107 protein-coding genes and 7 tRNA genes (2 of these 114 only partly in view) are annotated in these 111937 nt (G+C 72.0%); 74 read left to right on the plus strand and 40 right to left on the minus strand.

Annotated features, from left to right (window positions below; translation table 11 throughout):
* Together ACGF5O_RS25080 and ACGF5O_RS25085 are read right to left on the minus strand one after the other, a co-directional pair.
* A protein-coding gene (locus ACGF5O_RS25080) for a siderophore-interacting protein (RefSeq protein ID WP_393812109.1) crosses the window boundary here: on the minus strand, positions 1-269 show its 5' portion. 577 nt of this gene lie to the left of the window's left edge; only the first 269 of its 846 coding nucleotides appear in the window; its start codon is at positions 267-269; its stop codon lies beyond the left edge, outside the window.
* A gap of 116 nt (positions 270-385) precedes the next feature.
* Complete coding sequence (locus tag ACGF5O_RS25085; protein ID WP_393812337.1) at positions 386-1315, minus strand: 5'-3' exonuclease H3TH domain-containing protein; 930 nt, start codon at positions 1313-1315, stop codon at positions 386-388.
* Position 1316: 1 nt separating this feature from the next.
* Here ACGF5O_RS25085 and ACGF5O_RS25090 point away from each other — a divergent pair, with 1 nt between their 5' ends.
* The 3 genes from ACGF5O_RS25090 (at position 1317) to ACGF5O_RS25100 (ending at position 3511) form a co-directional block, all read left to right on the plus strand.
* A complete protein-coding gene (locus tag ACGF5O_RS25090) occupies positions 1317-1991 on the plus strand; it encodes a hypothetical protein (RefSeq protein ID WP_393812110.1) in 675 nt (224 codons plus the stop codon).
* Between the two features lie 151 nt (positions 1992-2142).
* Positions 2143-2715: a helix-turn-helix domain-containing protein gene (locus ACGF5O_RS25095; protein ID WP_393812111.1), complete on the plus strand. Its 573-nt coding sequence runs from the start codon at positions 2143-2145 to the stop codon at positions 2713-2715.
* A gap of 91 nt (positions 2716-2806) precedes the next feature.
* On the plus strand, positions 2807-3511 hold the full coding sequence (locus ACGF5O_RS25100) for a helical backbone metal receptor (RefSeq protein WP_393812112.1): 705 nt from the start codon (positions 2807-2809) through the stop codon (positions 3509-3511).
* Here ACGF5O_RS25100 and ACGF5O_RS25105 read toward each other — a convergent pair.
* The gene (locus ACGF5O_RS25105; RefSeq protein WP_393812113.1) at positions 3423-4541 is read right to left on the minus strand and encodes a TDT family transporter; all 1119 of its coding nucleotides are present in this window, start codon (positions 4539-4541) and stop codon (positions 3423-3425) included. The genes ACGF5O_RS25100 and ACGF5O_RS25105 overlap by 89 nt on opposite strands.
* Positions 4542-4611: 70 nt before the next feature.
* Between ACGF5O_RS25105 and ACGF5O_RS25110 the strand changes: the two genes are divergently transcribed.
* Positions 4612-5532: a LysR family transcriptional regulator gene (locus ACGF5O_RS25110; protein ID WP_393812114.1), complete on the plus strand. Its 921-nt coding sequence runs from the start codon at positions 4612-4614 to the stop codon at positions 5530-5532.
* Positions 5533-6229: 697 nt separating this feature from the next.
* On the opposite strand, the gene ACGF5O_RS25115 is transcribed toward ACGF5O_RS25110, so the two are convergent.
* Together ACGF5O_RS25115 and ACGF5O_RS25120 are read right to left on the minus strand one after the other, a co-directional pair.
* Entirely contained in the window at positions 6230-6925 is a 696-nt protein-coding gene (locus ACGF5O_RS25115; protein ID WP_393812115.1) for a gamma-glutamyl-gamma-aminobutyrate hydrolase family protein, read from the minus strand.
* Positions 6926-6984: 59 nt separating this feature from the next.
* Positions 6985-7719: a FadR/GntR family transcriptional regulator gene (locus ACGF5O_RS25120; protein ID WP_393812116.1), complete on the minus strand. Its 735-nt coding sequence runs from the start codon at positions 7717-7719 to the stop codon at positions 6985-6987.
* Between the two features lie 107 nt (positions 7720-7826).
* Here ACGF5O_RS25120 and ACGF5O_RS25125 point away from each other — a divergent pair, with 107 nt between their 5' ends.
* The 4 genes from ACGF5O_RS25125 to ACGF5O_RS25140 are packed head-to-tail and all read left to right on the plus strand — an operon-like array spanning position 7827 to position 12219.
* A complete protein-coding gene (locus ACGF5O_RS25125; RefSeq protein WP_393812117.1) occupies positions 7827-9191 on the plus strand; it encodes a glutamine synthetase family protein in 1365 nt (454 codons plus the stop codon).
* Positions 9192-9199: 8 nt separating this feature from the next.
* Positions 9200-10579 carry an aldehyde dehydrogenase family protein gene (locus tag ACGF5O_RS25130; RefSeq protein WP_393812118.1) on the plus strand — a complete coding sequence of 460 codons (1380 nt, stop codon included), beginning with the start codon at positions 9200-9202 and terminating at the stop codon, positions 10577-10579.
* Positions 10576-11367, plus strand: a complete 792-nt coding sequence (locus ACGF5O_RS25135; protein ID WP_393812119.1) for a 3-oxoacyl-ACP reductase — start codon at positions 10576-10578, stop codon at positions 11365-11367. The genes ACGF5O_RS25130 and ACGF5O_RS25135 overlap by 4 nt, the downstream gene beginning before the upstream one ends.
* A gap of 48 nt (positions 11368-11415) precedes the next feature.
* A complete protein-coding gene (locus tag ACGF5O_RS25140) occupies positions 11416-12219 on the plus strand; it encodes a DUF2510 domain-containing protein (protein WP_393812338.1) in 804 nt (267 codons plus the stop codon).
* Here ACGF5O_RS25140 and ACGF5O_RS25145 read toward each other — a convergent pair.
* Entirely contained in the window at positions 12216-13418 is a 1203-nt protein-coding gene (locus tag ACGF5O_RS25145; protein ID WP_393812120.1) for an amino acid deaminase/aldolase, read from the minus strand. The two genes, ACGF5O_RS25140 and ACGF5O_RS25145, sit on opposite strands and share 4 nt — an antisense overlap.
* Positions 13419-15432: 2014 nt before the next feature.
* Between ACGF5O_RS25145 and ACGF5O_RS25150 the strand changes: the two genes are divergently transcribed.
* Positions 15433-16248 carry a hypothetical protein gene (locus tag ACGF5O_RS25150; protein ID WP_393812121.1) on the plus strand — a complete coding sequence of 272 codons (816 nt, stop codon included), beginning with the start codon at positions 15433-15435 and terminating at the stop codon, positions 16246-16248.
* Positions 16245-17408 (plus strand): type VII secretion-associated serine protease mycosin, encoded by a 1164-nt coding sequence (mycP, locus tag ACGF5O_RS25155; protein WP_393812122.1) that lies wholly within the window; start codon positions 16245-16247, stop codon positions 17406-17408. Before ACGF5O_RS25150 ends, mycP begins: the two co-directional genes overlap by 4 nt.
* Positions 17409-17495: 87 nt before the next feature.
* Here the strand turns inward: mycP and ACGF5O_RS25160 are convergent, their stop codons facing one another.
* A complete protein-coding gene (locus tag ACGF5O_RS25160) occupies positions 17496-18506 on the minus strand; it encodes a serine hydrolase (protein WP_393812123.1) in 1011 nt (336 codons plus the stop codon).
* A 150-nt stretch (positions 18507-18656) separates the two neighbouring features.
* Between ACGF5O_RS25160 and ACGF5O_RS25165 the strand changes: the two genes are divergently transcribed.
* Complete coding sequence (locus ACGF5O_RS25165) at positions 18657-19391, plus strand: SseB family protein (RefSeq protein ID WP_362649084.1); 735 nt, start codon at positions 18657-18659, stop codon at positions 19389-19391.
* 7 nt (positions 19392-19398) lie between these two features.
* Here ACGF5O_RS25165 and ACGF5O_RS25170 read toward each other — a convergent pair whose 3' ends face one another.
* Positions 19399-19782: a DUF1844 domain-containing protein gene (locus tag ACGF5O_RS25170; RefSeq protein ID WP_384038360.1), complete on the minus strand. Its 384-nt coding sequence runs from the start codon at positions 19780-19782 to the stop codon at positions 19399-19401.
* A 375-nt stretch (positions 19783-20157) separates the two neighbouring features.
* Here ACGF5O_RS25170 and infC point away from each other — a divergent pair, with 375 nt between their 5' ends.
* From infC to ACGF5O_RS25220, 10 genes are all read left to right on the plus strand, one after another.
* Complete coding sequence (infC, locus tag ACGF5O_RS25175; RefSeq protein WP_393812124.1) at positions 20158-20844, plus strand: translation initiation factor IF-3; 687 nt, start codon at positions 20158-20160, stop codon at positions 20842-20844.
* A gap of 134 nt (positions 20845-20978) precedes the next feature.
* Complete coding sequence (rpmI, locus tag ACGF5O_RS25180; RefSeq protein WP_016576627.1) at positions 20979-21173, plus strand: 50S ribosomal protein L35; 195 nt, start codon at positions 20979-20981, stop codon at positions 21171-21173.
* A 101-nt stretch (positions 21174-21274) separates the two neighbouring features.
* Positions 21275-21658, plus strand: a complete 384-nt coding sequence (rplT, locus tag ACGF5O_RS25185; RefSeq protein WP_018549117.1) for a 50S ribosomal protein L20 — start codon at positions 21275-21277, stop codon at positions 21656-21658.
* 304 nt (positions 21659-21962) lie between these two features.
* Positions 21963-22817 (plus strand): TrmH family RNA methyltransferase, encoded by an 855-nt coding sequence (locus ACGF5O_RS25190; RefSeq protein ID WP_393812339.1) that lies wholly within the window; start codon positions 21963-21965, stop codon positions 22815-22817.
* A gap of 55 nt (positions 22818-22872) precedes the next feature.
* Positions 22873-24018, plus strand: a complete 1146-nt coding sequence (locus ACGF5O_RS25195; RefSeq protein WP_393812125.1) for a sensor histidine kinase — start codon at positions 22873-22875, stop codon at positions 24016-24018.
* 136 nt (positions 24019-24154) lie between these two features.
* Complete coding sequence (pheS, locus tag ACGF5O_RS25200; protein WP_393812126.1) at positions 24155-25276, plus strand: phenylalanine--tRNA ligase subunit alpha; 1122 nt, start codon at positions 24155-24157, stop codon at positions 25274-25276.
* The gene (pheT, locus tag ACGF5O_RS25205) at positions 25276-27798 is read left to right on the plus strand and encodes a phenylalanine--tRNA ligase subunit beta (RefSeq protein ID WP_393812127.1); all 2523 of its coding nucleotides are present in this window, start codon (positions 25276-25278) and stop codon (positions 27796-27798) included. The genes pheS and pheT overlap by 1 nt, the downstream gene beginning before the upstream one ends.
* A 266-nt stretch (positions 27799-28064) precedes the next feature.
* Complete coding sequence (locus tag ACGF5O_RS25210) at positions 28065-29198, plus strand: PP2C family protein-serine/threonine phosphatase (protein WP_393812128.1); 1134 nt, start codon at positions 28065-28067, stop codon at positions 29196-29198.
* A 210-nt stretch (positions 29199-29408) separates the two neighbouring features.
* Positions 29409-30749 (plus strand): transcriptional regulator, encoded by a 1341-nt coding sequence (locus ACGF5O_RS25215; protein ID WP_393812129.1) that lies wholly within the window; start codon positions 29409-29411, stop codon positions 30747-30749.
* Positions 30750-30814: 65 nt separating this feature from the next.
* A complete protein-coding gene (locus tag ACGF5O_RS25220; RefSeq protein ID WP_393812130.1) occupies positions 30815-31351 on the plus strand; it encodes an NUDIX hydrolase in 537 nt (178 codons plus the stop codon).
* On the opposite strand, the gene ACGF5O_RS25225 is transcribed toward ACGF5O_RS25220, so the two are convergent.
* On the minus strand, positions 31348-31605 hold the full coding sequence (locus ACGF5O_RS25225) for a hypothetical protein (protein WP_355710958.1): 258 nt from the start codon (positions 31603-31605) through the stop codon (positions 31348-31350). The genes ACGF5O_RS25220 and ACGF5O_RS25225 overlap by 4 nt on opposite strands.
* Before the next feature lie 246 nt (positions 31606-31851).
* Positions 31852-32712, minus strand: coding sequence for a 3-hydroxybutyryl-CoA dehydrogenase (locus ACGF5O_RS25230; RefSeq protein ID WP_393812131.1), 861 nt, complete (start codon positions 32710-32712; stop codon positions 31852-31854).
* A gap of 171 nt (positions 32713-32883) precedes the next feature.
* Here ACGF5O_RS25230 and ACGF5O_RS25235 point away from each other — a divergent pair, with 171 nt between their 5' ends.
* Complete coding sequence (locus tag ACGF5O_RS25235) at positions 32884-34116, plus strand: glycoside hydrolase family 10 protein (protein WP_393812132.1); 1233 nt, start codon at positions 32884-32886, stop codon at positions 34114-34116.
* 96 nt (positions 34117-34212) lie between these two features.
* On the opposite strand, the gene ACGF5O_RS25240 is transcribed toward ACGF5O_RS25235, so the two are convergent.
* Positions 34213-34413, minus strand: a complete 201-nt coding sequence (locus ACGF5O_RS25240; protein ID WP_362584441.1) for a DUF1918 domain-containing protein — start codon at positions 34411-34413, stop codon at positions 34213-34215.
* Positions 34414-34426: 13 nt separating this feature from the next.
* Positions 34427-35425, minus strand: a complete 999-nt coding sequence (locus ACGF5O_RS25245; protein WP_393812133.1) for a DMT family transporter — start codon at positions 35423-35425, stop codon at positions 34427-34429.
* Between ACGF5O_RS25245 and ACGF5O_RS25250 the strand changes: the two genes are divergently transcribed.
* The 3 genes from ACGF5O_RS25250 (at position 35424) to ACGF5O_RS25260 (ending at position 38075) form a co-directional block, all read left to right on the plus strand.
* The gene (locus ACGF5O_RS25250) at positions 35424-36869 is read left to right on the plus strand and encodes a PLP-dependent aminotransferase family protein (RefSeq protein WP_393812134.1); all 1446 of its coding nucleotides are present in this window, start codon (positions 35424-35426) and stop codon (positions 36867-36869) included. The genes ACGF5O_RS25245 and ACGF5O_RS25250 overlap by 2 nt on opposite strands.
* Before the next feature lie 43 nt (positions 36870-36912).
* Entirely contained in the window at positions 36913-37359 is a 447-nt protein-coding gene (locus ACGF5O_RS25255; protein WP_393812135.1) for a GNAT family N-acetyltransferase, read from the plus strand.
* Positions 37360-37475: 116 nt separating this feature from the next.
* Entirely contained in the window at positions 37476-38075 is a 600-nt protein-coding gene (locus ACGF5O_RS25260; protein ID WP_393812136.1) for a histidine phosphatase family protein, read from the plus strand.
* A 76-nt stretch (positions 38076-38151) separates the two neighbouring features.
* Here the strand turns inward: ACGF5O_RS25260 and ACGF5O_RS25265 are convergent, their stop codons facing one another.
* Positions 38152-38595, minus strand: coding sequence for a DUF6314 family protein (locus ACGF5O_RS25265; protein ID WP_393812340.1), 444 nt, complete (start codon positions 38593-38595; stop codon positions 38152-38154).
* Positions 38596-38779: 184 nt separating this feature from the next.
* Here ACGF5O_RS25265 and ACGF5O_RS25270 point away from each other — a divergent pair, with 184 nt between their 5' ends.
* The gene (locus ACGF5O_RS25270) at positions 38780-41266 is read left to right on the plus strand and encodes an alpha-L-arabinofuranosidase C-terminal domain-containing protein (RefSeq protein WP_393812137.1); all 2487 of its coding nucleotides are present in this window, start codon (positions 38780-38782) and stop codon (positions 41264-41266) included.
* Here the strand turns inward: ACGF5O_RS25270 and ACGF5O_RS25275 are convergent.
* Both ACGF5O_RS25275 and ACGF5O_RS25280 read right to left on the minus strand, forming a co-directional pair.
* On the minus strand, positions 41253-41687 hold the full coding sequence (locus ACGF5O_RS25275) for a carboxymuconolactone decarboxylase family protein (RefSeq protein WP_393812138.1): 435 nt from the start codon (positions 41685-41687) through the stop codon (positions 41253-41255). The genes ACGF5O_RS25270 and ACGF5O_RS25275 overlap by 14 nt on opposite strands.
* Positions 41688-41754: 67 nt before the next feature.
* Entirely contained in the window at positions 41755-42708 is a 954-nt protein-coding gene (locus ACGF5O_RS25280) for a LysR family transcriptional regulator (RefSeq protein WP_393812139.1), read from the minus strand.
* A gap of 81 nt (positions 42709-42789) precedes the next feature.
* Between ACGF5O_RS25280 and ACGF5O_RS25285 the strand changes: the two genes are divergently transcribed.
* From ACGF5O_RS25285 to ACGF5O_RS25335, 11 genes are all read left to right on the plus strand, one after another.
* Entirely contained in the window at positions 42790-43713 is a 924-nt protein-coding gene (locus ACGF5O_RS25285) for a DMT family transporter (RefSeq protein WP_393812140.1), read from the plus strand.
* A gap of 195 nt (positions 43714-43908) precedes the next feature.
* Entirely contained in the window at positions 43909-46533 is a 2625-nt protein-coding gene (locus ACGF5O_RS25290) for a YfhO family protein (protein ID WP_393812141.1), read from the plus strand.
* Positions 46534-46557: 24 nt separating this feature from the next.
* A complete protein-coding gene (locus ACGF5O_RS25295) occupies positions 46558-47532 on the plus strand; it encodes a glycosyltransferase family 2 protein (protein WP_393812142.1) in 975 nt (324 codons plus the stop codon).
* A complete protein-coding gene (locus ACGF5O_RS25300) occupies positions 47532-47951 on the plus strand; it encodes a GtrA family protein (protein ID WP_393812143.1) in 420 nt (139 codons plus the stop codon). Before ACGF5O_RS25295 ends, ACGF5O_RS25300 begins: the two co-directional genes overlap by 1 nt.
* A 209-nt stretch (positions 47952-48160) precedes the next feature.
* Positions 48161-49189 (plus strand): N-acetyl-gamma-glutamyl-phosphate reductase, encoded by a 1029-nt coding sequence (gene argC / locus ACGF5O_RS25305; protein ID WP_393812144.1) that lies wholly within the window; start codon positions 48161-48163, stop codon positions 49187-49189.
* On the plus strand, positions 49186-50337 hold the full coding sequence (argJ, locus tag ACGF5O_RS25310; protein ID WP_393812145.1) for a bifunctional glutamate N-acetyltransferase/amino-acid acetyltransferase ArgJ: 1152 nt from the start codon (positions 49186-49188) through the stop codon (positions 50335-50337). Before argC ends, argJ begins: the two co-directional genes overlap by 4 nt.
* A complete protein-coding gene (argB, locus tag ACGF5O_RS25315; protein ID WP_393812146.1) occupies positions 50334-51245 on the plus strand; it encodes an acetylglutamate kinase in 912 nt (303 codons plus the stop codon). The genes argJ and argB overlap by 4 nt, the downstream gene beginning before the upstream one ends.
* The gene (locus ACGF5O_RS25320) at positions 51242-52438 is read left to right on the plus strand and encodes an acetylornithine transaminase (protein ID WP_393812147.1); all 1197 of its coding nucleotides are present in this window, start codon (positions 51242-51244) and stop codon (positions 52436-52438) included. The genes argB and ACGF5O_RS25320 overlap by 4 nt, the downstream gene beginning before the upstream one ends.
* Positions 52439-52457: 19 nt before the next feature.
* Positions 52458-53003 carry an arginine repressor gene (locus tag ACGF5O_RS25325; protein ID WP_351501901.1) on the plus strand — a complete coding sequence of 182 codons (546 nt, stop codon included), beginning with the start codon at positions 52458-52460 and terminating at the stop codon, positions 53001-53003.
* Between the two features lie 189 nt (positions 53004-53192).
* Positions 53193-53780, plus strand: a complete 588-nt coding sequence (locus tag ACGF5O_RS25330) for an RNA polymerase sigma factor (RefSeq protein WP_393812148.1) — start codon at positions 53193-53195, stop codon at positions 53778-53780.
* Entirely contained in the window at positions 53770-54525 is a 756-nt protein-coding gene (locus tag ACGF5O_RS25335; RefSeq protein WP_393812149.1) for a hypothetical protein, read from the plus strand. The genes ACGF5O_RS25330 and ACGF5O_RS25335 overlap by 11 nt, the downstream gene beginning before the upstream one ends.
* Here the strand turns inward: ACGF5O_RS25335 and ACGF5O_RS25340 are convergent.
* From ACGF5O_RS25340 to ACGF5O_RS25370, 7 genes are all read right to left on the minus strand, one after another.
* The gene (locus ACGF5O_RS25340) at positions 54520-56334 is read right to left on the minus strand and encodes an ABC transporter ATP-binding protein (RefSeq protein WP_393812150.1); all 1815 of its coding nucleotides are present in this window, start codon (positions 56332-56334) and stop codon (positions 54520-54522) included. The two genes, ACGF5O_RS25335 and ACGF5O_RS25340, sit on opposite strands and share 6 nt — an antisense overlap.
* 75 nt (positions 56335-56409) lie before the next feature.
* Positions 56410-56580, minus strand: a complete 171-nt coding sequence (locus ACGF5O_RS25345; protein WP_393812151.1) for a hypothetical protein — start codon at positions 56578-56580, stop codon at positions 56410-56412.
* A gap of 220 nt (positions 56581-56800) precedes the next feature.
* A complete protein-coding gene (locus tag ACGF5O_RS25350) occupies positions 56801-57541 on the minus strand; it encodes an FAD:protein FMN transferase (RefSeq protein ID WP_393812152.1) in 741 nt (246 codons plus the stop codon).
* A 55-nt stretch (positions 57542-57596) separates the two neighbouring features.
* Positions 57597-58376 (minus strand): FMN-binding protein, encoded by a 780-nt coding sequence (locus ACGF5O_RS25355; protein ID WP_393812153.1) that lies wholly within the window; start codon positions 58374-58376, stop codon positions 57597-57599.
* 46 nt (positions 58377-58422) lie between these two features.
* On the minus strand, positions 58423-59805 hold the full coding sequence (locus tag ACGF5O_RS25360; protein WP_362584513.1) for a ferredoxin reductase family protein: 1383 nt from the start codon (positions 59803-59805) through the stop codon (positions 58423-58425).
* Positions 59806-59864: 59 nt separating this feature from the next.
* Positions 59865-60368: an FMN-binding protein gene (locus ACGF5O_RS25365; protein WP_393812154.1), complete on the minus strand. Its 504-nt coding sequence runs from the start codon at positions 60366-60368 to the stop codon at positions 59865-59867.
* 10 nt (positions 60369-60378) lie between these two features.
* Positions 60379-61737 carry a ferric reductase-like transmembrane domain-containing protein gene (locus ACGF5O_RS25370; RefSeq protein WP_393812155.1) on the minus strand — a complete coding sequence of 453 codons (1359 nt, stop codon included), beginning with the start codon at positions 61735-61737 and terminating at the stop codon, positions 60379-60381.
* 150 nt (positions 61738-61887) lie between these two features.
* Between ACGF5O_RS25370 and ACGF5O_RS25375 the strand changes: the two genes are divergently transcribed.
* Positions 61888-62628 carry a response regulator transcription factor gene (locus tag ACGF5O_RS25375; RefSeq protein WP_393812156.1) on the plus strand — a complete coding sequence of 247 codons (741 nt, stop codon included), beginning with the start codon at positions 61888-61890 and terminating at the stop codon, positions 62626-62628.
* Positions 62625-64115 (plus strand): sensor histidine kinase, encoded by a 1491-nt coding sequence (locus ACGF5O_RS25380; RefSeq protein WP_393812157.1) that lies wholly within the window; start codon positions 62625-62627, stop codon positions 64113-64115. Before ACGF5O_RS25375 ends, ACGF5O_RS25380 begins: the two co-directional genes overlap by 4 nt.
* 75 nt (positions 64116-64190) lie before the next feature.
* On the opposite strand, the gene ACGF5O_RS25385 is transcribed toward ACGF5O_RS25380, so the two are convergent.
* The 3 genes from ACGF5O_RS25385 to ACGF5O_RS25395 form a co-directional block, all read right to left on the minus strand.
* Positions 64191-64895, minus strand: a complete 705-nt coding sequence (locus ACGF5O_RS25385) for a L,D-transpeptidase (protein ID WP_393812158.1) — start codon at positions 64893-64895, stop codon at positions 64191-64193.
* A gap of 3 nt (positions 64896-64898) precedes the next feature.
* On the minus strand, positions 64899-65486 hold the full coding sequence (locus tag ACGF5O_RS25390; RefSeq protein ID WP_393812159.1) for a pyridoxamine 5'-phosphate oxidase family protein: 588 nt from the start codon (positions 65484-65486) through the stop codon (positions 64899-64901).
* A 63-nt stretch (positions 65487-65549) separates the two neighbouring features.
* Positions 65550-66413, minus strand: coding sequence for a hypothetical protein (locus tag ACGF5O_RS25395; protein ID WP_393812160.1), 864 nt, complete (start codon positions 66411-66413; stop codon positions 65550-65552).
* Between the two features lie 189 nt (positions 66414-66602).
* On the opposite strand from ACGF5O_RS25395, the gene ACGF5O_RS25400 reads away from it, so the two are divergent.
* The 5 genes from ACGF5O_RS25400 (at position 66603) to ACGF5O_RS25420 (ending at position 72623) form a co-directional block, all read left to right on the plus strand.
* A complete protein-coding gene (locus ACGF5O_RS25400; RefSeq protein WP_393812161.1) occupies positions 66603-67799 on the plus strand; it encodes an argininosuccinate synthase in 1197 nt (398 codons plus the stop codon).
* Between the two features lie 99 nt (positions 67800-67898).
* A complete protein-coding gene (argH, locus tag ACGF5O_RS25405; protein WP_393812162.1) occupies positions 67899-69332 on the plus strand; it encodes an argininosuccinate lyase in 1434 nt (477 codons plus the stop codon).
* Positions 69333-69491: 159 nt separating this feature from the next.
* Positions 69492-70463: an aldo/keto reductase gene (locus tag ACGF5O_RS25410; protein WP_393812163.1), complete on the plus strand. Its 972-nt coding sequence runs from the start codon at positions 69492-69494 to the stop codon at positions 70461-70463.
* An 85-nt stretch (positions 70464-70548) separates the two neighbouring features.
* A complete protein-coding gene (locus tag ACGF5O_RS25415) occupies positions 70549-71100 on the plus strand; it encodes a TetR/AcrR family transcriptional regulator (RefSeq protein WP_393812164.1) in 552 nt (183 codons plus the stop codon).
* Positions 71097-72623: an MFS transporter gene (locus ACGF5O_RS25420; protein ID WP_393812165.1), complete on the plus strand. Its 1527-nt coding sequence runs from the start codon at positions 71097-71099 to the stop codon at positions 72621-72623. The genes ACGF5O_RS25415 and ACGF5O_RS25420 overlap by 4 nt, the downstream gene beginning before the upstream one ends.
* Before the next feature lie 82 nt (positions 72624-72705).
* Here ACGF5O_RS25420 and ACGF5O_RS25425 read toward each other — a convergent pair whose 3' ends face one another.
* Positions 72706-74370 carry a multicopper oxidase family protein gene (locus tag ACGF5O_RS25425; RefSeq protein ID WP_393812166.1) on the minus strand — a complete coding sequence of 555 codons (1665 nt, stop codon included), beginning with the start codon at positions 74368-74370 and terminating at the stop codon, positions 72706-72708.
* Positions 74371-74574: 204 nt separating this feature from the next.
* Positions 74575-75246, minus strand: a complete 672-nt coding sequence (locus ACGF5O_RS25430) for a lysophospholipid acyltransferase family protein (RefSeq protein ID WP_351700587.1) — start codon at positions 75244-75246, stop codon at positions 74575-74577.
* Between the two features lie 320 nt (positions 75247-75566).
* Here ACGF5O_RS25430 and ACGF5O_RS25435 point away from each other — a divergent pair, with 320 nt between their 5' ends.
* The 3 genes from ACGF5O_RS25435 to ACGF5O_RS25445 all read left to right on the plus strand — a co-directional run bounded on the left by ACGF5O_RS25435 (position 75567) and on the right by ACGF5O_RS25445 (position 77874).
* The gene (locus ACGF5O_RS25435) at positions 75567-76751 is read left to right on the plus strand and encodes a glycerophosphodiester phosphodiesterase (protein ID WP_393812167.1); all 1185 of its coding nucleotides are present in this window, start codon (positions 75567-75569) and stop codon (positions 76749-76751) included.
* Positions 76752-76825: 74 nt separating this feature from the next.
* On the plus strand, positions 76826-77332 hold the full coding sequence (locus tag ACGF5O_RS25440) for a sigma-70 family RNA polymerase sigma factor (RefSeq protein WP_393812168.1): 507 nt from the start codon (positions 76826-76828) through the stop codon (positions 77330-77332).
* 44 nt (positions 77333-77376) lie between these two features.
* Positions 77377-77874 carry a GNAT family N-acetyltransferase gene (locus ACGF5O_RS25445; RefSeq protein ID WP_351498915.1) on the plus strand — a complete coding sequence of 166 codons (498 nt, stop codon included), beginning with the start codon at positions 77377-77379 and terminating at the stop codon, positions 77872-77874.
* Positions 77875-77962: 88 nt separating this feature from the next.
* On the opposite strand, the gene ACGF5O_RS25450 is transcribed toward ACGF5O_RS25445, so the two are convergent.
* Entirely contained in the window at positions 77963-78382 is a 420-nt protein-coding gene (locus ACGF5O_RS25450) for a hypothetical protein (protein WP_393812169.1), read from the minus strand.
* Position 78383: 1 nt separating this feature from the next.
* Entirely contained in the window at positions 78384-78743 is a 360-nt protein-coding gene (locus ACGF5O_RS25455; protein WP_393812170.1) for a hypothetical protein, read from the minus strand.
* 69 nt (positions 78744-78812) lie between these two features.
* Between ACGF5O_RS25455 and ACGF5O_RS25460 the strand changes: the two genes are divergently transcribed.
* The 9 genes from ACGF5O_RS25460 (at position 78813) to ACGF5O_RS25500 (ending at position 91526) form a co-directional block, all read left to right on the plus strand.
* Positions 78813-79460, plus strand: coding sequence for an HAD family hydrolase (locus ACGF5O_RS25460; RefSeq protein ID WP_393812171.1), 648 nt, complete (start codon positions 78813-78815; stop codon positions 79458-79460).
* A 377-nt stretch (positions 79461-79837) separates the two neighbouring features.
* Positions 79838-80872: a methionine ABC transporter ATP-binding protein gene (locus tag ACGF5O_RS25465; protein ID WP_393812172.1), complete on the plus strand. Its 1035-nt coding sequence runs from the start codon at positions 79838-79840 to the stop codon at positions 80870-80872.
* A gap of 20 nt (positions 80873-80892) precedes the next feature.
* Entirely contained in the window at positions 80893-81603 is a 711-nt protein-coding gene (locus ACGF5O_RS25470; RefSeq protein WP_393812341.1) for a methionine ABC transporter permease, read from the plus strand.
* Between the two features lie 67 nt (positions 81604-81670).
* Positions 81671-82507: a MetQ/NlpA family ABC transporter substrate-binding protein gene (locus ACGF5O_RS25475; protein WP_393812173.1), complete on the plus strand. Its 837-nt coding sequence runs from the start codon at positions 81671-81673 to the stop codon at positions 82505-82507.
* 184 nt (positions 82508-82691) lie between these two features.
* Positions 82692-83330 (plus strand): GNAT family N-acetyltransferase, encoded by a 639-nt coding sequence (locus ACGF5O_RS25480; protein ID WP_393812174.1) that lies wholly within the window; start codon positions 82692-82694, stop codon positions 83328-83330.
* Positions 83331-83436: 106 nt separating this feature from the next.
* Entirely contained in the window at positions 83437-84663 is a 1227-nt protein-coding gene (gene cbiE / locus ACGF5O_RS25485; protein ID WP_393812175.1) for a precorrin-6y C5,15-methyltransferase (decarboxylating) subunit CbiE, read from the plus strand.
* A gap of 344 nt (positions 84664-85007) precedes the next feature.
* Positions 85008-88742: a nicotinate-nucleotide--dimethylbenzimidazole phosphoribosyltransferase gene (gene cobT, locus ACGF5O_RS25490; protein ID WP_393812176.1), complete on the plus strand. Its 3735-nt coding sequence runs from the start codon at positions 85008-85010 to the stop codon at positions 88740-88742.
* Positions 88743-89395: 653 nt separating this feature from the next.
* Positions 89396-90628, plus strand: coding sequence for a uroporphyrinogen-III C-methyltransferase (gene cobA / locus ACGF5O_RS25495; RefSeq protein WP_393812177.1), 1233 nt, complete (start codon positions 89396-89398; stop codon positions 90626-90628).
* Positions 90629-90707: 79 nt separating this feature from the next.
* Entirely contained in the window at positions 90708-91526 is an 819-nt protein-coding gene (locus tag ACGF5O_RS25500; protein ID WP_393812178.1) for a TrmH family RNA methyltransferase, read from the plus strand.
* Positions 91527-91556: 30 nt separating this feature from the next.
* Here ACGF5O_RS25500 and ACGF5O_RS25505 read toward each other — a convergent pair whose 3' ends face one another.
* Entirely contained in the window at positions 91557-92903 is a 1347-nt protein-coding gene (locus ACGF5O_RS25505; protein ID WP_393812342.1) for a protein kinase, read from the minus strand.
* Between the two features lie 196 nt (positions 92904-93099).
* Here ACGF5O_RS25505 and ACGF5O_RS25510 point away from each other — a divergent pair, with 196 nt between their 5' ends.
* The 3 genes from ACGF5O_RS25510 (at position 93100) to ACGF5O_RS25520 (ending at position 95497) form a co-directional block, all read left to right on the plus strand.
* Positions 93100-93375, plus strand: coding sequence for a hypothetical protein (locus ACGF5O_RS25510; RefSeq protein ID WP_294001445.1), 276 nt, complete (start codon positions 93100-93102; stop codon positions 93373-93375).
* A gap of 771 nt (positions 93376-94146) precedes the next feature.
* Positions 94147-95070 carry a phosphotransferase family protein gene (locus ACGF5O_RS25515; protein ID WP_393812179.1) on the plus strand — a complete coding sequence of 308 codons (924 nt, stop codon included), beginning with the start codon at positions 94147-94149 and terminating at the stop codon, positions 95068-95070.
* Between the two features lie 121 nt (positions 95071-95191).
* The gene (locus ACGF5O_RS25520; protein WP_366353165.1) at positions 95192-95497 is read left to right on the plus strand and encodes a zf-TFIIB domain-containing protein; all 306 of its coding nucleotides are present in this window, start codon (positions 95192-95194) and stop codon (positions 95495-95497) included.
* 49 nt (positions 95498-95546) lie between these two features.
* Here ACGF5O_RS25520 and ACGF5O_RS25525 read toward each other — a convergent pair.
* The 5 genes from ACGF5O_RS25525 to ACGF5O_RS25545 all read right to left on the minus strand — a co-directional run bounded on the left by ACGF5O_RS25525 (position 95547) and on the right by ACGF5O_RS25545 (position 96016).
* Positions 95547-95618, minus strand: a tRNA-Val gene (locus ACGF5O_RS25525).
* Between the two features lie 34 nt (positions 95619-95652).
* Positions 95653-95724, minus strand: a tRNA-Val gene (locus tag ACGF5O_RS25530).
* A 34-nt stretch (positions 95725-95758) separates the two neighbouring features.
* Positions 95759-95830, minus strand: a tRNA-Val gene (locus ACGF5O_RS25535).
* A gap of 1 nt (position 95831) precedes the next feature.
* Positions 95832-95905, minus strand: a tRNA-Cys gene (locus ACGF5O_RS25540).
* A 38-nt stretch (positions 95906-95943) separates the two neighbouring features.
* Positions 95944-96016, minus strand: a tRNA-Gly gene (locus ACGF5O_RS25545).
* Positions 96017-96194: 178 nt separating this feature from the next.
* On the opposite strand from ACGF5O_RS25545, the gene ACGF5O_RS25550 reads away from it, so the two are divergent.
* The 3 genes from ACGF5O_RS25550 to ACGF5O_RS25560 all read left to right on the plus strand — a co-directional run bounded on the left by ACGF5O_RS25550 (position 96195) and on the right by ACGF5O_RS25560 (position 99065).
* The gene (locus tag ACGF5O_RS25550) at positions 96195-97259 is read left to right on the plus strand and encodes a chorismate-binding protein (protein WP_393812180.1); all 1065 of its coding nucleotides are present in this window, start codon (positions 96195-96197) and stop codon (positions 97257-97259) included.
* A gap of 82 nt (positions 97260-97341) precedes the next feature.
* The gene (locus ACGF5O_RS25555; RefSeq protein ID WP_393812181.1) at positions 97342-98163 is read left to right on the plus strand and encodes an aminotransferase class IV; all 822 of its coding nucleotides are present in this window, start codon (positions 97342-97344) and stop codon (positions 98161-98163) included.
* 77 nt (positions 98164-98240) lie between these two features.
* Positions 98241-99065, plus strand: coding sequence for a GNAT family N-acetyltransferase (locus ACGF5O_RS25560; RefSeq protein ID WP_393812182.1), 825 nt, complete (start codon positions 98241-98243; stop codon positions 99063-99065).
* A gap of 55 nt (positions 99066-99120) precedes the next feature.
* Here the strand turns inward: ACGF5O_RS25560 and ACGF5O_RS25565 are convergent, their stop codons facing one another.
* On the minus strand, positions 99121-99639 hold the full coding sequence (locus ACGF5O_RS25565) for a DsbA family protein (RefSeq protein ID WP_393812183.1): 519 nt from the start codon (positions 99637-99639) through the stop codon (positions 99121-99123).
* A gap of 298 nt (positions 99640-99937) precedes the next feature.
* Here ACGF5O_RS25565 and ACGF5O_RS25570 point away from each other — a divergent pair, with 298 nt between their 5' ends.
* On the plus strand, positions 99938-100393 hold the full coding sequence (locus tag ACGF5O_RS25570) for a hypothetical protein (RefSeq protein WP_393812184.1): 456 nt from the start codon (positions 99938-99940) through the stop codon (positions 100391-100393).
* A 222-nt stretch (positions 100394-100615) separates the two neighbouring features.
* On the plus strand, positions 100616-100768 hold the full coding sequence (locus ACGF5O_RS25575) for a hypothetical protein (protein WP_167450005.1): 153 nt from the start codon (positions 100616-100618) through the stop codon (positions 100766-100768).
* Between the two features lie 96 nt (positions 100769-100864).
* On the opposite strand, the gene ACGF5O_RS25580 is transcribed toward ACGF5O_RS25575, so the two are convergent.
* Both ACGF5O_RS25580 and ACGF5O_RS25585 read right to left on the minus strand, forming a co-directional pair.
* Positions 100865-101425 (minus strand): CGNR zinc finger domain-containing protein, encoded by a 561-nt coding sequence (locus ACGF5O_RS25580; protein ID WP_393812185.1) that lies wholly within the window; start codon positions 101423-101425, stop codon positions 100865-100867.
* 270 nt (positions 101426-101695) lie between these two features.
* Positions 101696-102109, minus strand: coding sequence for an SsgA family sporulation/cell division regulator (locus tag ACGF5O_RS25585; RefSeq protein WP_004002642.1), 414 nt, complete (start codon positions 102107-102109; stop codon positions 101696-101698).
* A gap of 191 nt (positions 102110-102300) precedes the next feature.
* Here ACGF5O_RS25585 and ACGF5O_RS25590 point away from each other — a divergent pair, with 191 nt between their 5' ends.
* Positions 102301-102765 carry a TIGR02611 family protein gene (locus ACGF5O_RS25590; protein ID WP_393812186.1) on the plus strand — a complete coding sequence of 155 codons (465 nt, stop codon included), beginning with the start codon at positions 102301-102303 and terminating at the stop codon, positions 102763-102765.
* A gap of 76 nt (positions 102766-102841) precedes the next feature.
* A tRNA-Val gene (locus ACGF5O_RS25595) sits at positions 102842-102913 on the plus strand.
* Here ACGF5O_RS25595 and ACGF5O_RS25600 read toward each other — a convergent pair.
* Positions 102887-103234 (minus strand): hypothetical protein, encoded by a 348-nt coding sequence (locus tag ACGF5O_RS25600; RefSeq protein WP_393812187.1) that lies wholly within the window; start codon positions 103232-103234, stop codon positions 102887-102889. The two genes, ACGF5O_RS25595 and ACGF5O_RS25600, sit on opposite strands and share 27 nt — an antisense overlap.
* A gap of 460 nt (positions 103235-103694) precedes the next feature.
* On the opposite strand from ACGF5O_RS25600, the gene ACGF5O_RS25605 reads away from it, so the two are divergent.
* From ACGF5O_RS25605 to ACGF5O_RS25640, 8 genes are all read left to right on the plus strand, one after another.
* Positions 103695-104981, plus strand: coding sequence for an ABC transporter substrate-binding protein (locus tag ACGF5O_RS25605; RefSeq protein WP_393812188.1), 1287 nt, complete (start codon positions 103695-103697; stop codon positions 104979-104981).
* 11 nt (positions 104982-104992) lie between these two features.
* On the plus strand, positions 104993-105955 hold the full coding sequence (locus ACGF5O_RS25610) for a carbohydrate ABC transporter permease (RefSeq protein ID WP_393812189.1): 963 nt from the start codon (positions 104993-104995) through the stop codon (positions 105953-105955).
* Positions 105952-106809: a carbohydrate ABC transporter permease gene (locus tag ACGF5O_RS25615; protein WP_393812190.1), complete on the plus strand. Its 858-nt coding sequence runs from the start codon at positions 105952-105954 to the stop codon at positions 106807-106809. The genes ACGF5O_RS25610 and ACGF5O_RS25615 overlap by 4 nt, the downstream gene beginning before the upstream one ends.
* Positions 106810-106825: 16 nt before the next feature.
* Positions 106826-107398: a hypothetical protein gene (locus ACGF5O_RS25620; RefSeq protein WP_393812343.1), complete on the plus strand. Its 573-nt coding sequence runs from the start codon at positions 106826-106828 to the stop codon at positions 107396-107398.
* Between the two features lie 95 nt (positions 107399-107493).
* Complete coding sequence (locus ACGF5O_RS25625) at positions 107494-110232, plus strand: Tat pathway signal sequence domain protein (RefSeq protein ID WP_393812191.1); 2739 nt, start codon at positions 107494-107496, stop codon at positions 110230-110232.
* A 121-nt stretch (positions 110233-110353) separates the two neighbouring features.
* Complete coding sequence (locus ACGF5O_RS25630; RefSeq protein ID WP_393812192.1) at positions 110354-110800, plus strand: SRPBCC family protein; 447 nt, start codon at positions 110354-110356, stop codon at positions 110798-110800.
* Positions 110801-110839: 39 nt separating this feature from the next.
* Positions 110840-110914: transfer RNA gene (locus tag ACGF5O_RS25635), tRNA-Val, on the plus strand.
* Positions 110915-111061: 147 nt separating this feature from the next.
* Positions 111062-111466 (plus strand): nuclear transport factor 2 family protein, encoded by a 405-nt coding sequence (locus tag ACGF5O_RS25640; RefSeq protein ID WP_393812193.1) that lies wholly within the window; start codon positions 111062-111064, stop codon positions 111464-111466.
* A 3-nt stretch (positions 111467-111469) separates the two neighbouring features.
* Here ACGF5O_RS25640 and ACGF5O_RS25645 read toward each other — a convergent pair whose 3' ends face one another.
* A protein-coding gene (locus ACGF5O_RS25645; protein ID WP_393812194.1) for a GlxA family transcriptional regulator crosses the window boundary here: on the minus strand, positions 111470-111937 show its 3' portion. The gene runs 537 nt beyond the window's last position; 468 of the gene's 1005 nt are visible here — the last part of the coding sequence; the start codon falls outside the window, past its right edge; it ends in the stop codon at positions 111470-111472.

The raw sequence follows: 111937 nt of genomic DNA on the forward strand, positions 1-111937 counted from the left end.
CACGAGCGCACGGTGTAGGTCCGGGTCACCGGCCAGTGCTCGCGGGGGAACTCGGCCCGGATCCGCTCCAGGTCGAAAGGCTCCGGATAGGTGACGCCCGCCGGTCCGAAGAGGAGTTTCACGTAATGATCGGTGCAGGTGTCCGCGGCGAAACCGGCCAGCTCGTCCCCGCCGAGCACCACGCGCTGCATGTGCGGGCTCAGCCGTTCGGTGCGCACCACCTGAGCGGAATGGGGCTTACGCGGCTTACGTCCCGGGCGCTCTGGCATGACCGGCCTCCCTGCTCAAATGGTTAGGTTTACCTAAGTTAGCACCTCCTTCCGGGCTGACGCCTCTTCCATGAACACTTGCCGAGCGGGTTTTGCCGGAAGAATTCCTTCGGGTGTCAGGCTTCCAGCGTCGCCAGCAGGCGGTTCAGCGAACCGCCCAGGCCCCAGCGGGCGGCCAGGGTGTTCAACTGCGCCGGGTCGCGGGGGGCCTTCGGCAGTGCCGTGCCGACGTCCGGCAGCGGGACGTCACCGGCGACCCGGACCACCTTCGGCGCCACCGCGACATACGGCCGGGCCTCGTCCAGCCGCTTGCGCTGCGACGGCGTGAGCTTCGCCTTCGGGTCGTCGACCGCGGTCATGATCCCGGCCAGGTCGCCGAACTCGGCGAGGAGCTTCGCGGCCGTCTTCTCGCCGATGCCAGGCACCCCCGGCAGCCCGTCGCTCGGGTCCCCGCGCAGCAGCGCCAGATCCGCGTACCCGCCTCCGTCCACGCCGTACTTCTCGCGCAGCCACGCCTCGTCCGTCATCTGGAGCGTGCCGACGCCCTTGAGCGGGTACAGCACCCGCACCCCGCGCGCGTCGTCCACCAGCTGGTACAGGTCGCGGTCGCCGGTGACGATGTCCACCGGGCCCGCGGCGCGCGCGGTGAAGGTGCCGATCACGTCGTCGGCCTCGTACCCGGCGACGCCGACCCGGGCGATGCCGAGCGCGTCCAGCACCTCCTCGATGACCGGCACCTGCGGGGACAGGGTGTCCGGCACCTCCTCCTGGTCCGGTCCCGTCGCGCGCTCCTCGGCCACCCGGTGCGCCTTGTAGGAGGGGATGAGGTCGACCCGCCACTGCGGCCGCCAGTCGGCGTCCATGCAGGCCACCAGCAGGTCCGGGCGGTGGTCCTTGACCAGCCGGTCGATGAAGTCCAGCAGTCCGCGCACGGCGTTCACGGGCGTGCCGTCCGGTGCCTTCACGGAGTCCGGGACGCCGAAGTAGGCGCGGAAGTACAGCGAGGCGGTGTCGAGAAGCATCAGTCGTGCGGTCACGCCAGGCATCATGCCGTACGGCACCGACAGCGACCGGTTCCCGGCGCCGGCCGGTCCTCCCCGCGGCCCGCGGCAGCGGTGGACGGGTCTCCGCCTACGAAAAGGATCCGGCCAACCACATAGCGCTACGGCCCTGCCCAAGCCTTTCGTCCTGCCGCCCGAGACGGCCGACCGTGCGTTCGACGCGCCCCGCGCCCAGTCCCGCTGGGCCGAGGGCACCGCCGACGGCACCGCGGTCCACGGCGACACCGTGGAACTGACCGGCCGCCACCGCACCGACCGCGCCGTCGACCGCCAACTCCCCTCCACCCTGCGGGACTTCACCGTCCGGCGGGTCCGCCCGGACCACCGCCTCGACCAGGCACTCGGCGCCCGGGACACCGTCGGGAACATCGGCGACCGTTCGCGCGTCGAACTCCTGGGGTGCCCCCTCGTCCTGATCGAGGGCCCGCGCCTGCGGAACCACTTTCGGGGCTGGTCCGTTCATGCCTACGACGACGCCTCCGGCCGGGCCGGCCGGCTGGGCCCGCGCGCCCCCGGCGGCAGCCGCGCCTACGCCGGTCCGCAGACCGCACGGCTGACCGACCCCGACGGCCGCGCGGCCCTCCTGGGCAGCGTGTTCATCCCCAAGGAGGAGTGCGTGCCCGGCGAGTCCGGCGGGCTCGTGTACTGGCGCGAACTGTGAGGGTCGCGCTCACCGGACGTGACAGGGATGTGACGGCCGCCTGAAACGGTTTGCCGAACATGCGTAGGGTGCAGAGAACCCATCAGGAGGGGCCTGGCCGGAGCCGGGCGCCCGAAGGACGGAACGACGAGCGAAGGAGGGAGCCGGAGCGATGGGCGACCACAAAGACCAGCAGCCCGTGCGGGTGGGCGCGGCAGTCCGGCGGCGCCGCCGTGCGCTGGAACTCACCCTCGCCGTCGTGGCCGAGCGCAGCGGCCTGTCGGTGCCCTTCCTGAGCCAGGTCGAGAACGACAGGGCCCGCCCCAGCCGCACCTCCCTGGAGAAGCTCGCCGACGCGCTGCGCACCACGGCCGTCGAACTCCTCGCCGCCGCCGACCCGGCGTGCAGCGTCGACGTCGTACGGGCCGACGACACCAACGAGCCGGACTTCGCGCCCCGGGTGCGTTCCCTGGTCCGCGGTCACCACCAGCTGCACGCCTCGGAGTTCACCGGCGACCACGAAGCCGGCCGCGAATTCCAGCACCGCAACGACGAGTTGATGTACGTCGCCGACGGCGCCGTGGAGGTCGAGGCCGAGGGCCGCGCCTACCGCCTCGGCCGCGGCGACACCCTCTACCTCACCGGTGGAGTCCGCCACCGCTGGCGCGCGACGGTCCCCGACACCCGGGTCGTCGTGGTCGCGGTGGCGGAACACATCGAGGCGGTCCAGGATCGCCAGCGCTGAAGCGCCCCGCGCTGCGCCCCGTACGGGGCGCGGGGAACTGCGCGCGCAACCACAACGGACCGGCAGAGCACCACGGCGCGTCGTCTCCTTGGTGCCCTCCCTCACCGAGGCAATCGCGGAGACGCTGCCCGAGGTCCTCGTCGGCGCCACCGACTGGTGCACCCACCCGGCCGACCTCGACCTCACCCGCATCGGCGGCACCAAGAACCCCGCCCTCGACCGCATCCTCGCCCTCGCGCCCGACCTGGTGATCGCCAACGAGGAGGAGAACCGCGCCCCCGACCTGGACGCCCTGCGCACCGCCGGCGTGCCGGTCCTGGTCACCGAGGTGCGCGGCGTGCCGCAGGCGTTCCGTGAACTGGAGCGGGTCCTGACCGCGTGCGGGGCGAGCGGCCGCCCCCGCTGGCTGGACGAGGCGGAGCGGGCGTGGTCGGCACCGACGCCCGCCGGCCCCGGCGGCACGACCGCTGTCGTACCGATCTGGCGGCGGCCGTGGATGGTCCTGGGCAGGGCCACGTTCGCGGGGGACGTGCTGGCCCGGCTGGGGGTCCGCAACCTCTTCGAGGACCACCCCGGGCGTTACCCCCGGATCCCGCTGGACGAACTGCTCGACGCGGCCCCCGACCTGGTCGTCCTCCCGGACGAGCCCTACCGCTTCACCGCCGTCGACGGCCCGGAGGCGTTCCCCGGCCTGCCGTGCGCCCTGCTCAGCGGACGGCACCTGACGTGGTATGGACCGTCACTGGCCGAGGCGCCGCGGGTGCTGGGCGAGGCGCTGCGAGCAGCTCACCGCTGAGCAGCCCGCGTACGGTGCCGGAGGCCGCCGCGAGCCAGCCGGCGACGAGCAGGCCGTACAGACCCACCGCCAGCCAGTCGTACGCCGCGAGCCCGGTGTGCCGGCCGAGCGCGGCGGCGCCCGTGACGCACGTGCCCACGGGGAAGGTGAAGGCCCACCACGTCATCGCGAACCGCATGCCGTGCCGCCGGGCCCGCACCACGTGCGCGGTCGCCAGCGCCAGCCACAGCAGGGCGAACCCCATGACCGGAACGCCGTACAGCACGGCGAGAAGGCCGAAACCGGCCGCGTACGGTGCCGGTACGACCCCGGGAGCGAGGTCGGCGAAGGCGCCCGTGGCCGTCGTCGACTGCCCGAGCGGGCCCAGCACCAGGAAGATCGTCGGCGTCAGCGCGAGCGGCAGCGGACCGCGGGTGACCAGCCGGGCGAAGACGAGCGTCAGCATCAGCAGCGTGGTCAGCAGGCTCAGCCCGAAGAGCGCGAAGCAGCCGTAGAGCAGCGCCTCGCGGGGCTGCCCGGGCGGCAGGTGCGGGACCAGCTGGGGACCCACCGCGGCCGACACCATGGGCGCGACCAGGGGCAGCAGCCAGGCCGGAGCGGCCTGCCCGGGCTCGACCCGGTGCCGTACGGCCAGCAGGTACGGCACGGCGACGGCGGCCGCGAGCCCCACGGCGGTACCGGCGACGAACAGCACGGAGTCGAGCGCGACGGCGGCCGGTTCGCCGATCCAGTCCCGTCCGAGGGCGAGGGCACCGGCGCCGACGGCGAGCAGGGCCATGGCGAGGCAGCCGTAGAAGGGGGCGACCGCGGGGTCGCGGAGGTGGGCGAGGGCCTGGTCGCGGTGGCAGGCCCAGTGCAGGGCGCGGGCGGCCAGCAGGACCAGGAGTTGCAGCAGGGACAGTGCCCAGATGCCGACGAAGAGCTCGCGCGGGCCGTCGGCGCCGAGTGCGGCGCCGCCGAGGGCGAGGGCCGCGGTGCCCATGACGGACGCGTACCAGTTGGGGCCGAGATGCCGGACTGCGGTGACCATGGGTCCACCGTCCCGCCGCTCCCCGCCCGCAACCAGGGAGTCCGTCTCTATGGGGGCATAAGCTGGTCTTATGAGCGAGACGGAGGAACGGGCGGGCGGCGGCACGCTGGCACACCGGGTACCGGATCTCGGGGCGCTGGAACTGCTGCTGGCGGTGGCCCGGCTCGGCAGTCTCGGGGCGGCGGCCCGGGAGGTCGGCATCACCCAGCCCGCGGCCAGCAGCCGGATCCGCTCGATGGAACGGCAGCTGGGCGTGGCCCTCGTCGACCGCTCACCGCGCGGCTCCCGGCTCACCGACGCGGGAGCGCTGGTGACGGACTGGGCGCGGCGGGTGGTGGAGGCGGCGGAGGCCTTCGACGCGGGGACCCAGGCGCTCCGGGACCGGCGCGACTCGCGGCTGCGGGTCGCGGCGAGCATGACGATCGCCGAGTACCTGCTTCCCGGCTGGCTGCTCGCGCTGCGCGCGCAGCGACCCGACACGGCGGTGTCCCTGCTGGCCGGCAACTCGGCGGCGGTCGCGGAACGGCTGCTCGCGGACGAGGCGGACCTGGGGTTCGTGGAGGGCCTTTCGGTCCCGCACGGCCTGGACTCGGCGGTGATAGCCCACGACCGCCTGATCGTCGTGGTCGCCCCCGCCCACCCCTGGGCCCGCCGCCGGCGTCCGCTCGCGGCGGAAGAACTGGCGGCCACCCCCCTCATCCTCCGCGAACGCGGCTCCGGCACCCGCCAGGTCCTCGACGCGGCGCTGGGCGGCCTGGCCCGCCCCCTGATCGAACTCTCCTCGACCACGGCCGTGAAGGCGTCGGCCGTCAGCGGCGCAGGCCCGGCGGTCCTCAGCGAACTGGCGGTGGGGGAGGAGCTGTCGACGCGACGCCTGGTCGGCATCCCCCTGGAGGGCATCGCCCTACGCCGCGACCTACGAGCCGTCTGGCCCACAGGCCACCGCCCCACGGGCCCGGCCCGCGACCTGCTCTCCCTCACCCGCACCTGACCCCTCCAGGGACCCCTGCACCCCCAAAACCCTCCGCCCACCCACCCCCGACTCGGTCACTCGAAGAGGAACGGCCGAAAGACAGCCCGTCCGGCTTCGCCATGTCCGGGCGCCCGAGGGCAAAGGCCGTCCGTACCCCCTCCAGCCCGCCCGGGCGTCTGAGGCCGAAGGCTGATCGGTACGCCCTCCAGCCCGTCCGGGCGCCTGCGGGTGAAGGCCGGCCGGCGCCCCCTCCTGCCCGTGCGGGAGTCTGCGGACGGAGGCCGTCCGGTGCCCCTCCTGCCCGTCCGGGCGTCTGAGGCCGAAGGTTGGTCGGTAGGCCCTCCTGCCCATGCGGGTGTCTGCGGACGGAGGTTGGTCGGTACGCCCTCCTGCCCGTCCGGGCGCCCGCGGGTGAAGGCCGGCCGGCGCCCCCTCTTGCCCGTGCGGGAGTCTGCGGACGGAGGCCGTCCGGTGCCCCTCCTGCCCGTCCGGGCGTCTGAGGCCGGAGGTTGGTCGGTAGGCCCTCCTGCCCGTCCGGGTGGCTGAGGTCGGAGGGCGGTCGGGTACCTCCCCTCCAGCCCGTCCGGCGTTTGAGGACGAGGCCGGAGGCCGAAGCGGGGGGCCGGGGGCGGCAGCACCCGAAGTGGGCGGTCGAAGGGGGGCACCCCCCCCTGGAGGATGGGACGGGTAGGGGCGGCGGGGGCGGAAAGCTGGTTCAGGACTCCGACGCGGCGTTGACCAGTGCGCGCATCACCCGCAGGTCATCGCCCATCTCGGGATGCCACTGGACCCCGAGAACCCAGCCGCGCTCGGCGGGCAGTTCGACCGCCTCGATCGTGCCGTCGGCCGCGTGGGCCGACGGCAGCAGGCCTGTTCCGAGGCGGTCCACCGCCTGGTGGTGGAAGGTGGGCACGGAGGTCTCCTCCGGGACCGTCTCCGCGTACCGCGTGCCGGGGACCGGCTTGACCGGGTGGCGGCCGAAGACACCCGGCACCTCCGCGTGGCCGTCGATGTGCTGGACGAGGGTGCCGCCGAGCGCGACGTTCAGGAGCTGCATGCCGCGGCAGATGCCGAGCAGCGGTACACCCGCGGCCAGCGCCGCGTCGATGAGGGCGAGTTCCCAGGCGTCCCGGGCGCGCGCGGGACGCCCGGTGCGGGGGTCGGGTTCGGCCCCGTAACGGACCGGCTCCACGTCCGGGCCGCCCGCGATCACCAGGCCGTCCAGGCGGGCCACCGCCGCCGCCGCATGCTCCGGCGCGTCCGGCGGTAGCATCGCCGCCAGCCCCCCGGCCCGCTGGACCAGCCGCGGGTAGCCGGCCGGCAGCAGGGCCGCCTCCAGCTCCCAGACGCCCCAGCGCGCCCCGGCCTCCAGGTATGTGCTCACGCCGATCAGCGGCCGTCCTCGGGTCATGGTCCCCTCCCGTGTCACAAAGGTGCGCGTGCCTACCTTTATGACATGCGCACGGGCCACTACGCCAGAAAGCCCCGCAGCAGCGCCGCCGTCCCCGCGCAGTGCTCCCGCATCATCTCCCGCGCGCCGTCCGCGTCCCCGTCCAGCACCGCCTCCACCAGCGCGATGTGCTGGCGCTGCGAGTGCTCCAGGTTGCGCACCAGGAGCGGGATGCAGTCCAGGAGGTCGTTGACCGTGGCCCGTACGGCCGCGTACTGGGCGGTGAGGGAGGGCGAGCCGCACAGTTCGGCGATGGTGAGATGGAGCAGGGTGTCGAGGCGGCGGTAGTCCGCCAGTGGCGCCTCGTGGGTGCGGGCCAGCGCCTCGCGGAGGCGGAGCGCCTGCTCGCCGGAGAGGCCGTGCGCCGCGCACAGGCCCGCCGCGCCCACCTCCAAAACCTCCCGGAAGCGCAGCACGTCCTCGATGTCGACCTCGGTGATCCGGCGCCGCAGCTCGTCCTCGCCGCCCGCGTCCGCGCGCGGCAGCACGAACGTCCCGCCGTACCGGCCGCGCCGGGACTCCACCAGTCCCTGGTCCTGGAGCACCTTCAGGACCTCGCGCAGCGTCACCCGGCTGATCCCGAGCCGCTCCGCCAGCACCCGCTCGGCGGGCAGCCGTTCACCGCCCGGGACCAGCCCCAGCCGGACCACCTGGAGGATCTGCTCCAGCGCCTCCTCGAAGCCGTTGCCCGCCCGCACCGGTCGCAGCACCGGAGTCAACGGATCGTCGAGGGCGCCGTCCGCGTCCAGCGACATATGGCCGTACCCCCTTCCCAAGCAATGGTTCTCACCAATACCTTAGAGCTCCCGCCCCGGCCACAGAAGCACAGCACCATCGTGAAAGAAGCCGAAGGAGCTCCCCCGTGGCAGACCGCACACCCCCGCTGAGCGTCGAGGAACTGCACACCCTCGTCGCGAGCGGTGAGATCGACACTGTCGTCCTCGCCTTCCCCGACATGCAAGGGCGGCTGCAGGGCAAGCGGTTCGCCGCCCGCTTCTTCCTCGACGAGGTCCTGCGCCACGGCACCGAGGGCTGCAACTACCTCCTCGCCGTCGACACCGAGATGAACACCGTCGACGGCTACGCCATGTCCTCCTGGGACCGCGGCTACGGCGACTTCGCCATGCACCCCGACCTCGCCACCCTCCGCCGCGTGCCCTGGAACGCGGGCACGGCGATGCTCATCGCCGACCTCGCCTGGAACGACGGCTCCCCGGTCGTCGCCGCGCCCCGCCAGATCCTCCGCCGCCAGCTGGAGCGCCTCGCCGAACTCGGCTACACCGCACAGGTCGGTACGGAGCTGGAGTTCATCGTGTTCAAGGACACCTACGAGGCGGCCTGGGACGCGAACTACCGGGGGCTGACCCCGGTCAACCAGTACAACATCGACTATTCGGTGCTGGGGACCGGCCGGATCGAGCCCCTGCTGCGCCGGATCCGCAACGAGATGGCGGGCGCCGGGCTGACCGTCGAGTCCGCCAAGGGCGAGTGCAACCCCGGGCAGCACGAGATCGCCTTCCGCTACGACGAGGCCCTGACCACCTGCGACCAGCACGCGATCTACAAGACCGGCGCCAAGGAGATCGCCGCCCAGGAGGGCGTCTCCCTCACCTTCATGGCCAAGTACAACGAGCGGGAGGGCAACTCCTGCCACATCCACCTCTCGCTGACGGACGCGGACGGCCGCAACGTCTTCGCCGACCCCGACGGGCCCGGCATGTCCGACGTGATGCGGCACTTCCTCGCCGGACAGCTCGCCGCCCTCCGCGACTTCTCGCTGCTCTACGCCCCCAACATCAACAGCTACAAGCGGTTCCAGCCGGGCTCCTTCGCCCCCACCGCCGTCGCCTGGGGCCCGGACAACCGCACCTGTGCGCTGCGCGTCGTCGGCCACGGCCGCTCCCTGCGCTTCGAGAACCGGCTGCCCGGCGGCGACGTCAACCCGCACCTCGCCGTCGCCGGCCTGGTCGCCGCCGGGCTCTACGGCATCGAGCAGAAGCTGGAACTCCCCGAGGCCTGCCCCGGCAACGCCTACACCGCCGACTTCGCACACGTCCCGACCACCCTCCGCGAGGCCGCCGAGCTCTGGGAGAACAGCCCCGTCGCCAAGGCCGCCTTCGGCGACGAGGTCGTCGCGCACTACCGCAACATGGCCCGCGTCGAACTGGAGGCCTTCGACGCCGCGGTGACCGACTGGGAGCTGCGCCGCTCCTTCGAACGCATGTGAGGCACCCCTTGTCGCAACAGTACGAACTCGACGTCCTCGACCCGGCCACGGAGGAGGTGATCGCAACCGTCCCGGGGGCCCTGGAGGCGGACGTCGACACCGCCGTACGCCGGGCCGCGCGCGCCCAGGAGCGGTGGGCCGCCCTCGCGCCCGGCGAACGGGCCCGGCTGCTGCGCCGGTTCGCCGTCGCCGTCGACGAACACCGCGAGGAACTCGCCCAGCTGGAGGTCCGGGAGGCCGGGCACACCGTCGGCAACGCCCGCTGGGAGGCCGGCAACGTCCGCGACCTGCTCGACTACGCCGCCGGGGGAGTGGAACGGCTCACCGGCCGGCAGATCCCGGTCCCCGGCGGCCTCGACGTCACCCTCCTCGAACCCCTCGGGGTGGTCGGCGTCATCGCCCCCTGGAACTTCCCCATGCCCATCGCGGCCTGGGGCACCGCCCCCGCCCTCGCCGCCGGCAACGCGGTGATCCTCAAGCCCGCCGAGACGACCCCGCTCACCGCCCTCCGCCTCGCCGAACTCGCCCTGGCGGCAGGCCTCCCCGAGCACCTCTTCCAGGTGCTCCCCGGCCGCGGCGACATCGCGGGCGAGGCGCTGGTCCGCCACCCCGGCGTCGCCAAGATCGTGTTCACCGGTTCCACCCGCGTCGGCAAGCGCATCATGGCGCTCTGTGCCGACCAGGTGAAGCGCGTGACCCTCGAACTCGGCGGCAAGAGCCCCAACCTCGTCTTCGCCGACGCCGACCTCGAGGCCGCCGCGGCCGTCGCCCCCATGTCCTTCCTGGACAACTCCGGCCAGGACTGCTGCGCCCGCACCCGCATCCTCGTCCAACGGTCGGTCCACGACCGCTTCCTGGAACTCCTCGCCCCCGCCATCGAGTCCGTCACCGTCGGCGACCCGGCCGACGAGCGGACGGACATGGGCCCGCTGATCTCCAAGGCCCAGCTGGAACGCGTCCGTTCGTACGTCGACGCCGACGCGCCCGGCATCCGCGGCAAGGCCCCCGAAGGCCCCGGCTTCTGGTTCCCGCCGACCGTCCTCACCGGCGTCGACCCACGCGCGCGCGTGGCCGCCGAGGAGGTCTTCGGACCCGTCGCCGTGGTCCTCCCCTTCGAGGACGAGGCCGACGCCGTCCGCCTCGCGAACGACACCGAGTACGGCCTCTCCGGCTCGATCTGGACCCGGGACGTCGGCCGCGCCCTGCGCGTCTCCCAGGCCGTCAAGGCCGGCAACCTGTCCGTCAACTCCCACTCCAGCGTCCGCTACTGGACCCCCTTCGGCGGCTTCAAGCAGTCGGGGATCGGCCGCGAACTCGGTCCGGACGCGCTCACCGCCTTCACCGAAACCAAGAACGTCTTCATCAGCACGGAGGGCCCCGCACAGTGACCGCTGAGACCCCTGAGATCGTCTGCCGCCGCCTCGTCGGCCGTACCGCCGTCATCACCGGAGCCGGCAGCGGCATCGGCCTCGCCACCGCCAGGCGGCTCGCCTCCGAGGGCGCCCACGTCGTCTGCGGCGACGTCGACGAGGCCCGCGGCAAGGCCGCCGCCGAGGAGGTGGGCGGCGTCTTCGTGAAGGTCGACGTCACCGACGCCGAACAGGTCGAGGCGCTCTTCAAGACGGCCTTCGACACCTACGGCAGCGTCGACATCGCCTTCAACAACGCCGGCATCTCACCGCCCGACGACGACTCCATCCTGGAGACCGGCCTGGAGGCCTGGAAGCGCGTCCAGGAGGTCAACCTCACCTCCGTCTACCTGTGCTGCAAGGCCGCCATCCCCTACATGCGGCGGCAGGGCAGGGGCTCCATCATCAACACCGCGTCCTTCGTGGCGAGGATGGGCGCGGCGACCAGCCAGATCTCCTACACCGCCTCCAAGGGCGGCGTCCTCGCCATGTCCCGTGAACTGGGCGTGCAGTTCGCCCGGGAGGGCATCCGCGTCAACGCGCTCTGCCCCGGACCGGTCAACACCCCGCTCCTCCAGGAGCTGTTCGCCAAGGACCCCGAGCGCGCCGCCCGCCGCCTCGTGCACATCCCGCTCGGCCGGTTCGCCGAGGCCGAGGAGATCGCCGCCGCCGTCGCCTTCCTGGCCAGCGACGACTCCTCCTTCGTCAACGCCAGCGACTTCCTGGTGGACGGCGGGATCTCTGGGGCGTACGTCACGCCCCTCTAGGACTCCGTGTACGGACCCCCGCCCCCGCCCTACAGTGCGGGAGTGAGCATGACGCCGCCGCCCGGCTGGTACGCCGACCCCGAGGCCCCGCACCTGGAGTGCTGGTGGGACGGACGGGCCTGGACCGAGCACCGGCGCACCCCGACCGGCCTCCCCGCGCCGCCGAACCCGGCGGCGCGGGCGCCCGGGCGGGCCAAGGCGGTCGCGCTGACGTCCGCCGCCGCCGTGCTGGCGACGGCGATAGTCACCGGCGCGACCGTGCTCCGCACCGACGAGGCGGGCGGCCGGGCCGACACCGCGGTCGGTGCCGCCCCCAGCGCGGCGGCACCCCGGTCCCTCGTCGTCGACCAGCTCAACGGCATCACCCTGCCGGTGCCGGCCGGCTGGACCGGCTCCTCCTACCTCGCCCAGGACGACGTCGTGATGACCACCGACGGCACCTACGCCTGCCCGGCCGACACCGGCCGGTGCCGCCACGGCCAGGTCATCAGCCGGACGGCGGGCAGCGCCGACGGTGCCTCCCCGCGCACCGTCGCCGAACGGGACGTACCCGACGCGGCCGAGGCGGCCTACGGCCGGGACCCCGGCGGCCGGCGGCCGTACGGCGGCATCCGGTCCCACCGGGTCGTCAAGGCCGGACAGGTAGCCGTGGCGGGCCGCGACGGCTACCTGGTGCGCTGGAGGGTGCGGACCGCCGACGGACCGGGCGGCTACGTCCAGTCCCTGGCCTTCCCGTCCGACACCGGCGTACCGGCCCCCGTCGTCGTCCGGTTCGTCTTCGACGCGGGCCCGGACGGACCGCCGCTGTCCGACATGGACAAGATCACCGGCGGCATCCGCCCAGTGGGTTAGAGGAAGGTGTGCCCTTCACCCCGGTACGTCGGTACGGTCGCCGTCACCCGGTCGCCCTCGACCAGCCGCAGCTCGGCGAACCGCTCGCACAGCTCGCCCGCCTTGGCGTGCCGGAACCACACCTTGTCGCCGATCAGCAGGTCGTCCGCCGCCGAGCCGAGCAGCGGGGTCTGCACCTCGCCGGGGCCCTCCTGAGGGTCGTACGACAGCCCCTCCGGGAGGTACGGCACCGGGAGCCGGTCGGGTCCCGGGGCACCCGAGGCCGGGTAGCCGCCGCCGAGGACGGTCACGACCCCGACACCGGGCCGCCGGACCACCGGCATGGCGAACAGGGCGGCCGGACGGCCGGTGAACGACGTGTAGTTGTCGAAGAGACGCGGCACGTACAGACCCGACCCGGCCGCTATCTCGGTGACCGCGTCCTCCGCCGCCGTGGTCTGCACGCTGCCCGTGCCGCCGCCGTTGACGAACTCCAGGTCCGGCGCCACCGCCCGGACCGCCCGCACCACCGCGGCCCGCCGCTCGGCCAGCTCACGGCGGGCGGTGGCCTGCATCAGCCGCACCGCGCGGGAGCGCAGCGGCCGGCCGGCGACGTCGTCCCCGACCCCGGCGATGTGCCCCTCGTACCCCATGATCCCGACCAGCTTGAAGCCCGGGCGCCGGGCCACGGTCCGGGCGAGGTCGGCGAGCTGGGCGGGGGAGTACAGCGGCGAACGCCGGGCCCCGACCCGCACCCGGCCCCCGAACAGCTTCAGCGAGGTGTCCAACTCCAGGCAGACCCGGACCACTTCGCTCCCGCCGTCCCGGGCGACGTCGATCAGGTCGAGGTGCGCCGGGTCGTCGATCATCACGGTCACGGCGGCGGCCAGCTTCGGATCGGCGGCCAGCTCGGCGAACGCGTTCCGGTCGGCGGACGGATACGCCAGCAGGATGTCGTCGAACCCCGACCGCGCGAGCCACAGCGACTCCGCGAGTGTGAACGACATGATCCCCGCGAAGCCCTCCTTGGCGAGCACCCGTTCCAGCAGGTGGCGGCAGCGCACGGACTTGCTCGCGACCCGGATCGGCTTGCCGCCGGCCCGCCGCACGAGATCGTCCGCGTTGGCGTCGAAGGCCTCCAGATCCACGATCGCGAGGGGAGCCTCTAGATGGGCGGTGGCCCGGTCGTAACGGGCCCGGTCGGCGGCGCGCGCAGTCATGAAGGAAGCCTGCCAGACAGGATTACCGCAGGGTAGGGGGACGATCCGGGCAGATGCCGCGGGCCCGTGGACTGGTTGCCGTTCGCGCTCGCACAACCCGTAGAGTGACGCGCACGTACGGCGGAACGACCGGGCGCCTGACCCGCGCCGGGATGCGGGTCCGCGCGTGCGGGTATGCGTGCCCGGGGGCGGACGCCTTCGCACCGGGGAGCACGACGGCCCGTACGAGGAGTTGGCCCGGGCACGAGGAAACGGGGGGCGCATGAGCGGCGAAGCGCGGCACGCCCCGATCCCACGACGCCCCTCGTCCGACCACGCCCCTGCGGACCCCACCGGGGAGCCTGCGCCACCGGCCGACGGGACCCGGCCGGGCGGCGGCGGGATCGGCCGGGGCGATGCCCCGGGTACGGCCGACGCGCCCCGCCGGGCGGACCGGCCCGGGTTCTTCGACCGGCCGGCCCGGATGAACCGGTCGCAGCGACCGGACGTATCCACTGGTGGGGCCGGGACCACCGGGCAGGACCAGCTGCCTGGACGGCCCGGTGGGCAGCAGAGTCGTGATGACCGGACGAGTCGGGGCGGTGCGGTGGGGCAGGTCGAACAGGGTACGGGGGACCGGACTGTCGGCCGCTCGACGTCCGCCGAACACATCGTTCGGCCCCGCCGGCCCAGCCTCCGGTCCCCGCAGGACCAGCCGCCCCGGGACACCTCCACCACACCCCTGCCGCCACCACCGGCCTCGGCCCGCTTCCCGGACAGACCCCCGGCGCCTTCCGCCCGGGAGCCCGGTCGGGCGGTGCCGTCGACACCGGCGGCGTTCTTCGGTGGGGAATTCGGCAGGGAGACCGGTGGGGAGACCGGCCGACGGGGACCGTCGACGCCCCCGGACCGGGAGCCCGGCTGCGCCGTACCGCCCGCGTCCCCCGCGCGGGAGCCCGGACGGACCCCGCCGTTCCGGCTGTCGTACGGTCCGGGCCCGTCGCCGCGGCGCGCGGATTCCGGGTCGCAACCCCCCGTCCCGCCGCGCCCCTTCCGCGCGGCGGCGGAACCGGAGCCGTCGTCGGAGCCGGACGAGCGGCGTGGTGCCGCAGGGCCGTCGGCCGCGCGCCCGGGCACGCCGTCCGATGACCGGACCGGCGGCCCGTCCGGCGCGGCCGGGCCCGGACGGCTCGAACCGCAGCGCGGCGACTACCCGACCAGCTCCATCGGCACGCAGGGCTCGGGCAGCGCGTGGAGCCCGCACATGCGGACGTTCCCCGTCCCGACCGCCCCGCCACGCCCCACGTCACCCCCGAAGGCCACCCCACCGCCACCCCGGCCGGCCCAGCCGCCGTCCGCCGACACCCCACCGCGCCCGACAGCCGCCCCGACGGCCGGCACCCCACCGCGCCCGGCCGGCCCTCCCTCGCGTCCCGCGGACCCTCCGGCGGCGGGCGCCACACCGCCCGCGGCAGGGCGCGCGTCGACCGGCGTTCCCCCGCGTCCCGCGGGGTCTGCCGGGCCCGACGGTTCCTCGCGTCCGGTGCGTGGTCCGGGGGCCGGTGCGCCCCCGCGTCCGGCCGGGCCCGCGTCGGCCGGCGTGCCCGCGCGCCCGACGGGCCTCCCGGCGTCCGGTGCCCCGCCGCGCCCGACGGTGCCTCCGGCAGCCGGGGCCCCGGCAGGCGAGGCGCTGGCTCGGCCGGGTGGCCCGGCGGCCTCCGCTCCGCCGCGTCCGGCGGGGCTCCCGGACAGCGGTGCCCAGCCGCGTCCCGCCGCTTCGTCGTCGACCGGTACGGCGTTCCCGGCCGTCGACGGCACCGCACGCCCGGCGGCCGGGGCGCCGCCACGGTCCTCGGCCGCTCCGGCCCCGGCCCGCCCGGACTCCGCCACCGTGCCGCCTCCCGCGCCCGCTGCCACCCCCGTTCCGCCTTCCTACCGCGACGCCGCTCCTCCGATACACCCCTTCGGCCCCGCCCCGGACCCGTCGATGTCCTGGAACGCCTCCGCGGGAACTCCCGGCCGGGAGCGGCCCGTTGTGACCTTCGGTGAGCCCGAGGGGTACGACGAGCGAGGGCGGGGGCTGTCGTTGGCCGGTCGCGTGGCGCCTCGTACGGTCGCTGCCGCCGCCTGCATGGTCCTCGGCCTCGGCCTCATCGGCGGCGCGGTGACCGGCGGCTGGATCGTCGACGACGGCGGTGACGCGACCGCGGCGACCAGCTTCACCTCCGCCGCCGGCCTCTGGCACAACGTGCCCGTCGACGAGCTGTTCCCGCGCACCGTGCAGGGCACCGGCGCCGGCCCCGGCGGAGCCGACCGCACCTGGACCCGGATCGCCGTCGCCCCCGCCACCGGCTGCACCGGCGCCTTCGACCCGCTGCTGCGCAAGGCCCTCGCGCCCGTCGGCTGCCAGCGCCTGATCCGCGCCACCTACACCGACGCCACCCAGAGCTACGTGACGACCGTCGGCCTGCTCTTCACCAAGGCCGACGCGGCCGGCATGACCGCCCTCGCCAAGCGGTTCACGGACGAGCGCCTGGACCGCCGTACCGACCTGCTGCCCCTCCCGTACGCCGCGAAGGACACCGCCGCCGAGCGGTTCGGCCCGCACCAGCGCGCCTCGTGGACGATCTCCGTCCTCGCCGACGCCCCGGTCGTCGCCTACGCCGTCTCCGGCTGGGCCGACGGCCGTACCGTCGACACCCCGCAGCCCGCCGCCGACGCCGAGGCGTCCGGCGCCACCACGGCCGCGGCCCAGGCGGGCCTCGGCAACGAGGCGGAGGGCCTGGCCGACCGCGTCGAACGGCGGCTGCGCCAGAACATCGTCGGTCAGGCAACGGAGAAGCCCTCATGAAGCGCCGCGCCACCGGGGCCGCGGTGAGCCTGCTGCTGGCCGGCTCGCTCGCCCTGCTGCCGTCCACCACCGCGTACGCGGACAGCATCCGCGCCCAGCAGTGGGGCCTGTCCGCCCTCCACCTGGACGAGGCCTGGCAGACCACCAAGGGCAGGGGCATCACCGTCGCCGTGCTGGACACCGGCGTCGAGGCCGACCACCCGGACCTCGCGGGCAACGTCCTGGCCGCCAAGGACATGATCGGTTTCGGCGCCGGTCCCGGCGACCGCGACTGGGCCCGGCACGGCACCGCCATGGCCGGCATCATCGCTGGTCACGGCCACGGGGTCGGCAACGGCGACGGCGTGATGGGGGTCGCCCCCGAGGCCAGGATCCTGCCCGTCCGGGTCATCCTCGAAGACGGCGACAGCGCCCGCGCCAAGGCCCGCTCCACCCGGGGCAACGCCCTCGCCGAGGGCATCCGCTGGGCCGCCGACCACGGCGCCGACGTCATCAACCTCTCCCTCGGCGACGACTCCGACTCGGCGCACCCCGAGCCCAGCGAGGACGAGGCCATCCAGTACGCCCTGAAGAAGGACGTCGTGGTCGTCGCCTCGGCCGGCAACGGCGGCGACAAGGGCGACCACATCTCCTACCCGGCGGCCTACCCGGGCGTCATCGCCGCCACCGCGGTGGACAAGTTCGGCACCCGCGCCGGCTTCTCCACCCGCCGCTGGTACGCCACGGTCAGCGCGCCCGGCGTCGACATCGTCATCGCCGACCCGGACCACAAGTACTACGAGGGCTGGGGGACGAGCGCCGCCTCCGCCTTCGTCTCCGGTGCCGTGGCCCTGATCAAGGCCGCCCACCCCGGGCTCACCCCGGCCCAGGTCAAGAAACTCCTGGAGGACACCGCCCGCGACGCCCCGGCCGGCGGCCGCGACGACTCCCGCGGCTTCGGCATGATCGACCCGGCCGCCGCCATCAAGTCCGCGGCCAGGCTCAAGACGCAGGACCTGACGTCCGCGTCGTACAGCAAGAAGTACTTCGGCTCGGGCCCGGACCCGGAGGAGAAGTCGTCGAGCGCGACCGACTGGGCAGCCCCACTGGCCGCCGGCTCGGGCGGCCTGCTGCTGGTGGCGGCAGTGGCCCTGTGGCGGAGCCGCAGAAGAACTCCCTGAGGGCAACGCGGCCCCAAAGGGGCGCGGGGAACTGCGCGGCCAGCCCCCACCGGCCCGCACCCGCCCGCAGACCGACGTCGCCACCCCCTACTGCGAAGCCGAAGTCGAAGTCGAAGCCGACGCAGACGCCGAGTCAGAAGACTCCGCGAAGGACCCCACCGCCGCCTTCGCGGCCGCCTCCACCAGGGAAATCCCCTTGGCCTGGCTCACGGTCCCCTTCGACAGCACGGCCACCAGATAGTCCGTCCCGCCCACCGTCACCCGCCCGATGCTGTTCACGTCCCACAACCCGGTCGTGCTCCGCGCCAGCCACCCGTTCTTCAGCGCGAACTCCGCACCGTCGGCCGCGGCCGAGACCCCCCACCGCTGGTCCGACTCGACCGTCTTCATCAGCCCCTGGAGATACGCCCGCGAGGCCTCGCTCAGCTTCGAGTCGTCGCCGAACACCTGCTGGAGCAGCGTGAGCTGGTCGGCGGCCGTGGTCTGCGTCAGCCCCCACAGCGCCCCGTCGCCGCCCTCGGTCGACGTCAGCCCGAACCGCTTGTTCGCCGCGTCGAGCCCCGCCGCCTTGCCGATGGCGTCCCACAGCTGGGACGCCGACGTGTTGTCGCTGTTCTCGATCATCTTCGTGGCGTACGCCTTCTCCGTCGCCGTCAGGTGCCGGCCGGCATCCTGCGCCTGGAGCAGCAGCGTCGCCAGGATGTCCACCTTGACGATGCTCGCGGTGTCGAAGGCCGAGTGGCCGTAGGCCGCGCTGTCGCCGGAGTCCAGGTCGAGGACGGCGGCCGAGACCTTCGCCCCGGACGGCACGGTGACCTCGGCCAGCGCCGACCCCAGCAGCGCGTCCCGGTCCACGGCCGGTTCCGTCACGGGTTCCACCGATGCCTCCCCACTCGCCGAAGCCGAGGAGGACGGCGCCGGCGACGCCGCCGAGGATACGGCGTTGTCGCGGGCGTGCGCCTTCACGTACACCGTCCCCGCCGCGGTGACCCCGACGACGGCGACCGTGGCGAGCGAGACGTAGAGAAGGGCCCGGCGCCGGGGCCGGGCGCGGCGGCGGGCCCGGCGGGATCCTGAGGTGGCTCTGGGGGACTCCATGCCCGCGATGCTCGGGGCGGCGACTGTGCGAGCCGTTTGTTGGAAGTTAGAAGTAGGTCAGGGAAATCTGAGATTCCCGTGAAAGCCGTGTCGAACCGGTTTCGGGGGCCGCACAACCGCAGCAGCATCCCACCGATAGGGTCGGGGACCGTGGCGAACAAGAACATTCCCGACTCCGGCTTCTCCGACGACGACGGCTCCGCCGACCCCCGGCTGGCCGCCGCGCTGGCCGCCTGGGCCGCGGACCGAGGCGCCGTCGCGCCGGTCCTGGAGGCGCTGAAGGGCGCCCGGCTCCTGGTCCCGGTGGTCGCCGTGCTCGGCGAGGTCGAGGAGGACGAGAACGGGCTGCGCCGCGAGAAGACCAGCGACATGGCCGTCCCCACCCTGAAGGCGGGCGGCCGGACCGCCCTGCCGGCCTTCACCTCCACCGAGTCGCTGGCCCGCTGGGACCCGGCTGCCCGGCCCGTCGCCGTACCCCTGCACCAGGCGCTGCAGGCCGCCGCGCACGAGAAGGCCGACACGGTGGTGCTCGACCTGTCGGGGCCGGTGCCGTTCGAGCTGACCGGTGCCGCGCTGCTCGCCCTCGCCGAGGGGCGTACGACCGCCGACCCGCTCGCCGACCCGGCCGTGGTCGGGGCCGTCCGGGCCGCGGTGGCCGCCGAGCCGGCCGTGCTCCGCGCCCACCTCGGGCCCGGGGCCGCCGACGGGACGCTGGCGCTGGTCCTGGACCCGGCCGCCGCACCGCCCGCCGAGGCCGCCCGGGCCGTCGCCGAGCGGCTGGCCGCGGACGAGACACTGCGGGCCCGCCTGGTGCGCGGCCTCGACCTGGCACTGCTGCCGGCCGGGACCACGCCTCCGGGCGAGCCCTTGTACGTGCGGGACTGAGCGGCGGCTAACCGTAGACCGGGCCGGTGTACTTCTCGCCGGGGCCCTGGCCGGGCTCGTCGGGGACGATCGAGGCCTCGCGGAAGGCCAGCTGGAGCGACTTCAGGCCGTCCCGCAGCGGGGCCGCGTGGAAGGAGCTGATCTCGGTCGCGGACGCGTCGAGCAGCCCGGCGAGGGCGGTGACCAGCTTGCGGGCCTCGTCCAGGTCCTTGTACTTGTCGCCCTCCCCTTCTTGTGGGGCCAGACCGAGCTTCACGGCCGCGGCGCTCATCAGGTTGACGGCGACCGTCACGATCACCTCGACCGCGGGGACCTCGGCGATGTCGCGGGTCATCTCGTCGAAGTCGGGCTGCTCGGCGTCGCCGGGGCCGGGAAGGGGCGTCTCACTCATGCCCCACACGATAGGCGCAGGGGCGCGGAGGCTCTTACTTGCCCCAGGTCGTCTCAATTAGCCCTGCCCCGGCTTTGCTGCTAGCCTGATGTGACGACCGGCCGGACAGGTATGCCTCACAGCTAGCTGAACCGGCCCACAAGTGGAGGCTTCGAACTCCCACCCGACTGCCCTACGGGCGGCGGGTCACCGGTCAGACGGTCGCTTCGCCGTTCACGGCGACGGCGTTCCGTCCGATTCTGCGCCCCGCGATCCTCGCGGCGGTGTTCCGGTAGTTCGAGGAGCCCCGCCTGTGATCGTCCGGGGCATTTTTTCTGCTTCGGTGCGGTTAGGTCTTACGGAAACAGACGTGACGCGACTGCCCGCCAGGCTGCCGTGTGGTGCTACCGAGGAGGATCCATCAGCACCGAGCCCCGCATCAACGACCGGATTCGCGTTCCCGAGGTGCGACTTGTCGGTCCCAGCGGCGAGCAGGTCGGGATTGTCCCGCTTGCCAAGGCGCTGGAGCTTGCGCAGGAGTACGACCTGGACCTGGTCGAGGTCGCGGCGAACGCCCGTCCGCCCGTGTGCAAGCTCATGGACTACGGGAAGTTCAAGTACGAGTCGGCCATGAAGGCCCGTGAGGCGCGCAAGAACCAGGCGCACACGGTCATCAAGGAAATGAAGCTCCGGCCGAAGATCGACCCGCACGACTATGACACCAAGAAGGGTCACGTCGTCCGGTTCCTCAAGCAGGGCGACAAGGTCAAGATCACGATCATGTTCCGTGGGCGCGAGCAGTCCCGGCCCGAGCTGGGCTACCGACTGCTGCAGCGGCTCGCGGAGGACGTCCAGGACCTCGGTTTCGTCGAGTCGAACCCGAAGCAGGACGGCCGGAACATGATCATGGTTCTCGGTCCGCACAAGAAGAAGACCGAGGCGATGGCCGAGGCCCGTCAGGCGCAGGAGGCCCGCAAGGCGGATGCGAAGGCCAACCCCGGCCGTTCGCAGAACGCCGCCGAGATCGAGGCCGATTCCGAGGCCGAGGTCGAGGCGCCCGCCGAGGAGCATGCCGAGGCGTGATCCCGGGGTCAACGCCCCAGGTCAGCACCAGGGGCGCGAGTCCCAGGATGTAACCGATACAAGAGCGACGTTCCACCGTGCCCGGTTTTCGCGACCGGGCACCGGAGCGCCACCGACGAGGAGATAACGGCGCTATGCCGAAGAACAAGACGCACAGCGGTGCCAGCAAGCGCTTCAAGGTCACCGGTTCCGGCAAGGTCCTGCGTGAGCGCGCCGGCAAGCGCCACCTGCTCGAGCACAAGTCGTCCCGCGTGACGCGCCGCCTGACCGGCAACGCCGAGATGGCCCCGGGTGACGCCGCGAAGATCAAGAAGCTTCTCGGCAAGTGACACGAGGGCGCCTCGCCGCGCCCTGAGTCAGCTCAACCGGGACCCAGTCGTTTCCGGGCCGCGTGAGTCCAACCGCGGCCCCGCTACAAGGAGTTAAACAAGTGGCACGCGTCAAGCGGGCAGTCAACGCCCACAAGAAGCGCCGGGCGATCCTCGAGGCGGCCTCCGGCTACCGCGGTCAGCGTTCGCGCCTGTACCGCAAGGCCAAGGAGCAGGTCACCCACTCGCTGGTCTACAACTACAACGACCGCAAGAAGCGCAAGGGCGACTTCCGTCAGCTGTGGATCCAGCGCATCAACGCCGCTGCCCGCGCCAACGGCATCACCTACAACCGCTTCATCCAGGGTCTGAAGGCCGCGAACGTCGAGGTCGACCGCAAGATCCTGGCCGAGCTGGCCGTCAACGACGCCGGCGCGTTCGCCGCGCTCGTCGAGGTGGCGCAGAAGGCGCTGCCGGCGGACGTCAACGCCCCCAAGGCGGCGTGACGCTGCGCTGGCTTCGGCCGACGTGACTCGAGGACCCGCAGGCTCCAGGGCTTGCGGGTCCTGCTGTTGCCGCCGCGGTCTGCCGTCTCTCGGCCGCGGGCCGGTGGGAGCGGGCCGCGCAGTTCCCCGCGCCCCTTCAGGGCGCTCCTCAGCCGCCGGCGGTCGCGTCGGCTTCCCAGCCGCGGGCAGTCGTGCCGCCGGGGGCGGCACGGGTGGGCGCGGCGGCACCCCGCCGGCGCGGGCAAGTGAAACTGCCGGCCCGGCGGTAAGAAAGCTCCCGATGTCTCCGAAGGTGAACGACAACATGCCCACCCCCGAGCTGATCTCCCCCCGTTCCGCCCGTGTGGCCGCCGCTCGGCGGCTGGAGCGGCGGAACTTCCGGGGGAAGGAGCGGCTGTTTCTTGCCGAGGGGCCGCAGGCCGTGCGGGAGGCGGCCGGGCATCGGGCCGGTGACGCGGCGACGCTCGTCGAGCTGTTCGCCACCGTCGAGGCCGCCGAGCGGTACGCCGACATCATCGGAGCGGCCGGGGCGGCCGGCGCCCGGATCCACCTCGCCTCCGAGGACGTCATCGCCGACATCTCCACCACCGTCACCCCCCAGGGGCTCGTCGGGGTGTGCCGGTTCCTGGACACGCCGTTCGAGGAGATCCTCGCCGCCCGGCCCAGGCTCGTCGCCGTGCTCGCCAACGTCCGCGACCCCGGCAACGCCGGCACCGTGCTGCGGTGCGCCGACGCGGCCGGCGCCGAGGCCGTCGTACTCACCGACGCCTCCGTGGACCTGTACAACCCGAAGGCGGTCCGGGCCTCCGTCGGCTCGCACTTCCACCTGCCCGTCGCCGTCGGCGTCCCCGTCGAGCAGGCCGTGGCCGGGCTGAAGGGCGTCGGTGTGCGGATCCTCGCCGCCGACGGGGCCGGGACCGACGACCTCGACGACGAGCTGGACAAGGGGACCATGGGCGGGCCCACGGCCTGGGTGTTCGGGAACGAGGCCTGGGGGCTCCCGGAGGAGACCCGCGCGCTGGCGGACGCTGTCGTGCGCGTCCCGATCCACGGGAAGGCTGAGAGCCTGAACCTCGCCACCGCCGCCGCCGTATGTCTCTATGCATCGGCCCGTGCACAGCGCGCCTCTGGAGGGTGCCGTTCCGTCACGCAGAGCTAGTAGGGTGACCAGCTCGGGGGCCTGCTGCGCCGTCTGAGAGGTGGAGTACGGGGTTATGAGTGTCGGCACCAGCAACGCGCCGGGCGGCCGCGGCACCGGCCGCGTACCCGCACCCCGGCACGGCGACCTCACCGGGCTCGGCATCGATCCCGACGAGCTGCCTGACGGCCTGGTGGTCGCCGACGAACACGGTCTCGTCGTCTGCTTCAACGCCGCCGCCGCCCGCATCACCGCCACCGCCCCCGCCGACGCCCTCGGGCAGCGCCTGGAGAAGGCCCTGCCCTTAGAGGACCTGGAGGGGCGCCGCTGGTGGCAGCTCACCGATCCGTACGGCGGTCTCGCCATCCGGGTCGGCCAGCCGGAGCGCAACCTGCTGCTGCCCGGCGGCCGGGAGGTACTGGTGTCCGCCCGGTACGTGCGGGCCGAGCCCACCGGGCCCGTGCGCCGGGTCGTCGTGTCGCTGCGGGACACCGAAGCCCGGCGCCGTACCGAACGCAGTCACGCCGAGCTGATCGCCACCGTCGCGCACGAGCTGCGCTCGCCGCTGACCTCCGTCAAGGGGTTCACGGCCACCCTGCTCGCCAAGTGGGAACGGTTCACCGACGACCAGAAACGGCTGATGCTGGAGACGGTCGACGCGGACGCCGACCGGGTCACCCGGCTCATCGCCGAGCTGCTGGACATCTCGCGGATCGACAGCGGACGCCTTGAGGTGCGCCGGCAGCCCGTGGACATAGGCGCGGCCGTCGGACGGCACATCCAGGCGTACGTCGCCGCCGGGCAGCCCGCCGACCGCTTCCTGCTCCGTATCGAGCAGCCGCTGCCCGCGCTCTGGGCCGACCCCGACAAGGTCGACCAGGTCCTCAGCAACCTCATCGAAAATGCCGTGCGGCACGGCGAGGGAACCGTCACCATCGACATCACGGCCACGGCGTCCCCGCGCGAAGGGGAAGGCCCGGAGAACGCAGCCACGTCGGTCACGGTGAGCGACGAAGGGCCCGGCATCCCGGAGGAATCCATGAACCGCGTCTTCACCCGCTTCTGGCGGGGCAGCAAGCGCGGCGGCACCGGCCTCGGGCTGTACATCGTCAAGGGCATCGTCGAGGCCCACGGCGGCACCATCACCGTCGGACGCGCCCCCGGCGGTGGCGCCGAGTTCCGATTTACGTTGCCCGTGAGCACGCCGGCCTATCTCGCCTGAGATCCGCCGAGCGGCCCGCGGGCGCATTCATATACCTCCACCCCGTTAGACTCGGCCTTTGGCACCTTTGTGTCCTTCACACGGCCGACCAGCGGTCACGGGGACCTTCAGCCAGCCAACGGAAGCACGGGAAGAGATGTCGGCACCGAATAAGTCGTACGACCCAGTCGAGGTCGAGGCCTTGAAACCGGAAGAGATCGAGCGCATGCGGGACGAGGCGCTCGCCGCCTTCGCCGCCGCGGACTCCCTCGACGCGCTCCAGGAGGCCAAGGTCGCCCACACCGGCGGCACCTCCCCGCTGTCGCTCGCCAACCGCGAGATCGGCGCCCTGCCCCCGCACGCCAAGGCGGCCGCCGGCAAGCTGGTCGGCCAGGCCCGCGGCGCCGTGAACAAGGCGCTCGCCGGCCGCCAGGAGGAGCTGGAGGCCGAGCGCGACGCCCGGGTGCTGGTCGAGGAGGCGGTGGACGTCACACTGCCGTACGACCGCGTCCCGGCCGGCGCCCGCCACCCGCTGACCACCCTGTCCGACCGCATCGAGGACATCTTCGTGGCCATGGGCTACGAGGTCGCCGAGGGCCCGCAGGTCGAGGCCGAGTGGTTCAACTTCGACGCCCTCAACATCGGCCCGGACCACCCGGCCCGCGGCGAGGCCGACACCTTCTTCGTGCAGGGCCCCGAGGGCGGCACCGAATCCGGCGTCGTGCTGCGCACGCACACCTCCCCGGTCCAGATCCGCTCCCTGCTCGACCGCGAGCTGCCGGTGTACGTGATCTGCCCCGGCCGGGTGTACCGCACCGACGAGCTGGACGCCACGCACACCCCGGTCTTCCACCAGGTCGAGCTGCTCGCCGTGGACGAGGGCCTGACCATGTCGGACCTCAAGGGCACCCTGGACCACATGGTCCAGTCGCTGTTCGGCGAGGGCATGAAGACCCGGCTGCGGCCCAACTTCTTCCCGTTCACCGAGCCGTCCGCCGAGATGGACATGCTCTGCTACGTCTGCAAGGGCGAGTCCGTCGGCAACCCCGACCGCCCCTGCCGTACCTGCTCCTCCGAGGGCTGGATCGAGCTGGGCGGCTGCGGCATGGTCAACCCGCGGGTGCTCACCGCCTGCGGCGTCGACCCGGAGAAGTACAGCGGCTTCGCCTTCGGGTTCGGCATCGAGCGGATGCTGATGTTCCGCCACAACGTCGAGGACATGCGAGACATGGTCGAGGGTGACGTCCGGTTCACCCGGCCGTTCGGGATGGAGATCTGATGCGGGTCCCGCTTTCCTGGCTGCGGGAGTACGTCGACCTGCCGGCCACCGAGACCGGCCGCGACGTGCAGGCCAAGCTGATTTCGGCCGGTCTGGAGGTCGAGACCGTCGAGCAGCTCGGCGACGGCCTCAAGGGCCCCCTGGTCGTCGGCCAGGTCCTCACCATCGAGGAGCTGGAGGGCTTCAAGAAGCCGATCCGCTTCTGCACGGTCGACGTCGGCACCGCCAACGGGACCGGTGAGCCCCAGGAGATCGTCTGCGGCGCCCGCAACTTCGCCGTCGGCGACAAGGTCGTGGTCGTGCTGCCGGGCGCGGTGCTCCCCGGCGACTTCGCCATCGCCGCGCGCAAGACGTACGGCAGGACCTCGCACGGCATGATCTGCTCCAGCGGCGAGCTGGGCATGGGCGACGACGGCACCCACGGCATCATCGTGCTGCCGCCGGAGACCGAGGTCGGCAAGGACGCCATCGAGCTCCTGGAGCTGGTCGACGAGGTCCTGGACATCGCCGTCACCGCCAACCGCGGCGACTGCCTGTCCATCCGCGGCGTGGCCCGCGAGGCCGCCATCGCCTACGGGCTGCCGCTGCGCGACCCGGCGCTGATCGACGTGCCGGGCCCGAACGCCTTCGGCTACCCGGTCCAGGTCTCCGACCCGCTCGGCTGCGACCGCTTCACCGCGCGCACCGTCACCGGTCTGAGCCCCGAGGCCCGCTCCCCGATCTGGCTCCAGCGCCGCCTGCAGAAGGTCGGCATGCGCCCGATCTCCCTCGCGGTCGACGTCACCAACTACGTGATGATGGAGCTCGGCCAGCCGCTGCACGCCTACGACCGCAACCTGGTCCAGGGCACCATCGGCGTCCGCCGCGCGGCCGAGGGCGAGAAGATCGTCACCCTCGACGGCACCGAGCGGAAGCTGCACGCCGAGGACCTGGTCATCACCGACGACCGCGGCCCGATCGGCCTCGCGGGCGTCATGGGCGGCGCCAACACCGAGATCGCGGATCACGATGCCGCCGAGAACGGGGAGAACGCCACGACCGACGTCGTGATCGAGGCGGCCCACTTCGACGCCGTCGCCATCGCGCGCACCGCCCGCCGGCACAAGCTGTCCTCCGAGGCCTCCCGCCGCTTCGAGCGCGGCGTCGACCCGCAGGCCGCGGCCGCCGCCGCGCAGCGCACCGTCGACCTGCTGGTGCTGCTCGCCGGCGGCACCGCCGAGGCCGGCGTCACCGAGGCCATCGCGCCGTCCGCGCCGCACACCATCACGGTCGCGGCGAACCACCCCGACCGGGTCGCGGGCGTGGAGTACGGCCGGGAGATCGTCGTCCGCCGCCTCCAGGAGGTCGGCTGCGACGTCTACGGGCAGGACGAACTGCTCGTCACCGTCCCGTCCTGGCGGCCCGACCTGCTCGAACAGAACGACCTGGCCGAAGAGGTCATCCGCCTGGAGGGCTACGAGAACCTGCCCTCCACGCTGCCCAAGCCGCCGGCCGGCCGTGGCCTGACCCACCGGCAGCGCCTGCACCGCCGGGTGGGCCGCGTGCTCGCCGGGGCCGGTTACGTCGAGGCGCCGAACTACCCGTTCGTCAGCGAGCAGGTCTTCGACCAGCTGGGCCTGGCCGCCGACGACCCGGCCCGCCGCGTCGTCCGGCTGACCAACCCGCTCAACGACGAGGAGCCCGCGCTCCGCACCTCGCTGCTCCCGGGCCTGCTCGGCGCGCTCCGGCGCAACGACGGACGCGGCGCGCACGACCTGGCCCTGTTCGAGACGGGCCTGGTCTTCCTGCCGCGCGCGGAGCAGGGCATCGCCGGTCACCTGCCGGTCGACCGCCGTCCGACCGACGCGGAACTCGCCGCGCTCGACGCCGTGCTGCCCGAGCAGCCGCGCCACGTCGCCGTCGTCCTCACGGGCGCCCGCGAGCAGGCCGGCTGGTGGGGCAAGGGCCGTCCGGCCGACTGGGCCGACGCGGTCGAGGCGGGGCGCGCGGTCGCGCGTGAGGCCGGGGCCGAGCTGATCGTGCGGTCCGGGCAGTACGGGCCGTGGCACCCCGGCCGGTGCGCCGAGCTGGTCGTCGTCGCCGACGGCGCGGAGCGGGTCGTGGGCCACGCCGGCGAGCTGCACCCGCGTGTGGTCAAGGCCCTCGGCCTGCCGGCCCGCACCTGCGCGATGGAGCTGGACCTGGACGCGCTGGAGCAGGTCGGCGACGGCACTCCGCAGGCGCCCGGCATCTCCACGTTCCCGGTGGCCACGCAGGATGTCGCCCTCGTGGTGGACAAGCCGGTACCGGCCGCCGATGTCGAGGCCGCGCTGCGCGAGGGGGCGGGCGAACTCCTGGAGGCGATCCGGCTGTTCGACGTGTACGAGAACGCCGCGCAGCTCGGCGAGGAGAAGAAGTCGCTGGCGTACGCGTTGCGGTTCCGGGCGAGTGACCGGACGCTGACCGTCGAAGAGGCGTCGGCTGCGCGTGACGCTGCGGTCGCCCTTGCCGGGGAGCGTACGGGAGCGGTGCTGCGCGGCTAGGCGCCGTGGGGGCTGCGCGACTCGGTCGGGTGCGGGTTTCGTCCTGGCTGGTCGCGCAGTTCCCCGCGCCCCTGGCGGGGCGCTTCCGCGAGGGCGCTCACCAGTGCTGCTACCTGCATAAATGCGGGTGTCTTGTTGGTGGTCACTCATTTGGGTGAGATCCATCCGGGACATGGCCCTTTCGGGGCATCCCGTCGACAGAATCGGACCGGCCTCTCGGGGTCGGTCCGTCTGTATCTGTCAGGGCCTACTTGGGGGCCATCGGCATGATCCGCATCAAGGCTGGGGTTCCCCGCAGCAGGCGGCCCCGGACGTACTCACGGCCCAGGCGCCGTGCCCTCGCACTGGGACTGCCCACACTGTGGGGCGCCGTCGCGGTCGGCTACAGGTTCGGCTGCCCGCTGGCCGAGCAGACCGGGCTCGGCGCACGGATCGTCACCAGCGCCGTGTTCTTCGCGGTCGGCACCGGTCTCATACTCCATGTCCGCCGGGCCCTGCTCAGGGAGTTGCGGCAGGCCCGGATGGTCGCCGGCGCCGCGCAGAGCGTGCTGCTGAGGCCGCTGCCGCCCCGGCTCGCCGGGCTCAACGTCGCCGCCGCCCAGCTCTCCGCCGACCGGGGCGCGAGCATCGGCGGCGACCTCTACGAGGCCGTCGCCACCGAACACGGCGTACGGGTCGTCATGGGCGACGTACGCGGGCACGGACTGTCGGCGATCGGTACGGTCGCCGCCGTCCTCGGCAGCTTCCGCGAGGCCGCCCACGACGAACCCGAACTGGGCCGCGTCCTCGGCCGCCTGGACCGCGCCCTCGCCAGACACCTACGAGAACAAGCCAGGGCGGAACACCCGGCCGGCGGCGCCCCGGACCCGGACAGCCCGGTGGCCGAGGAGTTCGTGACCGTACTGCTGCTGGAGATCGCGGGAGACGGCGAGCTTCGGGTGATCAACTGCGGACATCCCTGGCCGTACGTGCTCAGCGGTGCGCGGGTCGAGCCCCTGTCGGTGGCCGATCCACTACCGCCCCTCGGGCCTTTCCCGCTGCCGACGGACCTGACCGCAACCGACTGCGGCCAGTTGCTCGACGGCGAGTCGCTCGTCCTCTTCACGGACGGTGCGGAGGACGCGAGAAGCCCGAGGGGCCACTTCTTCTCCCTCCCGGAAGCGCTCGCAGAAGCGGTCCGAGACCGCCCGGTCTCCCCTCAGGCCATCCTCCGAGCGGTCTTCACCGCCCTGCTCCACCACACCAACGGCCGTCCGACCGACGACATCGCCCTCCTGGTACTCCACAACGAACGCGCCCATCAACGCGCCCCGTTGGGGGCGCGGGGCGCTGACATCAGCGGCTCCGCCGCGGGGGCGCGAGCAACCCCCACGCACCCGCAGCCGACAACACACGGCTAGCCCCCGATGTCGGCCGAGCCAACGGCCAGGCCACCGCACTGTACGAGGGGGAGCCGGCGGCCCGGCCGGCCTCTTGCGAGGCAGTTCAGTCAACCGGCCGGACACACTCCGCGACAGTGCGCGCACGCTACGGATTCGCGCACTTCGTTCACACCCCGTGTGAACGCACCCGCACTACGCTGACGGCACCAGGCCACTCGGGGGGCATCCATGCAGCCCAACTCTCTGCTCGACGCGATCCTGGACGAGGCGGGGATCTCGCACGCCGGGCTCGCCGCCCACGTCAACCAGGCGGGCCGGGCCCGCGGGCTCACGCTCCGCTACGAACACACCGCCGTCGCCCGGTGGTTGAAGGGCCAGCGGCCACGCGGCCAGGTGCCCGACCTGATCTGCGAGGTGCTCGCGGCCCGGCTGCACCGGCCGGTCACCCTGGACGACATCGGCCTCGGCGTACCCGGCGAGCCCAGCGTCCCGCACGCCACCTCGCTCTCCGGCTTCGTCGAGCGGGCCACCGCCCTGTGGCGCTCCGACGAACAGCAGCGCCCGCACATACTCGGCGCCCCCGCCGTCACCGGCACGCCCGCCGTGATGCCGGTGTGGGAGTGGGAGAACCCCCCGGAGGACGTCGACGTCTCGCGGGGCGGGCGGCACCGGGTCACCGCGGCCGACCTGGAGATGCTGCGCGCCGCCCGGGCGCACTACGAGCAGATGTACCGCAAGGCCGGCGGCATGGCCACCCGCACCCGGATCGTCGGCTTCCTCAACGCCGAGGCGGCGCCCCTCCTGCGCGGCAGCTACGCGGACGCGACGGGCCGTCAACTGCACCGCGCCACCGGGGGACTGGTGGCGATCGCCGGGATCTGCGCCTACGACTCCGACGCCCACGGCCTCGCCCAGCGCTACTTCCACCAGGCGCTGCGCCTGTCGAAGGCCAGCGGCGACCGGGGACTCGGCGCGTACGTCATCGCGCTCCTCGTCAACCAGGCGCTGTTCATGCGGGAGTTCCGGCAGGCCGTCGCCTTCGCGGAGGCCGCGCTGCGCGCCGCGGGCAAGCACATCACCCCCGCCCTCGCCTCCGACCTCTACGCGATGCAGGCGAAGGCGTACGCCCACCTCGGCGACGGCACGAGCGCGCTGTCCTGCATCCGGCGGGCCGAGTCGGCCGCCGAACGCATCCGGCGGGGCCACGAGCCCGACGAGACCGGCTATGTCCAGCCCGGTCTGGTCAACGTACAGGTGGCCGAGGCGCTGCTCAGCCTCGGTGAACTCGCCGCCGCCCGGGAGCATGCCGCCGCTGCCGTCGACAACCCCGCCCACGACCGGGGGCGGGTGCACCGGCTGGCCATGCTGAGCACCATCGAACTGCGCCAGGGGAACGCCGAGAACGCGGTGGCCACGGCCGTGCAGATGGCCGAACAGGCCCGCGGAATGGAGTCGCAGCGCCTGCGCGACAGACTCCGCGCGGTACGCGAGCACCTGGTGCGCAGCGGCGGCGTGGGAACCGCCGAGGCCGCCGAGCTGATCGACGGCGCACTGCGCGTACCGCTCTAGGCGCGGTAGGCCTACGAAGCCGCTGCTGCGATATTGCCACTTACTCGGCGGAAGGTGGCAGAACCGTGCAGTGGACGAAACAGAACGAACAAACTGTGTATGAAAACCGCTGGTTCAGCGTGAATCTCGCTGATGTCGAGCTGCCGGACGGCCGGCACCTCGACCACTTCCTGATACGGCTGCGGCCCGTGGCCGTGGCGACGGTGGTCAACGAGGCGGGCGAGGTCCTCCTCCTGTGGCGCCACCGTTTCATCACCGACAGCTGGGGCTGGGAACTCGCGGCGGGAGTCGTCGAGGACGGCGAGGACATCGCCGTCGCGGCCGCCAGGGAACTGGAGGAGGAGACCGGCTGGCGGCCGGGAACCCTGCACCATCTGATGACCGTGGAGCCGTCCAACGGCCTCACCGACGCCCGGCACCACATCTACTGGTCCGACGAGGGCGAGTACCTCGGACACCCCGTGGACGACTTCGAGTCGGACCGCCGGGAGTGGGTCCCGCTCAAGCTCGTCCCGGACATGATCGCCCGTGGGGAGGTCCCGGCCGCCAACATGGCGGCCGCGTTACTCCTGCTGCACCACATGAGGCTCAGCGAAGACTAGTGGGCCAGCGTCTGCCAGACGGTGACGACGAGGGCGCCCAGTGCGGTGAGCGCTGCGATCGAGGGCAGGGGCCAGCGGGCGTGTTCCAGCGAGGCGAGGCGGGTGTTGAGGTCGTCCAGTTCCTTGGCCGTCTCCTTGGTGCGGTGGCTCAGGAGGTTCAGCCCTCCCTCGACCTGTGCGTAGGCCACATCGAGGCGACGACGTAACTCTGCGAGTTCTCCTTGGACCACGGGATGCTCTGGTTCGGTGGCCACGGGTCCGCTCCTTTGCGTAGTCGAATGGGTCGTTCCGCATCCCTTGCATGCGCATGAAGAGTGAACTCGCCTGGTGAGCGCGTGGGGAGAGTGTGCGACGGGCATATGCGAGCCCGGTGCGCACACGGTGTGTGAAACACACGGGCCCGGCACCGAAGTCGGTGCCGGGCCCGTGGAACATCGCTCCCTGTAGTCGGGAGGGTGTGACAGCAGAGTGTGGCAGCAGAGTGTGGCAGCCTGGTGTGCTCAGCCGTACGTGTAGAAGCCCGAGCCGGTCTTCCGGCCCAGCCGGCCGGCCTCGACCATGCGCTGGAGCAGCGGGGGAGCGGCGTACAGCGGCTCCTTGTACTCGGCGTACATGCTGTTCGCGATGGAGACGATGGTGTCCAGGCCGATCAGGTCGGACAGCTTCAGGGGGCCCATCGGGTGGGCGCAGCCCATCTCCATGCCGTTGTCGATGTCCTCGCGGCTCGCGATGCCGGACTCGAACATCCGGATGGACGAGAGCAGGTACGGCACCAGCAGCGCGTTGACCACGAAGCCGGAGCGGTCCTGGGCGCGGATCGCGTGCTTGCCGAGCACCTTCTCGGCGAACATCTGGGCGCGGCTGATGGTGCCCTCGGACGTGGTGAGTGCCGGGATCAGCTCGATCAGCTTCTGCACCGGGGCCGGGTTGAAGAAGTGGATGCCGACGACGTGGTCGGGCCGCGAGGTGGCGACCGCCAGCTTCACCAGCGGGATCGAGGAGGTGTTGGATGCCAGGATCGCGTCCGGGCGGGTCACCACCTGGTCGAGCACCTGGAAGATCTCCGTCTTCACCTGCTCGTTCTCGACGACGGCCTCGATCACCAGGTCGCGGTCGGCGAACTCGCCGAGGTCCGTGGTGAAGCTCAGCCGGGCGAGCGTGGCGTCCCGCTCCTCCTCGCTGATCTTGCCGCGCTCGGCGGCCTTGGCCAGGGAGTTGTGCAGCCGGGTGCGGCCGATCTCCAGGGCCTCGCCGGTGGTCTCGGCGACCCGCACGTCCAGACCGGAGCGGGCGGCGACCTCGGCGATGCCCGCTCCCATCTGGCCGCAGCCCACGACTCCGACCTTCTCGATGTCGGTCACATCGTCCCCTTCGCTGATCTACGAGCGGCCGGCAGGACCTCCGGATCCGGCGCCTGCTCCGTTCGAGCACGTTACCCGTAAGTATCGATGATCGATCGTCCGGGTGCGGGCATCCTGTGCCGCGGAGGCGATCCGTGACCGGACGGATCCGGAGAGTGAGAGGGTCTTACGATGGCACGAGTGTCTCGCAGGGCGTTCGCGTTGGCGGCCCTGTCCGTGCTGGCGTCGGCGGCACCCGGCACGGCTGCCCCGTCGGCGCGGCCACCCCGCCGGGCGGTCACCGAGATGCGCGGCATGTGGCTGGCGACCGTCTCCAACCGTGACTGGCCCTCCCGCACCGGACTGTCGGCGTCCGCCCAGTACAAGGAGCTGACCGCCCTTCTCGACAAGGCGGTCGACCACCGGCTCAACGCCGTGATGTTCCAGGTACGGCCCACCGCCGACGCCTTCTGGCCCTCGCCGTACGAGCCGTGGTCGCAGTACCTCACCGGCACCCAGGGCAAGGACCCCGGCTGGGACCCGCTGGGCACCGCCGTCAAGGAGGCCCACGCCCGGGGCCTGCAACTGCACGCCTGGTTCAACCCGTACCGGATCGCCAACCACACCGACCCGGGCAAGCTGGTCGCCTCGCACCCGGCCCGCAAACACCCGGACTGGGTGGTGCGGTACGGCGGCAGGCTCTACTACAACCCGGGCATCCCGGCCGTCCGCGCCTTCGTGGAGCAGGCCATCCTCGACGCGGTCGCCAAGTACCCGGTGGACGCGGTCCACTTCGACGACTACTTCTACCCGTACCCGGTGGCCGGCCAGATCTTCGACGACGACGACGCGTACGACACCCACGGCGGTGACTTCTCCTCCCGGGCCGCCTGGCGGCGGGACAACATCGACAAGCTGGTCACCGAGACCGCCGCCGGGGTGAAGAAGCTGAGGCCCGGCACCCGGTTCGGCATCAGCCCGTTCGCGGTGTGGCGCAACGCCGCCACCGACTCCCGGGGTTCGGACACCAAGGCGGGTGTCGAGACGTACGACGACCTGTACGCGGACACCCGGAAATGGGTGCAGAAGAACTGGATCGACTACATCGTCCCGCAGGTGTACTGGCAGATCGGCAACTCCGCCGCCGACTACGCCAAGGTGGTCGACTGGTGGGCGGGCGTGGCCAAGGGATCCGGGACCCGGCTCTACATCGGCGAGGCGCTCTACCAGGCGGGGGCCGCCGGCGCGGCCTCGGCCTGGCAGGACCCGGCCGAACTCTCCCGGCACCTCACCCTGGCCGCCCGGTACGCGCAGGTCGGCGGCCACGTCTACTTCGCCGCGAAGGACGTCTCCGCCGACCGCATCGGAGCCCTCGCCCGCGTGGTCGCCGACCACTACAAGCAGCCGGCGACCCCACCGCGCTGACTCGCGGCTGAGCAGCGCGCCCCAAAGGGGCGCGGGGAACTGCGCGACCAGCCCCCACCTGCGCGCGCCGGACGAACGGCCCGACCGGCGGAGCGCCTAGCGCTGTTCGTGGACCTCCCGGTGCCTGACCTGGCAGTCCGGACCGGGGGACATGATGGCCTCGTGCCCGTCCTCGAACCGGACCCGGTAGGGCGGGTTGCCCTCGGGACCGAGTACCTGGACGATTTCCGAGACCTGGTCGTGCTGTCCGACCACCCTGCCGTGCTGGACAAGCTGGTCGCCCTTGGAAGCACGCATCTCCAGGGCCTCCTCACGATCGCGATCGTTGGGTGACGGCGATGCACACGAGCACCGCTGCGGCCGTGAGTGGAGCGGCCGCGGTGAGGTGCTCGCCCAGCAGCAGCACCGACCACACCAGTGTGAGCAGGGGCTGCGCCAACTGCAACTGGCTGGCCTTCGGAATGCCGACGGCCGCCATCCCCCGGTACCAGACCACCAGGCCGAGGAACTGCGAGCCCGCCGCCACCCACAGCACACCGGCCACCCCGTGCGCGTTCCAGACGACCGGCTCGTACGACAGCGCGATCACCGCGGCCGGCACGGTCAGCGGCAGGCAGCCCACCAGCGCCCAGCCGATGACCTGCCAGCCCGGCATGATCCGGGCCAGCCGGCCGCCCTCGGTGTAGCCGGCCGCGCACACCACGAGGGCCGCGAACAGGTACCCGTCGGCGGCGGTGAACGCCCCGCCGCTCTGGGCGACCGTGAACGCCAGCACGGCCACCGCGCCCGCCAGGGCCGCCGCCCAGAAGGTGCGGGACGGGCGGATGCCCATGCGCAGGGCCGAGAACGCGGCGGTGGTCAGCGGGAGCAGGCCCACCACGACGGCCGCGTGCGCGGTGGTGGAGGTCTCCAGGGCGAGCGTGGTCAGCAGCGGGAAGCCGACCACGACCCCGGCCGCGACGACCGCCAGCCCCGCCCAGTGCCGGCGCTCGGGCAGCCGTACCCGCAGGAACAGCAGGCAGCCGCCCGCCATGGCCGCTGCGAGCACGCTCCGCACCGCCACCAGCGCCCACGGCCCGAAGCCCTCCAGGCCCCAGGCCGTGGCCGGGAAGGTGAGGGAGAAGGCGACGACACCGAGCGCGGCCTGCAAAGTGCCGAGCCGCTGGGAGGAGCGGGCGGTCGGACGGGTGCCCGGCGCAGTGGCCGGGGCGCGGGTCGGGGCGTGGCTCGGGGTGTCAGCCGTGCCGTCGGCCGGGGGAGTGCCGACCGCTATCGAAGTCGGGCTGATAGCGCTACTCTTTGCTCTCATGCAAGAGCGTAGCAGCGTGGCAGAACTGGCGGAACGCCTGCGACGGGACCTCGACCGCTACTCATCTGGTGGAAAGCTCCCGTCGAGCCGGGCCCTCGTCGAACGGTTCCGGGTGAGCCCGGTGACCGTCTCCCGGGCGCTGGCCCAGCTGGTCGCGGAGGGCCTGGTCGTCACCCGGCCCGGTGCCGGCGCCTTCAAGGCCCCGCCGCGCACCGCGCCCGAGCCGGCCGGGGACACCTCCTGGCAGGAGGTGGCGCTCAGCGCCGACGGCGCACTCGACGTGGTCCCGCGCACCGTCGACGCCTCCGGGGTCACCGTGTGCCTGGCCGCCCCGCCGCCCGGCGTGCTGGAACTCAGCGGCGGCTACCTGCACGCCTCCCTGGAACCCGAGCGCGCGATGGCGGCGGCGCTGGCGCGGGCCGGCCGCCGCCCCGGCGCCTGGGGCCGGCCGCCGCTCGAAGGCCTTCCCGAACTGCGCGAGTGGTTCGCCCGGGACATCGGCGGCGCGGTCACCGCCGCCGAGGTGCTGATCGCGTCCGGCGGCCAGTCCGCCCTGGCCACCGCCCTGCGCGCACTCGCCCCGCCCGGCGCCCCGGTCCTGGTCGAGTCGCCCACCTACCCCGGCATGCTCGCCATCGCCCGCGCCGCCGGCCTCCGTCCGGTCCCGGTCCCGGTCGACCCCGACGGCGTGAAGCCCGCCCTCCTCGCCGACGCCTTCCGGGCCACCGGCGCCCGGGTCTTCGTCTGCCAGCCCCTCTTCCAGAACCCGACCGGCGCCGTCCTCGCCCCCGACCGCCGCGCCGAGGTGCTGCGCATCGCCCGCGCGGCCGGCGCGTTCGTGATCGAGGACGACTACGTACGACGGCTGGTGCACGCCGACGCGGGCCCGCTGCCCCGCCCGCTCGCCGCCGACGACCCCGACGGCGTCGTCGTCCACGTCGGCTCGCTCACCAAGGCCACCTCGCCGAGCTTCCGGGTGGCCGCCCTCGCCGCCCGCGGCCCGGTCCTGGAACGGCTGCGCGCCATCCAGATCGTCGACACCTTCTTCGTCCCCCGCCCGCTCCAGGAGGCCGCCCTCGAACTCGTCGGCTCCCCGGCCTGGCCCCGCCACCTGCGCAACCTCGCCGCCGAGCTGAAGTCCCGCCGCGACGCCCTCACGGGTGCCCTCGCCCACCACATCCCCGAACTCGCCCTCCCGCACATCCCCTCCGGCGGCTACCACCTCTGGCCGCGCCTGCCCGACGGCACCGACGACACCACCCTCACCGCCGCCGCCCTCCGCGCCGGCGTCGCCATCACCCCCGGCCGCCCGTACTTCAGCGCCGAGGCCCCGGCCGCCCACGTCCGCCTGAGCTTCGCCGCGGTCGCGGGGACGGGGGAGATCCTGGAGGGGGTACGACGGCTGCGGGCCGCCTGCGACGAGGTGCTGCGTCCCGGACCCTGAAATCCGATCGACGCCGGCCCGCCCGTCCGGCGAGGATCCCCGCATGAGCGACACATCCGGCCTCCCCGAGGGCTACGAGTTCTCCGCCGACACCGACCGCGTGGACGTCGAGCGCGTCCACCACTGGCTGTCGACCGACGCCTACTGGGCGACCGGCCGCCCGCGGGAGCAGCACGAGCGCGCGATGGCGGGCTCGCTCAACTTCGGGGTCTACGACACCGTCACCGGGGAGCAGGTGGCGTACGCGCGCGTGGTGACCGACCAGGCGCTGTTCGCCTGGCTCTGCGACGTCTACGTCGACCCGTCGGTGCGCGGCAAGGGCGTCGGCACGGCGATGGTCGGCGCGGTCCGCGAGCACCTGCGGCCGTCCGGCGTGCGGCGCGTGCTGCTGGCCACCCACGACGCCCACGGGGTCTACGAGAAGCTCGGATTCGCCCCGCTCGAACACCCTGACCAGTGGATGGCGCTCTACTACCCGGTGCCCGAGTGACATTCCGGCTGACTTGTCGGACTCCTCCTGACCTTTGAGTAACATTTCCTCCACGTCCGACAACTCGCAGCCCAATCGCCCTTGACCTGCGCACATGCGCGTCACACCATCGCCGCATGCCACTTCGGGTCACGTTCGTCGCGGCCGCGCGCAGCTCACCGCTGCTCGCGGAGCGCTTCCAGGACGACCGCCCGCTGGACCAGGCGGGCTGGAACGAGGTGCAGCGCGTCGCCGGTGAGCTACTGCCGCTCGCGGCGGCCGAGCTGCGCTACTGCTCGCCGACTCCGCGCAGCCGCGCGACCGGCGACGCCCTGGGCTATGCCCCGCTGGTCCAGCTCGCGCTGCGCGACTGCGACATGGGCCGCTGGCGCGGGCTGACGCTGGGGGAGGCGATGGCCAGGGAGCCGGACCAGGTGGACGCCTGGCTCTCCGACCCGCTCGGCACGGCGCACGGCGGCGAGTCGCTGATGGCGTTCATCACCCGGGTCGGCGGCTGGCTCGACACCCGACCCGTGAACGACGGCGACCGTATCGTCGCCGTCGCCGAGCCCTCGGTGATCCGGGCCGCCCTCGTCTACGCGCTCAAGGCTCCGCCGGCGACGTACTGGAACATCGACGTCCGCCCGCTGTCCACCACCACGGTGACGGGACGCGGCGGCCGGTGGAACCTCCGGTTCGACCCGGCTTCGGCGCCGGTGCCGCCGGGAGGACCGTGACGTCGTCGGCCGCGACGCCGCCGTGGCTGGTCGCGCAGTTCCCCGTGTCCCTTCGGGGGCGCCCCGGAAGGGGCGATCAGTGCTCGCGGGCGTAGTCGGTTGTCAGCAGCAGGTCCTTTGCCGGGCCGCGCACTCGCCACGTCGTGTGCCAGTGGTCGGTGTCCTGGACGGTGAACTCGCCGCGGTAGAGGTCGGCCGAGCAGGGGTGGTCGGCGACGTGGTGGCCTGATGTCAGGTCCAGGTCGTGGAAGGGGCGCCCGTCGGAGAAGCGCACGTCGGCGGTGCCCGGCCGGGGGCCCGGCAGGAAGCGCAGGGTGCGTTCGGCGGGGCGGGGCACGCCCTGCCAGGTGAACGTCCCCGACTCCTCGTGCAGCAGGCCGCCGCCGTCCAGGGGCCGGAACAGCGTCGCCCCCTCGAAGCGGCCCTCGGCTCCGCTCGTCAGGTCCCGCACGGTCCGGTCCACCCGCCACCGCCCGGCCAGATGGGCCAGCACGTCCGCCACCGGCCAGAACTCGCCCACGGTCATCCCTTCGTCGGCCCACAACCCTACGCCGCCCGGGCCCGTGGCCGAGGGCGCGGGCAACCCCCGCCCCATTGACGCGCTCATGACCCTCTCCCTATCTTGCCGTTCGAAGTGCTGATCGTTGTCCGATATTTCGAATGACGTGAATGACGTAATCCTCCTCACGAGCCGCGGAGAATCCATGTCACGCACCATGCGCACCCGGCTGAGACTCGGCCTCGGAGCAAGCGCTTTCCTGCTCGCTGCCGGTCTGCTCCCGTCCCCCGCCCACGCCGAGGACACCACCGACTACGCCATCACCGTCGACCCGGCCGCCCGGGGCGCCGGGATCGACAAGACGATGTACGGCGTCTTCTTCGAGGACATCAACCGCGCCGCCGACGGCGGGCTGTACGCGGAGCTGGTCCAGAACCGGTCCTTCGAGTACACGGCCGACGACAACAAGTCGTACACCCCGCTCACCGCGTGGACGGTCACCGGCACCGCCCAGGTCGTGGACGACGACGGCCGGCTGAACGACCGCAACCGCAACTACCTTTCCCTGTCCGCCGGTTCGGCCGTGACCAACTCCGGCTACAACTCCGGCATCCGCGTCGAGGACGGCAAGAGGTACGACTTCTCGGTCTGGGCCCGCGCCGACAGCGGCACGACCCTCACCGTCGGCCTGTCGGACTCCGGCGGCACCCTCGCCGCCGCCCGGCAGGTGACCGTGGGGAAGCACGGCTGGGCCAAGTACAAGGCGGCCTTCACCGCCACCCGCACCAGCTCCACCGGGCGTCTCACCGTGGCCGGTTCGGACGCCGCCGCCCTCGACATGGTCTCCCTCTTCCCGCGCGACACCTACAAGCACGAGCCCAACGGCCTGCGCAAGGACCTCGCCGAGAAGATCTCCGCCCTGCACCCGGGCTTCGTCCGCTTCCCCGGCGGCTGCCTGGTCAACACCGGCTCGATGCAGGACTACAGCGCGGACTCCGGCTACCAGCGCAAGCGGTCGTACCAGTGGAAGGACACCGTCGGCCCGGTCGAGGCCCGCGCCGCCAACGCCAACTTCTGGGGCTACAACCAGAGTTATGGGCTCGGCTACTACGAGTACTTCCGCTTCGCCGAGGACGTCGGCGCCATGCCGCTGCCCGTCGTCCCGGCGCTCGTCACCGGCTGCGGGCAGAACAAGGCCGTCGACGACGACGCGCTGCTCAAGCGGCACATCCAGGACACCCTCGACCTCGTCGAGTTCGCCAACGGCCCGGTGACCTCGAAGTGGGGCGGGCTGCGCGCGCGGATGGGCCACCCCAAGCCCTTCCACCTCACCCACATCGAGGTCGGCAACGAGGAGAACCTGCCCACCGAGTTCTTCGCCCGCTTCACGCAGTTCCGGGCCGCGATCCAGGCGGAGTACCCGTACATGCAGGTGATCTCCAACTCGGGCCCGGACGACTCCGGCACGACCTTCGACACGGCCTGGCAGCTCAACAAGGACGCCAAGGTCGACATGGTCGACGAGCACTACTACAACAGCCCGCAGTGGTTCCTCCAGAACAACGACCGCTACGACAGCTATGACAGGAGCGGGCCCAAGGTCTTCGTCGGCGAGTACGCCTCCGGCGGCAACACCTTCAAGAACGGCCTCGCCGAGGCGGCCTACATGACCGGCCTCGAACGCAACGCGGACGTCGTCAAACTCGCCTCCTACGCACCGCTGTTCGCCAACGAGGACTACGTCCAGTGGCGCCCGGACCTGGTGTGGTTCAACAACCACGCCTCCTGGGACTCGGCCAACTACGAGGTCCAGAAGCTGTTCATGAACAACGTCGGCGACCGGGTGGTGCCCTCCACGGCCACCGGCACCCCGTCCCTGCTCGCCCCGATCTCCGGCGCCGTCGGCCTGTCCACCTGGAACACCAGCGCCGCCTACGACGACGTCAAGGTGACCGACGCCGACGGGAACACCCTGCTCAGCGACGACTTCTCCGGTGACGCCGCGCAGTGGACGCACACCGGCGGCGGCAGCTGGGAGATCCAGGACGGGCAGTACGTCGAGACCTCCGACACCGCCGAGAACACCATGGTCCAGGCCGGTGACACGAACTGGCACGACTACGACCTGCATGTGAAGGCCACCAAGAAGTCCGGCAAGGAGGGCTTCCTCGTCGCCTTCGGCGTCAAGGGCACCGGCGACTACTACTGGTGGAACATCGGCGGCTGGAACAACACCCAGACCGCGGTCGAGCAGGCCGTGGGCGGCGGCAAGTCCACGCTGATCGCCAAGGCCGGGTCGGTGGAGACCGGCCGCGCCTACGACGTCGACATCAGGGTGCGGGGGCGGCAGGTCACCCTCTACCTCGACGGACAGGAGTGGGGCAGCTTCACCGACGACAAGCCCGCCGAGCCGTTCCGGCAGGTCGTCACCGAGGACAGGAAGACCGGCGACCTGATCGTCAAGGTCGTCAACGCCCAGTCCTCGGCGGCCCGCACGGCCATCGACCTCGGCGGCGCGAAGGTGGCCGGGAAGGCCCGGGTGACCACGCTCGCGGCGGCGCCCGACGCGGTGAACACGGAGACGTCCACCGCGGTCGCCCCCGTCACGTCCACCTTCACCGGGGTCGCGGACACGTTCACCTACACCTTCCCGGCGAACTCGGTCACCTTCCTGCGGATCAGGCAGAAGTAGCGTCCGGCGCGGGCTGCTGTCCGACCGGCAGCAGCCCACGCTCGGCGAACACCTTCTTCGCGACGAAGGTGGCGTTGAGGGCCTTCGGGAAACCGCAGTACCCGGCGGAGTGCAGCAGGGCCTCGACGATCTCCTCGGGGGACAGGCCCACATTCAGGGCCGCGTTGACGTGCACCTCCAGCTGGGGCTCGCAGCCGCCCAGCGCGGTGAGCATGCCCAGCGTCACCAACTGCCGGTCCCGGGGCGCGAGTCCGGGGCGGGCGTAGATCTCGCCGAAGCCCCAGGCGACGATCTGGTGGCCCATCTCGGGACTGACGTCGGTCAGCGAGTCGATGACCCGCTGCCCGGCCTCGCCGTCGACCTTCCGCAGGACCTCCAGTCCGTGGGCGAAACGCTCTTCGCGCGTGCTGCTCTCGCTCATGTCGCTCCTCAGGTTCTCCTCGGAAACGGGTACGGCGAGAACGCTAGGAGTTGGAGCACGCTCCAGGTCAAGCCGGTTCCGTCGTCGAACCGGACCCGGCAGGCGGATCCGCGCGGCCGGCGCCCTGGCTCCGGATGGTCCGCGCCGCCTCGACGAGTTCGCCGAGAACGGTCCGTACCGCCCTGCGGGCCGTGCGCTCGGGGCGGTGGAGCACGTCGATGTGGCGGTGGGACTCGATGCCGTCGAGGGGTCTGAGGACGACGCCCGGGTGCGGGCGGGACGTCCAGCGGGGCATCAGGGCGACGCCGCCGCCCGCGGCGACCACCTCGGCGACCACGGCGATCTCGTTGACACGGTGCACGATGTCGACCCGGCGGCCGGCCGCCGCCGCGACGGCCTCGACCGTGGCCAGCAGCGGGAAGCCGTCGTGCACGGTGATCCAGGGCCGGCCGGCGACGTCGTGCGCGGTCAGTGCGGGCCGCGCGGCCAGCGGGTCGCCGACGGGCAGGGCGATGTCGAGCGGTTCGCGCAGCAGCGGGGTGGCCGTGGCGGTCCGGGGCCAGGGCGGGGCGTGGTCCAGGCGGTGGGCGATCACCAGGTCGTAGCCGCGGGTCAGCGGCGGGAAGTCGGCCTGCGCCACGTCCTCGTCGTGGAGGGTGAGCCGGGGGGAACCCGGCCCGCCCAGCCGTCGCAGCAGCAGGGGGAAGAACGCGGCGGCCCCGCTGTGGAAGGCCGCGAGCGACACCGTGCCGTCGGGTTCGTCGACGTACGCGTCGATGGTGTGGCGGGCTCTGGCCAGCGCGGTCTCCACACCGATCGCCGCGTCGGCCAGGGCCTGCCCGGCCGGTGTGAGGACCAGCCGGCGGCCGGCCCGCTCGGTGAGCGGGACCGGGATCGAGCGCTGGAGCAGCCGCAGTTGCTGCGAGATGGCCGAGGGCGTCACCCGCAGCGCTTCGGCGACCGCCGTGACGCTGCCCAGTTCGCCCAGTTCCCGCAGGACCCGCAGCTGCCGTTCGTCCACGCCGTGAGTGTAGCTCTGCTAAAGGATTGGTTGAGAAGGTCGTCGTTTACTTCAACATGCAGGTCGTGGATCGTGAACGGCATGCCGACCACCCGCCGTATCGATGTAGTGCTCCTGGCCGTCGCCGTCGTCTGGGGCTCCAGCTACCTGACGGCGAAGTCCGCCACGGACGCGCTGCCCGTACCTACCGTCCTCTTCGTGCGCTACGCCGTCGCCGCGCTCGCGTGCGCGGTCGTCCTGCCCCGGTTCGGCGGCCTCACCCGGGACGAGAGGATCTACGGCGGCCTGCTCGGCCTCACCCAGGCCGCCGTCCTCGTCCTGGAGACGTACGGAGTCGCCCGCACCAGCGCCGGGAACGCGGGCCTGATCATCAGCCTCACCCTCGTCCTCACCCCGGTCCTGGACCGGGTCGGGCTGCCGGGCAGGTTCTTCCTCGCCGCCGGGGTGTGCCTGGCGGGTGTCGGGCTGCTCGTCTCCGGTCACGGGATGCGTGCCCCCGGAGCCGGTGACCTGCTGATGCTCGCGGCGGCCGTGGTCCGCGCGGGGCATGTGGTGCTGGTCGGCCGGGTGACCGCGGGCCGGGCCCTGCGCCCGCTGCAGCTGACCGCCGTGCAGTGCGCCGTCGGCGCCGCCCTGTTCCTGCCGTTCGCGGCCCCCGGGCTGCCCGCGACGGCCCGGACCGGCGCCGTCACCTGGGCGCAGCTCCTCTATCTGGCCCTCTTCTGCGGCCTGTTCGCCTTCCTCGCCCAGACCTGGGCGGTCCAGCGCACCTCCGCGACCCGGGCCGGGCTGCTGCTGGGCACCGAACCGGTGTGGGCCCTGCTGGTCGGCACCGCCCTCGGCGGTGAGCGGCTCACCGGGCTCTCCGTCCTCGGAGCCGTACTCGTCGTCTCGGGGACGTACTGGGGCCAAGCCGTCGAACGCACACATCGCGGGCTCCCGGCCGCGGCGGCTCGCGACGCGGTCCCGCACAGTGCCGGTACAGGCGCCACACAGGCGAGTTAACCTGCGAAACACTTTCAGGAAAGCTGCTGTTTCCTTTGAGGTCGTGAATTCTTTCCATGTCGTACGCGGATTCGGAATTCGACCTATTACTTCACAGGCGTGGCACAACCATCAGGAACATCTACCCGTCTAAGTCGGCGAAACACCGACCTGCGGGGAGCGACGACCCCGTTTTTTATCTGGGGGCCGCACACAATGAATCGCACCGTCCTGGCCGGGCGTGAACAGGGGGCGAAACCGGCGAGGGAACGAGCGGAACGGGAAACCGGCACCGCGAAATGGCGGCGCGCCGATCCGAGAGCAACCGCCGCGCTGCTCGCGGCACTTCTCACCACCGTGGCGTTCTGTGCCGCCGACGTGATCGCCCGCAGCTACCCGTTCGGGCCCCGCACCCGCAGCGTCAACGACCTCGGCAACCAGTACGTGCCCTTCCACGCCCACCTCTGGGACCTGCTGCACGGCAGGGCCGACGGCGGCCTCCTCGTCAACTGGCAGTCCGGCTACGGCTCCAGCTTCCTGCCGGACCTCGGCACCTATGTGAGCAGTCCGTTCGCGCTCCTCGTCGCCCTCTTCCCGCGCGACGAGATCGACCTCGCGGTGTACGCGGTCACCGTGCTGAAGACCGCGGTCGCCGGAGCCGCGATGGCCTGGCTGCTGATGAGCCTGCGCCGGGGCCGCTGGTGGGCGGCCGGCCTCCTGGGCGCCTCCTACGCCCTGTGCGGCTGGAGCATCGCCCTCGCCTCGTACAACCCGATGTGGCTCGACGGCCTGATCGCGCTGCCGCTGTTCTGCCTGGTCGGCGAGTGGGCCATGGCCGGCCGCCGCCCGCTGCCCGGGGTGCTGATCGTGGCGCTCGCCTGGATCGCCAACTTCTACACCGCCTACATGGCCACCCTCGGCGCCGCCCTGGTGCTGCTGCTCCGGCTGGTGCTCGCCGAACTGCCGTGGCGGCGCGCCCTCGCGGTGGTGGGCCGGGCGGGGGCGACCGTCGGGCTGGGCATCGGCCTGGCCGCGCCGCTGGTGATCGTCGTGTACTCCGGTACCAAGCACGCCTACCCCGGCCGCGAAGGCCACTTCGCCCCGGTCGGCACCGAGGACCTGCTCGCCCGGCTGCTGCCGACGACCTACAGCTACAGCTCCCCGGCCCTCTACGTCGGCATCACCGCGCTGGTCCTGGCCCTCGCCCTGCCCTTCCACCGGAAGGTCCCGGTCCGGGTGCGGGCCGGCTGGACGGTCCTGGTGCTCGTGGTCGCCCTCTCCCTCCAGTGGGCGCCGACCAGCCTGGCCTGGCACGCCTTCGCCGCCCCGAACGGCAGCTCCTACCGGCAGGCCTTCGTGCTCTGCGCCCTGCTGGTCATCGCGGCTTGGCATGCCCTTGCCTACGGGATGCCGGACCTGCGGGCGCTGGGCGCCGCCGCCGCGCTCCTGGTCCTGGTCGCCGCCGTCGCGAGCCGCAGCACCCTGACCCAGCAGCACCACCACCACACCTGGCCGGTGGTCCTGCTCGCCGCCGCGGGCGCCCTCGGCGGTCTCGCCCTGCTCGGCCTGAGGAACGGCAGGCCCGTACTGGTCGGCCTGGCCGCGCTGCTGCTGATCGGGGCCCAGTTCGGCGAGGCCGCCGCCACCTCGGCCGTCGCCACCCGGATGCGGCTCGGCCAGATGGACGACTACACGCCCTGGGGCGACCGCCAGCAGCAGGAGGCGGACGCGGTCGCGAGCGCCGCCGCCTGGCCCGCGTACCGCACCGAACCCGGCCGCGACCAGACCGTCGCCAACGACCCCATGATGGTCGGCGGCCAGGGCTCCCAGTACTACAGCAGCCTCACCGCCGACGTCCTCAGCCGTACCCTCACCGCGCTCGGCGACGGCTGGACCTCGCGCGGCCGCAGCCTGCAGAGCCTCGACAACCCCGTCACCGACGCGGTCTTCTCGGTGGGCGCCCGGGTGCACAACCCGCCGGACCCGCACCAGAAGTGGCTGCCCCAGGGCGGCGGCCCGTCCACCGTCACCCGCGAGGAGGTCCCGCCGCTGGTGACGGTACGGCCCACCGCCGCGCTCTCCACCCCGGCCTCCTTCGGCCCCTCCCCGTACCGCAACCAGGAACTCCTGCTCGGCGCCCGCGTCTACACCCTGCCCCGCACCACCCTCAGCGGTGCGGGCAAGGGCGACGCGGCACGGGGCCTGCTGGTCGACGGGGCACAGACCATCACCGCGCGGTGCCGGCCCGGGAGTTCGGTCTTCCTGTGGGCACCGCACTACTCCGGCACCGCCCAACTCGCCGGCGGCGAGCGGAAGCTGTTCCGGTCCGACGCCGAGAACACCAAGATCGCCGCGATGCAGCCGCTCGGCACCGTGCGTGCCGCGGGGCGGATCCGGATCGACCTCGAACCCAACCGGCTCAGCCGGGTCCCGGCACAGGGCTCGGTCGGCTGCCTCGACACCGCGCGGCTGCGCACCGCCGTACAGCACCTGAAGTCCACCGGCGCGACGAAGGTGACGGTCTCCGACGGCACCCTGCACGCCCGACTGCCCGCCGGAAGCACGGGAACCGCCGTGGTGGCCGCCCCGCGGATCGCCGGCTGGCGCTGCTCCGCGGGGGGTGGCGACGAGGTCCCGGCGAGCGAGTTCCACGGCCTGATCGCCGTCCCGCTCGGCGCCTCCGCCACCAGCCTGACCTGCACCTTCCATCCGCCCGGCCTGCGCCTGGGCACCGCCGTCGGCGGCGCCTCGCTGCTGACCCTGATCCTCATCGGCACCGTCTCGGCCGTACGCCGCAGAACCGCCACCCGCTCCGGCGAGCGCACGACCACCGCTCACTGACCCGTCCCCAGGGGGAAGAAACCCATGCTGATATCGATCGTGGCGCCCTGTTACAACGAGGAAGACGTCATAGAGCGCTTCCACGAGCAGGTCCAGAAGATCGCCAACGAACTCCTGCCGCTCGGCCACGACATGGAGTTCGTGTACGTCGACGACGGCAGCCGTGACCGCACCCTGCCCCTCCTCAGCAAGATCGCCGACGGTGACTCGCGCGTCCGGTACGTCTCCTTCAGCCGCAACTTCGGCAAGGAGTCGGCCCTGCTGGCCGGCCTGAAGCACGCGACCGGCGACGCCGTGATCGTGATGGACGCCGACCTCCAGCACCCGCCGGAGCTCATCAAGCGCATGGTCGAACTGCGCGGCGAGGGCTACGACCAGGTCATCGCCAAGCGCACCCGGCAGGGCGACCGCGTCACCCGCACCCTCACCGCCCGCCTCTACTACCGGCTCATCAACCGGATGGTCGACGTCGAACTCGTCGACGGCGTAGGCGACTTCAGGCTGATGTCGCGCCGGGTGGTGGACGCGGTCGTGAGCCTCACCGAGTACAACCGGTTCTCCAAGGGCCTGTTCGCCTGGGTCGGCTTCCCCAGTACCACCTTCGAGTACGAGAACGCGGTGCGCGAACACGGCTCCAGCTCCTGGTCGTTCCGCAGCCTGCTCAACTACGGTCTCGACGGGCTGCTCTCCTTCAACAACCGCCCGCTGCGCGCCGCCCTCTACCTCGGCATGACCCTGCTGGCCCTGGCCGGCGTGTACACCGCGTGGATCGTGGGCGGCGCGATGATCAACGGCGTCCAGACGCCCGGCTATGTCACCATCATCACAGCCGTCACCGCCCTGGCCGGCGTACAGATGATCATGCTCGGGGTCATCGGCGAGTACACCGGCCGGATCTACTACGAGGTCAAGGGGCGCCCGCACTTCCTGGTGAAGGCGACGAACGTGGACCGAACGGAAGACCGCAGCCGCGGCACGACGAAGGACCTCATCCCCTGATGCCGAACGCCACCCTGTCGACCGCCACCGGACCCACCCGCCCGATATCCGGGCAGATCATCACCTTCGCGGTGGTGGGCGTCATCAACACCGCGACGTACTACGGCCTTTACCTGCTTTTTCTCAGGTATTTGCCATACCTGGCCGCGCATATTCTCGCGTTTTTCCTGAGCATGATCGGCTCGTTTTTTCTCAATGCGAGGTTCACTTACCGGACGCGTCCCACCTGGCGGAAATTTCTGCTGTTCCCGCTGACCAACGCCACGAATTTCGTGATCACCACGGTGGGCGTGTACGTGATCGTCGACGTGCTCCATGCGGGAAGCAAGTTCGCTCCGCTGATGGCGTCGGCGGCGGCGATTCCGGTGACCTTCGTGGTGTCGCGGTGGGTCATGATGCCGAAGGTGGAGGCGGCGTAGGCGCGCCGCCCTCTTCCGCCGACCGCAGGGCGACCGCCGCCGCGGCGAGCCGGCTCCCCGCCGGACATCCTGTCGCCGAGGACGTTCTCCGTTGTCGCCTCGTGGGCACGATCAGGATGCCGTCGGCTGCGTTCGTGTACGCGGGGACGGCATGCATTGCATAAAAGTGCAAGGAACCGTATAGTCATGCCATCTGGAGGAGGATGGACATGGCGGTACGTGCGGCGGTGGCCGGAGCGAGCGGGTACGCGGGCGGAGAGGTCCTGCGGCTGCTCCTCGCGCACCCCGAGGTCGAGATCGGCACCCTGACCGGCAACTCCAACGCGGGCCGGCGCCTCGGCGCGCTCCAGCCGCACCTGCTGCCGCTGGCCGACCGCGTGCTGGCCGAGACGACCCCCGAGGCGCTCGCCGGGCACGACGTCGTCTTCCTCGCGCTCCCGCACGGGCAGTCCGCCGCCGTCGCCGAGCAGCTCGGCCCGGATGTCCTCGTCGTCGACATGGGCGCCGACTTCCGCCTTGCGGACCCGGCCGACTGGGAGCGTTTCTACGGCTCCCCGCACGCCGGTACCTGGCCCTACGGCCTCCCCGAACTTCCGGGTGCCCGCGCCGCGCTGGAGGGGTCCAAGCGCATCGCGGTACCCGGTTGCTACCCCACCGCCGTCTCCCTCGCCCTGTACCCGGCCTACGCCGCCCGGATCGCCGGGCCCGAGGCGCTGATCGTCGCCGCCTCCGGCACCTCCGGCGCGGGCAAGGCGGCCAAGCCGCACCTGCTCGGCAGCGAGGTCATGGGCTCCATGACCCCGTACGGTGTGGGCGGCGGCCACCGGCACACCCCCGAGATGATCCAGAACCTCAGCGCGGTGGCGGGGGAGCGGGTCGCCGTCTCCTTCACGCCGACGCTCGCGCCGATGCCCCGGGGCATCCTCGCCACCTGCAGCGCCAAAGCCCTGCCCGGCGTGACGGCCGACTCCGTGCGCGCCGCCTACGAGAAGGCCTACGCCGACGAGCCCTTCGTCCACCTGCTCCCCGAGGGCCGGTGGCCCGCCACGGCGTCCGTCTACGGTTCCAACGCCGTTCAGGTGCAGGTCGCGTACGACGAGGCCGTCGGCCGCATCATCGCGATCAGCGCCATCGACAACCTGACCAAGGGCACCGCCGGCGGTGCCGTCCAGAGCATGAACCTCGCCCTGGGTCTCGCCGAGACCACCGGGCTGACCACGATCGGAGTTGCGCCGTGAGCGTGACGGCAGCGAAGGGATTCACGGCGGCGGGCATCGCCGCCGGGATCAAGGAGAGCGGCAACCCGGACCTGGCCCTCGTGGTCAACACCGGGCCCCGCCGCGCCGCCGCGGGCGTCTTCACCTCCAACCGCGTGAAGGCCGCGCCGGTGCTCTGGTCCGAGCAGGTCCTCAGGAGCGGCCAGGTCTCGGCCGTCGTCCTCAACTCCGGCGGTGCCAACGCCTGTACCGGCCCCAAGGGCTTCCAGGACACCCACGCGACCGCCGAGAAGGTGGCCGAGGTGCTGGGGCGGGGCGCGATCGAGGTGGCCGTCTGCTCGACCGGCCTGATCGGCGTCCTGCTGCCCATGGACAAGCTGCTGCCGGGTGTGGAGTCCGCTGCCGCGCAGCTCTCCGAGCACGGCGGCGAGAAGGCCGCCATCGCCATCAAGACCACCGACACCGTGCACAAGACGTCGGTCGTGACGAAGGACGGCTGGACCGTCGGCGGCATGGCCAAGGGCGCGGGCATGCTCGCCCCCGGCCTCGCCACCATGCTGGTCGTCCTCACCACGGACGCGGTCGTCGACGGCGAGGACCTGGACAAGGCGCTGCGCGCCGCGACCCGGACCACCTTCGACCGCGTCGACTCCGACGGCTGCATGTCCACCAACGACACCGTGCTGCTGCTCGCCTCCGGCGCCTCCGAGGCGGCCCCGGAGTACGCGGAGTTCGCCGAGGCCGTCCGCGCCGTCTGCGACGACCTCGGGCAGCAGCTGATCCGGGACGCCGAGGGTGCCAGCAAGGACATCAAGGTCGAGGTGGTCAACGCCGCCTCCGAGGACGACGCCGTCGAGGTGGGCCGCTCCATCGCCCGCAACAACCTCCTCAAGTGCGCCATCCACGGCGAGGACCCCAACTGGGGCCGCGTCCTCTCCGCGATCGGCACCACGAAGGCCGCCTTCGAGCCGGACCGGCTCAACGTCGCCATCAACGGCGTCTGGGTCTGTAAGAACGGCGGCGTCGGCGAGGACCGCGAGAAGGTCGACATGCGCTACCGCGAGGTGCACATCGTCGCCGACCTGGCCGCGGGCGCCGAGACCGCCACCATCTGGACCAACGACCTGACCGCCGACTACGTCCACGAGAACAGCGCCTACTCGTCATGAGCACCACGCGTAAGCACACCGCGCTGCCCAAGGCGCAGATCCTCATCGAGGCCCTGCCCTGGCTGGTCCGTCACAACGGCAGGACCGTCGTGATCAAGTTCGGCGGCAACGCCATGATCGACGAGGACCTGAAGGCGGCCTTCGCCCAGGACGTCGTCTTCCTGCACCACGCCGGCCTCAGGCCGGTCGTCGTGCACGGCGGCGGCCCGCAGATCAGCGCCGCCCTCGACAAGCACGGCATCGTCAGCGAGTTCAAGGCCGGCCTCCGGGTCACCACCGAGGACGCCATGGACGTCGTACGGATGGTGCTCGCCGGGCAGGTCCAGCGCGAGCTGGTCAACCTGCTCAACCAGCACGGCCCGCTCGCCGTCGGACTGACCGGCGAGGACGCCCACACCATCACCGCCACCAAGCACACGCCCGAGATCGACGGCGAACTCGTCGACATCGGGCGGGTCGGCGAGATCACCGCGATCGACACGGGCGCGATCGAGGCCCTGCTCGCCGACGGCCGGATCCCGGTCGTCTCCTCGATCGCCCGCTCCCAGGACGACTGTGATTCGGGGCATGTCTACAACGTCAATGCTGATACGGCGGCTGCGGCACTCGCTGCTGCTCTGGGCGCCGAAACCCTCATGGTCCTCACCGACGTGGAGGGCCTCTACGAGGACTGGCCGAACTCCGACGAGGTGATCAGCCGCCTCACCGCTTCCCAACTGGAGAAGCTGCTGCCGGAACTCAGCTCCGGCATGGTGCCGAAGATGGAGGGCTGCCTGCACGCCGTACGCAACGGCGTCACCACCGCCCGCGTCATCGACGGCCGGGTCCAGCACTCGATCCTGCTGGAGATCTTCACGGACGAAGGCATCGGCACGATGGTCGTGCCGGACCAGGAGGGGGAGTCATGAGCAACCAGGAACTGACCGCGCGGTGGCAGGGCGCGCTCATGAACAACTACGGCACCCCGCGACTGCCCCTCGTCCGCGGCGAGGGCGCCAGGGTCTGGGACACCGAGGGGCACGAGTACCTCGACTTCGTCGGCGGCATCGCCACCAACGCGCTCGGCCACGCCCACCCCGCGATCGTCGAGGCCGTCAGCAAGCAGATCGCGTCCCTCGGCCACATCTCCAACCTCTTCATGGCCGAGCCCACCGTCGCCCTCGCCGAACGCCTGATCCAGCTCTTCGGCCGGGAGGGCCGGGTCTTCTTCTGCAACTCCGGCGCCGAGGCCAACGAAGCCGCCTTCAAGATCGGCCGGCTGACCGGGCGGACCCACATGGTCGCCACCGACGGCGGTTTCCACGGCCGCACGATGGGCGCCCTCGCGCTCACCGGACAGCCCGCCAAGCAGGACCCGTTCCGCCCGCTGCCCGCCGACGTCACCCACGTCCCCTACGGCGACGCGCAGGCCCTGGCCGCCGCGGTCACCGAGGACACCGCCCTGGTGATCATTGAGCCCGTCCAGGGCGAGAACGGCGTCGTCGTACCCCCGCCCGGCTACCTCAAGGCGGCCCGCGCGATCACCGCGGCCACCGGCGCCCTGCTCGTCCTCGACGAGGTGCAGACCGGCACCGGCCGCACCGGCACCTGGTTCGCCTACCAGGCCCACGAGGGCGTGCTGCCCGACGTCGTGACGCTCGCCAAGCAGCTCGGCGGCGGGCTGCCGCTCGGCGCGACCGTGGCCTTCGGCCGCGCCGCCGAACTGCTCCAGCCCGGCCACCACGGCACCACCTTCGGCGGCAACCCGGTCGCCTGCGCCGCCGGCCTCGCCGTCCTCGACACCATCGAGAACGAGGGGTTGCTGGAGAACGCCAAGCGGCAGAGCGAGAGGTTGCGGGACGGAATCGAGGGTCTCGGCCACCGGTTGATCGATTATGTCCGGGGCGCGGGCCTCCTCCTGGGTATCGTGCTCACCGAGCCGCTGGCAGCGCAGGTGCAGCAGGCGGCTCAGGAGGCCGGGTTCCTGGTGAACGCGCCCGCTCCCGACGTCGTACGGCTGATGCCGCCGCTGAACCTCCGCGACGACGAGGCGGACGCGTTGCTGCGCGCCCTGCCCGGCATCCTCGACGCAGCGAGCGGGGACGGACGATCCGGAGCATGATCCGGAGAATGAGACGACGATGAGCCAGGCGCAGGAGTTCGACCAGTCCGGCGGGACGGGGGCTGCGGTGCCGCAGACCCGGACCGCCCGGCACCGCCGGATCGTGGACATCCTCAACCGGCAGCCGGTGCGCTCGCAGAGCCAGCTCGCCAAGCTGCTCGCCGACGACGGCCTCACGGTCACCCAGGCGACGCTCTCCCGGGACCTCGACGAGCTGAACGCGGTGAAGATCCGCAACACCGACGGCGAGCTGATCTACGCGGTCCCCAGCGAGGGCGGCTTCCGCACCCCCCGCGCCCCGCTGGGGGAGTCGGCGAAGGAGGAGCGGATGCGCCGTCTCTCCCAGGAGCTCCTGATCTCGGCCGAGGCCTCGGCGAACCTGGTCGTCCTGCGCACGCCGCCCGGCGCGGCCCAGTTCCTCGCCTCCTCGATCGACCAGGCCGAGCTGCACGACATCCTCGGGACGATCGCGGGCGACGACACCGTGCTGCTGATCAGCAGGGAGCCGACCGGCGGGCAGGCCCTCGCGGACCACCTGCTGCGGCTGGCCCAGAACGGCCACTGACGGAGCCCCGTAAGGGGCGCGGGGAACTGCGCGACCAGCCCCCACCGGGCCCGCAGCCGACGACCAGGCCGTGGCCGCCGACCGCGTGCGGGGCCCGGCCGGCCGACGGACAATGGCCGTGTGATCTTCCGCGGCGAGCGGTCAGGCGGGCGGGCAATCCCCTGGCGGCCGTCGAACGTACACAGGGGTGTGTCGGGATTCAGGTCCCCCGTCGGCCGCCTCCCGGACGAGATCCTGCTGTCCGGGCTCGCCACCGGAGACCCGGAGCTCGCCGAGATCTTCGTACGGAGATTCCAGCACCGGGTCTTCGGGGTCGCGATGGCCGTCACCCGGGACCAGCAGCTCGCCGAGGACGTCGCCCAGCAGACGTTCGAGCGCGCGTGGCGGCATGCCCAGATCTACGACTCGCGCCGCGGCTCGGTCGGGACCTGGCTCACCACCATCGCCCACAACCTCGCCGTCGACGCCGTCCGGGCCCGGCGGACGGAACCGATGGCACCCGAGGACCTCGACCCCCTCCTCGACGCCGTCACCGAGACCCCCGAGCGGTGGGCCCTGGCCGACGAGGCCTCCACCCAGCTGCGGGCCGCGCTGGCCCGGCTGCCGCGGGAACAGGCCCGGGCCCTGATGATGGCCGGCATCTACGGCATGACGGCCCAGCAGATCGCCGACGCGGAACGGATCCCGCTGGGCACGGCCAAGACGCGGATCAGAGCGGCGATGGCGAAACTGCGTACCGCGCTCGCGGCCCCGAAGGGAGGCGACCATGTCCGGTGACGCGCACTGCGAGAAGCTGCGCGAGCTCGGCGCCGAACTGGCGCTGGGCGTCCTGCCCGGCCGCGAGCGGGCCGAGGCGGTCGCCCATCTGGACGGGTGCGCGGCCTGCCGGGAGTACGTACGCCAACTCACCGGGATCGGCGACCGGTTGATCGGCCTGCTGCCCGAAAGCGAACCGCCGCCCGGCTTCGAGACCAGGGTGGCGCGCAGCCTCGCCGAGCAGGCGACGGGGGTGGAGGGGGCCCGGCCCGCCCGCGCCGCCCAGGGCCGCCGCGGCCGGGTCCGGCGCCTGCGGCTGCGGCTCGCCGCGGCCGCCGCCACCGCCGCGGTCGCGATCGGCTTCGCCGGCTGGGCGATCGGCAGCGCCGTCGAGGGAGCCGTCACCGCCTCGGCACCCGCGGCCGAGGCCGAGCCCATGCTGGTCGGGGACATGATCCCGACCGGCGGCGGACAGTCCGTCGGCGAGATCTACGCCCACCCCGGCAGCCCCGCCTGGATGTTCGTCTCCGTCGCCCTCCCCGGCACCCCCTACGACGGCAGGGTCACCTGCCTGCTCGCGCGCGCCGACGGTACGACCACGCGGGTGGGCGACTTCCCCCTGCGCGGCGGACGCGGCAACTGGGGCGCGGCGGTCTCCGTGGACCTCACCAAGTACTCCGCGGCCCGCCTGGCCGCCGCCGACGGCTCCGTCCTCGCCACCGCACGGTTCCAGCAGGGCAAGGTGGTGACCCCCGAGGGGTCATGAGAGCACCGCACCCTCGCCGAGCCGGTGCAGCAGGGCGTACGGCCCCTGCCGACCGAGGAGATCCGCGTGCGCGCCGTCCTCGACGACCCGGCCGTGGTCGAGGACCACGATCCGGGTGGCGTCGCGGACGGTCAGCAGCTGGTGCGAGATCACCACGGTGGTCCGCCCGGCCATGAGCCGGCGCAGCGGCTCCATGATCCGCCGCGCCGAGCGGACGTCCAGCCCGGCGGTCGGCTCGTCCAGCAGGAGCACCGGCGCGTCCCGGATCATCGCCCGGGCGATCGCCAGCCGCCGGCACTGTCCGCCGGAGAGCGTCCGGCCGCGCTGCCCGACGAGGGTGTCGTAGCCGTCCGGGAGCCGCGCGACGAACTCGTGCGCGTCCGCGGCCCGCGCCGCCGCGACGATCTCCGCGTCCGTGGCCGACGGCCGGCCGTAGGCGATGTTCTCCCGCACGGTGCCGTGGAAGACGAGGGTCTCCTGCAACACCACCGCGATGCTCTCCCGGACGTCGGTCAGGGCGAGTTCGCGCAGATCGGTGCCGTCCAGGCGGACCGCGCCCCGGTCGGGGTCGTAGAACCGCAACTGCAGCTTCGCGAGCGTGGACTTGCCCGACCCGCTCGCCCCGACCAGCGCCAGCGTCTCCCCGGGAGCCGCCCGGAACGACACGTCGGACAGCGCCCAGGCCGCCGTACCCGGATAGCGGAACCACACCCCGTCGAACTCCACCGCGCCCCGGGCCCGGCGCAGCCGGCGCGCCCCGGCCGCCTCGGTCACCTGGGGCCGCTCGTCGAGCAGTTCGATGATGCGTTCCGCGGCGGCGGAGGCCGTGTAGAAGGTGGTGCCGAGCCCGGACAGCCCGTGGACCGGGCCGTACAGCCTGCCGATCAGCGCGAGGAAGACCAGCAGCCCGCCGAGCGTGAGCTGGCCCTGGGCCAGCTTCCAGGTGCCGAGAGCCAGCACCGCGAGGCCGCCGGTCATCTCCACGAGCTCGACGGCGGGTGCGTACACGGCACGGATCCGCGCCGAGGCCATCGCCGCCCGGAACCGGCCGGCGTTCTCCCGCTCGAACCGGCGTGCCTCCCACGCCTGCCGGTTGTACGCCTGCACGAGGACGACATTGCCCAGCGACTCCTCGGCGATCGCGCCGAGCGCCCCGCCGCGCCGCCTGCGCTCCCGCGAGGCATCCCTGACCAGCCGTGAGAAGTACCGGGCCGCGCCCCAGAACAGCGGGACGACGACGAGGGCGAGCAGGGTCAGGTCCCAGCGCAGGTAGCACAGCATGCCGAGGTAGAAGCACAGGCTGATCACGTAGTACAGGGCGTCCGCGACACCCGAGAGCAGGAACGTCTCCACCGCGTCGACGTCGCCCGTGACCCTGGACAGCACGTCCCCGAGCCGCCGGCGCTCGAAGAAGCCGAGCGACAGCCCCTGGACATGCCGGAAGACGTCGGCGCGCAGGGCGAGCAGGAAGCGTTCGCCGACCCAGGTGGAGGTCACGTCGTCGGCGAAGCCGAGCACGCCGGAGCAGAGGACGAGGCCCAGGTAGGCGGGCGCGATCCACAGGAAGGGCCGCAACTCCCGGCCGACGAGCACGTCGTCGACCACGTACTTGAAGAGCCAGAGCTCCGCGGCGTCGACGGCCGGGACGGTCAGGCTCAGCAGGACGAGCGGCACGAGCCAGCGCCGGCCGCCTCGGGTGTACGGCCAGAACCGCCGGAAGACCTCGCGCGGGGAGACCCGGGGGGCGGCCGCGACCACGGTGTCCGAGGGATCGCCGGCCGACAGCAGACGCCGCAGCACTTGCGCCATGAGAGGGGTTCCTGGAAAACACCGGCGAGGCGGACCGGCTGACCCGTGGCCGGTCCGCGCCGCCTTCAGGTGTGGTCAGTAGCGGTTGCCGTGGTCGTGCCGGTCGCCGTGGTCGTGACCGTGCCGGTCGCCGTGGTCACGGTTGTGGTCGTGGTCGTGCCCGTGACGGTCGTCGTGGTTGTGGTTGTGGTCGTGGCCGTGGTCGTGCCGGTTCTTGAACGGCATGAGGTTGCTGAAGACAGCCATGGTGTTCCTCCTGAAACTTGCGTCACAGGGGGTACGGCCGAGAGGGGATTCGGGATGGCGTTCTGCGGGATAAATCAGAAAAATGCCGCGTCACTGTGCGAATGTCCTTCGGTCGCGGGCGCGCCCCTGAAGACATAGCTGCGGGCAGTCGTGCCGCTGGGGCGGCACGGGTGGGCGCGGCGGCACCCGGCAAGCGCCGGTGAGCGTCCCTTCCCCCACGTCAGCCCAGCCTCGCGGCCAACCCCCCGGTGCACCGCACTTCATCCCCCGCCGTGATCAACAGCCCCTCCACGTCCGGCAGCGACTCCAGCCAGGCCAACCCGGCCCGCGACCCCATCGCGAACGCCGCCGTCGCCCAGCAGTCCACCCACGTCAGCCCCGGCCCCACCACCGTCACCGCCACCAGGTCCGTCACCGCTGACTTCCCGGTCCGCGGATCGACGATATGGGCGCCCCGCTCCGCGGTACCGGACGTGGCCACCGCCAGTTCGTCGACCCCGGCCGCCGAGATGACCGCCGCCAGCCCGCCCGGCCGCAACGGATCGGCGATCCCCACCCGCCACGCCCGCGTGGGCTCGGGCGCCCCGAACATCTGGACGTCACCGCCGCCGTTGACGCTCACGCCGCTCACCCCGGCCACCCGCGCCAGCGTCCGCGCCGCCCGCTCGGCGGACCAGCCCTTCACGATCCCGGTGGGATCGAGCCGCCCCCGGTAGCGGGTGCTGAACCAGCCGTCGCTCACCCGCTCCGCCTCGGCCGCCAGTTCCAGCACCTCGGCGACCTCGGGATCGCAGTCGGCGACGCCGATCTCCTGCCGCGCCAGCCGGGACACCTGGCTGTCCTCGCGGTACGTGCTGAACACCTCGTCGACCCGGTGCAGCCCGGCGACCGCCTCTTCGAGGGCCGCCCGTACGGCGTCCGGATCCCCGCCGCGGACGTCGAAGGAGAAGACGGTCCCCATGACCTCCTCCGCGTGACGCACCGCGGCGGGAGCTTCCGCGGACTCGGCCACCGCCTCAGCCACCGGCCTGGTCCAGCGCCGACTGCAGCGACTGCTTGTAGCCGGTACTGGTGTAGGTGGCCCCGGAGACGGAGTCGATGTTCGCGCTCTGCGCCGCCACCGCCTCCTTGTTGAGCTGCGGCACGGAGAGCGCGGTCTTCTGGTCGCTGGTGCCGCCCTTGGGCGCCTGCACCGCCTCCGCCTGCGTGATCTTCCCGCCGGAGACGGTGATCCGGACCTGGACCGGCCCGTACTGGGTCTGCGCGACCTGCCCGGTCACCGTCTTGGCCTGCGCCTGCGCGGACCCGGAGGAGGACGAGGACGAGCCGGACGACGCGCTCGCTTCCTTCATCTTGTCCAGCGCCGACTGCAGCGACTGCTTGTAGCCGGTGCTCGTGTACGTCGCCCCGGAGACGGAGTCGATGTTCGCGCTCTGCGCCGCCACCGCCTCCTTGTTGAGCTGCGGTACCGACAGCGCGGTCTTCTGGTCGCTGGTGCCGCCCTTGGGCGCCTGGATCGCCTGGGCCTGGGTGATCTTGCCGTTGGCGACGGTCAGCCGGACCTGGACGACCCCGTACTGGGTCTGGGTCGCGTCCCCGTCCACCGTCGTGGTGCCGGCGGCTCCGGTGCCGCCCTGCGGCGACTCCTGCCCGGCCGCCGCGGCCGACGGGGCCGCGCCCGCCGCCGACGCGGACGTCGGGTCCGACGACGGCTTCAGCGACAGCAGCAGCACGACACCGGACACGGTCGCCGCGGTGGCCAGCACCACACGCCTGATGGGGTGACTCTTCCTCATCGTTCCCGAACTCCCGATTCCCTGGATTCCCGTGTGGTCCCGTCGCTCACATCTCGAACGACTCGTGATGGATGCGGCGGGCGGGAACCCCCGCGCCGCGCAGTGCTTCGTACACGCCCTGCGCGAACCCGGGCGGGCCGCACATGAAGACGTCGTGGTCGACGATGTCCGGGATCTTCCGCTGGAGGTTCTCCGCGGAGATGTCCGGACGCTCGCCGTCCGGGCTGTTGACCGCGTACATCAGCCTGGCCCCGCGCTCGTTGGCGATCTTCGCGAGCTCGTCCCAGAGCGCCAGGTCCTGGGTGGTGTTGGCCCGGTAGAGCAGGGTCAGGTCGCCCGCGGCGCCGGGCAGCGTCTCGAACAGCGCCCGCATGGGCGTGATCCCGACGCCGCCCGCCACCAGCAGGACCTTGCCGCGGCTGCGCCGGGACGCGGTCATCGCCCCGTACGGCCCTTCGGCCCACACCTTGGTTCCGGGCCGTAGTTCGCGCAGCCGCGCGCTGTGGTCGCCGATCGCCTTGACGGTGATCCGCAACATGTCGGGGCGGGGGGCCGCCGACAGCGAGTACGGGTGCGAGCTGAACCGCATCCCGGGGGCCATGAACCGCCAGCGGAAGAACTGGCCGGCCTCCGCGCCCATCCGGTGCAGCTTGCGCCCGCCGATCAGCACCGACACGATGCCCGGCGTCTCCTCGATGACCGCCTCGACCCGCATCCGGTGCCGCAGGTTGAGCCGGATCGGGGTGAGGATCCGGTACCAGACCACCAGCGCGGTCACCGCGCCGTACAGCCCGTACCAGAAGGTCTTGGCGATCGGGGTCAGGGCGAAGTCGTTGCCGGTGGTGATCTGGTGCCAGAACGTCAGGAACACCGCCGCGTACGTCAGCAGGTGCACGTGGTACCAGGTGTCGTACGGCATCCGGCGCCGCACCGGGCCGATCGAGGTCAGGCCGATGACGACGAACAGGCCGGTGCCGATGGCCGCCTTGCCCATGTCGGGCAGCTGGTTCACGGAGTCGATGGTCTGCTGGACGATGTCGTTCAGCGTCTTGCCGGCCTGCAGCGCGTAGCCCCACATGATGAGGAAGACGTGCGCGAAGACCAGGCAGAGCGTGTACCGGCCGCTCATCGCGTGCCAGCGGGCGACGCGGTCGGAGCCGACCCGCCGCTCCAGCGCCGGCACCCGGGCCATCTGGAGCACCACGAGCGCCATCAGGTACCCGGCCAGCAGACCGGTGATCCGGCCCGCGTTGAGGATCTTGCCGTTCTGGTCGGCGATGGACGGGGTGTTGTGCCACCACAGCCACAGCACGGCCGCCGCGCCCGCCCATACGGCGAGCAGCAGCGGAACTGCCGGGGAGCGGCGCGGGCGGATGCGGCGCATCGTCTGTCGGCGGGCGGCACGTCCGCCTGCGAGCGTGGTGGTCACGGTTCCTCCGTAGGGAATTGACCCTTGGCCCACAGATACGTGCCGTACTGCCCGAGTGTTCAGAGACCCGCGGAGTCCAGCGCCGACTGGAGTGACTGCTGGTAACCCTGGCTGGTGTAGGTGGCACCGGAAACGGTGTCGATGCTCGCGCTCTGTGCCGCCAGCGCCTCGCTGCGCAGCTGCGGGAGGGCGTACTGGTTGATCTCCTGGTCCCTGGGGTTGTCCGACGGGTACTGCACCGCCGTGACGTCGGTGATCTTGCCGCTCCTGATCGTCACCTTCACCTGGACCGGGCCCCAGCGGGTCTGCACCGTGTCCCCGGTGACGGTCCTGGTGCCGCTGCTGCTCCCGGACTTGCCGGAGCCACCGGAGCCGCTGCTCGCGCCCGGCGAGGCGCTCGCCCCTGCCGACGGCGCGGCCGACGGCGCGGTGGCGGCCGAGCCGGTGATCACGGTCGGGGCGGTGTGCGGCTTCAGCGCCAGCAGCATCACCATCCCGGAGACGGTCGCGGCGCTCGCCAGTATCACGCGGCGCAGGGGACGGTTCTTGTTCAGCGGGTGCACGGCAGGGGCCTCACAGCTCGAACGACTCGTGGTGGATGCGGCGGTCCGGCACCCCGGCGGCGCGCAGCGCCCCGTAGAGCTCCTGGGCGAAGCCGTGCGGACCGCAGATGTAGACGTCGTAGCCGGCGAGGCCGGGGAAGGTCGCCCGCAGCGACTCCGCCGTCAGGGCGGGGCGCTCGCCCCGCGGGCCGTTGAGGGCGTAGAGCACCTGCGCGCCGCGCCAGCGGGCTATCGCCTCCAGCTCGCCGCCCAGGGCCAGATCCTCGGCCGTACGCGCGCGGTAGAGCAGGGTGACGTCGCCGGGCAGGGTCTCGAAGAGCGCCCGCAGCGGGGTGACGCCGACGCCGGCCGCGATCAGCAGGGTCCGGTGACTGGTGCTCCGGTCCGCGGTGAGGGCGCCGTACGGGCCCTCCGCCCACACCCGGGTACCGGGGCGCAGCAGCGGCACGGCCGCACTGTGGTCGCCTAGCGCCTTGACCGTGATCCGCAGCAGGTCGCCGCGCGGCGGCGCCGAGAGCGAGTACGGGGTCGACGTCCGGCCCATGCCGTCGCCGCCGAAGAACCGCCAGCGGAAGAACTGCCCGGCCCGCGCGCCCAGCTCCCCGATCCGCCGGCCCCGGACGACGACCGAGTACACGCCCGGCGCCTCCTGCTGCACGGAGTGCACCCGCAGCCGGTGCCGGAGGTTCAGCCGCACCGGCGCCAGGATCCGGAACCACACCACCAGGGCCGCGACCCCCAGGTACAGCGCGTACCAGAAGGCGGTGGCGACCGGCTTGCCGTCGAGGTCGTTGCCCAGCGTCAGCTGGTGGAAGAAGGCGAGGAAGACGGCCGCGTAGGTGAGCAGGTGGACGTAGTACCAGAACTCGTAGCTGGTCCGGCGGCGCGCCGCCCGCATCGAGGTGATGCCGACGGCGAAGAGGATGACCGTGCCGGCGGTCGCCTTGAGCATGTCGGGGTAGTCGAGGACGACGTTCAGCGTCTCGTGGACGAGGGAGGCGTGGTCCTGGGCCGCGTACCCGGTGAGGATCAGCACGACGTGCGCGACCAGCAGACAGACCGTGTACCGGCCCGCCATCGCGTGCCAGCGGGCGACCCGGTCGGAGCCGACCCGCACCTCCAGCAGCGGCACCCGGGCCATCAGGCCGACGAGCACCGCGCAGGAGTACCCGCACAGCAGCCCGGCGATCCGCCCGGCCCCGGTCAGCCAGCCCGCCGCGCCCACGACGGAGCCGGTGTCCGACCACCACAACAGGAGCACGGCCGCCGCTCCGGCCCACACCACGGCGAGCACGGCACCCGCGGGGGAGCGGCGCGTGGGCACGGCGGGCACGGCGGGTGCCGTGCGCCGTTCGTCCACGGTCGTCATGAGTCGGGTCCTTTCTCCGGTCAGGACGCCACTGTGCAGCCCGAACCTCTGAGCACCTTCTGAACCGGCACCGGCAGAGTCGGCTCAGAGGAAACTCAGAGCACCCGGGGCCGCGCCTCGCTCCCGGGAGGGGGGATGCTGGGAGACGCGATGAACACGACCCGCTCCGGCCGCCCCGCCCTCACCAGACCCGACGGCACCCAGCTCCGCGTCCTCGTCGTCGACGACGACCCCGACCTCGCGGAGGTCCTCACCGGTGCCCTGCGCTACGAGGGCTGGGAGGTCCGCGCGGCCGGCGACGGCGCGAGCGCGCTGGCCGTGGCCCGTGAGCTGCTGCCGGACGCGGTGGTCCTGGACGTGATGCTTCCCGACACGGACGGCTTCTCCGTCCTCCGCTCGCTCCACCAGGTCAAGCCGGACGTCTGTGTGCTCTTCCTCACCGCCCGGGACGCCGTGGAGGACCGGATCGCCGGCATCACCGCGGGCGGCGACGACTACGTCACCAAGCCCTTCAGCCTGGAGGAGGTGGTCGCCCGGCTGCGCGGCCTGCTGCGCCGCGCCGGCATGGCCCGCCAGCAGGAGGACGGCCCGCGCCTCGTCGTCGGCGACCTCACCATGGACGAGGAGGCCCGCGAGGTCACCCGGGCCGGCGAGCTGATCGAGCTCTCCCCGACCGAGTTCGAACTCCTCCGCTTCCTGATGCGCAACCCGCGCCGCGTCCTCAGCAAGGCACAGATCCTCGACCGCGTCTGGTCCTACGACTTCGGCGGCCGGGCCCACGTCGTCGAGCTGTACATCTCCTACCTGCGCAAGAAGGTGGACGCGGGCCGCGAGCCCATGATCCACACCGTCCGCGGCGCCGGGTACGTCCTCAAGCCGGTGACCAGATGAAGCCCCTACGGCGACTACGGCGGCTACGGCACCTGCCCCGCCCCCGCACCCTCCGCGCCCGCCTCACCGCGGGCCTGGTCGTGCTGCTCGCGGTGAGCTGCGCGGCCGTCGGCGTCGCGGCCGTGGTCGAACTGGACGGCTTCCTCACCGGCCGCCTCGACCAGCAGCTCCAGCAGACCGGCCCGAGCTTCCCGCAGTCCCTCGAACACGGGAAGTACAAGCCAAGCGACCGGGACGGCGACGAACACGGCGACACCCGCCGCCAGGCCGCCGGTACCTTCGGCGCCCGCCTGCTGCGGGGCAAGGTCACCAACGCGGCCCTGATCCCCTCCGGAGCCGATCCGGACCTGACCGTCGCCCTCACGGCCCGCGACCGCAAGGCCCTCGCCGCCCTGCCGGTGGACGGCCGCGGCCACACGGTCCACCTCGCCTCGATCGGCGACTACCGGCTGCTGGCCTGGCCGGGCCGCGACCGCGACGTCCTGGTCACCGGCCTGCCCCTGGAACCGGTACGGGCCACCGTGCACCGCCTGGAACTGGTCGCCGCCGCCGTCTTCGCCCTCGCCCTCGCCGCCGCCGGGGTGGCCGGCGCCCTCTGGGTCCGCTGGTCCCTGCTCCCCCTGAGCAGGGTCGCCGCGACCGCCGCCCGGGTCAGCGAACTCCCGCTCGCCAGCGGCGAGGTGGCCCTGCCGCCCCGCGCCCCCGAGTCCGACCCCCGCGGCGAGGTCGGCCGGATGGCCGCCGCCTTCAACCGCATGCTGGGCCACGTCGAGGACGCGCTCACCAAACGCCACGCCAGCGAGGAACGCCTGCGCACCTTCGCGGCCGACGCCAGCCACGAGCTGCGCACCCCGGTCGCCTCGGTCCGCGGCCACGCGGAACTGGCCCTGCTCCACCCCGGCCCGGTACCCCCGGAGATCACCCGGGCCCTGCAACGCATCGCCGCCGAGTCCTCCCGCATGGGCGAGATGGTCGACGACCTCCTCCTCCTGGCCCGCCTGGACGCGGGCCGCCCTCTGGAGAGCCACCCGGTCGACCTCACCCACCTGGTCCTGGACGCCGTCACGGACGCCCGCGCCGCCGGCCCGGACCACCGCTGGACCCTCGACCTCCCCGAGGATCCGGTGACGGTGACCGGCGACACCCACCGCCTCCAGCAGGTCCTGGCCAACCTGCTGGCCAACGCCCGCCTGCACACCCCGGCCGGCACGAAGGTGACGGTGCTGCTGGAGGAGGAGGACGGTTCGGCGGCCCTGCGGGTCCACGACGACGGCCCCGGCATCCCTCCCGACATCCAGCCCGGCGTCTTCGAACGCTTCACCCGAGCCGAACACCGCCGCCGCGCCGACGCCTCCGGCGGGGGAGCGGGCCTGGGCCTGTCGATCGTGGCGGCGGTGATCGAGGCACACGGGGGAACGGTGACCGTGGAGAGCCGCCCAGGCACAACGACGTTCACGGTGAAACTGGCGGCAACCGCAACCCCCTAGGGGCGCGGGGAACTGCGCGACCAGCCCAGGACGGCCCGCACGTGCCACCACACCGCACCCCGTACGGCGTACATCTCAGTACCGGGTAAGAGCGGTATCCCCGCTCACCGTCCCCATGGCAATGTGCGGCCCCTTCTTCGGATCCGCCCACTGCAGAATCCGCCGCATCGCATCCTCCGGCACCGACACACACCCGGCCGTCGCCCCGGCCCCGTTGACATGCAGAAAGATCCCGGCCCCCCGCCCCCGCACCGGCTGGGCATAGTTGAACCCGATCACCAGCGCGTACCTGTACTGCGTCGTGTACGACGCCAGCTTCTCCGACTCCGTGGCACGGCAGTCGGACGGCAGCGGCTCCACCCAACGGTTGTACGAGGTGGAGTCGTTGTCCTGGCACCACCACGAATTCGCCGTCACCGGCCGGTACTCGACGGCGGTCCCGGCCGGCGCCGCCTGGAGGCCGAACCCGAACGGAAGGTCGTACAACCCCGTAGGGGTCGTGTTCGTACCCTGCTGCCGCTTCGCTCCCTCGACCAGCCCCTTCGCGCCGAAGCGGGCCTCGGCCGACCCGACCTGCACCCAGGCCCCGTCCCGGCGTTCCCACCAGGTGAGCGTCCCCGACGTCGAGCTCAGCGTGGACGCCTCCGCGGTGATCAGCTGGCTGCCGCCGCCGGTGTCGGCCATGGCGGCGGGCAGCGGCTGCGGATCCCCGCCCCCCGGTGCCGCACCGAGCAGCAGCAGGGACGCGGACAAGAAGGCGACGACGACGCGTGGACGCATGGCTCAGACGCTAGACGGAGGCAGCGGCAACGGCAGCCCGGGTAGGCCGTCCAGGCTCACCGCGATGTGCTGCTTCTTCTCGAAGTACTCGCTCAGCGAGGCGTCGTCCTCGCGCGCGAACCGCTTTCCGTGCAGCTCACGGTCGGCCTCGTAGGCCATGTAGGGGACCGCGTAACCGCAGCTGTCGCGAATGAGTTCGGCGTGGACGACGATGACCGCGCGCAGGCCGTGCAGCGACGGGTCGATGTCCGGGAAACGGGTGAGCAGGCCGGCGAAGCGCGGGTCGTCACGGAAGACCGCCTCGCCGCGGCCGTGCACCCGCACGATGTTCGGCGGGCCCTGGAAGGCGCACCACATCAGGGTGATACGGCCGTTCTCCCGCAGATGGGCGATGGTCTCGGCGTTGGAGCCGGCGAAGTCCAGGTAGGCGAGGGTGAGTTCGTCGAGTACGGCGAAGGAGCCCGTCAGGCCCTTGGGGGAGAGGTTGACCGTGCCGTCGCCCGCGAGCGGGGCGGTGGCGGTGAAGAACAGGGGCTGCTCCTCGATGAACGTACGGAGCCTGCCGTCGATGCGCTCGTAGGTCTTTCCCATGAGACTCCACTGTGGCCGCCCCGGCCGGCGCTGTACACGGGGCGGCCACAGCTGCCTGTCACGTCACTTGGTGAGCGTGCAGGCGGCCAGGGAGTCGAGGCCGGTCGGCTTGGTCGACGTCCGGCCGATCGCGATGGCGATGCGGTCGATGGTCGACTTCCGCTTGTCCGCCAGCGGGCCGAGGATCGCGTTCTGGACGAAGTTCGGACCGCCCTGGCCGACCGTGCTCTGGAGCCGGTTGTTGGCCTCGGTGATCTGGGTCTGGAGCAGGGTGAGGTTGCGGTCGACCTCGGCCTGCGCGGTCGCGGGGATCGCCGGCAGCTGGGAGGCGACGTCCGGGCAGGTGATCGTGCCCACCGCGCTGCTGCCCGCGGTGCCGGTGCTGCCCGTCGACTGCTGCTGGGTGGCCGCCGTGCTCGGCGTGGCGGAGGCGGCGCCGGTCGCCGTACCGCTGCCCGTGTTCGTGCTCGTCCCGCCGGCGTTCAGGGCGCACGGAGCCAGCGAGTCCAGGCCCGTCGGCTTGGCGGCCGTCCGGCCGATCGCGGTGGCGATCCGGTTGATGGTCGCCACACGCTTGTCCTTGAGGGGACCGAGGATCGCGTTGTTCACGAAGTTCGGCCCACCCTGGCCCACGGTGTCGACCAGCCGCTTGTTGGCCTCCTGGATCTGCGTCTGGAGGAGCGTGAGGTTTCTGTCGACCTCGGCCTTCGCGGTAGCGGGGATCGCCGGCAGCTGGGAGGCCACGTCCGGGCAGGTGATCGTGCCGGGCGAGGCGGCGAGGGTGCGGGCATTGCTGGTGTCGCTGCTCTTGTCCGGCGTCCCGGCGAGGGCCGAACCGGCGATGACCGCACCGGACAGCGCCACGGCGGCGGCGCCGCCGATGAACGCGACACGACGCTTGTTGTACTTCGGAAGAGCCCTGGACATGCGGATGCCTCACTTGGGTCAGAGGTGGGTTTACAAACGCGGCGCCGGCGTTCAGGCATGGGTACGGGTAAGCGGTTTCGTTTGTTCAAACCTTTTTCACATCGGTCCGCCGAACCCGGCCGGATTGACGAATCATGCAGAGCTCTGCATACTCATGCATAGCAAGCGGATGTACGGGAGGAGGGACCCATGACCGAGCGCGTCGTTCTCGCCTACTCGGGCGGGCTGGACACCTCCGTCGCCATCGGCTGGATCGCCGAGGAGACGGACGCCGAGGTCATCGCCGTCGCGGTGGACGTCGGCCAGGGCGGCGAGGACCTGGACGTCATCCGCAAGCGGGCCCTGGCCTGCGGCGCGGTGGAGGCGGAGGTCGCCGACGCCAGGGACGAGTTCGCCGACGAGTACTGCCTCCCGGCGATCAGGGCCAACGCCCTCTACATGGACCGCTACCCGCTGGTCTCCGCCCTGTCCCGGCCGGCCATCGTCAAGCACCTGGTCGCCGCCGCCCGCAAGCACGGCGCCTCCACGGTCGCCCACGGCTGCACCGGCAAGGGCAACGACCAGGTCCGCTTCGAGGCCGGCATCGTCGCCCTCGCCCCCGACCTGACCTGCATCGCCCCGGTCCGCGACTACGCGATGACCCGCGACAGGGCCATCGCCTTCTGCGAGGCGAAGAACCTCCCGATCGCGACCACCAAGAAGTCCCCGTACTCCATCGACCAGAACGTCTTCGGCCGCGCCGTCGAGACCGGCTTCCTGGAAGACATCTGGAACGGCCCGATCGAGGACATCTACGAGTACACCCGGAACCCGGCCACCCCGCGCGAGCCCGACGAGGTGGTCATCACCTTCGAGGCGGGCGCCCCGGTCGCCATCGACGGCAAGCCGGTCACCGTGCTCCAGGCGATCCAGGAGCTGAACGAGCGCGCGGGCGCCCAGGGCGTCGGCCGCATCGACATGGTCGAGGACCGCCTCGTCGGCATCAAGTCCCGCGAGGTGTACGAGGCCCCGGGCGCGATCACGCTCATCACGGCCCACCAGGAGCTGGAGAACGTCACCGTCGAGCGCGAACTCGCCCGCTACAAGCGGCAGGTGGAGCAGCGCTGGGGCGAACTCGTCTACGACGGGCAGTGGTTCTCCCCGCTCAAGCGGGCCCTGGACGGCTTCGTCAACGAGGCGAACCAGCACGTCACCGGAGACATCCGCATGACGCTCCACGGCGGCCGGGCGGTCGTCACCGGCCGCCGTTCCGACGCCTCCCTCTACGACTTCAACCTCGCCACCTACGACACCGGCGACACCTTCGACCAGGCCGCGGCCAAGGGCTTCATCGACATCTACAGCCTGTCGTCGAAGATCGCGGCACAGCGTCAACTGCGGGCGTAGCCCGACGCGACCTCGCGTAAGCAGTAGCGTGACGACCGCCTCCCCGTTCATGGCCGGGGAGGCGGTGCCACATCCGGATCTCTTCTAGGAGCAACGCAAGTGAGCAGCAACAGCGGTGACGTACGGCTCTGGGGCGGCCGTTTCGCCGACGGTCCCGCCGAGGCCCTGGCGAAGCTGTCCGCGTCCGTCCACTTCGACTGGCGGCTCGCGCCCTACGACATCGCCGGTTCGCGTGCCCACGCGCGCGTGCTGCACAAGGCCGGGCTGCTCACCGAGGACGAACTGACCCGCATGATCGCCGGCCTCGACCGGCTCGAAGCCGACGTCGCCGACGGCTCCTTCGTCGGCACGATCGCCGACGAGGACGTCCACACCGCCCTGGAGCGCGGTCTCCTCGAACGCCTCGGCCCCGACCTCGGCGGCAAGCTGCGCGCCGGCCGCTCCCGCAACGACCAGGTCGCCACCCTCTTCCGGATGTACCTCCGGGACCACGCCCGCGTGATCGGCGGCCTGATCGCCGACCTCCAGGACGCCCTGGTCGGCCTCGCGGAGGCCCACCCGGACGTGGCGATGCCCGGCCGCACCCACCTGCAGCACGCCCAGCCGGTCCTCTTCGCCCACCACGTCCTGGCCCACGTCCAGTCGCTGACCCGGGACGCCGAGCGGCTGCGCCAGTGGGACGAGCGCACGGCCGTCTCCCCCTACGGCTCCGGCGCCCTCGCCGGCTCCTCCCTCGGCCTGGACCCGGAGGCGGTGGCGAAGGACCTCGGCTTCGAGCACGGCAGCTCCGCGAACTCCATCGACGGCACGGCCTCCCGTGACTTCGTGGCCGAGTTCGCCTTCATCACCGCGATGATCGGCGTGAACCTCTCCCGGATCGCGGAGGAGGTCATCATCTGGAACACGAAGGAGTTCTCCTTCGTGACCCTGCACGACGCGTTCTCCACGGGTTCGTCGATCATGCCCCAGAAGAAGAACCCCGACATCGCGGAGCTGGCCCGCGGCAAGTCCGGCCGCCTGATCGGCAACCTGACCGGTCTCATGGCCACCCTCAAGGCCCTCCCGCTCGCCTACAACCGCGACCTCCAGGAGGACAAGGAGCCGGTCTTCGACTCCTGCGACCAGCTGGAGGTCCTGCTCCCCGCCTTCACCGGCATGATGGCGACCCTCACCGTCCACCGCGAGCGCATGGAGGAACTGGCCCCGGCCGGCTTCTCCCTCGCCACCGACATCGCCGAGTGGCTGGTCAAGCAGGGCGTACCGTTCCGCGTCGCGCACGAGGTGGCCGGCGAGTGCGTCAAGGCCGCGGAGGCCGAGGGCAAGGAACTCGACGAGCTGACCGACGACCAGTTCGCCAAGATCTCCGCCCACCTGACCCCCGACGTCCGCTCCGTCCTCAACGTCCCGGGCGCCCTCGCCTCCCGCAACGGCCGCGGCGGCACGGCCCCCGGTGCGGTCGCCGTCCAACTGGCGGAGATCAAGGCGAACCTGGCAGCCCAGCACCAGTGGGCAGAAGCGAAGAAGCAGGCGTGAGTGGAGCGCCCCTTTAGGGGCGCGGGGAACTGCGCGACCAGCCCCCACCCACCCTCACTCGCAAACGCACCGCTCCCCCCGAGCTGAACGGCGACCCAAAGGTCATCGCGGGTTACGTTGGTCAGTAGACCGACGCAGCCGACCGAAACGGAACCCGCGATGCCCTTCGCCCGACTGGCAACAGCAACAACCCCCACCTGCCACATCGGCCTCGGCCTCGCCGCAGTCGGCCGCCCCGGCTACATCAACCTCGACCGCGACGAGGACCTCGGCGAGAACCGCACCGTAGAAGCCCTCCGCACCCGCACCCACGAACTCCTCGACGCCGCCTACGCCCAGGGCGTCCGCTACTTCGACGTGGCCCGCTCCTACGGCCGCTCCGAGGAGTTCCTCGCCGACTGGCTGACCGCCCACCCCGACCTCACCGACGTGGTCGTCGGCAGTAAATGGGGCTACACCTACACCGCCGGCTGGTCCGCGGACGCGGAGACCCACGAGGTCAAGGACCACACCCTCGCGACCTACGACCGCCAGCGCGCCGAGTCCGACGCGCTCCTCGGCGACCGGCTCGACCTCTACCAGATCCACTCGGTGACCCCGGACAGCCCCGCCCTCACCGACAAGGAACTCCACGCCCGCCTCGCCGAAGCGGCGGCCACCGGCCTCACCGTCGGCTTCTCCACCAGCGGCCCCGCCCAGGCCGACGCGATCCGTGCCGCCCTCGCCGTGACGGTCGACGGCGAGCCCCTCTTCCGTACCGTCCAGTCGACGTACAACGCCCTGGAGACCTCGGCGGGTCCGGCCCTCGCGGAGGCCCACGACGCCGGACTCACGGTGATCGTGAAGGAGGGCATGGCCAACGGCCGGCTGGCCGCCCCGCACGCCCCCGACGCCCTGCGGACCGTGGCCGAGGAGACCGGCCTGGGCTGCGACGCCGTCGCCCTCGCGGTCGTACTCCGGCAACCCTGGTCCGGGGTCGTGCTCTCCGGCGCGGCCACCGTCGCCCAGCTCGCCTCCAACCTGCACGCGGCCGTGGCCGACCTCGACGCGGACCAGCTGGCCCGCCTCGCCACCCTGGCCGAGGACCCGCGCGCCTACTGGGAGCACCGCGGCAGCCTGCCCTGGCACTGATCCGAAACCGGACCTGATCTCCCTCTTCTGAATCACGCATGCCCACTGTGAGACATAGATGTCTCACGTGGGTTACTCTTGTCTCATGGCCCTCGACCGCGACCACGTCCTGCGCAGCGCAGCCACCCTGCTGACCCGGAAATCCACCGCGACCATGGACGAGGTCGCCAAGGCCGCCGGGATCAGCCGGGCCACCCTGCACCGGCACTTCGCCGGGCGCGACGCGCTCGTCCGCGCCCTGGAGGCGCTCGGCATCGCGGAGTGCGACGCGGCCCTGGACGCGGCCCGCCTGGACGAGGGCCCGGCGGCCGACGCCGTGCACCGCCTCGTCCGCGAGATCGAACCGGCCGCCGGTCTGCTCGCCTTCCTCTACACCGAGAACCAGCTGTTCGAGGGCGAGGGCCAGAACCGGGGCTGGGCGCGGATCGACGCACGCATCGCGGCCCTCTTCCGACGCGGCCAGCAGAGCGGCGAGTTCCGCATCGATCTGACGCCCGCCTGGCTCACCGAGGCGCTGTACGGCCTGCTGGCCTCCGCCGCCTGGGCGGTCTCCGAAGGCCGCGTCGCCCCCAAGGACTTCACCCACATGATCGTCGAGCTGTTGCTCGGCGGCGCACGACGAAGAGAGGAATCATGACCAGCACCCTGCAGCCGGCGCGCGTGGCGGAGGCGGAGGGGAAGCGGCCGGGCCGCTGGCTCGCGCTCTCCGCACTCGTGCTCGCCGTGCTGCTGGTGGCCGTCGACGCGACCGTCCTCGGCCTGGCGACCCCCTACATCAGCGAAGACCTCAACCCCTCCGGCACCCAGCTGCTGTGGATCGGCGACGTCTACTCGTTCGTCATCGCCGGTCTGCTGGTATCGATGGGCAGCCTCGGCGACCGCATCGGCCGCAAGCGGATCCTGCTCGTCGGCGCGACGGCGTTCGGCGCGATATCCGTCCTGAACGCGTACGCGACGACCCCCGGCCTGCTGATCGCGGCCCGCGCCCTGCTGGGCGTCGCCGGCGCGACCCTGATGCCGGCCACCCTCGCCCTGATCCGCAACCTCTTCCACGATCCGCGCGAGCGCAGCCTCGCCGTCGGCATCTGGGGTGCGGCGGCCTCGGCCGGCACGGCCGTCGGCCCGATCGTGGGCGGCTTCCTGCTCGAACACTTCTGGTGGGGCTCGGTCTTCCTGATCAACCTGCCGGTGATGGTGGTCCTGGTCCTCGTCGGCCTCAGGACGCTCCCGGAGTCCCGCAACCCCGACCCCGGCCCCTGGGACCTGATCAGCGTCGTCCTCTCGCTGGTCGGCATGATCGCCGTCGTGTACGCGGTGAAGGAGGCCGCGACCCACGGCCTCACCGGCGTGACCGCCGCCACCGCGCTCCTCGGTGCCGCGGCCCTCTACGGCTTCGTCCACCGTCAGCTCACCATGCCCAAGCCCCTGCTGGACATGCGGCTGTTCCGCAACCGCGGCTTCAGCGGCGCGGTCCTGGCCGACCTGCTGACCGTGCTCGGCATGTCCGGCCTGGTGTTCTTCCTCTCCCAGTACCTGCAACTGGTCCAGGGCAGGCAGCCGTTCGAGGCGGGTCTGGCCGAACTCCCCGCCGCCGTGGGCGCGGTGGCGGCGGGCCTGGTGGCAGGCCGGGCGGCCCGCCGCTACTCGGTCCGGGCGGTGGTCGCCGGCGGCCTGGCGGCCGTCGGCGTGGCCCTCGCGGCGCTGACCACCCTCTCCCAGTCCACCGGCTACCCGATCCTCGGCGCCGCGCTCCTGGTGGTCGGCGTCGGCGCGGGCTTCTCCTTCACGGTCACGGCCGACGTCATCCTCTCCAGCGTCCCCAAGGAGCAGGCCGGTGCCGCCTCGGCGGTCTCCGAGACGGCGTACGAGCTGGGCGCGGCGCTCGGCATCGCCCTGCTCGGCTCGATCGTGATGGGCGTCTACCGTGACTTCGCGGCCCCGCCGGGCACCCCGGCCGCCGCCCGTGAGTCCCTGGGCGCGGCACTTGAGGCGTCGAAGACCATGCCCGCACCCACGGCGACCGACATGCTGACAGCGGCCCGCGACTCCTTCACCCACGGCCTCCACCTCGCCTCGGGCGCAGGCGCCGCGGTCCTCCTGACAACAGCGCTGGCGGCCTGGTTCCTGCTCAGGAACCAGAAACTGGAAAGCGCCGCGTAGGCACAACTCCCAGGGGCGCGGGGAACTGCGCGATCAACCACGACGCGCCCGCGCCCGAAGAACCACAGAACCCTTCAGGAAATCACTTCTTGTAACCGAGCACCGTCATCATCCCGCTCTCCGAGTGGTACTGGTTGTGACAGTGCAGCATCCACAACCCGGGGTTGTCGGCATCGAAGTCCAGCACCAGCTTGCGATGCGGCAGCACGATCGTCGTGTCCTTGCGCGCCCCGGCCGAACTGATCCCGGTGACCGAGAACGTGTGCCCGTGCAGATGCATCGGGTGCCACATGTCGGTCGCGTTGACGAGTGTCAGCCGCACCCGCTCACCGGCCCGCACCGCATGCCGCTGCCGCACGTCGTACTGCGTGTGGTCGAACCCCCAGTCGTACCTCTGCATCGTGCCCGTGATCCTGATGAGCAGGTCGCGGTCGGGGACCCGGTCGTCCATGGCGACGGACTCGGCCGGCAGCAGACGGCGCGCCGGCACGATCTCGCGGTCGAGCTCGGCCGGGCGGACATCCGGCGAGGGAAGGTTTCTCCCCTTGTCGGTGCGGAGGACCGCGAGCGCCTTGCCCTTCTTGCCCTCGGCGAGTGCGACGAGCGGGAAGACGCCGTCCTTGGCGGTGACGAGGACGTCGTACCGCTCGGCCATGCCGATGAGCAGCGCGTCGGTCCTCTTGTGCTGCACGGGGTAGCCGTCGGTGTGGGTGACGGTCATCTCGTGGCCGCCGAGCGCGACCCGGAAGGCCGTCTCGGAGCCCGCGTTGATGATGCGGATCCGGACCCGGTCGCCGGGGCGGCAGCGGAAGACCGAGGGATCGGTGCGCAGCCGCCCGTTGGCCAGGTAGTGCGGGTAGGCGACGTTGCCGCCCTCGCCGTGCAGCAGCTGGCTGTGGGAGTTGCGCAGGACCCGGTCGGGGCCCGTCGGCTTCTTCGGCCCGGTCTTGGACTTGGGACTGGACATCGGCCTGGACGGCGACGCGGAGGCGTGCGCCGACCCGTGCGGGCTCGGGCTGTCGTGACCGGGGCCCATGCCCATCCCCATGTTCATCGCCATGGCCCCGCCCGGCTTGAGCTGGTCGAGCACCTGCTCGGGGTTGGAGCCGTCGATGTCGTCGACCCAGTCGTCCAGGACGACGACCCATTCCTGGTCGTAGGCGAGCGGCTCCTTCGGGTCGTCGACGATGAACGGCGCGTAGAGGGCCCGGTCCGGCTGCATGCCGACGTGCGAGTGGAGCAGGTACGTGCCCGGGTGGGCGGCGACGAAGCGGTAGATGAAGTCCGTGCCCGGCTGGATGGCCTGCTGGGTCAGGTCCGGAACGCCGTCCATGTCGCAGCGCAGGCGCACCCCGTGGGCGTGCAGCGTGGTCTTCTCGGCCAGTTGGTTGGAGAGGGTCAGGCTGAGGACGTCACCGGCGGTGACGCGCACCAGCGGTCCCGGGACCGACTCGTTGTACGCCCAGCTGTGGACCGTCCGCCCGCCCAGGTCCAGCATGCTCCTGGCAGCCGTGAACTTGATCATGCGGACGGGGCCGGAACCGCGTTTCCGCTCGGCCGCGAGCACCTCGGGGCCCGACGGGTTGACGTACCCCTTGGGTCCCTGCGGGACGAACGCCGTGGTGCCGGCCGTGTGTTGCGGGCCGGAACTGGGTTCGGAGCCCGAGTCGGTACATGCCGCGAGGAGTCCCGCGCCGGCGGCAGCGAACGGAGCACGGAGCAGGGTACGCCGAGAAGGTTTCTGCATGTCTGAATAAGACATGCTGTGTGCTCATATGGCCGGTAAATGCTGATGAATGAACGAAGTGTCGGGCCAGATTCCACCGGCAGGCGGACGCCGGACGGGTGTCAGGCAGATGGCAGACAGACGGCAGACGGATGGCAGACGAAAGGGCACAGACCACCGGTCCGTGCCCTTGCGCCGAAAGAGTGCGGCCTGTCCTCGCCGCCGTCAGGCGGCCTTCGCCTTCGTGGCGTACATGTCCACGTACTCCTGCCCGGACAGCCGCATCACCTCGGCCATCACCGAGTCGGTCACGGCCCGCAGCACGTAGCGGTCCCGGTCCATCCCCTCGTACCGGGAGAACTCCATGGCCTCGCCGAACCGGACGGTGACCTTGCCCGGCCGCGGGATGCCCGCGCCGCCCGGCTGCAGCTTGTCCGTGCCGATCATCGCGAAGGGGACCACCGGCGCGCCGGTCATCAGCGTCAGCCGCGCGATGCCGGTACGGCCCCGGTAGAGACGGCCGTCGGGGGAGCGGGTGCCCTCCGGGTAGATCCCGAAGATCCGGCCCTCGTCCAGGACCCGCTTGCCGGTCATCAGCGCGGCGACACCGCCGCTCGCGCCGTCCCGGTCCACCGGGATCATGCCGACGCCGGTGAAGAACCAGGCCATCAGCCGGCCCTTGAACCCCTTCCCGGTGACGTACTCGTCCTTCCCGATGAAGAACACCTGCCGCTTGCTCACCAGCGGCAGGATCATCGAGTCGATGAAGGTGAGGTGGTTGCCGGCGAGGATGACAGGACCGTCCCCCGGGATGCGCTCGACGCCCTCGACCTGGGGGCGGAACATCAGGCGCATGATCGGTCCGAGCACTGCCTTGATGAGCGCGAAGCGGGACAACGGGTCCTCCGATGTCGAGAGGCGGTATGAGTCTGTGCAGGTGAGGACATTACTCGCGGCTCCGTGGGAAGCGCACATCGGGTACGGCCGGTTCACCGAGGTCTTACGTAGTGTTGACGCTGGTTTACCTGCGGTGACGTCCGGGAGTCAGGTCGTAACAAGCCCGCGACGGTGTGACGGATGTCGCCGACGGGCCGTCATGACTCGCCGTCCATCAGCCATACGGCGTCACCCGACCGTTGGGTCGGCGGTCTCCCTTCGGTCACGTCCGCAGCCCTACCATCAGCCGGCATCAGAGGGCGAAGGTCAGGAGGGCGCTCATGAACACGCATGACGCGAACGAGCGGACGCAGTTGAACGGTACGACCGGACGGCGGGCGCTGCTCGGCGCCGCGGTGCTCGGCGCGGGCGGCGCGGTGCTCGGACTGCCCGGTGCGGCCAGAGCGGCCGAGGCGAAGCAGGCCGGTCACGGCGGCGCCGGCCTGAAGAGCCTGCCGAAGCCGACGATCATCGGTCACCGGGGCTCCAGCGGCTACCGTCCCGAGCACACCTTCGGCTCCTACAACCTCGCCCTCGACCTCGGCGCCGACGTCGTCGAGGCCGGCGACCTCGTCCCCACCAAGGACGGTCACCTGGTCTGCCGTCACGAGCCGGAGATCGGCGGCACCACGGACGTCGCCGACCACAAGGAGTTCGCCGACCGCAAGACCACCAAGACCCTGGACGGCGTCCCCACCACCGGCTGGTTCACCGAGGACTTCACGCTCGCCGAGCTGAAGACGCTGCGCGCGATCGAGCGCATCCCGGCCAACCGCCCGCACAACATGCTCTACAACGGCCGCTGGGAGATCCCCACCTTCGAGGAAGTCCTCAAGTGGCAGGACGAGCAGACCCGCAAGCGCGGCAAGCAGGTCTGGATCTACCCGGAGGCCAAGCACCCCACCTACTTCCGCAGGCTCGGCCTCGGCGTCGAGGAGCGGATCGCCAAGCTGCTGCGCAAGCACGGCAAGGACCAGCGGAACTCGCCGGTCATCGTCCAGTCCTTCGAGCCGACCAGCATCCAGCGCCTCAACAAGCTGATCGACAACCCGCTGGTCGTGCTGCTCTCCGCCGCGAGCACGCAGCCCTACGACTTCGTCGCGACGGGTGACCCGCGCACGGTCGCCGACCTGATCACGCCGAAGGGCCTGCGGGAGATCGCCGGTTACGCGCAGGGCATCGGTCCGACCCTCGACCTGATCATCCCGAAGGACGCCAACGGCGACTTCACCACGCCGAGCACGCTGGTCGCGGACGCGCACAAGGTGGGCCTGATCCTGCACCCCTACACCATGCGCAACGAGAACCCGTTCCTGCCGCCGGCCTACCGCAAGGGCACCGCCGCGGACGCGTACGGAAACGTCTTCCCGGTCTTCCAGAAGTACTTCGAGACCGGCATCGACGGTGTCTTCACCGACAACGCCGACACCGCGCTGCTGGCCCGCGCCGACTTCGTCAACGGCTGAGCCCGCGCACCCCGTTCGGGGTGTCTACCGGCCGCCCCGGCAACCCGCGCCGGGGCGGCCGCGTCGTTCCGCACATGACGCACGACCTGGTCACCGCGCTGCGCCCGCTGCTTGCCGCCGAGGCCTCGGCCGAGGCACATGCCTCCGGGGCCGACCCCCGCGACCTTGAGCAGACCGTCTGGCTCCGCCTCCTCGAACGCCTGGAGACCCACGGACCGCCCCGGGCCCCCGAGGACTGGCTGCGCCGTGCGGTGCGCGCCGAGTCCCGCCGCACCCGGCGCCTCGCCCGCCGGGAACGCCCCTACGTCACCGACCCCGCCGACCCCGCCACCCCCACCCCCGAACAACGCGTCCTCACCACCGCCCGCCACCACGCCCTGCGCGAGGCGGTGTCCCGTCTCCCCGGCCGCTGCCCCCGTCTCCTCCAGGCACTGCTCTCCCCGAAGGACCTGACATACCGGGAAATCGCGGGGGAGTTGGGTATCTCACAGGGCAGTCTCGGCCCGGAACGTTCCAGATGTCTGGGTTGTCTGCGTCGATTGTTGACGCCGGAGGTTGCGCGCCGCGAAGCGCGGGGATAGGAGTGGGAACGACAGGCGATCAGGTGAGCGGGAGGCGTGCGCACATGGGCATGAGCGTGACCATCTCGGTGGCGACCGAGCAGGATGCAGAGCAGATCTTCAGGCTCCAGTACCTGTGCTTCCAGAGTGAGGCGGCGTTGTACGGCAACTACCGCATCGACCCGCTCGTCCAGAGCCTCGACTCGGTCCGCCAGGAACTCGCCACCGACTGCGTCTTCGTCGCCCGCCTCGGCGAGGAGGTCGTCGGCTCGGTCCGCGGCTCGGTCACCGAGGACGGCGCCGCCGCCATCGGCAAGCTCTGCGTCCACCCCCGCCTCCAGGGCCACGGCATCGGCGCCCGCCTGCTCCGCGCGGCCGAGGAGGCCCTCGCCGAACAGCGCGGCGCCAAGCGCTTCCGCCTCTTCACCGGCCACCGCAGCGAGGGCAACCTCCGCCTCTACCGCCGGGTCGGCTACGAAACGGTAGGCACCTCGAAGGGCGCAGACGGCGTCCCCATGATCGTCCTGGAAAAGCCGGCCAGCACGTACGCAACGACGGCCTAGCTTTCCAACGCCCCATGCTGAAGCGCCCCGAAAGGGGCGCGGGGAACTGCGCGACAAGCCACATCGGACCCGCAGTCGCGCACAAGCCTCAGGCCTCCGCCCCCTTGGCGCCCTTCCGCAACCAGTACAACGCGGAAACCGGCAACAGCACCGGAATGAACACGTACCCCATCCCGTAGTCCGACCACACGGTCGCGTCCGGGAACGCAGAACCGTCGACGACGGTCCACGTACCCACGATCAACACCCCCGCAAGCTCGGCGGCGCAGCACACCTGCGCCACCCTGCGGGCCGTCTCGCCGCCCCGCACCAGCGTGTACGTGATGAACGCGTACACCACCCCCGCAACCGCCGACAGCGAGTACGCGAGCGGCGCCCGGTCGAACTCGGTCGCGATCTGGTACGCGGAACGCGACACCGCCCCGACGACCATCACCCCGTAGAACCACACCAGCAGCGTCCCCGGCCCACTGGTCAGCCGCTTCGGCCTCTCGTCCACGGCCGTCATCTCACCCTCCCCAGATGTCATAGAGCCGCACCTCCAGCACGGCCAGCACCACACCGCCCGCGGCGACCGTCACGGAACCCCACCGCGTCCGCTCGGCGAGCGACATGAACCCCGCGGCCGGGACGCACGCGAACGCGCCCAGCAGATAGGCGACGAAGATCGTCGTCCCCTGGTCCGGCTTCTCGCCCCGCGCCAGCAGCACGATCCCGGCCACCAGCTGGATCAACGCCAGCACCGACACCACGGCCATCCCGATGAAGTGCCAGTCCTTCGTCGGCTGGTCCCGGTACGCCGCCCAGCCGCACCACGCGGCGAGCAGCAGCGCGGCGACTCCGGTCACCGTCAGCAGGGCATTGAGCATGCGGTGACCTTATTACGGCGGAAACGGCCCGATGCCGTCGCCCCTGCCCTACACCGTAGGGTCGAGACCATGACGATCCACGCACAAGCCCTCCTGTTCGACAACGACGGCACCCTGGTCTCCTCGCTCGCATCGGTCGACCGCTGCTGGGCCCGCTGGGCGGCGGAGTACGACGTCACCGAGGAGTTCGCCCGAGTCGAACTGCACGGACGGCCCGCCGCGGACATCGTCGCCGACCTGCTCCCGGCGGACCTCGTGGCGGAGGCCGTCGCCCGGGTCGAGCAGCTGGAGGTGGAGGACGTCCCCAACGACGGCGTCCGCCTGCTCCCCGGTACCGCCGCGTTCCTCGACTCCCTGCCCGCCGACCGCTGGGCCGTGGTCACCTCGGCCACCCGCCGGCTGGCCGAGGCGCGCCTGGAGGCGGTCGGGATCCGGCCGAAGACGCTGGTCTGCGCCGACGACATCACCCGCGGCAAGCCGGACCCCGAGCCCTACCTCCTCGCCGCCCGCCAGCTGGGCGTCGACCCGGCGCACTGCGTGGTCTTCGAGGACGCCCCCGCCGGACTCCAGGCGGGCCGCGCGGCCGGTATGACCACCGTGGCATTGGCCACAACCCACCAGGCGCACGAGCTGGCCGCGGACCTCGTGGTGAAGGACCTCTCGGCCTTGTCCGCGCTGGTCACCGACCGCGGCGTCGAGATATCGACCCGCGGCTGAGCGGCGTCCGCCGCTGTCCACCATGCGGACAGCGGCGGCCTGTCAGGACCGTAGGTCTGGTTTACTGATCGCATGACCACGACGAGCGACCGCACCCCTGCGACCGAGGCGACCATGACGCCCGGTGCTCGTTGTATGTGTCGAATGTGCGCCTTCTAGAGGGCCCCCGCACCACCCCCGAGCTCGCGCCCCGAAGCGAGACAGGTGGCATGTCCGTACGACGCGACGACGCGCGTATGTGACGCAAGCCGCCCCCCCCGCGCACATGTTCTCCCCGGTTCAGCGCCTCTGCGAGAACCGTGCCGCGTCCCTGAACGAACGCACCCGTGCGCCCGGGCACACCCACGCCCGCGCACTCGACAGTGACGGAAACCCACGTGATCACCACCACGGGCCTCACCAAGGTCTACCGCTCGCGCGGCCGAGAGGTCACCGCCCTCGACGGCGTCGACCTGCACGTCCGCGAAGGCGAGGTGTACGGCGTCATCGGCCAGTCCGGCGCCGGCAAGTCCTCGCTCATCCGCTGCGTCAACCTCCTTGAGCGTCCCACCACCGGCACCGTGACGGTCGACGGACGGGACCTCACCGCCCTCGCCGGACGCGGTCCGCGGGCCGGCCGGGAGCTGCGGCAGGCGCGCAGCCGGATCGGCATGGTCTTCCAGCACTTCAACCTGCTGTCCACCCGGACCGTCCAGGACAACGTCGAGCTGCCGCTGGAAATCCTCGGAAAGTCGGGGAAGGAACGTTCCCGCAAGGCGCTCGAACTGCTCGACCTCGTCGGGCTCGCCGACAAGGCGAAGGCCTACCCGGCCCAGCTCTCCGGCGGTCAGAAGCAGCGCGTCGGCATCGCCCGCGCCCTGGCCGGCGACCCCAGGGTGCTGCTCTCCGACGAGGCGACCAGCGCCCTGGACCCGGAGACCACCCGCTCCATCCTCCAGCTGCTGCGCGACCTGAACCGGCAGCTGGGCCTGACCGTCCTGCTCATCACGCACGAGATGGACGTCGTGAAGACGATCTGCGACTCGGCCGCGCTGATGGAGAAGGGCCGCATCGTCGAGCAGGGCACCGTCAGCGAACTGCTCGCGACCCCGGGCTCCGAACTGGCCGCCGCGCTCTTCCCGGTCGGCGGCGAGGCCTCCGGCGAGGACCGCACCGTCCTCGACGTCACCTTCCACGGCGAGGCCGCCACCCAGCCGGTCATCTCCCAGCTCTCCCGCACCTACAACATCGACATATCGATCCTCGGCGCCGCCATCGACACCGTCGGCGGCCTCCAGATCGGCCGCATGCGCATCGAACTGCCCGGCCGCTACGAGGACAACGTGGTGCCCATCGGCTTCCTGCGCGAGCAGGGTCTCCAGATCGACGTACTGGGCCGGGAGGCCCTGCTGGTGAAGGACGGTGCCCAGTGACCTGGACTGACTGGTCTGCGATGCAGCCGCTGCTGTCCCAGGCGTGTTGGGACACCCTCTACATGGTCGGCTGGTCCACGCTGATCGCCGTCGTCGGCGGCCTCCCGCTCGGCGTCCTGCTCGTCCTCACCGACCGCGGCGGCCTGCTCCAGAACGTGGTGACCAACAAGGTCATCGGGCAGATCGTGAACGTCGCCCGCTCGATGCCGTTCATCATCCTGATGGTCGCGCTGATGAACTTCACCCGCTGGATCACCGGGACGACCATCGGCCGTGAGGCCGCCATCGTGCCGCTCGCCATCGGCGCCATCCCCTTCTTCGCCCGCCTGGTCGAGACGGCTGTCCGCGAAGTGGACGGCGGGCTGGTCGAGGCCGTCCAGTCGATGGGCGGCAACACCTGGACCGTCGTACGCAAGGTCCTCGTACCCGAGTCGCTGCCCTCGCTCATCTCCTCCACCACGACCACGATCGTCGCGCTCATCGGCTACTCCGCGATGGCCGGCACGGTCGGCGCCGGCGGCCTCGGCGACATCGCCATCCGCTACGGCTACCAGCGGTTCGAGACCGAGCTGATGTGGATCACGGTCGCCATCCTCGCCGTCGTCATCTCGGTCATCCAGTTCGCCGGCGACTACGCGGCCCGCTCCCTGCACCGCCGCGGCGGCCGGTCCGGCCCCGTGCCGAAGCTGCGGCTGCTGAAGGCCGCCACGGCCACGGGCAAGACCGGCTGAGCCCACCCCCGATCTCCCCGCACCACCCTTCGCGGGGTCGCTCCACCCTTAAGGAAAGGCACTTTTCGTGCGTAACACCGCAAAGCTCACCGCCGCCGTCCTCGCCGCTGGAGCCCTCACCGTCGGGCTCACCGCCTGCGGTTCGGACAAGGACTCCGCCTCCGGCTCCGCCGACTACAGCGGCCCGCTGGTCGTCGCGGCGAGCCCGACCCCGCACGCCGAGATCCTCGACTACATCAAGGACAACCTGGCGAAGAAGGCCGGACTCGACCTGGAGGTGAAGGAGTTCACCGACTACATCACGCCGAACACGGCGACCGAGGACGGCTCGGTGGACGCCAACTACTTCCAGAACCAGCCGTACCTCGACGACTTCAACAAGAAGCGCGGCACCCACATCGTGCCCGTCGTCACGGTGCACCTGGAGCCGCTCGGCCTCTACTCCCACAAGGTGAAGAGCACCGACGCGCTGAAGAGCGGTGCGACGGTCGCCGTCCCCAACGACGCCGTGAACGAGGCGCGTGCCCTCAAGCTGCTCGCCGCCAACGGCCTCATCACCCTCAAGGACGGCGTCGGCAGCGAGGCGACCCCGCAGGACATCGCCAAGAACCCCAAGAACCTCCAGTTCAAGGAGGTCGAGGCGGCCCAGACCGCGCGCTCCCTCGACGACGTCGACGCCGCGGTGATCAACGGCAACTACGCCATCTCGGCCGGCATCAAGCCCGCCAAGGACGCCCTCGTCCTGGAGTCCGCGAAGAACAGCCCGTACGGCAACTTCCTCGCGGTGAAGAAGGGCAACGAGAAGGACCCGCGGGTCAAGAAGCTCGCCGAGCTGCTCACCTCGCCCGAGGTGAAGAAGTTCATCGAGGACAAGTACCAGGGCTCGGTCATCCCGTCCTTCTGAGACCTCCTGCCGGAGCCCCGCACGTCCAAAGCGAACGTATCGCCACGCACGGGGTCCATTCCCTCACAGGGGGTGGACCCCGTCGTGCGGTTCAGTGGTTTCATGCTGCATGCTGGGCAGTTCGCAGGCCCTGACGGTCTGACGGGTTGGCCCTGAAGGATTTCCGATGGTTACGGAGCGGCGCATGACTAGCACCTTCCCCAACATCTCCATCAGCACGGAGCGGTTGGTGCTGCGGCCCCTCGACGAGGACGACGTGCCCGCGCTGACCGAGATGATGAACGACGAGCAGGTCGGGGCCTGGACGTCCGTACCGCAGCCGTACACCGAGAAGGACGCCCGCGTCTGGATCACCGAGATCGCCCCCGCCGAGCGCGCCGAGGGCCGGGGCATCGTCCTCGCCGTCACCGAGTTCCTCACCCAGCGTCTCGTCGGCATGGTGCACCTGCGGAACACGGACTGGCGTGTTCGCGCCAGCGAGATCGCGTACGTCGTCGCCCCCTGGGCCCGCGGCGAGGGCTACGCGACCGAGGCGGCCCTCGCCACCGCCCAGTGGCTGTTCCACGACCAGAAGTTCGAGCGGATGGAACTGCGCACCGCCGCCGACAACACCGCCTCCCAGCAGGTGGCCCAGAAGATCGGCTGTATCAGCGAGGGCGTGCTCCGCAACGCCTGGATAGCCCGCACCCGGGCGGAGAACGGCGAGTGGACCGACGTGCGCACCGACGTCATCGTCTGGAGCCTGCTGCCGGAGGATCTCGCCGGGGTCAGCGAACAACTGGCCGACACCGGTGGTTTCACGTCCTTCAACGACTGGAACTGACATCAGGGGGCCCGCCGGGGGAACGACCGCCGTCACGACGCCGGAACCTTTCACCAGGTACCCTCACGGAGCCCGACCTGCGTAAACACCCTGGAGACCGACGACTATGGCCGACCGCGTCACGGTGATCGGCTGGGACGGTTCGCCGCTGACCGCCGCGGCACGCTCCGCCCTGGGCGCCGCCACCCTGGTGGCCGGCGCCGCCCACCACCTGGAACTGCCCGAGGTGCCGCCGCGAGCAGAACGCATCCGCCTCGGCAGCGTCGCCCTCGCCGCCCGCCGCATCACCGGCCACCGCGGCACCGCCGTGGTGCTCGCCGACGGCGACCCCGGCTTCTTCGGCGTCGTACGGACCCTGCGCGCACCCGAGTTCGGCCTGGAGGTCGAGGTCGTCCCCGCCGTCTCCTCGGTGGCCGCCGCCTTCGCCCGCGCCGGCATGCCCTGGGACGACGCACAGGTGGTGGTCGCACACCGGCGCACCCTGCGACGCGCGGTGAATGTGTGCCGCGCCCACACCAAGGTCGCCGTCCTCACCTCACCCGGCGCCGGCCCCGCCGAACTCGGCCTCCTCATGGAGGGCGTCCACCGCACCTTCGTCATCTGCGAGGAACTCGGCACCGATCGCGAGCAGGTCCACGTCGTCACCTCCGACAAGGCCGCCGACCACGCCTGGCGCGACCCCAACGTCGTCATCGTCATCGGCGGCACGACCGGACCGGTGACGGCACCCGAGGGCGGCGGCTGGATCGCCGGCCGTGATCCGGCCACCGGCCCGCGCGGCTGGGTGCGGCCCGACGCCGAGTACGGCGACGGCGCCCCGCTCGGCGAAGGGGAGACGGATCTGCTGCGGGCCGCCCAACTCGCCCGCCTCGGGCCCCGGGTCGGCGACCTCGTCTGGGACATCGGCTGCGGCAGCGGCGCGTTCGCCACCGAGGCCGCGCGCGCCGGAGCCGCCGTCATCGCCGTCGACCGGGACCTCGCGGCCTGCGTGCGCAGCGAGGCGGCGGCCCGGAAGTTCGGCGTCCAGCTCCAGATCGTGCACGGCGGTGCCCCGCACGTGCTGGAGAACCTGCCCGAGCCCGACGTCGTCCGGGTCGGCGGCGGGGGAGCGGCCGTGGTCTCCGCGGTCGCCGACCGCCGTCCGCAGCGCATCGTCGCGCACGCCGCCACCCGGGACGCGGCCGAACTCATCGGCCGCGACCTGACCGAGCACGGATACGACGTCGAATGCGCCCTGCTGCAGTCCGTCGAACTCGACACCAGGGCCTGGACGGAGACCGAGCGGAACGTCGCGTTCCTGCTCAGCGGTGTTCTCCCCGAGCGCGCCCCGTGATCCTGTTGTCATACTGCGCGCGGTAGGCTGGCCGATCGCTGCACCGCACCGGTGGCCCGGAAATTCGTTCGCCAATGTCCGGAAAACGCGCCCCTTTTGGGGTGGGTGTGGTACGGCAGAACCGGGGACGCGCAACGTGGCGCAGTCCACAGCGGGCTGTCGCGGATCACGCTGTCGCGACGGTCGAACGGCCGGGACAATGCCACTGAATGGCTTTGTCGCCTTTTCTGGCGGGTCGTTCGTGCCGCTGGGCACGCACGCTCGTTCTTCACTGCGGGGCGGTCGGTGCGCCGCCCCGGGCGAGCTGGTCGTAGAAGGCACTAACCGATGGGCGAGGGGTACGCATGACGGACACCGGCCAGGTCCCGGGCGAGGGACTGCCGGAGAGCGCAGGCATGGTGGAACAGCCGGGCGTTCCCGCGCACGGCGCGTACACCTACCTCTCCGAGTCGCCTGCCGAGGACGAAGAGGACCTGCTGCTCCCGGGTGCCCAGGGCGCCTGGGGCAACGAAGTGCCGCCGCCGGCCCCGGAACCGGTCGTCGAGACCGTCCACGAGCCCGGCCCGCACGAGACGGACGGCCGGGACAGCGGCTCGGTCGACCTCACGTCCGTCCGGCTGCCCAACTCGGTACCGGCGTCGCCGATCCTCTCCGTGCCGCACGACCCGGCCGCCGCACCGGCGCCGCGCCGCCCGCTGCACCTCGGCCCGCCGATCCCCGACGCCTCCACCAGCCCGGTCCGCTCCCTCGCCGACCGCGGCCCGGCCGGCGTGCCGGTACGGCAGCCGGGCGTTCCGGCGGCCGGTCCCGAGTACCTCGACGTCCAGCCGCCGCACGAGGCGGTACCGCAGTCCGCCGCGCCCTGGGGCGCCCCGCAGGCGGTACCGCAGGCAGTCGCGCAGGCCGCTCCGGTGCCCCGGGTGGCCGCACAGGCCACGGCTGCCGAAACGGTTGCTCCGGCTCCCGTCGTCCCGGCCGCCCCCGCTGTTCCGGAGCCCGAGCCGCAGCCCGCGGTCGCCCACGAGCCCGGTACCCCCGACCCGGCCGGCGCCGCCCAGGCGGCCGTCGCCCGGCTCGCCACGGCGGCCGTGGCCACGGGCACCGCGGTCGAGCAGCAGGCACCCGCGGCCGGCGTCGGCGTGCTCGGCGTGCAGCACGAGAACGCGTACGGTCCGCAGGGCGCGGCCCAGCCGGTCGGCGGCGGGGTTCCGGGGCCGGCGGCCGAGCCGATGGTGCCCCTGGCCGTTCCGGCGCCGGGCGTCGCTCGGACGACGCAGGCTCCGCACTTCCCGGACGCTCCCGGGAACACCGGGGTTCCGCAGGCTCCGCAGGGTCCGGACGCGGTGCCGGCACAGATGGTCCCGACGGGCGTGCCGGGTCCGGAGGCCACGCAGGCGCCCGGCGCCGACGTGACCGCGGGTGACGGCAACCCGCCGGTCCCGGAGGAGCCCGGCCACCCGCCCGTGGAGCCGGAAACGGTCGCCGAGGCCGTGGTGACCGCGCCGGAGCAGCAGCCCGTGGCGCCGGCCGGAGCCGAGCAGGGCACGGACCCCGTGGTGCCCGGGCCGGGCCCGGCGCCGGAAGCCGTCGCCGCCGTACCGGACGCGGTCGTAGCGCACCAGGTCGTAGCGCACGCCGTCGTACCGGATGCCGTCCTGACAGACGCCGTCGCACCGCACGTCGTGGCGCCGGAAGTCGTCGCGCCCGAATCCGTCCCGGCTGCGGAAGCCGCCGTGGCCGAGCCCGGCCGGGCGGTGCCCGCCGTGCCGCCCGCGCCGGTGCAGCCCGCCGAGGACGCAGCCGAGGAATCCGCCCCGGCAGCCCCCGGGCCCGTCGTCGCCGAGGTCCCCCAGCCGGCGGAGCCGCTCACGCCGGCCGTGCCGGAGGCCGGGCAGGTCATCCCGCCCGCCGCGGCCGACGTACCCGCGGCAGCCGCCGTACCGCAGCCGGCCGAGACCCCCGAGTCGCACCCCGCCGAGCCCGCCCGGCCGGTCGGCGTCCCCCTCGCCGGCCCGCAGACCCAGAGCCCGGTGCCCGCCCCCGGGGCGACCCCGGCGGAACCGGCCCCGGACCACCCCCTCGGTGAGTTCGTCGCCGTCGACGGCCAGGTGCCGACCACCCCGCACCTCGCCCCCACCCCGCCCCACCCGCTGGTCCTGCCCGCCCAGGACCAGGGCGGCGAGCCGCTGCCCGAGCAGGCCGCGACGGTCCCCGCGCCCCGGGAGGCCGAGCCCGCTCCGCTGCCGGAGCACCCCGACGTCGTACAGCAAGCGGAGGACCTGGACACCAGGGCCGCCGACCAGGAAGAGAGCACGGCCCCCGTGGCAGAAGCACGTCAGTCCACCGGCCCGGCCGCACCCGCCTACGACGACGCCGAGCGCGAGGCCGTCCTCAAGGTCATGCGCGAACGCCGTGACATCCGCAACGGCTTCCGCAGCGACCCCATCCCGCACGAGGTGCTGCTGCGCGTCCTGGAGGCCGCCCACACCGCGCCCTCCGTCGGCCACTCCCAGCCCTGGGACTTCGTCGTCATCCGCTCGGCCGACACGCGCCGTTCGATGCACGAACTGGCCATGCGCCAGCGTGACGCCTACGCCAAGTCGCTTCCCAAGGGCCGCGCGAAGCAGTTCAAGGAACTGAAGATCGAGGCCATCCTCGACACCCCGGTGAACATCGTGGTCACCGCCGACCCGACCCGCGGTGGCCGGCACACCCTCGGCCGGCACACCCAGCCGCAGATGGCGCCCTACTCCGCCGCCCTCGCCGTCGAGAACCTCTGGCTCGCCGCCCGCGCCGAGGGCCTCGGCGTCGGCTGGGTCAGCTTCTTCGACGAGCGCGAGATGGTCCGCGCGCTGGGGCTGCCCGAGCACCTCGAAGTCATCGCCTACCTGTGCGTCGGCTACGTCGACGAGTTCCCGGACGAGCCCGAGCTGATGCAGGCCGGCTGGTCCAAGCGCCGCCCGCTGTCCTGGGTCGTCCACGAGGAGACGTACGGCCGCCGCGCACTGCCCGGCGAGGACCCGCACGACCTGCTCGCCGAGACCGTCGCCAGCGTCCGCCCGCTGGACGCCAAGGCGCTCGGCGAGGCCTGGGAACGGCAGAAGCGGATGACCAAGCCGGCCGGCGCGCTCGGCATGCTGGAGATCATCTCCGCCCAGCTGTCCGGCCTGTCCCGGCAGTGCCCGCCGCCGATCCCGGAGCCCGCGGCCGTCGCGATCTTCGCCGGCGACCACGGAGTGCACGCCCAGGGCGTCACCCCCTGGCCCCAGGAGGTCACCGCCCAGATGGTGGCCAACTTCCTCGGCGGGGGAGCGGTCTGCAACGCGTTCGCGAGCCAGGTGGGCGCCGAGGTCTGCGTGGTCGACGTCGGCGTCGCGGCCGAACTGCCCGCCACGCCGGGCCTGCTGCCCCGCAAGGTCCGCGCGGGCACCTCCGACATGACCACCGGCCCCGCGATGACCCGCGAGGAGGCCAAGCAGGCCATCGAGGTGGGCATCGAGACCGCCCGCGACCTGGTGGCCGCCGGCAACAAGGCACTCCTCACCGGTGAGATGGGCATCGCGAACACGACCGCGTCCGCGGCCCTGATCTCCGTCTTCACGGGCGCCGACCCCGGCGAGGTCACCGGCCGCGGCACCGGCATCAACGACGAGACCCTCGCCCGCAAGACCGAGGTGGTCCGCCGCGCCCTGGAGCTCCACCAGCCGGACCCGGCCGACCCGATCGGCGTCCTGGCCGCGATCGGCGGCTTCGAACACGCGGCGATGGTGGGCCTGTTGCTGGGCGGCGCGTCCCTGCGTACGCCGGTGATCCTCGACGGCGTCAGCGCCGGCGCCGCCGCCCTGGTGGCCCGGGCCATCGCCCCCGAGGTCCTGGCCGCCTGCATCGCCGGCCACCGCAGCGCGGAACCCGGCCACGTGGCAGCCCTGAACAAGCTGGGCCTGCGCCCCCTGGTCGACCTCGACCTCCGCCTGGGCGAGGGCACGGGCGCCCTGCTCGCTCTTCCCCTGGTCCAGAGCACGGCGAGGGCCATGCACGAGGTGGCGACGTTCGACTCGGCCGGCGTCACGGAGAAGTAGGGACGAGCGCCCTGGCATCGGCGGCGCCCCGCTTGCCGCCGATCCTCGGCCGCCTGCCGCCTGCCGCCTGCCGCCTGCCGCCTGCCGCCTGCCGCCTGCCGCCTGCCGCCTGCCGCCTGCCGCCGGTCATCGGTCGCGAGTCGCTGGCGGTTGGTGGTCGGTCATCGGCCGCGAGTTGCCGGTGGTCGGTGGTCGGTCACCGGCCGCGAGTTGCCGGTGGTCGGTGGTCGGTCACCGGCCGTGGGGCGACGGTGCTCGCTCGTCCGCCGTAGGCCTACGGCGGCTGGAGGTCGAACTCGGCCGCCGGTTGCCGAGAGGCGACTCCGCCGGTTTCCTCTGGCTGGGGGCTGGGGGCTGGGGGCTGGGGGCTGGGGGCTGGGGGCTGGGGGCTGGGGGCTGGGGCCTGGGGGCTACTGGCCCTGGGCCGCTGGGCCGCCGGGCCGCCGGGCGGGACGGCAGTGCCGGGCTCCTGTCGGCCGACCCGTGGTTGTGGGCAGGCGTTCCGCAGGGCGGAACGGGTGGGCACAACCGCCCACAGCCCTGCACCCGGCCCCGCAGCCCAGCCACCGGACACCCGAGCCGCCCACAACCACCCGCCCAGTAAAATCTGCACGTCAGGGCTACCGCCGCCGCCGACAGAGGAGCCGCACCTCATGGCCGAACACCCCGCCTACCCCGTAGGCCTCCGCCTCGCCGGCCGCCGCGTGGTCGTCCTCGGCGGCGGCCAGGTCGCCCAGCGCCGCCTCCCCGCCCTCATCGCGGCCGGCGCCGACATCACCCTCGTCTCCCCGGAAGCCACCCCCTCCGTCGAGGCGATGGCCGACGCCGGCGAGCTCACCTGGACCAGGCGCCCCTACCAGGACGGCGACCTCGGCGAAGCCTGGTACGCCCTGATCGCCACCAGCGACCCCGCCGCCAACACCGCCGCCTCCGCCGAGGCCGAGCGCCACCGCGTCTGGTGCGTGCGCTCCGACGACGCCGACCAGGCCACCGCCTGGACCCCGGCCACCGGCCACAGCGAGGGCGTCACGGTCGCCGTCCTCACCACGGACGCCCGTGGCCGCGACCCCCGCCACACCGCCGCCATCAGGGACGCCGTCGTCGAGGGCCTGCGCGACGGCACCCTCGTCGCCCCCCACCACCGCACCCGCACCCCCGGCGTCGCCCTGGTCGGCGGCGGCCCCGGCGACCCCGACCTGATCACGGTCCGCGGCCGTCGCCTGCTCGCCGCCGCCGACGTCGTCATCGCCGACCGCCTCGGCCCCCGCGACCTGCTCGCCGAACTCCCGCCGCACGTCGAGGTGATCGACGCGGCGAAGATCCCGTACGGCCGCTACATGGCCCAGGAGGCCATCAACAACGCCCTGATCGAGCACGCCAAGCAGGGCAAGTCGGTCGTACGGCTGAAGGGCGGCGACCCCTACGTCTTCGGCCGGGGCATGGAGGAGGTCCAGGCGCTCGCCGGGGCCGGGATCCCCTGCACGGTCGTCCCCGGCATCTCCAGCTCGATCTCCGTACCGTCCGCCGCGGGCATCCCGGTCACCCACCGGGGCGTCGCACACGAGTTCACGGTGGTCAGCGGCCACGTCGCCCCGGACGACGAGCGCTCGCTGGCCGACTGGCCGTCCCTCGCGAAGCTGACCGGGACCCTCGTCGTCCTCATGGGCGTCGACAAGATCGGGAAGATCGCGGAGACCCTGGTGGCGCACGGCAAGTCCCCGCAGACCCCGGTGGCCCTGGTCCAGGAAGGCACGACGGCCGCTCAACGCCGGGTCGACGCGACCCTCGCCACGGTCGCCGAGGTCGTCGTCACGGAGGAAGTGAAACCCCCGGCGGTCATCGTGATCGGCGAGGTCGTGAACGTCGGCCCGCGGACGGCGCCCTGAACGGGACCGGCGTAACCCCGGGTAACACAACCCGCCCCAGACCATTGGCACCCCACCCAGGACAAGGCAGTATCACCCTGTGGCCGATCTCATCACCGTTGAGGATCCCGACGACCCGCGCCTCCGCGACTACACGGGCCTGACCGACGTCGAGTTGCGCCGCAAGCGCGAACCGGCCGAGGGTCTGTTCATCGCCGAGGGCGAGAAAGTCATCCGCAGGGCGAAGGACGCGGGCTACGAGATGCGTTCCATGCTGCTGTCCGCCAAGTGGGTCGACGTCATGCGCGATGTCATAGACGAACTACCGGCCCCCGTCTACGCGGTCAGCCCGGAGCTCGCCGAGAAGGTCACCGGGTACCACGTGCACCGCGGCGCCCTCGCCTCCATGCAGCGCAAACCGCTGCCGACGGCGACCGAACTGCTGCGCACCACCCGCCGGGTCGTCGTCATGGAGTCGGTCAACGACCACACCAACATCGGCGCGATCTTCCGCTCGGCGGCGGCCCTCGGCATGGACGCGGTCCTGCTGTCGCCCGACTGCGCGGACCCGCTCTACCGGCGCAGCGTCAAGGTCTCCATGGGCGCGGTCTTCTCCGTGCCGTACGCCCGTCTCGACAGCTGGCCCAAGGGGCTGGACTCGGTCCGCGAGGCCGGCTTCACGCTGCTCGCCCTCACCCCGGACGAGAAGGCCCGCAGCCTGGACGAGGCGGCCCCGCACCGGATGGACAGGGTCGCCCTGATGCTGGGCGCGGAGGGCGACGGCCTCTCCACGCAGGCGCTGGTCGCCGCCGACGAATGGGTGCGCATCCCGATGTCCCACGGCGTCGACTCCCTCAACGTGGGCGCGGCGGCCGCGGTCGCCTTCTACGCGGTGACCACCGGCCGCCCCGAGGCGTAGGACCGCTGCCCCGCCACTTCCCGGGGGCCGCTACTCCCTGAGGGACACGGCCTTCGGGGAGGTGCCCCCGCCACCCGGGACACCCATCCCGTGCGCGGGCCCGGAGCAGCCCTGGGCCAGCGCGATCCCCAGCGCCACCAGCAGGGTCACCACGACGAACACGAACAGCCGCTGGCGCAGCAGCCGGGGATTGGCCGGCCGCCGTCCGGTGCCGGTGGGACGCGGCGCCGGGCGCCCGTTGCCACCGCGCGAGGCGGGCCGGTTCCCGGTCCCGGTCCCGTTCCCGGGCCGGGTGCCGTTGCCGCGCGGGGCGGGCGTGGGGCGGGCGCCGTTCGGCCGGGACGGCACCCCGCCGGCCGGCCGCGCGCCGCTGCCGCCGCGCGAGGGAGCGTTGCCCCGCACCGGCGCGCCGGACGAGCCCGACGAGGACTGCGGCCGGCGCTGGGTGCGCTGCGGATCCGGGTAGGTCGAGTAGGTGTCGGTGAGTCGTCCGGTGGGCCGGTCCGCCTCCGCGGCACGCGGCGTGGGCGGCCGTACGTCGGCCAGCCCCTGCGCCTCGCGCGCGGCGATCTCCTTCAGCCGCAGCGACAGCTGCAGCGTGCTCGGCCGCTCCTCCGGGTCCTTCGCCAGACAGGCCCGCACCAGCGGGGCCAGCGCGTCCGGCACCCCGTGCAGCGCCGGCTCCTCGTGGACCACGCGGTAGAGCATCACCTCGGAACTGCCGTGCCCGAAGGGCGAGTCACCGGTCGAGGCGTAGGCGAGGGTCGCGCCGAGCGAGAAGACGTCGGTGGCCGGGGTGACGGCCGCCCCGCGCACCTGCTCGGGCGCGAGGAACCCGGGGGAGCCCACCGCCGTGCCGACGTGGGTGAGGGTGGAGGCCCCGGTGGCCCAGGCGATACCGAAGTCGATGATCCGCGGCCCCTTCGGGGACAGCAGGATGTTCGACGGCTTGAGATCCCGGTGCACGACCCCGGCCTCGTGCACGGCGACCAGGCCCTCGGAGAGCGCCGCGCCGACCGCCGCCGCGTCCGCCGCGCCCAGCGGGCCGTCGTCGGCGACCTTGTCGTGCAGCGAGGGACCGGGCACGTACTGGGTGGCGAACCAGGGCCGCTCGGCCTCCAGGTCGGCCGCGACCAGCCGCGCGGTGCAGCCGCCCCTGATCCGCCGGGCCGCGGAGACCTCGCGGGCGAAGCGGGACCGGAACTCCTGGTCCTCCGCCAGATCGGGCCGGATCACCTTCAGCGCGACCCGCTGCCCCTTCTTGTCGGAGCCGAGGTAGACCACGCCCATCCCGCCGGCGCCGAGCCTTCTGTGAAGCCTGAACGAGCCGACGACGCGCGGGTCCTCGCGCCTCAGGCGCATCATCGCCATGTTCATCCCCGCTGCCCGGTCCGTCTGACGTGGCACAGCTTACGTTTACCGGGCCGCCCGTGCGCAGAGGCCGCGCCCTCTCGGCCGGATGGATTGTCAGTGCCGGGTGGGAGACTTGAGGAGTGGTCAGGAAGGCACCGTTATCGGCGCCTTTGAGTACCCGTCTGCTCCAACAAGCCGTCACAGAAGGGGGATTGATGCTGTGAAGGGTGACCGCGTGGAGATAGTCGTGGACGCCGGCGACACCACCCGCACCTACGAGGTGGTGGCGAGCAGGGCGGGCCGCCGGGTGGAGACGGCGGTACGGCGAGGGGTGGTGGAAGTGAGCGAAGTCACGCGGAACGGCGCCGTCGTCCGGACCGCCCGCTTCATGGCGACCAGGGTCCTGGCCCTCGTGGAGCAGCCGGTGCCCCGGGAGGACAGCTCGGAAAAACCGGGAAGGACCGGGCACCCCCTCCGGGAAGACCCCGAGGGGTAGGACGAGACGCAGGACCCGTCTCCACCCAGGGGAGTAGACCGCAGGTCACGGCTCATCCTCTCGGAGGCCCGCGATTCGGTACGAGGGCATGACGTCCGCGAGGCGGCCCGCGCCTAGATTTGAGGTCAAGCGGCGGGTGCAGCACTCGTCCCCCGAGGTCAGACACCCGCCGCTGCCAACGACAACTGAACGGTCAGGAGAGGGACCATGGCTCTTACGGCACAGCGGACACACACCACCCGCCCTCGCCGACAGGGCCGCCGTCACCCACTGGTGGCGACGCTGATGGCCCTTCCCCTGGCGGTCCTGCTCCTCGTCGTCTTCGACGGCTGGGAGACAGTGGCCACACAGGCGTCGTCCGTGGGAGTGATGCTGGGGCGCTGAGCGGCGACCCCAGGCCCGGAAGAGCGGTCCGGGCGGGGACATCCACCCATGAAACCCCGTGGGGACGGGGGTGCGGCGGACGGCAAAATGCCGGCGCAGCTGGGGAGCTGCGCCGGCATTGCTTTTTCTGCGGGCCGGTGCGTACGTCGTCGGGTGCGGGCCGGTGGGGGCTTGTCGCGCAGTTCCCCGCGCCCCTGAAAACGTAACTGCGGGCAGGCGTGCCTCCCCCAGTGCCTTAAGGGCCTGGGAGGTGCCCCCAGGGCGGCACGGGTGGGCGCGGCGGCACCCCGCAAGCGCGGGCGAGCGACACCCACCCCCACCTCAGCCCCCACCCCGGCCCACCGCACCCACGTACCCTCACCGCAGCCGCATCTCCCGGGGGACCCCATGACCGCAGACGTACTGCCCCAGCTGACCGCCCAGGTCAGAGCCGCCGCCCACCCCGACGCGGCCCCCTGCCCCCGCACCTGCGGCACCGCCACCCTCGCCCACCGCCCCGACACCACGGTCCTCCGCCATGCGGAAACCGTCGCGAAGGCCCACGCCCCCGCGACCGACCCCACCGCCCTCACCCGCCGCCTGGCCACCGCCGCCGCCCTCCCCGACGTGTTCCTCCCGCCCCTCGCCCCGGCGCCGGCCGCCTTCGTCGACGACCGCCCCGTCACCCTCTGGCCGTACGGCGCCCCCGTGGACCCCGACGCTCCGGAGGCCGCCCCCTGGGAAGCCGCCGCCACCCTCCTCGCCCTGCTGCACCGCACCCCGCCCACCCCCGCCGCACCGCCGATGCGCGGCCCCGTCAAGGCGGCCCACGCGATGGCCCGGCTCAGGGAGGCGCTAGCAGGCGCGGGCGCCCACCCCGCCGCCCCGCCCCTCCTGCGCGCCTGGTCCGCGCTGCCGCCCTGGGCCCGCGCCGAGGCCCCGATGCCCGGCCCCCGCACCCTCTGCCACGGCGACCTGCACCTCGGCCAGCTGGTCCGGCACCCGGCGCCGGACGGCCCGTGGCGGCTCATCGACGTGGACGATCTCGGCGTCGGCGTCCCCGCCTGGGACCTCGCCCGCCCCGCCTCCTGGTACGCCTGCGGTCTCCTCCCGCCCGACGAGTGGACCCGTTTCCTCACCGCGTACCGCGCGGCCGGCGGTCCTGCCGTACCGGAGGACGGCGACCCCTGGCCCGCGCTGGACGTCCCGGCCCGCGCCCTCACCGTCCAGACCGGCGCGCGCTACCTCGCGAAGGCGATCGCGGCGGAGCGCCCCTTGGACGAGGTGGAGCAGGCCCTGATCGACGCTTGCGCCCGAATGGCACCGGAATGACCTTTCGTCCGGCCGGGTTGGCGCACGATTTCCCGAAGTAGGCTGCAACCGGCCAGGGTCGGACGGAGTCTGTCCTGGAAGAACGTGAAGCAGTTTTTACCGGCGAGGAGTTGAGCCGAGCATGCAGTGTCCGAAGTGTCATGCGCCGATGCACACCTACAACCGCAACGGCGTCCAGATCGAGCAGTGCAGCGGCTGCCGGGGCATCTTCCTCGACTACGGCGAGCTGGAGGCGCTGACCCAGCTGGAGGCGCAGTGGTCCAAGCCCATGCCGCCGCCGGCTCCGCAGGCGTACCCGGCCCCGCCCGCGCCGGCCTGGGGCGCCCCGCACGGCGGTGGCCACCACGGCGGCGGTCACGGCGGTCACTACGGCGGCCATGGTCACCACGGCAACAAGAGCTGGGCGCACATGCTGTTCTCCAGCTGAGCGCACGAAGAAGCCCCGGCCGTCGAGACGGCCGGGGCTCTTTGCTGTGTGGACGATACTGGGATTGAACCAGTGACCTCTTCCGTGTCAGGGAAGCGCTCTCCCGCTGAGCTAATCGTCCTCGGGGTCGTGATCCGAAGATCACGAGCACTGCGTGCGCGATACTGGGATTGAACCAGTGACCTCTTCCGTGTCAGGGAAGCGCTCTCCCGCTGAGCTAATCGCGCGGGACAGATCCACGGCCTTCCGGCCAAGATCCAGTGGACGATACTGGGATTGAACCAGTGACCTCTTCCGTGTCAGGGAAGCGCTCTCCCGCTGAGCTAATCGTCCTTGGAGGTGGAGACGGGATTTGAACCCGTGTAGACGGCTTTGCAGGCCGTTGCCTCGCCTCTCGGCCACTCCACCAGGAGTGTAGGGGATCGGGAAGACCCCTGGTTCCTTCGAGCGGACGACGAGGCTCGAACTCGCGACCTCAACCTTGGCAAGGTTGCGCTCTACCAACTGAGCTACGTCCGCCTGTCGTTTCGGTCCGCTCTCGCGTCCCGGCGACGTGTTGAACTCTAGCGGATTCCCCGGCCAGCACAAAAACGCGTTTGCGCAGCGTGCTGCGCCGGTCCCGGCCGATGACGTGGTCAGGGCCCCCTTGGCGACATGCCCGGGCCACCCCGAGGACACTCGCCATAGACTCGACGACGTGCTCCATCGCGCTCCCCACCACCCTCCTCTCGCCCGGTTCGGCGACCGCGTCGCCACCGGCCTCCTCGACGTGACCAGCGATCCCGCGGCCCTCGACTCCTCCGGTTTCTGGGCCGTCTGCGCGGATTTCGAGGGCCGGCTGACCTGCGCCCGGTTCGGCCGGGTACGGGAGGAGCCGGTGCCCGCGCCGGTGCCGGGACGGTGGCGGGGCCCGGCGGCCGGTGACTGGACGTCGTCCCTCGACCGCACCGCGTACACGGCGGCGGTACGGCGGATCCGTGCGCACATCGCGGCCGGCGAGGTCTACCAGGCCAACCTCTGCCGGGTGCTGTCCGCGCCGGCCGGCCCGGACGCCGACGTGGACGACCTGACCGCGCTGCTGGCCCGCGGCAACCCGGCACCGTATGCCGGAACGATTCGCCTCCCGGCGCACGGCGTGGAGATAGCCACCGCCTCGCCCGAGCTGTTCCTGCGCCGGACGGGGCGGACCGTCGAGAGCGGGCCCATCAAGGGGACCGGCCGCACCGAGGCGGACCTGCTGGAGAAGGACTACGCCGAGAACGTGATGATCGTGGACCTGGTCCGCAACGACATCGGGCGGGTCTGCGCCACCGGCACGGTGACCGTCCCCGACCTGTGCGCCGTGGAGAAGCACCCGGGACTGGTCCACCTCGTCTCCACGGTCCGGGGCGAGCTGCGCCCCGACGCCGGCTGGCCCGAACTGCTCGCCGCGGCCTTCCCGCCCGGCTCGGTCACCGGCGCGCCGAAGTCGAGCGCCCTGCGGATCATCGAGGCCCTGGAGACCGCGCCGCGCGGCCCCTACTGCGGCGGCATCGGCTGGGTGGACGCGGACCGGGGCACCGGGGAGCTGGCCGTCGGCATCCGTACCTTCTGGATCGACCGGTCCGGCGACGGCGACGCGCTGCGGTTCGGCACCGGCGCCGGGATCACCTGGGGTTCCGACCCGGAGGGGGAATGGCGGGAGACCGAGCTGAAGGCAGCCCGGCTGCTCGCGGTAGCGTCGGGTACGTACGACGTGCACGAAGGGGGCCCCGGGTGCTGAGCCGGCCCGGGAGACTCCCCGGTACCCCCGGCCGGTCCGGCGCGACCGACGCACCCGGCGCTGACTTGTGAGGTAGAGAGCAGTGAAGATCTGGTTGGACGGCGGGTTGCAGGACGTCGAGTCCGCGCGTGTCTCGGTCTTCGACCACGGGCTGACCGTGGGGGACGGCATCTTCGAGACGGTGAAGGCGACCGAGGGCCGGCCCTTCGCGCTCACCCGCCACCTCGACCGGCTGACCCGCTCGGCGCGTGGTCTCGGCCTGCCCGACCCCGACCACGACGAGGTGCGCCGGGCCTGCGAGGCGGTCCTCGCGGCCAACCCGATGCCGCTGGGCCGGCTCCGCATCACCTACACCGGCGGCCACGGCCCCCTCGGCTCCGACCGCGGCGACCACGGCCCCACCCTCGTGGTCGCCCTCGGCGAGACCGGCCGCCGCCCCGACTCGACCGCCGTGATCACGGTCCCCTGGACCCGCAACGAACGGGGCGCGCTCACCGGCCTGAAGACCACCTCCTACGCCGAGAACGTCGTCGCCCTGGCCCGCGCCCACCAACACGGCGCCTCCGAGGCCCTGTTCGCCAACACGGTCGGGCAGCTCTGCGAGGGCACCGGCTCCAACGTCTTCGTCGTCCTCGACGGCGAGATCCACACCCCGCCGGTCGCCTCCGGCTGCCTGGCCGGCATCACCCGCGCCCTGACCGTCGAGTGGACCGGCGCCCGCGAGACCGACCTGCCCCTGGACGTCCTGGAGCGGGCCGACGAGGTCTTCCTCACCTCCACCCTGCGCGACGTCCAGGCCGTGCACCGGGTCGACGACCGCGAACTCCCCGGCGCCCCGGGCCCGGTGACCGCCAAGGCGATGCGTGTCTTCGACGAGCGGTCCGGCGCGGACCTGGAGCCGTAGGGGCCGTGTCCGTTCGGGTGACGCGCGCGTCGTTTATTCGGCTGACGTGCGCGTCGCCGGTGGGTAGAACACCCCTGATGACCACGACCCTGCGGCCGACCGAGCCGCTCCAGCGCAGCACCGACGGGGAGCTGTCCCGCCACTTCCAGGTGTGTGTGAACAGCAGGCCCGTCGGCACCCTCCACCTGAGCGCCTCGCCGAATGCCGGCGCCCCGGTGGCCCGGATCACCGACCTGCGCATCGAGGAGCCCGACCGCCGTCGGGGCCGGGGCACCGTGGCCGCGCTCGCCGCGGAGGAAGTGGCGCGCGGCTGGGGCTGCCGGCAGATCGAGGTGCAGGTCCCGGCCACCGCGGAGGCGGCCCTGCGCCTCGTGGGGGCGCTCGGATACGTCCTGCGCAACCGGGGCATGGAGAAACGGCTCGGCGACACCCCGCCCGCCCTGCCGGCGGGCAGCCGGGGCCGTGGCTTCACCGAAGCCGAGTACGAGCCGTGGCTCGCGGACGCCTCCGAGAAGTACGCGCGCATGTGGCACGAGCGGGGCCTCTCCGAGGCCGACGCGCGGGAGAGGTCGCGGCGCGACCACGCACGGCTGCTGCCGCGGGGCCTCACCACGGAGGGCGTGCGCATCAGTGTCCTCGAACACGAGGGGACACGCGTCGGGATCCTGTGGCTGGCCCTGCGGGCGGACGACGCCTGGGTGTACCGGGTCGAGACCGACGCCGACCACCGGGGCAAGGGGCACGGCCGTACGCTCATGCTGCTGGCGGAGGCACAGACGATCGGTGCCGGAAGGCACGTCCTGGCCCTCAACGTGTTCGCCGGCAACACTCCGGCCGAACGGCTCTACGAGTCGCTGGGGTACGTCACCGTCGCGCACGCCCTCTACAAGGACCTGGTCTGAGCCCCGCTCCCGCCTCGGGCCGGCCCTGATACCGGCCCCGAGCCCGGCCCTGTGGTCACGCCTGTTCGGCCAGCAACCGGTCCGCGATCTCCGCCACCCGCTCGCGCAGCCCCTCCTGGCTCTTGCCGCCGTCGAGGCGTTCGCCGCCGATGACGTACGTCGGGGTGCCGGTCACGCCGATGGCCTTGCCCTCGGCCTGGTCGGCGTCCACGATCAGGATGTGCCGGCCGTCGACCAGCGCGGTGTCGAACTCCTCGGCGTCCAGGCCCAGTTCGCCGGCCACCTCGACCAGGAACGGCTCGCCCTTGCGGTCCAGCTCCTCGACCCGGCCGAGGACCGCCTCCACGTACTCCCAGCCCTTGCCCTGCTCCAGGGCCTCCTCGGCGGCCTGCGCGGCGGCGAAGGCGTGCTTGTGCTTCTCCAGCGGGAAGTGCCGCAGCCGCAGTTCCAGCCGGTCACCGTACCGGGCACGCAGGGCGCGGAGGTCGTCCAGGGCGCTGCGGCAGTCGGAACACTGGAGTTCGCACCAGACGTCGAGGACCGGGGCGTCGGTGTGCGCGGGGGAGTCGTTCATGCCGACCAGTCTTCCAGGCCACGCTCCGTCCACCGAATCGAGACGACAGGGGTCGGCCGACCGGAGGGCTTGGCGGTGTCCCGTGGGCGGTGCCCGGGGCCGGCGGCCGGAGCGGGGACGGCCCTGGCTCGTCCCCGGGGTGGAGGTGACCCGGAGGTGACCCCGAGATGCCCCTGATTGTCGGGCCTGGGCATGGATCGCACGGGCCGGGCGGTGCACGATGGAAGGGGCGAAGCGGCGCACGCGCTCCGGCCGTCGCCCCGCCCGCCCCGCCCGACCCAGCCCGCAGGAGGACCGGATGATCGCCGAGACAGTCTGTTCCGCCGTGTCCGCGGCAGGCCTGGGCATCGCCGTGGTCACCGCCTATCGCAAGCGGTACCTGGCGGCGGCCCGCATCGCCGCCTACTCCCTCGTCCCCGTCGGGCTGGTGATGACCGGCGTGGTCGGCTGGCTCGCCGACACCGCCTTCAGCCCCACCGCCTGGGCGGGCTTCGGCGTGCTCGGCGCGGCCTGGGCCCTGTTCGCCACCACCCGGGCCGTGGAGCGCCGGCGCGGCGGCACCCGTGGCACCCGCGCCGAGCGCAGGGCGGCGGCCCGGGGCGCGCAGCGCGACGCCGTCGCCCCCGCCGCCTCGGCCCCCTCCCTGAGTCCGGCCACCCGCCCGGCGGCCAGGCCCGCGGCGGCGCCTCGCGGTACCGGCTCGGGCGACGACTTCAGCGATATCGAGGCCATCCTCAAGAAGCACGGAATATGACACGCCGCGACGGTGGACGGGGCGCTGTTCAGCCGACCCGCGGGCGCATGCATATGACAGTCACATGAGGCATTGAAACGACACAGTGCGTCCGCGGCACGTGCGGAAGTGATCAGCGGGCGGGCGGAAGTGAAACGGACATCACGGAATTCGGCGAACTCCCGCCCATTCCGGGCGTGTTGATCGCGCGGCGGGTGTCCGTTGAGACATCATCGCCGCGAGATGCTGGACACGAAACAGAGCGAGGCCGCGCCGCCGAAGGACGAGCCCCGCGGGTGCCTCTTCGCCCTTTCCCAGCCACCGCTGATGATCTTCCTAGCGGTGATCGGGTGTCTGCTCCTCATGGCTGCGCTGCACGACCTGCTGTGGCTGTGAGCCGTACCCGCCCGTCCCGGCGCCATCCGCCGGGACAGGCGTCGGCATCCCTACCGTCGGTAAGCCCGCGACGGCACCCCGTCCCCGACGCTCCGGTCAGCCCGCCGCCTCCTTGCGGCGTGCCCGGTACGCGGCGACATGCAGGCGGTTTCCGCAGGTCCGGCTGTCGCAGTACCGGCGCGAACGGTTACGGGAGAGGTCGACGAAGGCGCGCCGGCAGTCCGGGGCCTCGCAGCGCCGCAGCCGCTCCTGCTCCCCGGCGACGACGAAGAACGCCAGCGCCATCCCGCAGTCGGCGGCGAGATGGTCGGCCACCGAGGCGCCGGGCGCGAAGTAGTGCACATGCCAGTCGTAGCCGTCGTGGTCCGTGAGCTGGGGCGTGGTGCCCGCGGCCGCGACCAGCTCGTTGATCATCCCGGCGGCGATCCGGGCGTCCGCGGCGGCGAAGATGCCCGCGAACCGTCCGCGGATCTTGCGGACCGCCGACAGATCGAACTCCGACAGCATGCCCACACCGCTGATGTCGTGGTTTCGTACGAAATCCTGGAGGGCCGCGACATCGGGCAGCCCGTCCGCCGCCGCGTCGTCCTCCGGCACGGTGTTCACCAGATCCACCACGGCATCGAGGGAACACCGGGTGTCGTGGGTGATCAGCACGTTTCGCTCCCTGGCCTGAGGGTCGGGCGGGCGCCCGCCGATGGTGGCCGATGGTAGCGACATACGGCGGCCCCGCACCGGGCCCTGTCCCACTCGTGACTGTCCGGTACAACGCGTACCGCCCGCCGGCGGTTCCACGGGCACGCGGACACACCGGCACCGCCCCGTGACCCAACACGGTGGCGGCGCCGGTGCTGCCGTATGCGGTTGTCTAGGCCCGAGCCGTCTCCCCGAGTGGACGGCGCCGGGCGGCTTGCAGGGGGCGTGCCCTCAGCTCTCCGCCAGGATGTGCGACAGCTCCTGATCGAGATCGAAGTGGCGGTGTTCCGTGCCGGGCGGCACGGCGGCGTCCGTTCGCTTCAGGAAGGACTCCAGGGCTCGCGCCGGGGCTTCCAGCAGGGCCTCCCCTTCCGGAGAGCTCAGGGCGATGCATACGACGCCCTGACCGTGACTGCGCGACGGCCAGACGCGGACGTCGCCGGTGCCGGTGGGGCGGTGCAGCCCCTCGGCGAGGAGGTCGCGGGCGAACACCCACTCGACGGTCTCCTCGGCTCCGGTGTGGAAGGTGGCGTGCACGGCGTAGGGGTCGGCCGTGTCGTACCGCAGGCCTGCGGGGACAGGCAGGGATGACTCGCTCGACACAACGAGGCGCAGGTGCAGCTCGCAGCTGACCGTGGTGTTCATAAGCGCCAGGGCCTTTCGCTCAGTGTGCGCTCGGGGATTCGCACGTCGGCGAAATCGACATGCCACCTACGGTGCCGTTGTAAACCCCTCTGAGTGTTTTGCGTGTGTTTACGTAACTCTTCCGGCCGAGAACCCGGACGCGATCTACGACCATTCTGGTGACCGGAATCGCTCAGGTAGGGTTTGGTCGTATGAATACGGGGAGTAACGAACCGGGCGAGGCCGCCGTGGTCTCGGACGGGAGCCACGTGGACGGGACGACGACGGACGGGGCGCGCGACGAGCGGGGGCTCGGATCGCGGGCGCCGGAGTTCGTCAGGGCGCGCCGGATGCTGCACCTGAGCTGGCAGGTCGGGGTCTTCGCGATCGGCCTTGCGGTGGTGGCCGTGGGCATCGTCCTGCTGCCGTTGCCCGGGCCCGGCTGGGTGATCATCTTCGGCGGCATGGCGATCTGGGCGACCGAGTTCGTCTGGGCCCAGCTGGTGCTGCGCTGGACGAAACGCAAGGTCACGGAGGCGGCCCAGAAAGCCCTCGACCCCAAGGTGCGCCGCCGCAACATCACGCTCACGACGATCGGCCTGGTGGTCGTCTGCGTCGGGGCCGGGGTGTACCTCTCCAGGTTCGGGATCGTGATGCCCTGGAAGATCGAGGAGTGATCCGGCCGCCGGCCGCAGACCCCCGGCGACTGGTCCGGGGCACCCCCTGACATGGGGTAATGTTCTTCCTGCGCCCGGGCGATTAGCTCAGTGGGAGAGCGCTTCGTTCACACCGAAGAGGTCACTGGTTCGAACCCAGTATCGCCCACCCGGAACCACGGCCCACCTGCGAGAGAGCAGGTGGGCCGCGGTCGTTCCGGGGCCCGGCGGAAGCGACGTCAGGGCGACGAGGACCGTCTCGGGCGACACCCACGGCGGTTACGACGATTGCGGCGACCGAGGCGGGTGCGACGGCCACGGCGACCGAGGCGGCCACGGCGGGTGCGACGGCCGAGGCGGGTACGACGGCCGCGGCGACCAGGGCGGGTGCGACGGCCCCGGCGACCGCGACGGGTACGACGGCCGCGACGGTCACGGCGACCAAGGTGGGTGCGGCGGCCCCGGTGACCGCGACGACCAGGGCGGTCACGGTCGGTACGCGGTCTGGTCGGCCCGGAGCTCGGGACGGCGCAGGTGCGCGGGTTCTCATACGTCCTACCTCTGCCCGCCCCGGCGGATCGCGCACCTCCCCACCCAACCCAACCCGCCCCAACACCCACCCCCGCCCTCCGGGCTTCCCCGCCCCGCAGCCGCCTGCCCCGCCGGCCTCGGCCCCCTCCGTCCCCGCTCGCCGAGGCCAACCCGTAACCCCCGTCTTCCCCGGGCCACTTCGCGTTCGACCCCCCGACCGCACGCCCCTCACCTGTGCTGTCGCCCGCCCCGCACCCCGCGCGGCCTCACGGTCCCGACCCGCCCCTCCGGCCCCGCCCGCAAGAAATTCCTGTCCGAATCATTGACGCCTCACCGGCCCCTCCGTAACTTGTGCCAGCAAGCGCTTACTTGAAACGATTCATGCAGGCGTCGGCGACGCCGCGGGGAGGGGCCCGACTGTGGGAACCAGCAGGAACGTGGAGAGACGGACCATCCTGAAGGCGGCCGGAGCCACCGCGGCCACGCTCGGGCTCGCCGCGACGGCCGGGTGTGGAGGCGGCAGCGGTTCCGGGGACGGGACGGTGACGATCCGTTACTCGTGGTGGGGTGCCGAGGAACGCGCACAGAAGATCAACAAGACCATCGCGCTCTTCGAGAAGAAGTACCCGAAGATCAAGGTCAAGACCGACTTTCAGACGTACGCGTCGTTCTGGGAGAAGTTCCAGACGCAGGCCGCCGGCGGAAATCCCCCGGACGTTTTCCAGAATGCCGTCACCTTTCTCCGGAAGTACGACAAGCGAGGAATTCTCCTCGACCTCAAGTCACAGGTTCAGGCAGGAAATCTGAGCCTGGATCACTTCCGGGCCGGGGTCACCAAGGTCGGCGAGGTGGACGGAAAGCAGCTCGGAATCCCCGTCGGCTCCAACACCATGGCGCTGGTCATCGACAAGAAGGTCTACGAGAAGGCCCGCGTCGAGCCGCACACGGGCTGGACCTGGGACGACTACTTCAAGGCCCTGAAGACCATCCACGACAGGACCAAGGTCGCGGGGGACACCGGCTACTTCACGATCATGTACCTGTACGACCTCTACCTCCGCCAGAACGGCAAGGCCTTCTACACCGACGACGGACTCGGTTTCGACAAGGCCGACCTGACGGAGTGGTGGACCGACGGCTACAACCGCGTCAAGGCCGGCATCGTCACCGACCCGAAGACCGTGGCCCAGGACTTCCCCAAGTCCTCCCTCTCCGCCGGCCACGGCGCCTCCGAGTTCACCTGGGACAACTTCACCGTCCGCTACTCGGCGGAAGGCGACAGCACCTACGGCCTCGCCCCGATCCCGACCATGGACGGCAAGCACACCGGGCAGTACCTCGCCTCCCTGATGCTGAGCGCCTCGGCCCGCACCTCCCACCCCAAGGAGGTCGCGCAGTTCATCGACTTCATGGTCCACGACCCCGAGGTCGGCACGATCATGGGCTACGACCGGGGCATCCTCGCGAGCACCGAGCAGTACACGGCGTACAGGCCGACGGACGCGGTGAACAAGGAGATCGCGCAGTACGAGGACGAGACCGCCAAGGCCGGCGTCCTCGGCACGATCACCCCGCACCCTTCCGGTGCCGACACCATCGAGGCCGCCTTCCTGCGCATCGGCGGCGACCTCGGCCAGGGCAAGACCAAGGTCTCCGACGCGGTGAAGCAGTTCTTCACCGAGTCCGAGGCCGCCTTCCAGGCCTGACGGGACCTGCCGTGACGCTAGTCAAGGACTCCCCGCCCGCGGCGCGCGGGACGCGTTCGGCCGCCTCCGCCGCCACGGGGCGGCGGCCCGGCCGCCGGCGCGAGAACCTCGCCGGCTACCTCTTCATGTCCCCGTGGATCGCCGGCTTCCTGCTGCTGACCGCGGGCCCGATGGTCGCCTCGCTCTACTTCGCGTTCACCGACTACAACCTCTTCAACACCCCGAAGTGGGTCGGGTTCGACAACTTCACCAAGATGTTCGACGACCCCCGCTGGCAGAAGTCGGTGGAGGTGACCGCGAAGTACGTGGTCATCGGCACCCCGCTGAAGCTGCTGCTCGCGCTCGGGGTCGCGATGCTGCTGGCCCAGAGCCGCCGTGGCCAGGCCTTCTACCGGGCCGCCTTCTACGCCCCCTCGCTCATCGGCGCGAGCGTGTCGGTCGGCTTCGTCTGGCGGTCCCTCTTCTCCGACGACGCGATCGTGGACCGTACCCAGTCCCTCTTCGGCTGGCACGTCGGCGGCTGGGTCGGCAACGCCGACTGGGTGCTGTACAGCCTGGTCGCACTGACCGTGTGGCAGTTCGGCGCACCCATGGTCATCTTCCTGGCCGGCCTGAAGCAGGTGCCGAGGGAGCTCTACGAGGCGGCCGAGATGGACGGCGCGGGACCGCTGCGCAGGTTCTGGAACATCACCCTGCCGATGATCTCCCCGGTGCTGTTCTTCAACGTGCTCCTGGAGACCATCCACTCCTTCCAGATCTTCGGCTCGGCGTACGTCGTCTCCAACGGCTCCTGCGGACCGGCCGACGCCACGCTCGTCTACACCTGCTACCTCTACGAGCAGGGCTTCAAGAACGCCCAGATGGGCTTCGCCGCCGCGATGGCCTGGATGCTGCTGCTGGCCGTGGCCCTGGTGACCGCCGTCCTCTTCTGGTCCCAGAAGAAGTGGGTGCACTACGAGGAGGACGCCCGATGAGTTTCCCCGTCCTCTCCCGGAAGCGCACCGGTTCCCTCGGCTGGCACCTCGGTGCCCTGCTGATCCTCGCGGTCATCCTCTACCCGGTGGTCTGGGTGATCGGCGCGTCGTTCAAGCCCAGCAAGGACATCATCAACAGCCTCCGGCTGTTCCCGGCCCACCCGATCCTGTCCAACTTCAAGGGCCTCGCCGACGGCATAGCGGACATCAGCATCTGGACGTTCTTCCAGAACTCCCTCTTCTACGCCGTCGGCGCCGTCGCCGGCGTGCTGGTCTCCTGCTCCCTCACCGCCTACGCCTTCGCCCGCATCCGGTTCGCCGGCCGCAACCTGCTCTTCTCCCTGATGATCGGCACCCTGTTGCTGCCGTACCACGTGCTGCTGATCCCGCAGTACGTGATGTTCCAGAAGCTGGGCTGGATCAACACCTACATTCCGCTGCTGATCGGCAAGTACCTCGCCACCGAGGCGTTCTTCGTCTTCCTGATGGTGCAGTTCATGCGCAACCTGCCCCGGGAACTGGACGAGGCGGCCCGGCTCGACGGCTGCGGGCACCTCCGCATCTACTGGTCGATCGTGCTGCCGCTGTGCCGGCCGGCGCTCATCACCAGTGCGATCTTCACCTTCATCAACGCCTGGAACGACTTCATGGGCCCGCTGATCTACCTCAACGAGCCCGGCAAGTACACGGTCTCGCTGGGCCTGATGATGTTCCGCGACTCCGACGGCGTGGCCGCCAACTACGGCGGGATGATCGCCATGTCCCTCGTCGCGCTGCTGCCCGTGCTGCTGTTCTTCCTCGCCTTCCAGCGCTATCTGATCGACGGAATGGCGACCTCCGGACTGAAGGGCTGATGACGTCGTGGCCGACGTGCGCGCAAGGCCGTCCGTCTTCGCGGAGCGGTTCGGCGTCTTCGCCGAGTGCCTGCTCACCGGGGTCTGGATCGCCGTCGCCTCCCTGGGGCTCGTCACCTACCCGGCCGCCTTCGCCGCCGGCGCCCGGCACCTGCGCCGTCGTACCGGTCAGGTGGCCGGTGGCTCGCGGGAGTTCGTGAGCGACTTCCGGGCCGCGCTGCCCGGTGGCTGGCTCGTCGGGCTCGCCGGCTGGGCTGCCGTCGCCGCCGCCTGGGTGGACGTCCAGGCGGTGCGGGCCGGGCTGCCGGGCGGGCCGCTCGTCGGGGCCTTCGGCCTGTTCGCGGTGATCGGCCTCGCGGTCGCGGGGCTGCGCGCGGCGGCCGTCTGGGCACCCGGCGACCGCTGGCGCACCCTGCTCGCGGCGGCCGGCCGCCGTACCGTCCGCGACCCCGGCGGGTCCTTCCTGCTCGTCGGGGGAGCGGTCCTCGTGGTCTGTTCCGCCCTGCTCATCGCGCCGCTGGCGGTGCCCGTGCTGGGCGCCGTGACGGCCGCGGCCGTCGCCGTCGAGGAGCGTCACCGCCGCCGCTGACCGGCCTCTTGCCAAGGGCGGCGCCTCCGGCGCCGTACCTCTCTCTGTCATGCCCCTGACCACCTTGCACTCGCACGGAAAGGAAAGGCGGAAACATGTCTCCCATCCCTCGCAGGTCCCTTCTCAAGGCGGCGGCCGTCGCCGGCGCCGCCGCCCAGTTCAGCTGGGTGCTGGGGACGAAGGGCGCGCAGGCCGCGCCCGGAGCCGAGGCCGCCGACGCGGACCCGGTGACCCTGGACTGGCTGGAGGACGGCGGCCTCGGTGCCGCGCCCGGCTCGACCGTCGGCGTGCCCTGGCCGATGGGCACGTTCCAGGAGGACCAGACCTTCGCGCTGACGGACGAGGACGGCAAGGACGTGGCCGTCCAGACCTGGCCGCTCGCCTACTGGCCCGACGGCTCCCTCAAGTGGACCGCGCACGCGGTGGGTTCGGGGAGCGGAAAGCTCACGCTCGCGGCGGGCGACGCGGTGGCACCGGACCAGAAGGTCACTGTCTCCACGGGTGGTGGGACCGTCGACGTGTCCACCGGCGTGATCGCGGTGAAGATCGGCAAGAACGGCTCCACGATCATCAAGTCCGTCACCCGGGGCGCCACCGAGATCGCCAGGAACGGCCGGCTGGTCCTCATCCGGCAGCCCGAGATCGAGGACGAGGACCAGGGCGCGGTCAGGACCGAGCGTTTCGACGGCGCGATCGGCTCCGTCACCGTCGAACAGGACGGCCCGGTCCGCGCGGTCGTCCGCATCGACGGCAAGCACCGCAAGGGAAACCGCAGTTGGCTGCCGTTCTCGATCCGGCTCTACTTCTACGCGGGCGCCGACTCCTTCCGCATGGTCCACACGATCACCTACGACGGCACGCAGGAGCCGGGCAAGGCGAGCGGCGACTTCATCCGCGGGCTCGGCGTCCGCTTCGCGGTGCCGATGCGCGACGCGGCCTACGACCGGCACGTCCGCATCGGCGGCGAGGGAACGGGCCTGCTGCGGGAGGCCGTCCAGGGCATCACCGGGCTGCGCCGCGACCCGGGCGCGGCCGTCCAGGCCGCCCAGTACGCGGGGGAGAAGCTGCCCGACCCGTCCACCTGGGACCAGCGGGTCACCACCCGCCTCCAGTACATCCCGAACTGGGGCGACTACACCCTCGCCCAGCTCTCCGCCGACGGCTTCACCCTGCGCAAGCGCACGAAGAAGGGGTACGGCTGGATCCCGGCCGGCGGCGGCAAGCGGGCCTCCGGCTTCGGGTACGTCGGCGGGGCGAGCGGCGGATTCTCCTTCGGGCTCCGGGACTTCTGGCAGAAGTTCCCGGCCCAGCTCGACATCCGCGACGCCCACACCGACGAGGCCGAGGTCACCCTCTGGCTCTGGTCGCCCGAGGCGCAGCCGATGGACCTGCGCTTCTACCACGACGGCATGGGCCAGGACACCTACGCCGAGCAGCTCGAAGGCCTCAACATCACCTACGAGGACTACGAGCCGGGATTCGGCACCCCCTACGGCATCGCCCGCACCTCGGAACTGCTGTTCTGGGCCAACGAGACGACACCGACCCCCGAGGCGCTCGCCGACCAGGTCGACGCGGTCCGGGTGCTCCCGCAACTCACCGCCCCGCCGAAGCAGTTGATCAAGGCGAAGGTCTTCGGTCCCGGCCTCTACTCCGAGCCCGACCGCTCCACCGCCGCCAAGGCGAAGATCGAGGACCACCTCGACTTCCTCTTCACCTACTACAAGGACCAGGTGGAGCAACGCCGTTGGTACGGCTTCTGGGACTACGGCGACTTCATGCACACCTACGACACCGTGCGCCACCAGTGGCGGTACGACGTCGGCGGCTACGCCTGGGACAACTCCGAGCTCTCGCCCGACCTCTGGCTCTGGTACGCCTACCTGAGAAGCGGCCGCCCGGACATCTTCCGGTTCGCCGAGGCGCTCACCCGGCACACCGGCGAGGTCGACGTCTACCACATCGGCCAGTGGGCCGGGCTCGGCACCCGGCACGGCATCCAGCACTACGCCGACAGCGCCAAGCAGCAGCGCATCTCCAACACCACGTACCGGCGCTTCTACTACTTCCTCACCGCGGACGAGCGCGTCGGCGACCTGATGGCCGCCAACGTCGACTCCGACGAGACGTTCCTCGTCCTCGACCCGCAGCGCAAGGTCCGGACCGACCCCTACACCCCCGACCGGCACGCCCTCTCCATCGGCTTCGGCACCGACTGGAGCGGCCTGGTCTCGGCCTGGCTCACCGAGTGGGAACGCAAGGGCCCCAAGTGGGAGAAGGCCAAGGCCCGCGTCCTGTCGACCATGGAGGGCATCGCCGCCCAGCCCAACGGCTTCGTCCAGGGCAGCGGCCTCTACGACCTCGACACCGGCCGGTTCGCCACCGCCGCCACCCCGGTGGTCTCGGTCTCCCACCTCTCCGCGGTCTTCGGCCTCAACGAACTCTGCGCGGAACTCATCCACTTGGTCGACATGCCGAAGTTCAACGAGGTCTACTTCGACTACTGCCGCTACTTCAACGCCACCAAGGCGGAACAGGCGGCACGCTACGGCTCCAACTTCGGCACCCTGCTGCTCTTCCAGGGCCACTCGCGGCTCGACGCGTACGCCGCCGTACAGACCGGCGACGCGACGCTCGCCAAGCGCGCGTGGACGAAGTTCTACGGTTCGGACGGCTACCTGGAGTCCTCGCCGTGGCAGACCGAACCGCTCTCCGGCCCGGTCACACTCGTCGCGGGCAGCGAGGCGAGCTGGGTGTCCTCCAACGACACCGCGCTGTACGGGCTCGCCGCCATCGAGAACCTGGCCCTGCTCGGCGACAAGATGCCCTCGTAACGGGGGTGGGGGAGCGCCGTCGCACGGGCGGCGGCGCTCGTACCGGTGAGTGTGGTCCAGGTCACTTCGTGCGGGCATGAGTACGCGTACTCAGATCCGCGCTCTGCGACAGACTGCGGCCATGGACTGGAACCACTACCGTTTCCGCAGCCTGTGGCCCCTCCCGGTACCGCTCACCACCGTGTACGAGGCGCTGCGGGAGGTGGAGGAGTACCCGCGGTGGTGGCCCCAGGTGCGCGCGGTGGAACGACTCGACGACTCCGTCGCCGTCCTCACCATCCGGTCGTTCCTCCCGTACGACCTCACGTTCACCGCACGTGAGGCGCGGCGCGACCCCGAGGCCGGCGTGCTGGAGATCTCGATGACCGGCGACATCGAGGGCTGGGCCCGCTGGACGATCACGGCCGACGGCGCCGGCACCCTCGCCCGCTACGACCAGGTCGTCGACGTCCACAAGCCGCTGCTGCGGCGACTCGCCCTGCTGGGGCGGCCGTTCTTCCGGCTCAACCACCGGCTGATGATGAGCTCCGGACGGCGCGGGCTGCTCGGCCACCTCCAAGCGGTTTGAACGGAACCCGCCGGTACCTGTATCGTTCTCTCCGTTCCCGGGCGATTAGCTCAGTGGGAGAGCGCTTCGTTCACACCGAAGAGGTCACTGGTTCGAACCCAGTATCGCCCACCACCGGGAAGGCCGGTCCGCCGATGCGGACCGGCCTTTTTGCTTCTCGTGATCCGGCCGAACGGTGGACTCGGCGGCCGGCGCCCGCCCGCCCCTCGGCCGGTGGCCGCCGGGCTGTCTAGGCTGGCACCGCCACGGAAGGACGGTGCCATGGACGCTGACTCGCGGATCAGGGCCGCGATCGAGGAGCACTGGCGGGCCTCGGAACGCGGAGACGTCGAAGCCGAGCACGCCGTCTACGCCGTGGACGCGATCCTCGACTACCCGCAGTCCGGCGAGCGTTTCCGGGGGCGTGACACGATCGCGGCGCAACGCGGCGGGCACCCGGCCGACCGGCACTTCACCGTCCTGCGGATCACCGGCCACGCGCGGCTGTGGGTGAGCGAGTGCGTCATCACCTACGACGGCGTGCCGTCGTACTCGGTGAGCATCATGGAGTTCGCCGACGGGCATGTGGCGCACGAGACCCAGTACTTCGCCGGTCCCTTCGGCACACCGGCATGGCGGGCGGCGCTCGCGGAGCCGATGCCGGGGCGGACCGTCACGAGCGCCTGACGGTCAGCCGGCCGCCTCGCGGCCGGTGGCGTCGGCGGTGCGGAAGCGCGCCCGGTAGGCCCCCGGCGTGATGTCCAGGTTCCGTCCGAAGGCCCGGCGCAGAGACTCCGGCGAGCCGAAGCCGGTGCGCCGGGCCACCGTGGCCATGGGGTCGTCGCCGCCTTCCAGCATCGCCTGGGCGGCCTCCATGCGGATCCGCTCGACATAGCGGGCCGGGGTCGTGTTCATCTCGTCGCGGAACAGACGCGTCAGGTGACGGGGGCTCACACCCGCCCTGTGCGCCATGGCGGCCAGGGTGTGCGGGGCGGACGGATCCTCGGCGACCGTGTCCAGGACCCGGCGCAGCATCTCCTGCCGGGCGTGCGGGGTGTGCGTACGGACGCTCAGCTGCGACTGGCCGCCCGGCCGCTGCATGAACACGACCATGTCCCTGGCCGTGGCGCGGGCGGCATCGGCGCCGAGGTGCTCCTC

Origin of the sequence: Streptomyces sp. NPDC048291 (assembly GCF_043201715.1) — a bacterium.
Taxonomy (GTDB): domain Bacteria; phylum Actinomycetota; class Actinomycetes; order Streptomycetales; family Streptomycetaceae; genus Streptomyces.

Coding starts and splice junctions, on each gene's coding strand:
- ACGF5O_RS25085 (WP_393812337.1), bottom strand. CDS start 1,315: ATGCCTGGCGTGACCGCACGACTGATGCTTCTCGACACCGCCTCGCTG.
- ACGF5O_RS25090 (WP_393812110.1), top strand. CDS start 1,317: ATGCCGTACGGCACCGACAGCGACCGGTTCCCGGCGCCGGCCGGTCCT.
- ACGF5O_RS25095 (WP_393812111.1), top strand. CDS start 2,143: ATGGGCGACCACAAAGACCAGCAGCCCGTGCGGGTGGGCGCGGCAGTC.
- ACGF5O_RS25105 (WP_393812113.1), bottom strand. CDS start 4,541: ATGGTCACCGCAGTCCGGCATCTCGGCCCCAACTGGTACGCGTCCGTC.
- ACGF5O_RS25110 (WP_393812114.1), top strand. CDS start 4,612: ATGAGCGAGACGGAGGAACGGGCGGGCGGCGGCACGCTGGCACACCGG.
- ACGF5O_RS25115 (WP_393812115.1), bottom strand. CDS start 6,925: ATGACCCGAGGACGGCCGCTGATCGGCGTGAGCACATACCTGGAGGCC.
- ACGF5O_RS25120 (WP_393812116.1), bottom strand. CDS start 7,719: ATGTCGCTGGACGCGGACGGCGCCCTCGACGATCCGTTGACTCCGGTG.
- ACGF5O_RS25140 (WP_393812338.1), top strand. CDS start 11,416: ATGACGCCGCCGCCCGGCTGGTACGCCGACCCCGAGGCCCCGCACCTG.
- ACGF5O_RS25145 (WP_393812120.1), bottom strand. CDS start 13,418: ATGACTGCGCGCGCCGCCGACCGGGCCCGTTACGACCGGGCCACCGCC.
- mycP (WP_393812122.1), top strand. CDS start 16,245: ATGAAGCGCCGCGCCACCGGGGCCGCGGTGAGCCTGCTGCTGGCCGGC.
- ACGF5O_RS25160 (WP_393812123.1), bottom strand. CDS start 18,506: ATGGAGTCCCCCAGAGCCACCTCAGGATCCCGCCGGGCCCGCCGCCGC.
- ACGF5O_RS25170 (WP_384038360.1), bottom strand. CDS start 19,782: ATGAGTGAGACGCCCCTTCCCGGCCCCGGCGACGCCGAGCAGCCCGAC.
- rpmI (WP_016576627.1), top strand. CDS start 20,979: ATGCCGAAGAACAAGACGCACAGCGGTGCCAGCAAGCGCTTCAAGGTC.
- ACGF5O_RS25190 (WP_393812339.1), top strand. CDS start 21,963: ATGCCCACCCCCGAGCTGATCTCCCCCCGTTCCGCCCGTGTGGCCGCC.
- ACGF5O_RS25195 (WP_393812125.1), top strand. CDS start 22,873: ATGAGTGTCGGCACCAGCAACGCGCCGGGCGGCCGCGGCACCGGCCGC.
- pheS (WP_393812126.1), top strand. CDS start 24,155: ATGTCGGCACCGAATAAGTCGTACGACCCAGTCGAGGTCGAGGCCTTG.
- pheT (WP_393812127.1), top strand. CDS start 25,276: ATGCGGGTCCCGCTTTCCTGGCTGCGGGAGTACGTCGACCTGCCGGCC.
- ACGF5O_RS25210 (WP_393812128.1), top strand. CDS start 28,065: ATGATCCGCATCAAGGCTGGGGTTCCCCGCAGCAGGCGGCCCCGGACG.
- ACGF5O_RS25215 (WP_393812129.1), top strand. CDS start 29,409: ATGCAGCCCAACTCTCTGCTCGACGCGATCCTGGACGAGGCGGGGATC.
- ACGF5O_RS25235 (WP_393812132.1), top strand. CDS start 32,884: ATGGCACGAGTGTCTCGCAGGGCGTTCGCGTTGGCGGCCCTGTCCGTG.
- ACGF5O_RS25240 (WP_362584441.1), bottom strand. CDS start 34,413: ATGCGTGCTTCCAAGGGCGACCAGCTTGTCCAGCACGGCAGGGTGGTC.
- ACGF5O_RS25250 (WP_393812134.1), top strand. CDS start 35,424: ATGCAAGAGCGTAGCAGCGTGGCAGAACTGGCGGAACGCCTGCGACGG.
- ACGF5O_RS25245 (WP_393812133.1), bottom strand. CDS start 35,425: ATGAGAGCAAAGAGTAGCGCTATCAGCCCGACTTCGATAGCGGTCGGC.
- ACGF5O_RS25255 (WP_393812135.1), top strand. CDS start 36,913: ATGAGCGACACATCCGGCCTCCCCGAGGGCTACGAGTTCTCCGCCGAC.
- ACGF5O_RS25260 (WP_393812136.1), top strand. CDS start 37,476: ATGCCACTTCGGGTCACGTTCGTCGCGGCCGCGCGCAGCTCACCGCTG.
- ACGF5O_RS25270 (WP_393812137.1), top strand. CDS start 38,780: ATGTCACGCACCATGCGCACCCGGCTGAGACTCGGCCTCGGAGCAAGC.
- ACGF5O_RS25275 (WP_393812138.1), bottom strand. CDS start 41,687: ATGAGCGAGAGCAGCACGCGCGAAGAGCGTTTCGCCCACGGACTGGAG.
- ACGF5O_RS25285 (WP_393812140.1), top strand. CDS start 42,790: ATGCCGACCACCCGCCGTATCGATGTAGTGCTCCTGGCCGTCGCCGTC.
- ACGF5O_RS25290 (WP_393812141.1), top strand. CDS start 43,909: ATGAATCGCACCGTCCTGGCCGGGCGTGAACAGGGGGCGAAACCGGCG.
- ACGF5O_RS25295 (WP_393812142.1), top strand. CDS start 46,558: ATGCTGATATCGATCGTGGCGCCCTGTTACAACGAGGAAGACGTCATA.
- ACGF5O_RS25300 (WP_393812143.1), top strand. CDS start 47,532: ATGCCGAACGCCACCCTGTCGACCGCCACCGGACCCACCCGCCCGATA.
- argC (WP_393812144.1), top strand. CDS start 48,161: ATGGCGGTACGTGCGGCGGTGGCCGGAGCGAGCGGGTACGCGGGCGGA.
- argB (WP_393812146.1), top strand. CDS start 50,334: ATGAGCACCACGCGTAAGCACACCGCGCTGCCCAAGGCGCAGATCCTC.
- ACGF5O_RS25320 (WP_393812147.1), top strand. CDS start 51,242: ATGAGCAACCAGGAACTGACCGCGCGGTGGCAGGGCGCGCTCATGAAC.
- ACGF5O_RS25325 (WP_351501901.1), top strand. CDS start 52,458: ATGAGCCAGGCGCAGGAGTTCGACCAGTCCGGCGGGACGGGGGCTGCG.
- ACGF5O_RS25335 (WP_393812149.1), top strand. CDS start 53,770: ATGTCCGGTGACGCGCACTGCGAGAAGCTGCGCGAGCTCGGCGCCGAA.
- ACGF5O_RS25340 (WP_393812150.1), bottom strand. CDS start 56,334: ATGGCGCAAGTGCTGCGGCGTCTGCTGTCGGCCGGCGATCCCTCGGAC.
- ACGF5O_RS25345 (WP_393812151.1), bottom strand. CDS start 56,580: ATGGCTGTCTTCAGCAACCTCATGCCGTTCAAGAACCGGCACGACCAC.
- ACGF5O_RS25350 (WP_393812152.1), bottom strand. CDS start 57,541: ATGGGGACCGTCTTCTCCTTCGACGTCCGCGGCGGGGATCCGGACGCC.
- ACGF5O_RS25355 (WP_393812153.1), bottom strand. CDS start 58,376: ATGAGGAAGAGTCACCCCATCAGGCGTGTGGTGCTGGCCACCGCGGCG.
- ACGF5O_RS25370 (WP_393812155.1), bottom strand. CDS start 61,737: ATGACGACCGTGGACGAACGGCGCACGGCACCCGCCGTGCCCGCCGTG.
- ACGF5O_RS25375 (WP_393812156.1), top strand. CDS start 61,888: ATGAACACGACCCGCTCCGGCCGCCCCGCCCTCACCAGACCCGACGGC.
- ACGF5O_RS25380 (WP_393812157.1), top strand. CDS start 62,625: ATGAAGCCCCTACGGCGACTACGGCGGCTACGGCACCTGCCCCGCCCC.
- ACGF5O_RS25385 (WP_393812158.1), bottom strand. CDS start 64,895: ATGCGTCCACGCGTCGTCGTCGCCTTCTTGTCCGCGTCCCTGCTGCTG.
- ACGF5O_RS25390 (WP_393812159.1), bottom strand. CDS start 65,486: ATGGGAAAGACCTACGAGCGCATCGACGGCAGGCTCCGTACGTTCATC.
- ACGF5O_RS25395 (WP_393812160.1), bottom strand. CDS start 66,413: ATGTCCAGGGCTCTTCCGAAGTACAACAAGCGTCGTGTCGCGTTCATC.
- ACGF5O_RS25400 (WP_393812161.1), top strand. CDS start 66,603: ATGACCGAGCGCGTCGTTCTCGCCTACTCGGGCGGGCTGGACACCTCC.
- ACGF5O_RS25410 (WP_393812163.1), top strand. CDS start 69,492: ATGCCCTTCGCCCGACTGGCAACAGCAACAACCCCCACCTGCCACATC.
- ACGF5O_RS25415 (WP_393812164.1), top strand. CDS start 70,549: ATGGCCCTCGACCGCGACCACGTCCTGCGCAGCGCAGCCACCCTGCTG.
- ACGF5O_RS25420 (WP_393812165.1), top strand. CDS start 71,097: ATGACCAGCACCCTGCAGCCGGCGCGCGTGGCGGAGGCGGAGGGGAAG.
- ACGF5O_RS25425 (WP_393812166.1), bottom strand. CDS start 74,370: ATGCAGAAACCTTCTCGGCGTACCCTGCTCCGTGCTCCGTTCGCTGCC.
- ACGF5O_RS25435 (WP_393812167.1), top strand. CDS start 75,567: ATGAACACGCATGACGCGAACGAGCGGACGCAGTTGAACGGTACGACC.
- ACGF5O_RS25440 (WP_393812168.1), top strand. CDS start 76,826: ATGACGCACGACCTGGTCACCGCGCTGCGCCCGCTGCTTGCCGCCGAG.
- ACGF5O_RS25445 (WP_351498915.1), top strand. CDS start 77,377: ATGGGCATGAGCGTGACCATCTCGGTGGCGACCGAGCAGGATGCAGAG.
- ACGF5O_RS25450 (WP_393812169.1), bottom strand. CDS start 78,382: ATGACGGCCGTGGACGAGAGGCCGAAGCGGCTGACCAGTGGGCCGGGG.
- ACGF5O_RS25455 (WP_393812170.1), bottom strand. CDS start 78,743: ATGCTCAATGCCCTGCTGACGGTGACCGGAGTCGCCGCGCTGCTGCTC.
- ACGF5O_RS25460 (WP_393812171.1), top strand. CDS start 78,813: ATGACGATCCACGCACAAGCCCTCCTGTTCGACAACGACGGCACCCTG.
- ACGF5O_RS25470 (WP_393812341.1), top strand. CDS start 80,893: ATGCAGCCGCTGCTGTCCCAGGCGTGTTGGGACACCCTCTACATGGTC.
- ACGF5O_RS25480 (WP_393812174.1), top strand. CDS start 82,692: ATGACTAGCACCTTCCCCAACATCTCCATCAGCACGGAGCGGTTGGTG.
- cbiE (WP_393812175.1), top strand. CDS start 83,437: ATGGCCGACCGCGTCACGGTGATCGGCTGGGACGGTTCGCCGCTGACC.
- cobT (WP_393812176.1), top strand. CDS start 85,008: ATGACGGACACCGGCCAGGTCCCGGGCGAGGGACTGCCGGAGAGCGCA.
- cobA (WP_393812177.1), top strand. CDS start 89,396: ATGGCCGAACACCCCGCCTACCCCGTAGGCCTCCGCCTCGCCGGCCGC.
- ACGF5O_RS25505 (WP_393812342.1), bottom strand. CDS start 92,903: ATGAACATGGCGATGATGCGCCTGAGGCGCGAGGACCCGCGCGTCGTC.
- ACGF5O_RS25515 (WP_393812179.1), top strand. CDS start 94,147: ATGACCGCAGACGTACTGCCCCAGCTGACCGCCCAGGTCAGAGCCGCC.
- ACGF5O_RS25520 (WP_366353165.1), top strand. CDS start 95,192: ATGCAGTGTCCGAAGTGTCATGCGCCGATGCACACCTACAACCGCAAC.
- ACGF5O_RS25560 (WP_393812182.1), top strand. CDS start 98,241: ATGACCACGACCCTGCGGCCGACCGAGCCGCTCCAGCGCAGCACCGAC.
- ACGF5O_RS25565 (WP_393812183.1), bottom strand. CDS start 99,639: ATGAACGACTCCCCCGCGCACACCGACGCCCCGGTCCTCGACGTCTGG.
- ACGF5O_RS25570 (WP_393812184.1), top strand. CDS start 99,938: ATGATCGCCGAGACAGTCTGTTCCGCCGTGTCCGCGGCAGGCCTGGGC.
- ACGF5O_RS25575 (WP_167450005.1), top strand. CDS start 100,616: ATGCTGGACACGAAACAGAGCGAGGCCGCGCCGCCGAAGGACGAGCCC.
- ACGF5O_RS25585 (WP_004002642.1), bottom strand. CDS start 102,109: ATGAACACCACGGTCAGCTGCGAGCTGCACCTGCGCCTCGTTGTGTCG.
- ACGF5O_RS25590 (WP_393812186.1), top strand. CDS start 102,301: ATGAATACGGGGAGTAACGAACCGGGCGAGGCCGCCGTGGTCTCGGAC.
- ACGF5O_RS25615 (WP_393812190.1), top strand. CDS start 105,952: ATGAGTTTCCCCGTCCTCTCCCGGAAGCGCACCGGTTCCCTCGGCTGG.
- ACGF5O_RS25625 (WP_393812191.1), top strand. CDS start 107,494: ATGTCTCCCATCCCTCGCAGGTCCCTTCTCAAGGCGGCGGCCGTCGCC.
- ACGF5O_RS25630 (WP_393812192.1), top strand. CDS start 110,354: ATGGACTGGAACCACTACCGTTTCCGCAGCCTGTGGCCCCTCCCGGTA.
- ACGF5O_RS25640 (WP_393812193.1), top strand. CDS start 111,062: ATGGACGCTGACTCGCGGATCAGGGCCGCGATCGAGGAGCACTGGCGG.